The sequence below is a fragment of the Paraburkholderia ferrariae NBRC 106233 genome, assembly GCF_000685035.1.
GTDB lineage: Bacteria > Pseudomonadota > Gammaproteobacteria > Burkholderiales > Burkholderiaceae > Paraburkholderia > Paraburkholderia ferrariae.
In genome coordinates, this window is record NZ_BAYB01000019.1 from 57,672 (window position 1) to 173,014 (window position 115,343).

Genomic DNA, 115,343 nt, shown 5'->3' on the forward strand with positions numbered 1-115,343 from the left:
GGCATCGAGGCGAACCCGTAAGCCTTGGCAATCGGTCCGATCTGCGCGGTGGCGATGATGCCGCCCGAGGCCACGCACACGAACATCGCGTACATCACCCAGAAGATCGGCGCGCGCACCATCTGCCGCGTGGTGTAGTCGGTCTTCGTCGCCACCACGCGCCGGATGCCGGCCGCGTGCGCGGGCGGCTTCGGCCGCACCATCAGCGTAGCGAGCGCCATGATGAACACACCCTGCAGGAGTCCGAAGAATACGAACGCGTGCTCGTAGCCGGCGTGCTGAATCATGTTCGAGATCGGGATCACGGTGAGCGCCGCGCCCGCGCCGAAGCCCGCGGCGGTCATGCCCGCCGCGAGGCCGCGCTTGTCCGGAAACCATTTGAGCGCCGTGCCCACGCAGGTGCCATAGACGCAGCCCGCCCCAATGCCGGAAATCACGGCCGCGACGTAAAGCACCGGCAGCACGGGTGCCCAGGCGTCGAGCACCCAGCCCAGCGCGACGCAGCATGCGCCGCCCATCACCACCGGACGCGGACCGAAGCGGTCCACGAGCCAGCCTTCCACGGGCACGAGCCACGTTTCGGTGACGATGAATATCGAAAACGCAAGCTGGATCGCCGCCTGGCCCCAGTGGTGGCGGGCGTCCATCGGGACGACGAACAGCGTCCACGCGTACTGCAGATTTGCGACCAGCCCCATGCAGGCGATGCCCGCCACGAGCTGGACCCAGCGGTTGTGCCGCCGCGCCGTATACACGGCGTCGATGCGATCGGTGTGTGCCACGTTGTCTCTCTCCATTCGTTGAATGCCTGCACCCGCTCGCGCTAGGCGGCCTCGATATGTCTGAGCAGTGCGTCTACGCTGCCCTTCGCGTCGCCGAACAACATTCGCGTGTTGTCCTTGTAGAACAGCGGGTTGTCCACACCGGCGTAACCGGTTGCCATGCTGCGTTTGGATACGACCACGGTGCGCGCCTTCCACACCTCCAGAACCGGCATGCCCGCTATCGGACTCGATGCGTCCTCCTGCGCGCCCGGATTCACGATGTCGTTCGCGCCGATCACGAGCACGACGTCCGTATTCGTGAAGTCCTCATTGATCTCGTCCATTTCCAGCACGATGTCGTAAGGCACCTTGGCCTCGGCGAGCAACACATTCATGTGCCCCGGCAGGCGCCCTGCCACAGGATGAATGCCGAAACGCACGCGTATGCCAAGCGAGCGCAGCCGGCGCGTGATCTCGCTGATCGTTCCCTGCGCCTGCGCGACAGCCATGCCGTAACCCGGCACGATCACCACCTCCGAAGCGTCGCGCAGCAGTGCGCCCACTTCGTCCACGGTGGTCGCGACCACTTCCCCCTCGGGTGCGGCACCGGATGTCGCCGCGACCGTGCCGAAGCCGCCAAGAATCACGGAGACAAAGCTGCGGTTCATCGCACGGCACATGATGTAGCTGAGAATCGCCCCGCTCGAGCCCACGAGCGCCCCCGTGGTCACGAGAAGGTCGTTGTCGAGCATGAAGCCTGTGGCCGCCGCCGCCCAACCCGAATAGCTGTTGAGCATCGAGACGACCACGGGCATATCGGCGCCGCCGATCGCCATGACGAGGTGCACGCCCAGCGCCGCCGCCAGCACGCACATGACGAGCAGTGCGTAGAGGCCATCTCCGGCGGCTGGGCTGCTCACGAAGCGGTAGCCCAGCGCGATGCACGCCGCCAGCACGACGGCATTGAGCAGATGCCGTGCGGGCAGCACGAGCGGCTTGCCGCTCAGCGTGCCTTGCAGCTTCAGGAAAGCGACAATCGAACCGCTAAAGGTCACCGTGCCGATAAACGCGCCGACATAGATTTCCGTATCGTGAATCGCCTGCTCGACCGGATTTGCCGCAACCGTCCCGGACATATAATTCGCTATGCTTATCAATGTCGCGGCAAGACCGACAAAGCTATGCAGTACCGCGACCAGCTGCGGCATCTGCGTCATCTCCACGCGTTTGGCCAGCGTGGCACCGATCCCGCCGCCCGCCACCGCCGCGATCAGCGCAATCTGCAGGCCCGCGCCGGCCGTCACAAGCAAGGTGGCCAACACGGCTAGACCCATGCCAAGGACACCGTATAAATTACCGCGCCTTGCGCTCGCCGGGTGGCTGAGGCCGCGCAGGCTCAGGATGAAGAGCGTGGCCGCACCGAGCCACGCCATGTTTCCGATTCCGTTCATCGTGACGTCTCCTCAGGTGCGCTGGAACATCTTCAACATGCGCTGGGTCACGAGAAAACCACCCGTGATGTTGATCGTCGCGACCACGAGCGCGATGCCGGACAGCACGCTCACGATCGTTCCCGGGCTGCCGGGATGCAGCAGCGCACCCACGACGATGATTCCGCTGATCGCATTGGTCACGCTCATGAGCGGCGTATGCAGGGCTGGCGTGACGTTCCAGACCACCTGGTAGCCGACGAACACCGCCAGCACGAACACCGTGAAGTGCGCAACGAACGCGGGCGGCGCAACGGCACCCAAGGCAAGCAGCAACAGCGCGGCAGCCACGAGCGCTGCCAAAGGCCAGAAGCTCCGGCCACGCGCGGCGTCTGCACCATCCGCATCACTCGTCCCGCCATGGCCGCTTGCCGCTGCCGCCTTGTGCAGCACCGCAGCCGGTGCCACAGAGGGCGAAGGAGTCACCGCGGGCGGCGGCCAGCACACGCTGCCGCGCTGCATGACCGTGGTGCCACGCTGCACGACGTCGTCCATATCGATCTGCAACTCGCCATCCTTCGCGGGCGTGAGGTCCGTGAGCAGATGGCGCAGATTCGTGGCGTAGAGCTGGCTAGACTGGTTCGCCATGCGGCTGGGCAGATCGGTATAGCCGATCACGGTCACGCCGTTCGCATCGACAACCTCGCCGGGGCGGGTGAGCGCGCAGTTGCCGCCCTGTTCCGCGGCCATGTCCACGATCACGCTGCCGGCACGCATGCAGGCGGCGGTTTCGGCGCTGATGAGGCGGGGTGCGGGCTTGCCTGGAATCAGCGCCGTAGTGATGATGATGTCCACCTCGCGCGCCTGCGCTTCGAAGAGTGCCATTTCGGCCTCGATGAACTTCGCGCTCATCTCTTTCGCGTAGCCGCCCGAACCGCCGCCCTCCTCCTCGATATCGACGCTCAGAAACTCTGCGCCCATGCTCTCCACCTGCTGCCCCACTTCGGGCCGCGTATCGAATGCGCGCACGATCGCCCCGAGGCCGCGGGCCGCGCCGATCGCGGCGAGCCCCGCCACGCCGGCGCCGATCACGAGCACCTTCGCCGGCGGCATCTTGCCCGCCGCCGTGATCTGGCCGGTGAACACGCGGCCGAAGTGCTGCGCCGCCTCGATCACCGCGCGATAGCCGGCCATGTTCGCCATCGAGCTCAGTGCGTCGAGCTTTTGCGCGCGCGAGATGCGCGGCACGCAATCCATGGCGAGCACCGTGGCGCTGCGCGCAGCGAGCGCATCGAGCAGCGCTGCGTTCTGTGCGGGCCAGATAAAACCGGCGAGCGTCGCGCCGGGTTTGAGCCAGTGCGCCTCTTCGATGGTCGGCGGGCGCACCTTGATCACGAGATCCGCCGTGCTCCAGAGCGTCAGCGGATCGTCCACGATCCATGCGCCGGCGCTCCGGTACGCTTCGTCGCCGAACGACGCGCGTACGCCGGCGCCCGCTTCCACGTTGACGGTATAACCAAGTTTGATTAGTTGTGCGATGCTTTCAGGTGTCGCTGCCACACGGCGCTCGCCTGCCTGTGTTTCGCGAGGAACGGCAAGAGTCATCGCCATGAGGCACCTCGCCAGACGAACGAGGTGATGACGAAGGTAGAATCAATCGACGGCGCGCCAAGCCACCTGGCGCGCCGCATGCGTAGCCACAACTTCATGAAACGTCTCCTGCTCGATGGGGGAATTCCGTGTGCCGCGGTCTCTTGCCGGGCATCGTGCCGCGCCGTCTGGCGGGCGGCCGCTCAGGGTTGCGGATTGCCCGGCTTGAGAAACGCGAGCGCTACCGCGCGAGCGCCTGCCAGCGCAGCAGCCTCGCTCGCATAAACGGTTTCGTCGGCCAGGTGCTGCCACGCAAAACCGGCCTCTTCGGCACCGCGCGTATCCTCGGCAAGTTCGTGAATGGCGGCAAATGCAGCCCAGCCGCCGTTATGTATCAACTGACGGGCCGAGAGTTCGACCTCGTAATGTCCGAGCGTTTCGGTATGCATGACCCGTTCCTTCGAGGCGTCAGGACTGCTGCGCCTGCGCTTCCAGTTCCGCGAGGCGCTTGCGCAGCCCGCGCTCCTCCTGAAAGCGCGCCGTCTCGTCGCGAATGACGGCCACGATGCCCGTCAACGCGCCTTCGGGCGAGTGCAGCAACGCCACCGTAAAGGCGATCGAAAGCGAGCGGCCGGCCTTGTCCACCGCAGGCACGCGCAGCACGTCGTTGCCGTAGCGCGTTTCGCCGCTGGCCATGGTCTTGTGATAGCCCTCCCAGTGACGGCCGCGCAGGCGCTCCGGAATGATGAGGTCGAGCGTCCGGCCCATCGCCTCGCCCTCGGTATAGCCGAACATGCGGGTCGCGGCGGGATTCCAGAACGTGATGTCGCCTGCGGCATCGGAAATGACGATGGCATCGCCTATCACGTTGGCAAGCTGCGCAAAATCGATGGCGGTTGTCATGGCAATGGTTCTATCGTTGAGCAGCGAATAAACAGCCATTGAGCGGCGGTCAAGGCAAGCCGCCGGTTAGCCGGTCGGCGCCGCCCTCAACGGGAGGGCGGCGCATGCCGTGGCAGTTGTCGTCAGACCGCGCGAACTTCGTGCAGCGCGGCGATCTGTTGTGCCGTGTAGCCGAGATCCGCCAGCACTTCGTCGGTGTGCTCACCCAGGAGCGGCGAGCCCTTGACCTCCGGCTTGAGCTCGGAAAATTTAATCGGACTGCCAACGGTCAGATAGCTGCCGCGCTCCTTATGCGGCACTTCCACGACCGTTCCGCTCGCGCGCAGCGACGGGTCGTTCGCGATCTCCTTCATGCTCAGCACCGGCGCGCACGGAATGTCGAACTTGCGCAGAATGTCGATCGCCTCGAATTTCGTCTTGTCGGCAAGCCACGCTTCGATCGTGTTGAAGATCTCGAAGATATGCGGCTGGCGTGCCTGGGCCGTCTTGTAGTCGGGGTCGTCGATCCACTCCGGCTTGCCGAGCGCGCGGCAGATCGGCTCCCACGCATGGCCCTGGATCGTGAAGTAGATGTACGCGTTCGGATCGGTTTCCCAGCCCTTGCACTTGAGCACCCAGCCCGGCTGTCCGCCGCCGCCCGCATTGCCGCCGCGCGGCACCACGTCGCTGAAGCTGCCGTGCGGATACTGCGGATACTCTTCCAGATAGCCCACGCGGTCGAGACGCTGCTGGTCGCGCAGCTTCACGCGGCACAGGTTGAGCACGCTGTCCTGCATCGAGACGGCCACCTTCTGCCCCTTGCCCGTCTTGTCGCGGCCGATCAGCGCCGTGAGAATGCCGATGGCAAGGTGCATGCCGGTGTTGCTGTCGCCAAGCGCAGCCGCGCTCACGGTCGGCGGGCCGTCCCAGAAGCCGGTGGTCGAAGCGGCACCGCCCGCGCATTGCGCCACGTTCTCGTAGACCTTGAGGTCATCGTAATGATGGCCTTCGCTGAAGCCCTTCACCGAAGCGACGATCATCTTCGGATTGAGCTCCTTGATGCGCTCCCACGTGAAGCCCATGCGATCGAGCGCGCCGGGCCCGAAGTTCTCCACGAGCACGTCCGACTCGCGAATCAGCTTCTCGAGCACCTCCTTGCCTTCCGGCTTCTTGGTGTCGAGTGTAAGCGAGCGCTTGTTGCTGTTGAGCATGGTGAAGTACAGCGCATCGACATCGGGAATGTCGCGCAACTGCGCGCGTGTGACGTCGCCCGCGCCCGGACGCTCCACCTTGATCACGTCCGCACCGAACCACGCGAGCAACTGCGTGCAGGCAGGGCCGGCCTGCACGTGCGTGAAGTCGATGATCTTGATGCCGTCGAGGGGTTTGCTCATTACCGTATCTCCTGATACCTGGACTGATGCGTCCTTGTCGATTGGATTGCTGGACCGAACTTATTTCTTCATGGCCGCGCTTTGCGGATTCAGATTCGTGAGGCGCCCGCTCTCCGTGCCGGCGGCTTCGTCGATGACGGCATTGATGAGCGTGGGCTTGCCCGACGCAATGGCTTCGAGCAGCGCCGCAGTGAGTTCCTCGGGCGTGGTGGCGTGGTGACCGACACCGCCGAACGCCTCCATCATCCGGTCGTAGCGCGCGTTCTTCACGAAGACAGTGGGCGCGACGTCTGCGCCGCCCGTTGGGTTGACGTCGGTGCCGCGATAGACGCCGTTGTTGTTGAACACGATCGTGCACACGGGCAGGTCGTAGCGGCAGATCGTTTCGAGCTCCATGCCGCTGAAGCCGAATGCGCTGTCGCCTTCGATGGCGACCACCTGGGTGCCGCTCGTCACGGCCGCGCCGATGGCGAAGCCCATGCCGATGCCCATGATCCCCCACGTACCCGAGTCGAAGCGCTTGCGAGGCTGGTACATGTCGATGATGCTGCGCGCGTAGTCGAGCGTGTTCGCGCCTTCGTTGACGACGTTGATATCGGGCCGCGTCTTCAGCACGTCGCGAATCGCGCGCAGCGCGCTATGGAAATTCATCGGCGTCGGATTCTTGTCGAGCGTCGCCGCCATCTTTTCCTGGTTCTTGCTCTTGCGCTGGGCGACCGCGTCGAGCCATCCGGCGGGCGGCTGCGGGAAATCGTCGCCGATGCCTTCCAGCAGCGCTTCGACGCACGAACCGATATCGCCGATCAGCGGCGCTTCGATCGCAACGTTGCTGTCGATCTCGGTGGGCGCGATATCGATCTGCACGAACTGCTTGGCCACCGGTGCGCCCCAGGTCTTACCCTTGCCGTGCGAGAGCAGCCAGTTCAGGCGTGCGCCCACCAGCAGCACGGCATCCGACTCGGCCAGCACGAACGAGCGCGCGGCCGAAGCCGATTGCGCATGCGTATCGGGCAGCAAGCCCTTGGCCATCGACATCGGCAGATAAGGAATGCCGCTCTTCTCCACAAGTGCGCGAATGGATGCGTCGGCCTGGGCGTAGGCGGCGCCCTTGCCGAGCAGAATCAGCGGTCGCTTTGCATTCCTCAGTACATCGAGCGCGCGCTTGACGGCTTCGGGCGCCGGAATCTGGCGCGGCGCGGCATCCACCACTTTCACGAGCGACTGCTGGCCCTTGACCGCGTCGATCGTCTGCGCGAGCAGTTTGGCCGGTAGATCGAGATACACACCGCCGGGGCGGCCCGAGACGGCCGCGCGAATCGCCCGCGCCACCCCGATCCCGATGTCCTCGGCGTGCAGCACGCGGTACGCAGCCTTCGCATACGGCTTCGCGGCATTGAGCTGATCCATCTCCTCATAGTCGCCCTGCTGCAGATCGACGATCTCGCGCTCGCTCGACCCGCTGATGAGGATCATCGGGAAGCAATTGGTCGTGGCATTGGCAAGCGCCGTGAGACCGTTGAGAAAGCCCGGCGCGGAAACGGTCAGGCAGATGCCGGGCTTCTTCGTCATATAGCCCGCCACGGCCGCGGCGTTGCCTGCGTTCTGCTCGTGGCGAAAGCCAATGAAGCGCATGCCCTCGGCCTGCGCAAGACGGGCGAGATCGGTGATGGGGATACCGACCAGCCCGAAGATCGTGTCGATATCGTTGAGTTTCAGCGCGTCGATGACGAGATGAAAACCGTCTGTCGTTTGCTGCGCTTCGGGCGCCGGGCTGTTTTGCGCCTCGTTGATGCCTGCTTCTGCCATGACGTCTCCTCTTTGGCGGGGCGTTACGTGAGTCGTGATATACAATATTTCACACACAATATTAGTCAAGATGTTTTTCGACAGCATTTGTGTGCTTCGTTATGCGAACTGCCGCTGTCCTTGCCAGGCGGCGCAGCGGCGCATCGAGACCACCGCACACCACCTCATTTATTACGCAGTCCATACAAATTATCCAGGCACCGCGAATATCGATTCATACCGGAAAATTATGGATACCTATCTTTCATGCCTGCACGGCACAGCCTGCATTCGCACAATCAGTCCAGAAAATCGCAGTTCGCCTCCACAAACAGCGCAAGATCGATCGAGTGCTGGCGCACGAGTTGCTCGACACGCTCCGTGTCGCGCTGCTCCAGCGCTTCGATAATGCGCATGTGATCGACAATGGAGCGCGAAGCGCGGTCGCTCTGCGCGATCGTCATGCGCCGGATCGCACGCACATGCATGAAGATGTTCTTGAGGGTGTCCACGATGATCGGCGACTTCGACAGTTCCACCAGCGACTGGTGGAACATGATGTTGGCCTCCGAATACTCCTCGATATGGTCCGACGGCGTGGTGTCGCCGAAGTCCGAGAACATGCGGCGCAGGCGGGCAATGTCGTCGTCGGTGGCCCGCTGGGTCGCAAGCCGGGCAGCAATGCTTTCGAGTGCGGCCCACATATAGATCATCTCGACGATTTCCTTGCGCGTTTTGCGCAGGATATACACGCCGCGCCGCGGCACCGTGCGTAGAAACCCCTCCTGCTCAAGCAGCGTCATGGCCTCGCGCACCGGCGTGCGGCTCACGCCCAGTTTCTCGGTCAACTCCTTCTCGTCCAGACGGATCTCGTCGCGCGAGCGGTAGATGTCGGTCTGCGCAATCGCCTGCTTGAGCCTCGCGTACGCCTGGTCGCGCAGAGACACGGCGGCGTTGATCGGTTCGAGCGCAAAGGCCAGCGGGAGGGCTTCGGCATCGGCTTGTCTATCGGCGGACATCGGTCGCTTGTCTCCAACGTTTGTTTGACCGGCTCTACAAACATTCCACATGTCACATACAATATATCAGCGAAAGCGACGTAGCTATGGGGGGTTTACGCGCAGTCCGGCGGCAGCCCCACCCATCCGCTTCAATAGATAAGCAATGGTGAATACAAATCAGAAAAAACTTTAACTATCGTTTATTCATCCGCACTTCTACGCTTGGTTCACGCCATCGCCATTCAGGAGACTGCCATGAGCCAATCGTCCACCCTCCGGCATGCTGCCGAACACGACCGCCACCTGGAAGCGCACCTGAGCGCATTCAACGCAGCGTTCGCGGAACTGGGCTTGAGGTTTCGCTGGGACATGCAAACGCTCTATTCGCTCGCGGCAATCGAGGGCGAGCGCGCACGCATCTCCGCCTATATCGATGTACACCACCCGCATCTGCTCAAGGCCTACAGCAGCGAGTTCCTGTGCGAGGCGATTCTCGCGCTCAAGCACGCGCGCTTGCCCGGCGACTGGCTCGCAGGGCGCGTGGCATCGCAGGGGACGACGAGAGAGACGCCGGCCATGCAGGCCGGCTGGGAAGGCGGCTGGCAAGATACGGGCGCGGGTCTGCCCGCGCTCTCGGGCGCCTGAGAAAGACGCCGCGCTTTTGCGCAATCGATCAGGATGACGATGTATTGGCCGCCCCTGCGCCGTCAAGCGCAAGAGCCGCCCTATCCTGACGAAACGCAGCGAGAGGCAAACGCGCCGGCGCTCAGCCGCGCTGCGCGTTTGCCTCGTCTTCCTGGAGCTTGCGCCACAGGATCTTGCCGCTGCCCGACTTGGGCAGCGTCTCGACGAATTGCACCACGCGCGGCGCCTTGTAGGCCGCCATGTTGTCGTGTGCCCACGCGATGATGTCGTCCTCGCTCACGGCGCCCACCTGCCTGGGGTCGAGCACCACACAGGCCTTCACCGTCTCGCCGCGCCGCGCGTCCTGCGTGCCGATCACGCACACCTCCTTGATGGCGGGATGGCGGTACATCAGCGCCTCGACTTCGGCCGGCCAGATTTTATAGCCCGACGCATTGATCATGCGTTTCAGGCGGTCGGTGATGAAGTAGTAGCCCTCCGCGTCGCGCCGCACGAGGTCGCCCGTGCGCAGAAACCGCTTGCCGTCGCGCTCGATGAACGCGTCGCGCGTGGCTTCCGGATTGCGCCAGTAACCCTGCATCACCTGCGGTGCATGCATGATGAGTTCACCCGATGCACCGTCCGGCACCTCCTCCAGCGTGATCGGGTCGATCACGCGCGAGTCCACGTCGAACACCGGAATGCCCAGGCACTGCGGCTTCGGACGCTGCGGAGGATTGATGTGCGTGCCCGCCATGGTCTCGGACATGCCATAGCCTTCGACGAACTCGAGGCCCGTCAAGTCGTGCAGCTTCTTCACGACGGCATCGGGCATGGTCGCGCCGCCCCCGCGCATCCACGCGAGGCTCGACAGGTCGTATTCGCCGATGCGCGGATTCGAAATGAAGTCCACCACCATCGTCGAGATCGCCTGCCAGCCGTTGACGCGATAGTGCTCGATCGCGCGCGCAGCGGCATCGCGATCCCAGCGCGGCAGCACCACGATGGTCGAACCGTTATAGAGCGGGCTGTTCATGCCGCCCTGCATGCCGGTGACGTGGAAGAACGGCAACACGGAAAGCTGAACGGCATCCTGATTGCTGCCGAACCAGTTGCACCCGCCCACCGCGGTGCTCATTACGCTGCGGTGCGTGTGCATGCAGCCTTTGGGCTTGCCGGTCGTGCCCGAGGTATAGGGCATCACGCAAAGATCGTCGGAGCCCGCGGTGAGCGGCCCGGGCGGCACGCGCAGCGCCAGCGCATCGGCCCAGTGCACGACGCCCGGCCCGGCCACGTAGCGCGGCGCGCCGACGAATTCGGGCACGGGCGACGACGGTTCGCCCTTTACGTAATCGCCATAAGTGGCGACGATCAGCCGCTGCAGGCCCGGCGCCGCATTGCTTGCCGGCCCCTCGCTCACATGCGGCGCGATGCGCGCGTACAGCTCCTGCGCGACGAATGCGGTCGTCGCCCCGCTGTCCTCCACGTAATGCGCGAGCTCCTCGGTCATGTTCATCGGATTGACCGGCACCACCATGGCGTTCGCGCGCAGGATCGCGTAGTACGCGATGACCCACTGCGGGCTGTTCTGCATATAGAGCAGCACGCGGTCGCCCGCCTTCACGCCGCAGTGCTGCTGGAGATAGCCGGCCATGCGCTCGGCCTCGTCCTTGAACTGCGCGAACGTGACAAGCGTGTCGTAGAAGACGATGTAGGGTTTGTCGGGAAAGCGGGCCGCCGAGACCTCGGCGTTATAGAACAGGTTCGTGGCCGGAATCGTGAGGTGGGGCGAAAGATGCGGGGGCCAGTGCGGCGAAGGCAGATTCGGTCTCGCGAGGGATGCGCCGGCCTCGGCCGACGTTTGGGAAGCAGAGTGAGAGGCAGGCTGTGAAGCAGGTTGCGGCTGAACTGACGTGGGCATGGCAGGTTCTGTCTCGTTGAATGTGCGCCGCTCATCGCGCGCACGTTAGGCAATCGGCACGCGCGCCGCGAAGCCTGCGGCGCGTGCGGAACACGAGGCAAGCGTCAGACGACGCTCGCGCCGCCGTCGACGGCCAGATACTGGCCCGTGATGTGGCGGCCTGCCGCGCTCGCGAGGAGCACGACGGCGCCCTTGAGGTCGTCGTCGTCGCCGAGGCGCCTGAGCGGCGTGTGGTCGATAACCGTCTGGCCCAGCTTGTCGAGCAGTCCGGCCGACATCTTCGAGGGGAAGAAGCCCGGGCAGATCGCATTCACGTTGATGCCGTACTTGCCCCACTCCGCGGCAAGCGCGCGCGTGAAGTTGATGGCCGCGGCCTTCGAGGTGTTGTACGCAATGGTCTGCATGGGCCCGAGCGTCCCCTTGAGACCCGCGATCGAGGCCACGTTGATGATCTTGCCGCTCCGGCGCGGAATCATGCTGCGCTTGCCCACTTCGCGCGCGAGGAAAAACGGCGCGTTGACGTTCAGGTTCATGACCTTGTGCCACGCCTCGTCGGGATAATCTTCCGCGGGCGCGCCCCACGTGGCGCCCGCGTTATTCACGAGGATGTCGATCTTGCCGCAGGCCGCGAGCGTTTCATCGACGAGCGGCGCGACGGACTCCGCGCGCTGCAGGTCGGTAACGACGGTCATCGCCTCGATCCCGAGACCCTGGAGGTGGCGCTGCGCCTGCGCCAGTTCATCCGCCTTGCGGGCCGTGACGACGACGCGGCACCCCATCTCGCCCAGCGCCTCGGCCATCTGCAACCCGAGCCCGCGCGAGCCGCCCGTGATGAGCGCCACCTGCCCGCCCAGTTCGAACATGTCCCTTACCTGCATGCTTGATGTCTCCTGTGTCTCGCGGCCGGCGCGGGGCGCGGCCATGGGGGTCCGGAGGGGCCGGCCTCGCCGGCTCTCCGACATTGGCGACCGATTCTAGCCATGCGTCTGCGCGAGGTAAATAAGGAAAAGCACGGTCGTTCACAACAAATTCAGCGCGCATCGGAAGGCGGACAAAGAAACCGCGACCACACCGCCCAGCAGAAAATCGGAAATGGCTGGCCGAAGCCATGCTGAGCAGGGGTGATCCGCACGGTATCGACAGCGCACTCGACTGGCTTTCCTGCTAACCGCCACACCGCTCCCCACACAAGCATTCATTTAATTTACTTTTAAATTACGTTTAAATTTCATTCGAAAAAATCGGAAAAAATCGGCCAGGGATTAGCCCGAAGTTGATGTCCGCATTCATGCAATTGTTTAATCCCGGGCGTACACTCCCGGCAAGTCCGTTGCGCGGGGCGTCGCGGGCTGCACGAGACACCGCCGCTCTAGACGGCACCGTAAAGCCATACCAGGAGAACAATCACATGAGCTGGACGCGGGAACAGAGAAACGTCACGATCGCCGCCTATCTGGGTTGGACGCTCGACGCGTTCGATTTCTTTCTGACGGTTTTCGTCCTGAAAGACATTGCCCACGAATTCAATACCAGGATTCCCGAAGTCGCCTTCGCCATTACGCTCACGCTGGCCATGCGCCCGCTCGGCGCGCTGATCTTCGGCCGCCTCGCCGACAAGTTCGGCCGCCGGCCCACGCTGATGATCAACATCGCGTGCTACTCGCTGTTCGAACTGCTCACGGGCTTCTCGCCCAACCTCATGACGTTCCTCGTGCTGCGCTCGCTCTTCGGCATCGCGATGGGCGGCGAATGGGGCGTGGGCTCCGCCCTCACGATGGAAACCATTCCGCCCAAGGCGCGCGGCGCGGTGTCGGGCCTGCTGCAGGCCGGCTACCCGAGCGGCTTCCTGCTTGCCTCCATCGTGTTCGGCGTGCTCTACGAACATGTGGGCTGGCGCGGCATGTTCTTCGTCGGCGTGCTGCCGGCGCTGCTCGTACTCTACGTGCGTGCCAACGTGCCCGAATCGCCTGCGTTCAAGGAGATGAAACAGCGTGCGCGCCCGAGCCTGCTCGCCACGCTCAAGCATAATTTCGCACTGTCGATCTATGCGATCGTGCTGATGACGTGCTTCAACTTCTTCTCGCACGGCACCCAGGATCTGTACCCGACCTTCCTGCGCGAACAGCATCACTTCGATCCGCATACGGTCTCGCTCATCACCATCGTGCTGAATATCGGTGCGATCGTGGGCGGGCTCTTCTTCGGCTCGATGTCGGAAAAGATCGGCCGCCGCAAGGCCATCTGCATCGCCGCGCTGCTCGCGCTGCCGGTGCTGCCGCTGTGGGCGTTCTCGAGCGGGCCGCTGCTGCTCGCGCTCGGCGCGTTCCTCATGCAGATTTCCGTGCAGGGCGCGTGGGGTGTGATCCCCGTGCATCTGAACGAGATCTCGCCCGACGAAATCCGCGCAACCTTCCCGGGCCTCGTCTATCAACTCGGCAATCTGTTCGCTTCGGTCAACGCCACGCTGCAATCGTCGTTCGCCGTCACGCACGACAACAACTACGCGCTGGCGATGGCCGTCGTCGCCGGCACCGTGGCCGTGCTGATCGCCATCCTGATCCTCTTCAGCCGCGAGCGCCGCGGCATCGACATGACGCAGTCGGCCAAACAGGTGTCGAGCGCCTGATCGCATACGGCGGCATCGCCATGCCGCCCTGCAGCACCACACGAAACCGCGCCGGGTCCTGCCCGGCGCGGTTTTTCTTTTGCGCGGTCCACACCGATTGCCCTTGCCCGTTTACCGGCAAGCTTCCTTGCCGCGCCGCGCCGTGGCACGATTCAAGCTATAACGAAAGCCCGGAGGGACCTCATGACCGACACGCCCCGTTCGCCCGCGAACGCCGACGCCGCTGCACTCACGCCCGCCCGCGAAGCCACGGCGCCGGACACCGACGGCGTCTGGTACGCGTCTTATCCTGCCGACGTGCCGCGCGAGGTGGACACTCGCCAGTTCACCTCGCTCGCCCAGTTCTTCGATCAATGCACGGCCCGCTTCGCCGAACGCGTGGCCTACGTGAGCGCAGGCTCGCCCATGACCTACGCCGCGCTCGCGCGCAAGGCCACGGCGTTCGCCTCGTGGCTGCAGGAGGTCGGCGTGAAGCCGGGCGAGCGCGTGGCGATCATGCTGCCCAATACGCTGCAGTACCCGGTGGCGCTCTTCGGCGCGCTCAAGGCGGGGGCCGTCGTGGTCAACGTGAACCCGCTCTACACGGTGCGCGAACTCGCGCATCAGTTGAAGGACAGCGGCGCCGAAACGATCGTCGTGTTCGAGAACTTCGCAAAAACGCTGGAAGATGCGTTGCCCGGCACGCGCGTGAAGCAGATCGTGGTGACGGGGCTCGGCGATCTGCTGGGCGAAGGCCTCAATCTCAAGGGCCGCTTCATCAACTTCATGCTGCGGCACGTGAAAAAGCTCGTGCCCGCTTACCGTCTCCCGCAAGCCGTGCCGATGCTGAAGGCGCTCGAAGCCGGCGCGCGGCGGCCGTTCGCGCCCGTGAACCTCAAGCTCGACGACCTCGCCTTCCTGCAATACACGGGCGGCACCACGGGCGTCGCCAAGGGCGCGATGCTCACGCACGGCAACATGGTGGCGAACCTGCTGCAGGCCAAGGCATGGACCGCCGGCCAGCTCGACGCCGACCAGGAAACGGTCCTCACCCCGCTGCCGCTCTATCACATCTATTCGCTCACCGTGAACGCGATGATCTTCATGGCGCTCGGCGGGCGCAATATCCTCATTGCGAATCCGCGCGACGTGAAGCGCGTGATGAAGACGATCCGCCACGAACGCTTTAGCTGCATGTCGGCCGTCAACACGCTCTACAACGCGTTTCTCGAGAACGAGACGTTCCGCCAGCGCGACTTCTCGGGCCTCAAGCTCGCGATGGCGGGCGGCATGGCCACGCAGAAGGCCGTGGCCGAGCGCTTCAAGGCGGTCACGGGAAAACCCATCGTCGAAGGCTACGGCCTCACGGAATGCTCGCCCATCGTGACGATGAATCCCGTCGATCTCGGCCATCTTCAGGACTTCGAAGGACTGGTCGGCCTGCCTGCGCCCTCCACGCTCGTGCGCTTTCGCAAGGACGACGGCACGTGGGCCAACGTTGGCGAAGCGGGCGAGCTCTGCGTGAAAGGACCGCAAGTCATGCGCGGCTACTGGATGCGGCCCGACGAAACCGCGAAGGTGCTCGACGCAGACGGCTGGCTCGCGACAGGCGACATCGGCATGATGGATCCGCAGGGCTACATTCGGCTCATCGACCGCAAGAAGGACATGATCCTCGTCTCCGGTTTCAACGTGTACCCGAACGAGATCGAGGACGTGCTCGCCGCCCATCCGGGCGTACGCGAAGTGGCGGCGATCGGCGTGCCCGATCCGGTGCAGGGCGAGCGCGTCAAGGTCTTCGTGGTGAAGCGCGATCCCGCGCTCACCGAAGAAGCGCTGATCCAGTTCTGCCGCCAGCAGTTGACGGGCTACAAGGTGCCGCGCCTCGTCGAGTTCCGCGACACGCTCCCGCAATCGAATATCGGCAAGATCCTGCGCCGCGAACTGCGCGACGAAGAGATCGGGAAGCAGGCGGCGGGCTAACGTTCGCTGCCGCCACGGCTCGCGCAGACCGGGGACGAGACCCGGCATGGGCGCGGCATCGGCACGGAATCGGCACGGCACAGCGCCTGCCATGCCGACACTTCTGCGCACGACAGGCAGCGACTCATTCCCGCGATGTGACCCAGCGCACGGAAATAATGGGGTACGCAACGCGACAATCGATCCCGACCCGAGGCTCGTGCCCGAGCCTCGGCTGTCAATTGCGTTGATGGACGAGAATCGGGCGCACGCTCGCCGCCGCTTTGCACTACTCTGTGAAATCAGGCGCGTGAAATGCAGCGCATTGTCACAGTGCGGGCCCGCGCGTCGTGTATCTTAGGGTGGCGCACCGCGCACGCCGCACAGGGTTCACCGGTCCAGGATCGCCACGATGAACAACCGCTTGCAATCTGCCAACGCCGCGCCGAGCCGGTATAGTGCTGCTGTAGCGTGTGTTCACGCACGCGCGCCTCGCCGACACAGGGTAGAATCCCGTCGAGCAAACGTTTCCAATTGAATGCGGCATTGAGCCGCCAGGTCAAATTTCGTCCATGCCTTCCGCAGAATCGCATCCGCAAAACGACTTCATGAACGCCGCGCGCAAGGAACGCAAGCGCGTCGAAATCTATCTGGTCAATGGCATTCGCCTGACCGGATGCATCGAGTCGTTCGATCAGTATCTGGTGATGCTGCGCACGCCCGTAGGCTTGCAGGGCATCTACAAGCGGGCCATCTCTACGATCCAGCTCGACACCGGCACGCGTCCGGGTCCGCGCCCGGCGCGCCCCGCGCACGGCGGCGAGCACACGAGCCGCGGGCCGCACGGCAGCCACGGCGGCCATGGCCCCCGCGAGCCGAGAGAACCACGCGAGCCCCGCGAACCGAGGGAGCCGCGCGAGTCGTGGTCGGCGCCCTCGCCGACGGGCGAGCGCCCTTCGTCGCAGGACGGCCCGGTGGTCGTCACGCGCCGCCGCCGGCTCTACGGCTCCATCAATAACGGCGGCAACAACGGCGGCGAAGGTTCGGGCAACAGCTAACCGCTGATTCCCGCCCCCGGGTCGGTCCGCGCATCGACCCACGTTTTCCCCCGCATCCCGTCGGATGCCGGCCCCTTCCCGGCCGGCATCCGACGCGCCCTGCACCCGGCGAAGCGGGCCGCGGCGCGCCGCGACCCGGATACGTTCATGGATTAGCCCGTTGCGATATGCTGACACGCATGATCCCCGCCACGGAGCCCAGACATGAGCGCATCGAAGCCCAAAGCCCCCACGCCCCCGCAGCAAGACCCGCTCGACGAAGCGCTCGAGGAAACCTTCCCGGCCAGCGACCCCATCGCCATCGAACCTGAGCCCGATCCCGAGTCCGGCAAGCACAAGCACGGCGACGACGGCAAGAAAAAGCATCACGGCGGCAAGCACTGATTGCTGGAGGCGCGCCGTCGAAAGCGACCGGCAGACGGCGCCGCCTGCCCGGAACGTACGGCCACCGTGCGCCGCGCGTTACACGCCCCGTTCCGGGCACCAACCCGGTGCGGGCCTCGCGCCCGCGCCCCGTCCACCCTCCTGACTGCTGACATCGGCCCGCATGAGCGCGAACCTCAACGCCCACTTCCTGCGCGAGCGCGACGGCACGCACGCCGCCGTGACTTACGTCGAACTGTTCTTCGACCTCATCTACGCCTTCGCCGTCACGCAGCTCTCTCACCGGCTCGTACACGATCTCTCGCTGGCCGGCGCCATCCAGACGCTAATTCTGTGGTTCGCGGTCTGGCTCGGCTGGCAGTACACCTGCTGGGTCACGAACTGGTTCGATCCCGAGCGCATCCCCGTGAGGCTGCTGCTGTTCGCGGTCATGCTGGTCGGCATGGTGATGGCGGCGAGCCTGCCGCTCGCGTTCGACACACGCGGCCTCATGTTCGCCGTGTGCTATGTGGTGCTGCAGCTCGGGCGCAGTCTCGTGGTGCTCGCCTTCCTCGGTTCGCGCCATGCGCTTACCGCGAATTTTCGCCGCATCGCCGGCTGGCTCGCCATTTCGGGGGGTCTCTGGATCGCCGGCGGCTTCGCCAGCGGCAGCACGCGGCTCGCCTGGTGGAGCGCCGCCGTGCTGTGCGAGTATCTTTCGCCGATGTTCGGCTTCCCGCTGCCCGGGCTGGGCCGCTCGACGGGCGCCGACTGGCGCAGCGCCGAAGGCGGCCATATCGCCGAGCGCTGCCAGGCGTTCGTCATCCTCGCGCTGGGCGAATCGGTGGTGATGACGGGCAGCACCTTCTCGGATCTCGGTGCGTGGAGCCTGCCCACGGCCATTGCGTTCGCGGTGTGCTTTGCGGGCAGCATCGCCATGTGGTGGGTCTATTTCGACACGAGCAGCCGCGCGGGCAGCCGGGCGATCGAGGAATCGGCGGAACCGGGGTTGATGGCCGCGGCATTCCATTACATCCATGTCGTGCTGATTGCCGGCATGATCGCGGCCGCCGCCGGCGACGACCTCGTCATCCTGCATCCCGCCACGCGGGTAGGCGCCACCGAGGCGTGGCTGCTGGTTGGCGGCCCGGCACTCTACGTGGTCGGCAACGGGCTCTACAAGCGCGTGGTCTACGGCTGGTTTCCGCTCTCGCACTGGATCGGGCTTGCGCTCTTCGCGCTGACGGTGCCCCTGGCCCTGCACACCGACCTCCTCATGACCGGCACGCTGACCACGGGCGTGATGATCGCGGTGGCGGTCTGGGAGAGCGTGTCGCGGCGCAGCGCCAGACAGGCCGAGCCGTTGAGCGTGCCCTGAAAGCAAGAGAAGGGGGGCATTCCGGTCGCGGCCGGCTGGAACACCCGGCCACCAAAACAACAACGGCGCCCCATCGAGGAGCGCCGTAGCGGATACGACCCAGGTACGAACCCGGGAAAACACAGGAGAAGAGGCGGGGTAGAAGAAACCAGGGCGGCGTGCCGGAGGCACCCACCCTATCCTTTGGCCCTGCCCTGCAACCTCAAGCCGCTGCATGCCGCGGCGGATCAAGGCCGAGGCGGCTTATCGCACTTATTGCGCTTATCGCGCTTATTGCGCCGGCAAGCCGCCTTCCACCTGGTGCTGCAGTTCGCGCACCTGACGCTGCAGTTCGCGCAGTTGGTCCTGAGCCGCCGTCTTCTGGGCCTGCAGCGCATTCGCCTGGTCGCGCGTCTGCTTCTGCTGGTCGGCCACGAGCGCCTGCTGCTGGCGTGCCACGGCAAGGTCCGCCTGCAGGCGGTTCGCGTGATCCTGGGTCAAGGCGATGATGCGGTCGGTAAAGGCCTTCTGGGCCTCCAGCCGGATCCGGCGGATCTCGACCTCGGACAGCTGCTGGGTCTTCAGCGCGAAGTCCCGGTAGATGGCCTCGGCGCGCGTCTCGTCAGTGGTCTTGATGACGCGCCAGAACGTCTTGTTCTGGAACAGCGCGACGTAATAGGTCATCTCCTTGCCGTAGAACAGCAGACTCGCGCCGTACGTGCCGTTGTAGGTCGTGCGCAGCTCGTTGAGATCCGAACCGCGGATCATCTGCTGCAACTCGGCCACATTGCCCGCCGCGTTCTGCTGCGCCTCATCAGGCGTTAGCGCAATCGTTTGGCTGGCCGCCCCGGCTTGAGCCGGCTGCGCTGCGGCAGTGGCCGGCAACGCCTCGGATGCAGCCGTCGCCGCCTGCACCGCCGGCTGGGCGGCCGTGCCGGCGTCCTGCGGCAACGCCTGGGCGCAACCTGACTCGATACCCCCGAACAGCACCATGACTGCCAGTGCCGCTTGTCGAACTCTCCACTTGTAGTCCATGTAGTTCCTGCTTTGAACAGTTTTCTAGTTTTGGCAAAACCGGCTAATTATTACTCACTTTCCCGGGTTTCGGGTTCCTCGTCGAAAATTTGGTACTTGCGTATCTTCTCCCACAACACCTTGCGGCTGATGCCTAGAAATTGCGCCGTATCCTTGCGCCGCCAGCCGTTCTGGTCCAGCGCCGCCAGCAGGCGGCTGCGCTCGGCCATGTCCCACTTGCTGCGATCGACCACGGGCTGCGCCGCCGACTCGGCGGGCGCCGGCTGGGCGCCGCCCGAACCCGCAAGGAGCCGGCGCAGGCGCGGCGCGTCCCAGCTGCCGGTCTGGCGCACGGTCACGCCGATCCGCTCGGCCAGGTTGCGCAGCTCGCGCACGTTCCCCGGAAAGCGCATGGCCGCCACCGAATCGGCCAGCCAGTATGGCAGATCGGGGAGCCCCGCCAGCCGCTCCTCGCCCACCACCAGCGAAACGAACGCCTTGAAGAGCGCGATCTTGTCCACCGGGCCGCGGTCTTCGAGCGACGGCACCGTCAGCTCGATCACGGCGAGCCGGTAGTAGAGGTCGGCGCGGAACGTGCCCTCCTTCACGAGGTTCGGCAGGTTCCGGTTGGTGGCCGCGACGAGCCGGAACTCGACCTTCACCGGCGTGGCCGAGCCGATGCGCGTGACGGTGCCGTCTTCCAGCACGCGCAGCAGCTTGACCTGCTGGTAGAGCGGCAGGTCGCCGATTTCGTCGAGAAAGAGCGTGCCGCCGTCGGCCTGCTCGAAGTAGCCCTTGTGGGCGACCGCCGCACCCGTGAACGAGCCCTTGGCGTGGCCGAAAAAGAGCGACTCGAAGAGGCCGTCGGGAATCGCGCCGCAGTTCACGGCGACGAACGGCCCCTCGCCGCAGCGGCTGTGCTTGCGGTGCAGCAGCTCGGCCACGCGCTCCTTGCCAGTGCCGGTTTCGCCGTGCACGAGCACGCTCGTGTCGCAGTCGGCGAAGGTTTCGATCTCCTTGAGCAGCGCGTGCATCGATTCCGATTCGGCGACGAGCACGTCGGCCCCCGCCGCCTGCGCCGAATGCGCACGGAGCTGGATCACGAGCTTCGAGACGAGGCCGCGCAGTTCGGCGCAGGTGAAGTCGAGCGGCAGGACGTGCGAGTACTCCGAGGGGTACATGGCCGGGTCGTTGTCGCGCGGCGCGGCGCCCACCCAGATCACGGGCATGCCGTGCGTGGCCTGCCAGTCGCGCAGCACGAGCGCGCCCGTGTCGATCACGCTCACGCTGACCACGGCGATGGAGGCGCGCGCGGCGAGGCGCTGCGACGAGAGAGTGACGTCGTCGGCACGGATCACGTCGACGTCGAGACTCGCCATGCAGCGTGCAACACGCTCGACGATGTCGGCTTTGCCTTCCCAGACGTAGAGGTCGAGTTCCTCAATGGGGGTGGTGGTTCGCATCGTGGGGCTCTATTGGACGATTTGTGCGACGCCGCAGCTCAGGGGGAAATCGGTGATGTTGGCGACGCCGGGCTGGACGCCGAGAAGCTGGAGCAGAGGACCGAGAAGAACGGTATCGATGGCCGAAAGCAGCGGCGAAAGAACGGGGAAAATCAGGCCGCCCACGGCGCTACCGAGATTGAGATTGAGGTTCAGCCCGAGCAGGCTGGCGTCGATCGAAAGCCCGTTTCCGCTGTTGAGCTGCGTCGACATGGTGGACAACGCGGTGCCCAGCGCATCGCCCACGTTCGTGCTGACACTCGCGCCCGACGAATCGTACTGGGTGTTGCCAAGCAGATTGCCGTTGCCGTCGAAGGTGAGTTCGTTGTGCGCCTGCCCGCTCTGCCCGTTCATGAGCGGCACCCAGAGGTTCGCGTCGATCTGGACGCTGCCTACGACCGGAACCGAAAGCATTGCAATCGGTGCAGGGTTGCTTCCATTGCATTGATTGTTTGCAATCTGATACGCCGTAGCGGGCGGAGCACCAAGGCACAGGTTGGCAATCCCCGTCTGCACGCCGACGACCGAACTGCTTTGCGCGGCAGTGGCCGCGCATTGTGCGGATTTGAGCCACGCTGTTGCCGGAGCCGCCTCGACATAGAGCGGCACATTGACGCTAGCCAATCCCAGGACGGATAGCCCGAGACTGAGCTGCACCGTCACCTGTGCGTTATGCGTATAAGTCAGCCATTGCGAGGGTTGGTTCGGATTGAGTCCCGCCTCGCCGATGGCAATGGACGGCGGCGAAAGCACGTTGACGGACAACTCGGCGCTGGTCGGCAGCAGCGAACTCACCACCGGCAAATTGGCAAGACTCAGATTGACCTGAACCGGCGATTTGCCCTGTTGCGCAATTTCCGCCGCCACCGTCAACGCCTGCAACGCATTGAGCGAAACATTCGCGGCCGATTCCGCATCGGCAAGCCCCACCGAGAGCAGCCCCGCCGCCGACCCCGTCTGCCCGACCGGAATCTGCACGTTGCTGAGCGCACTCGCCGAAACGATCGCCTGCAACCCCGCGATACTCGCGGCCACGTCGGTCGAAACCACGCTTCCACCGCTTTGCAGCGCGTTAATCATGAGCTGCGCGAGGCCGCTCACGCTCACGTTGGTATTGAGCAGCCCTTTGACCGTGCCGGCGCTCGTCGCCACGGCGGCGAGCTGGCCGAGGGTGATATTGGCGTTGGCAATGCCATTCCACGACACGAGGCTCAGATTGACGCTCGTACCCAGCAGCGAGCTGAGAAGCCCATTGAGCAGATTGACCTGAGCCAGCGATGTCGCAAGCGAGAACGAGCCGATCACGGTCGCCTTGGCCGTGGAAGTCGCCTGCACGGTCCGCGCCGGGCCCAGGAAGAAGTACGGCACGAGTTTCGACACGGTGACGATCACGCCATTGAGCGGCGTCTCGCCATTCGGCACGAACGTCATGCCCCCCGCGCTGCCGCTCGAACCCCAGCGCCCGCACGTCACGGCAAGCGTGTTCGTGGACGACACCGTGAATCCGTTGCTCGCGGCATTGGCCGTGGCCGTGGCGAGCGGTTGCTGGCACTGGTTGTCCATCTGCTGCACGGCGGCGAGCGCGGCGAGATCCGCGACGTTCTGCATCGAGCGCCGCACGAGATAGAGGTTGGCGATGTCGAGCACGCCGAGGGCCGCGACCGCAACGAGAAGCGCAATGGCCGCAATCGTCGCGACCGAACCGCGCGCACGGGAGCGCGCCGGCGCAATCGAACGCCGCGGCAGCCGATGGGGCGCGTGTGCGCCGGTCCTGCCCGTGCGTGGCTCGCGCGGCTTCATGTCAGTTGGAGCCCGCCGAAGCCGTCGAGCTGCCCTGGCTCTGCCCGCTGCTGCCTGAATCGACCGAGGAGCCGAACGATGCCGGAATCACGGTATCGAACGATTTCAGGTAGCGCTTCCACGCATAGCCCGCCTCGGCGCCCAGCATGGGCAACGCGGGGGCGGCCTGCACGTTGCTGCGCTGAAGATCGAGCCATGCCAGGGTCGTATGACCGATCTCGCTATTCGGCACGGCTTCGCTCGCCTGCGCATGCGCAAGCGGCGCAAACGCCGCGGACAACGCGAGCCAGAGGCTGGCCTGCATGACGAGCCGGATACCGCGGCCTCGATTTTCGTTGGTCTTGTTCATCCCCGTCTCTCCCTTGTTGCATCTGCCCCGTGTATCGGCTCGTCGAACGCTTCATTGCGCGAAGCGTTCGACGAGCCGCGGCTGCGCCTCGCCGCCCGGCCAGCCCGCCTGCGCATTCGCCACGGCCGCCGCCGGCGCCGGCACAGCCGCACTCGCCAGTGCCGCACGCGTATGCTCGATGGCGCGAGCATGCCGTGCCGCCTCGACGTTCTGCGCGTCGTGCTCGACAGCCGCGCGCGCCTCGGGCAAAAGCCCCTGCTCCGTCATCAAGGCCTGCGCGCTCGTCTTGTCGCCGCTCGCGACGAGATACAGCGCAACATTGGCGGCGATCTTCGGATTGTGCGCATCGAGCTCGACGGCCTTCAGAAGCGGCACGCGCGCCGCCGTCACGTCGCCCTCGCGCAGCAGCGCATAGCCGAGATCCGAGAGCATCGTGGCGTCGGTGGGTTCGAGCTGCGAGGCCTCGCCAAGCTCGGCGGCGGCCTTGTGAAAATCGCCCGACGCGCCCGCGAGCAAGCCCAGCCCGCGATGCCCGCGCGCCGCGAGCGGCGTATCGAGCAACTGTGCATAGGCACTGCTGGCGGCAGCGGCCTGGCCCGTCGCACGCAGCGCGTCGGCGCGCAGCACGATCGAATCCGGGCTCGCGCCGTACTGATGTTCGTAGGCGTCGATATGGGCGAGCGAGGCGTAATAGAGTCCCTCGGCCTGCATGCGCTGGATGAGGCCCAGGTACATGCCCGGTGTGTCGGGTGCGGGGTCGCGGGTCGCGTCGCGCATCTGCATTTCGGCCTGGGCCTGCGGTCCCACGCCATAGCCCTGCTCTTTCGATGCGCAGCCTGCCAGCCCCGCGAGCGCCATGATCGCTACGAGCGACGTAGCGGCAAGCGTGGAGCGGGCGGCAGTTGCCGGGCGCACGACGATGTGATTCATGATGTCCCCATGAGCGCAATACATGACCGGCCGTCAACGGTGCATGGTGGTCAGCGCGTGAACCACGGCAATCATGCCGGGCCCCGCCGTCACGATCAGCAACGCGGGCAAAAGCGTGAGCACCATCACGCCGGTCATCTTGACCGTCAACCGGCCGATCCGCTCGCGCAGCGCGGCACGCCGCACCTCGCGCAAGCGCTCGCCGAATTGCTTGAGCGGTTCCTGGACCGCGCCGCCGTGACGGTCCACCTGCACGATCAGGCGCACCACGGCGCGCAGATCCTCGTTTTCGTAGATCGACGCCATACGTTGCAGCGACTGCTCGCGCGTACGCCCCGCCACGAACTGGCGCTGCGCGATTTCCATCTCGCCCGCGAGCACGGGCAGCACGCGGCGGAATTCGTTGACCATGACCTGCAGGCTCTGGTCGAGCGAGAGCCCCACGCCCTGAAGCAAACGGAGCAAATCGACGAACATCGGCAGTTCGTTGGCCACCGACTCGCGCCGTGCACTCGCGCGCCGCGCGAGCCAGAGCTTGGGCAGCATGAGCCCCACGATTGCCGCCGCGCCCGTATAAGCGACCAGATGGCTGCCCGGTGCGCGCACGGCGGCGCACCACCCCACCAGCAACGCGAGCGCCGCCGCGCAGACGATGCGTGCAACAAGAAAGAGTCCGCGCGAGCGCGCATCGACATAGCCGCACCGGTCCAGAATGCGGCGGTCTTCTTCCGCGACGAGAACGCGTCCCACCGGCGTGTCGAGCCAGCGCGCGCCCGCTTCGGCAAATCGTTCGACAAAACCCTTGAACCCCATTGCGCGCACCGGCGGCGGCATGCCGGCCCCGCGACCCGGCGCATCGGCAGAGGGCCCCGGAGTACCGCCGGCACCTAACGCGCCTGCCGCCAAGGTGCTACCCACGCCCGCGCCCATGCTTTGGCCCGCGGCCGCGGGCATAGCACCCGGCGCTGCTCGCCCCGGCGCCGCGGCGCGCGCATCGGCCGCCACGGCCTCGGCTCCATAACTCGCGAAGCGCTGCTCGAGCGTGCGCGCGCTACGCCGCGCGGCGGTAATGCGCGAGAGCAACTGCGCCCCCAGCAACGCGAAGCCGAGCGCGGCCAGCAGCAACGCGAGCACCCCGAGGCGGGCGGCACTCATAGCGACCCCCTGAGCCGCGTGAGCCGGTACAGCAGATACGCGCCCACCGCCTGCAGCGCGAACGCGCCATACACGAGGTGGCGGCCGCCGTCGTCGTTCCACATCGAGGCGAAGTAGCGCGGGTTGATCACAATGAGAAAACCGCCGATGCCGATCGGCAGCAGCGCGAGCACCCAGGCGGAAAAGCGCGTTTCCGCCGACATCGCCACGAGTTCGCGCTGCGCCTGGTCGAGGTCGCGCATGAAGGTCGCCATGCGTTCGAGCATCACGTCCGCGCGGCCGCCGTAGCGCACCGAAAGGCGCAGCACCGCGCCCACCAGGTCGAGTTCGTTCGCGTGATAGACCTGTGAGACCTGATGCAGCGCGCGGTCGATCTCCACGCCCGTGCGCAGCATGCGCGATACGCGTTCGAGACATTCGCGCAGTGGCGCTTCCGTGGTCAGCAGCGCGGCCTGGAACGCCGCCGGCACGCTGTTGCCGAGCACCACGAGACGCACGATGCCGTCCAGGAACGACGGCAACTGCGCGACGAGCCTCGCACGGCGGCGCTGCATGCGCCACGACAGCGCGAATGCGATAAAGGCGGCGGCCACCACCAGCGCCGCAAGCGCCGCCACGGCGCCGCCCACGATGCCGGCCCACAGGCACAGCGCGAGCGTGACGAAGGCAATCGCCATGGCGGGCTTGCGTGCGTCGGCAATCCCGGCACGGCTCATTGCATGCTCGTAGGCAGTGGTGATGCGCGCCTGCCAGGTGTTCGGATCCGCCGCCGCGCGGCTCGCTGCCTGCGGGCGCGTTGCGCGCGCCGCGCCCGCGGCATCGGAGCCGCGGGCAGCGTCCGCGGTGCGGGTGCCGGATGCCGCCTCGCCTTTCGTACTGCTGCCCGCCGTGTCGGCCGTGGCCACGTCGAATCGCTGCGGCACGACCGCGCCATAGCCCGCGGCCGCCACGCGCCGTTCGACGAACAGCGTCACGCGTTCGCGCGCGGCGCGCGTCTGCGCGCGGTGCCAGAGCATGAGCCCCGCAGCCGCGAACAGCAGCGCGAGCGCCGCGACGATCGCGAACGCGCTAGACATTGAAGCCCCCATCGCGCCCGCTCATCCCGAAGGACGACGCGCTGATGGCCTGGCGAAAGCGCGCGAGCTTGGGCGAATGCGGATGGATGCCGAGCGAATCCCAGCGGTCGATCTCCTCGCCCTCGGGCGTCGTGACCGGCTCGTAGCGGTACAGTTCCTGGGTGGCGATGATGTTGTCGGCCAGACCCGTTACTTCGGTTACCGAAAGAATTCTTCGGCGGCCGTTCGAGAGGCGCCCGATCTGGACGATGAAGTCGACGGCATTCGCAATCTGCCGGCGCAGGCTCGATTCCGTACCCTGAAAGCCCGCAAACCCCGCGAGCATTTCCAGCCGGTACAAACATTCGCGCGGCGAACTGGCGTGCACCGTGGCCATCGATCCGTCGTGGCCGGTGTTCATCGCCTGCAGCATTTCCAGCACTTCGCCGCCGCGCACTTCGCCCACGATAATGCGGTCCGGGCGCATCCGCAGCGTATTGCGCAGCAGGTCGCGGATCGTCACCACGCCCGCGCCGTCGAAACCGCCGGGCCGGCTTTCGAGCCGCACCACGTGCGGGTGGTTCAGCGAGAGTTCGGCGGTGTCCTCGATCGTCACCACGCGCTCCACGTCGGGGATGTAAAACGCCAGCGCGTTCAGCAGCGAAGTCTTGCCGGAGCTCGTACCGCCCGACACCAGAATATTGCAACGGGCCTGCACGGCTGCTTCGAAGAGCGCGCCGATCTCCACGCCGAAGGTGCCGTTGTGCAGCAGGTCGTCGGGGCGCAGCGGGTCTTTGCGGAATTTACGGATCGAGACGATCGGGCCCGCGAGCGACAGCGGCTCGATCACCACGTTGATGCGGCCGCCGTCGGGCAGGCGCGCATCGACCATCGGGTTCGACTCGTCGAGGCGCCGGCCGATCGGCGCGAGAATGCGGCGCACGATGCGCAGCAGGTGCGCGTTGTCCGAGAAGCGCACCGGAATCTTCGCGAGTATGCCGTGGCGCGAGACGTACACGTCGCTGTAGCCGTTGACGAGGATGTCCTCTACCGCGGGATCGGCAAGCAGGTCCTCGATCGGCCCGAAGCCCGCCAGCTCCTTCGTCAGCGCCTCGGCAATGCTGCGCACCTCGCTCTCGTTGATCGGGATGTGGCGCAGCCGCACGAAGCTGTCCATTTCCAGATCGACGAACTGGTTGATCGCGTGGCGCGACCAGCGTCCGAACTCGGCGCCCAGCTCTTCGATACGCGTGAGCAGATGCTCGTGGGCCGCGTTCTTGATGTCCTGGAACTGCTGGCTCTGCGCGAACAGGGGGGCGTCGTCGGCAAACTCGATGTTATCCGCCATGATCTACGACCGCTTCGTTGAGTGTGGGAGAAAACGCCGGAGCGACTCGAGCTTCTTCTGCGCGCGCGGGCGCTGGCCGTCGAGCTGCGCGGCCAGCACCTCGAGCGCACGGACATAGGGGTCGCGCGGCGCGGCATCGGCGAGCAGCTTGCCGCGGTTCGCCGCCTGGCACAGCGCCACCCGGCGTGCCGGCAACACTCCCGCAAGTTCAATGCCAAGCCGCGAAGCGATCTGCGCGGCCGAAAGATCCAGTTCCGCTTCGAACTGATTGAGCACGAGCCGCACATGGGCGAGATCCACGCCGCCGTCGCGCAACGCGTCGAGCTGGCGCGCCGCCGAGACGATCGAACCGACGCTCTGGTCGCACACGAGCCAGGTCTCGTCCGCGGCCTGCACGACATGCGCGACGAACTCCGCGTTCGTGAAGCCACCCAGATCGACGAGCTGCTGGTCGAAGAAGCCGCGCAGCCGCGTGAGCAGCGCGGCGGCCGCCTGATACGAGACTTCGCGCAGCGCACCGAGATCGGCCGGCAACGTGGTGAGCGCAAGACCGCTTTCGTGGCGCGCGAGCGCCGTGTGCACGAAGGTCTGGTCGAAGCGGCGCAGATTGCGCACGGCATCGACGAACGAAAAACCGTTGCCCGCGTTCAGCAGCAACGCACCGTCGCCCGCCGGCAGGCCGAGATCCAGCAGCGCCGTGTGACGGTTGAGCGCACTGCCCTTTTGCGCGAGCAGCGCGCCAAGGCTCGCGGCCAGCGTCGTCACGCCCATGCCCACGCGCGCGCCCAGCAGTACCGTGAGGTGCCCGTGACGGCTCACCGGTTCGACGCGATTGTCGAGCACCTGGCGCACGATGCGCAGGGCATCGTCGGCGTCGCCGGCCACGTCGACGAAGTCGCGCACGCCGGCGCGCAGCGCTGCCAGCGCGCTTTCGGGTTCCGCGAGCGTGCCCACCGCAATCACCTGCAGACCCGGAAACGCCGCATGCGCGGCCGCCGCCACGGCGCTCGCCGCGGCGCCGCGGCCTTCGGAAAAGTCCACCAGCAGGAGCGATGGCGTATGCAGCGCGATCCGCTGCGTGACCTGCGCCGGATCGAGCGCCACGGCGTCCACCTTGCCGGTCGCGCCGAGCGCGCGGACGATCCAGCCTGCGTGCGCCTCGCTCGGCGAGGCGAACACGAAGGAATCCGCGGCCTTCTGCTCAGTCTGCAAGTGCGCTCTCGCGTTCATGACGGCTCTCCTTGTACTTCTGCTCCGTGTACGCCCGACGTGCGTTCACGGCGAAAATCCGGGCACGGGATCGCGCGAAGCGGCGCCGCCCAGCAGCGTGCGCCACACCGGCGCATCGCGTTGTTCGGACTGCTCACCAGGCGTGGCGGGCAGCGTTGCGTTCTTCGCCAGCGGCGACACCAGATGCGGCGTCACGATGATCACGAGTTCCTTGTCGTTCTGCTGATACGACAACTGCTTGAAGAACGTGCCGATCACGGGCAGATCGCCCAGCACCGGCACCTTGTTCACGTTCGATGCCGTCTCGCGGTCGATCAGGCCACCGATCACGAAGCTCTCGCCGTCGCCCAGTTCGACCGTGGTCTCCGCGCGGCGCGTGGTGATCGCGGGCACCGACACGCCGCTGACCGTCACGGCGTTCGTGTAGTCGAGCTGGCTCGCCTCGGGCGCGACCTTCAGCGCGATGCGCTGCGGCGACAGCACCGTGGGCGTGAGCGAAAGCCCGATACCGTAGGGCTTGTATTCGATCGACGTCGAGCCGAGCGCCTGCGGCACCGGCACCGGAATTTCGCCGCCTGCGAGAAAGCTCGCGCTCTGCCCCGAGAGCGCCACGAGCGTCGGCTCGGCCAGCACGCGCGCGAGGTTGTTCGTCTCCATCAGGCTCAAGTCGGCGAAGAGCCCGTGCGACGCCGAAGAGAACACGAGGTTGAACGCCGACGAAATCGGCGTGATGCCCGTGAGTGCATTGGCCGCCGCGGCGTTGTTCGTGCCCGAAGACAGCGAAGTGGGCCCGAACGAACCGAACGAAAAGCCGTTGTTCTGCCGGAAGAAGTTAAAGCCGATCTGCTTCATCACCGACCGGCTGAACTCCACCACCCGCACGTCCACCTGCACCACGGCCCGCACATCGACGCTCGACGTATCGAGCACGCTGCTCTCCTTCGCGTCCTTGCCGAGCGAGCTTTCGGCCGCCACCACGGCGCGCTGGTGCGACTCCATCGTCGCCGCATCGCCGGTGATGACCGCCGTGCCGCCCGCCACGCTCACCTGCGGCGTACCCGCGCCGAGCAACGTGCGCGCCGCCGTCGAAACCACGTTGACCGTGATCGTGCGCGATACGCCGCCGCCGTCCCACATCATCACGTTCGTCGTTCCCGCCGCCTTGCCGACCAGCAGCACGCCGCCGCGCCGGTCGCCGCGCACGATCAGCACGTCCGCGATCGACGGGTCGCCCACGGCGAGACGTTTGAGCGCGCCCGTTACCGGCAGCGTGCGCTGTTCGCCCACGGCAAGATCGATGGTCTGCGGCAGCGGCACCGTCGACCCTTCGCTCGTGGGCGGTGCAGCGCGCGCGGGCACGGCGGCGAGCGTGAGCGTGAGAAGCCCGGCGCACGCGGATGCCGCGAGGGCCGCTACGACTATCCTCGTTTTCGTCATGTTGTTTTGCTTGTGTCGAACCGGCCGCGCGAGCGCGGCACGTTACCAGGCGACCGTTTCCGCTCGCCCCCCCCGTATCACTTCAAGACCGCTGCTGTGTGCTGCCGGCGCGCTGCGATGCGACACCGCCGCCACGGTTTCATGCGGTGCGCTGCCCCCCGCCAACTGGTCTAGCGCAACACCTTCGGCCGCGCGCGTCGAGGCTTGCGGCGCATCGTGCGAAACAACCTTGATTACGCCAGGCAAGGGCCCGAAGGCCGATGGATCGACAATGTCTTCGTCGGTCGGGTTGCGCAGCGCCAAAATTAGTTGTCCCTGGCTTTGAGCGAGGGTCAGCGTATCCACTTCGGTCACCGGCACCGCCAGCACCGCGGTGCGCGGCACCATGTTCTGCGTGCCGAAGCCGCTCGTGCGTTGCGGGCTGCCGTTAGGCGTTGCCGCATCGGCAGGATTGCCGAATACCAGCACGCGTGCCTTCGAAACGAGCAGCCGTGCCTGCGTACGGCCCACTTCGCCGCCGCCGTTCGCGGCGCCGTCACGGTGCAGCGTGAAGAACACATCGACGTAATTGCCGGGGCGCAACTGGTAGCCCACCGCATTGGTTTCATCGACACGCACCGCGACGGCGCGCTCGCCCGGCTGGATGCTGGCCGCAAGGCTCGACGAAAGCTGCGAATCGAGGACCGGCGAATCCGCTTCGATATCGGCAAGCGGCACGCGGCCTGCAATCAAAGCCGTGTCGCTCATCGAACCCGCGGGGTGAATGGGAAGCGGCTTCACGCGCAGCGCGTCGGCCGGAATCGGCTGACCGGCCGGCAGGGTGCGCGTAGCGACGACAACGGGCGTGAGCGTCTGCACGACGTTGACCGGCTGCGGCTGCACGACCGGCGTGCGGCGCGACAGCATCCACGCAAATGCGCCGAGTACGAGGGCCGCGGCGATCAGCAGCCCCGCGATGATTTTGGTCAGATTCGCCATGAACGGTCACCCTGGCGCCGTACGAGTGGCGCGTTTGCGAAAGGGAAAGCGTGCGCGTGCCTCACAGCAGGTTCTCCGGGTCGAGCTGCACGGTAGCCTGGCCGGTGAGCGACTGCGGCACGACGAGATTCAGGAGCGGCAGCAGCGGCACAAGCGGATTCGTTCCGTATGCGTAAGTGAGTGTGACCTGGATGCAATCCATGCTCGGGTTGTTGTTGCACCCCGAGGGCGCCGCACTGATTGCATTGGTACAGGTTGCGGCAACGGGCAGCCAGCTCACGACACTGGCCGCACGCGTGCAGGCCTGACCGGCGCGCGCCGTGAGTGCGGCACCGGAATTCGCCGCGCTCTGCCAGACGAGTGCTGCGCGTGCGCCCTCTTCGGCCGCAGCCGTGAGACTCTGCTGGGTGAGGAACACCATGCTGTACGTAACGATCGCGTACAGCACGAAAAAGAATACGGGGAACACGATGGCGAATTCGATCGCGGCGCTGCCGCGACGCGCCGCCTGACGTGAGTTCCTCCCTGTACGCTGTCTCATCGCAGCCCCCCTGCCGCGAATTGCCAGAGCAGCCACGCCAGCGCGGGCAAGGTCAGGCAAGCGGCATACGGCGTGCCGCGGCGCTCGCCCACGGAAAAGATCTGCACACCTTGATAACGTGCGGCACTGCTGCGCCAGCGCGACGCAATCAGTATCGTCACCGCGTGTGCGCCTGCTGCGAGACTCGCGACGATCCACAGATCGAGCAGCACGTGCAATCCACACCACGCGCCGAGCACGGCGAACACCTTGACGTCGCCTGCGCCCATCACGCCGAGCACGAAGAACGGCATGAGCGCAGCGAAACCGATCACGGCCGCGCCGAGCGCCTGCGCAACGCCCATGCGCGCCGGACCGGCGTGCAAGAGCGCCGCGGCAAGCGCGGCAGCGAGGCCAATCGCGACGAGCACGTTGGGCACGCGGCGCGAGCGGCAATCGCCGATCGCGACCGCCACCGCCCAGGTGCCGAACACGAGTCCGCTGAGAATGGAAGTATTCATAGCCGGGATTCACGCGCGCAGCAGTCCTCGCGCACGGGAAAACCGGTGCGCGGACAAAGCAGCGTGGCTGCTTTTTACTATGGGCTACTTAACGCTCGACGCCACCGTGGCTGCGACGGTGCTGATCGCACTACTCAGGTTGTTCCCGAGCGTGGTGAGAGCGGTCACGATCGCCAGCGCAATAAGCCCTGCAATCAGGCCATATTCCAGCGCGGTGACCCCGTCTTCCGACTTGATGAAATGCTTGATCAACTTGTTCATTTCGGCCCTCTCTCTTTATATGTCGCTATCACGTTGTCCTGCGCCGGCTTTCACCAAGCCTTGCCCGTCTCGTGAATAGTCGCCTGCGCATCCGGTCCAACTGCGCACGGGCTTTTATTACAGCCCGCTGACGTTGGCCCAGATCGCATACATACCCCTCTCATGCATGCGTCTGGAGCTCGTTGTGCGGCTTTTATAACGTAACCAACAACGTTACGCAATCGCTGCTTCGCAATTTCATTATCGACAGATGCGTTCCGTTGTTTAGCCCGTACAAACCATGACGGAACTACTAAGGACTAGAAAACCATTTCGCGTCGCCGCGTTACGCAGTGTCTCGTAACGTCGCCGTTACGGCGTTACGTGACGTTACGCAGCGTGCCGCACATGTTCCCGCTTCGGCGCAAACGATTCATTCGACAAAAGCACCATGCAAATGCCTGGTACGCCTTGATTTGAATTGCTCCTCTATTTCTCCCGCACCCTGCGATTCACACCTCGTTTCAACCTGGCACACGTGTTGCAGATAAGAGCGCGTAGTCCGGATGCAAAACACAACCACATCAGAAAACACCACACGAGACGAGGGCATCATGAAACAACTCCCGATCAACAGCGCCGCACGCCTGACACTCGTTGCGGCCACCGTCGCAGCGATGCTGTCGCTTGGCGCGTGCGGCGGCTCGGGCACGCTCAGCAGCGGCACGGGCGCGGGCACCGGCGGCGGCACGCTCTCGACGAGCGGCACGTCCGGCAGCGGCGGTAGCGGTGGCGGCACGACGACTGGCGATAACGGCAGCGGCAACGGCGGCACGACCACCGGAGACAACGGCGGCGGCAACGGAACGGGCTCGGGTAACGGAGGCGGAAATGGCGGCGGCACCACGACCGGCAGCAACGGCGGGGGTAACGGCAGTGGCAATGGCTCGGGAGGCGGAAGCGGCAACGGTAGCGGCAATGGCAGCGGTGGCGGTTCGAGCGTCGCAGCGAATGCCGTAGGCCAGGTTGCGAACGCTGCCGGCAATGTGGTGAACGCAGCCGGTTCGACGGCAACGGGTCTCGGCACGCTGATCGGCTCGCAGTCGGTGCCCGGCGTCAGTTCGTCGACCACGAAGGCCGCGGGCGGTGTCGTGCAGAACGTCGGCGCAGCCGTCTCGGCACTCGGCACCGGCGTCTCGCAAGGCCTCGGTCAGCTTGGCGCCAGCAGCAACCCGGTCGGCACCACGCTCGCCAGCACGGGCGGCGTCGTGAGCGACGTCGGCAAGGCCGTCACGAGCACCGGGCAACTCGTCACGAGCCTCGGCAGCGGCCCGCTCGCGCCGCTTGCCGCGCTCACCACGCCGCTCGGCGGCGCAGTCGGTACGCTCGGCTCAGCGCTCACGACGGCCGGCGGCACTCTTACCACGGCCCTCTCGCAAGGCCCTGTCCAGCAGGTCACGCAACAACTCAGTTCGGCCATCACGCCGATTACGTCGGTGGTCGCTTCGACCACGCAGACGATCGGCAATGCAACGGGCATAGGCACGCCGGTCAACGGCCTCCTGCAGACGATCGGCGGCGGCCTCGAAAAGGGCGGCGCGCTCGTCGCGCAAGCCGGCGGCGGCAAGAACCCGGTGACGACCGGTGTCGGCACGCTGGTCACGGATACGGGCAAGACAGTCGCTTCGGCCGGCGGTCTGCTCACGGGCGGCAGCACCGGCAGCAATCCGCTGGCGCCGATCACCGGACTTCTGGGCGGCCTGACGGGTTCGAGCGGTTCGGGCAGCGGCAGCAATCCGCTGGCACCGGTTACCGGCCTGCTGGGCGGCCTCACCGGAGGCTCGGGCGGCTCGGGCAGCAACAATCCGCTTGCACCCGTTACGAGCCTGCTTGGCAGCGTAACCGGCGGCTCGGGTAGCACCGGCAGCGGCAGCAACCCGCTCGCCCCCGTCACGAGCCTCGTTTCCACCGTGGTCGGCACCGTCAGCGGCGCGGCGGGCGGCGCGGGCGTCGGTGTGGGTGTCGGCGCAGTCGCGGGTGCCGGCGGCACCACCGGCTCGCATGGATCGAGTAACGGCTCAAGCAACGGCTCCAGCAGCGGCTCAATCCTGCCCGGCCTCACGCTCGTTTCTTCGAGCGGCGGCTCCGGCAGCAGCACCCAGACGGGCCCGCTCGGCGGCCTGACGTCGCTCGTCGGCGGCCTGCTCGGCGGCAAGAAGTGAGCGCGTTCGAACAACCTATCCGACGAGGAGACATCGTCATGTCCAGCAGCGCAACTGCGGTTTTCAACGAACGGGCCTTCACGCTCGCACGCGGCCTGCGTCTCACGGCACTCGCCTGCGCCGTGGCCTGCACGCTCGCCGCCTGCGGCGGCAGCAGCTACACGCCACCTGACGCATCGACGAGCGGTGCCACGGGCGCAGGCGGCACCGGCAACCCGGGCGGCACCACCACCACGGGCAGCACCGGCGGTTCGGGCGGCGGCACCACGGGTGGCGGCGGCAGCTCGACCAGTTCGACCGGCACGAGCGGCGTGCTCACCACGGTGGCCAACACGGCCAGCGACCTCGGCAACACCATCAGCTCCGCCCCGATCCCCGGCGCGAGCGGCGTCACCTCGGGCCTCGGCAGCACGGTTTCGAGCACGGGCGGCGTGGTCAACGCGCTCGCCAACGACCTCGCAGGCGGCATCGGCCAGACCGGTTCGAGCACGAACCCCGTCGGCGCCACCGTCGCCGGAGTCGGCCGCGTGGTGAGCTCGACGAGCGGCGTCGTCAACGGCCTCTCGCAGACCGTGAGCGGCCTCGGCAGCGGCCCGCTCTCGCCGCTCGCGCCGGTCACGGGACCGCTCGCCGGGGTGCTCTCCACAACCGCGAACACGGTCAACGCAGGCGGCGCGATTCTCGGCAACGTGCTGTCGTCGGCCCCGGTGCAGCAGGTCACGCAGCCCATCAGCACGGCCATCACGCCCATCGTGCTCACCGCCGGCCTCGTGACCCAGCAGGTGGGCACGACGACGGGCCTCGGCGTCCCGCTCTCGGGCGTGCTCGCCAGGCTGGGCGGCGCAGTCGCAACGGCCGGCACGACCTTCGGCACGGCCGCCAGCGGTGCGACGCACAATCCGCTCGGCGCCGATGTCGGCACGCTCGTGGCCGCGCTCGGCAATACCGTCACGAACGCGGGCGGCCTCGTCAATCCGAACGGTCCGAACGGCGCGGCGCCGATTCCCGGGCTGCTCGTGAGCCTCGTCGGCAGCGGCAACTACACGGTGCTGAGCGGGCCGCCCACCGGCATCGCCGCAGGCGGCCCGCTCGGTCCGCTCAAGGCCACGCTTTCGAGCCTCGGCCTCGGCAGTTCGCCGCTCAGCAATCTGCCCATCGGCTCGCTCACGGGCGTGCTCGCGGGCACCACCGCCGGCGGCTCGGGTTCGTCGGCCACGGGGCCGCTCGCTTCGCTCACGTCGCTCACCTCGGCCACGGGTGGTGGCGCGGGCGGCGCGGCGCTGCTGCAGCCCGTCACCGCACTCGTGGGCACCGTGACCGGCGCGCCCGGTTCGGCGGCGGGCAGCACGTCGGGAAGTTCCAGCAGCTCGGGCGGCCTCCTCGGCGGCCTGCTCAAGAAACTGCCGTAGCCGGGAGTCGAATCATCGGGCAACATACGCAACGCGACGTCGTGACTTTCGAGGCCGAAGGTTGCGCGCGCACAGCCTGGCAGAACCGTAGTCGCAGCACGAAGGACTAGCAGGAATAAAAACACAGGCATCAGGGAGCCACAGACCGCCCACGAAGGCGGCACAAAGAGGCAGCACGCGCCGGACACCCATAAATAACGACGCGTGCCGCCCGATAAGTCTGAGGGCAGTGAAATGAGAGGCGCAGTTGCAGGATGGGCCGTGCTCGCCGCAGTGGGAGTGGCGGCGGGCGGCTTGACGGGGGTTGCAGTCGCGCAGAACCGGCCGGCGTCGAGCGGGAACCCGCTCGACGCCCTGCCGCAAATCAACGCGCCGCAAAAAACGCCGAACGTGACCGTGCAGGTGCAGCAGCAGACGCCGCAATTGCAGCAGTTGCTCGCCACGCATCTCACGCCGAAGACATTCCGTGTCGAGGGCGTGAAATCGATTCCATTCGACGAGGTCGCACAACGTTTCGCACTCCTTGCTAATCACGACATCACCATCGGCCAGTTGATCGAGACGGCCGACGGCGTAACGAAGCTCTATCAGTCGCGCGGCTATGCGCTTTCGTTCGCGTTCGTGCCGGCCCAGGACTTCGCGAACGGCGTGGTGCGCATCGTGGTTGTCGAAGGCTACGTGGCCGACGTGAAGATCACGGGCAAGCCCGGCGCGCTGGAGGAGAAGATGCGCGCCATCGCGGCGCATATCGTCGACGACCGGCCGCTGCGCACGGTCACGTTCCAGCGCTACATCAACGTGCTCGGACTGCTGCCCGGCCTCAAGGTCTCCGCGAACGTGCCGCCGCCCACCAACACGGACGGCGCAACGACGCTCGAACTCGACGCGCAGCACAAGCCCGTCGATCTGAGCACCGGCATCGACTTCAATCATCCCGGCGTGCAGGGCCTCATCACCGCCACGGAAAACGGCCTCACGCCGTTCGGCGAGCAGTTGAGCGTCTCGGCGCTCTTGCCCAAGGGCCGCGACAATGCGACGTACATCGCCGCGCACGCCGCCGTGCCCATCGCGAGCGACGGTCTGATCGCGAAGGTGGACGCCTCGCACTACCGCGGCAACCCGGTCGATAATCCTGGCCTGCCCTCCTACGTCGAGCGCACCGTGATCAGCGACAAGCTCACTGGTTCGCTCTCCTATCCGATGCTGCTCAGCAATACGCGCAGCCTGATCGGCACGGCGAGCGTCTATGCGGCGCACGACGAGGACTCGTACCGCAACACGATCAACGGCGCGCAGTACGGCGAACGCTCGCAGGTGCGCGTGCTGCAATTGCAGGCCGATTACACCGACGTGCAGCCAGGCCAGGTGCGCAAGGCGAGCTTCACCGTGGCGAAGGCGTTCAACGTGCTGGGCGCGTCGAAATCGACGGATACGAATATTCCCGGGCTCGTCGTGCAGAACCCCGTCTCGCTGAACTTCGTGCGCACCGACGCCTCGGTCTCGCAAACCAACGACTGGCCGCTCGGCTTCGGCACGGCCGTTGCGGCCACGGGCCAGCTCAGCCCCGTGACGCTGCCCACGTCCGAGCAGATCTCGTTCGGCGCGGGACGCTTCGCGCAGGGCTACGAGCCCGGCGAAGCGTCGGGCGACTCGGGCTGGGGATTCTCGCTCGAAATGAATCATCCGTTCAAGCTCGGCCACGCCTGGCTGCAGTCGCTCACGCCCTACGTGTCGTTCGACATGGCGCGCGTCTATCTGCATGCGGGCACGCCCTCGCCTGCGCGGCTCTCGTCGGCATCGATCGGCTTCCGGATCTCGGACGGCAAGTACTACAGCCTCGATCTGTCCGTTGCGAAGGCGCTTGCGGACGCGCCGGTCGAGAGCCCATCGCGCAGCCCGCGCGTAAACGCGACTTTCTCGTACCAGATGAACTGATGCATCGGCCTCCGCTGCGCGTCCCGCAAACGCGCATAGCGGGACGCAGGGGAAAGCGGAAAGCGACTAGAGCCCCTCCTCTCCGACGAACGCGGCGCTTTCGCGTATCCTGCCCTTCACCGCGGTGCGCGTGCGAGCGTGGCAAGCGCGGTCGATACGATCACGACAAACATCAGTGGAGGACGACACATGAACCGAATCACCGGACGCACCGCCGCATTCGCCGCGCGCGCGGCCACCCAGCTCGCGCTCGCGGGCGCGCTGCTGGGCGGCGCGATCGTCGCGCATGCGCAGGGCGACACGCCGATAGGCGTGTGGCAAACCGTCGACGATCATACGGGCCAGCCCAAGGCGCTCGTGCAGATCGCGGACGACGGCAACGGCGAGCTGAGCGGCAAGGTCATCAAGGGCCTTGGTCCGAACGACAAGCCCGAGCGCCGCTGCACCGAATGCACGGACGCGCGCAAGGACCAGCTCATTCTCGGCATGACGATCATCGACGGTATGAAGAAAACCGACGACGGCTGGGACGGCGGCCACATCCTCGACCCGGAAAACGGCAAGGTGTACCGCTGCAAGATGCATGTGGAAGACGGTGGCCAGAAGCTCGTGGTGCGCGGCTACCTGGGCATTTCGCTGCTGGGCCGCTCGCAGACCTGGACGCGCCAGCAGTAAGCGTGAGATGCGCGCCTGACGCGAAGACGCAGGCGCGCATGGCAATCGGGCCGCTGCGGGGCAGGTTCACGGGAACGCGTCCCGATCTGCCTGCAGCGGCCCGGTTCGTTTGACCGACGAGGGTTGTCGCTAACGAGGCAACGCAAGCCCGCACGCAAGCCCGCCGACACTCAAGCCGACTGACGATACACCGGGCGGTTATACGGGAACGGCTGGGCCGCATTGGCGGCGACAGGGGAAACGGGCTTAACGGGACCAGCAGGCGCGACAGGAGCGAACTGCGAAGCCTGCGGCAACGAAGCGGCCGTCCCTGCCTTGCGCGCGAGCTTCTCGGCGCGGCTCAGGTGCGTGCGCATGCGCGCTTCGATCGTGTCGCAGAGTTCGATGCCCTTTTCGCCGAACAATTCCGCCATCACGTACTTGAGCACGCCTTCGTCGTACCAGGCCTTGAAGCGCCGGTGGCAGGTCTGGTACGAGGGGTAGCGGCGCGGCATGGCCGACCAGGTGGCGCCGCTATACATGACCCACAGCACGCCGTTGAGCACCGCGCGCGTGTTGGTCAACGGCCGCCCGCGCAGTTCGGTGCGCGGACGCAGTTCCGGCAGCAGCGGCAGGATGCGCTGCCATTCTTCCTCGGTAATATCGCGATGGGGGGTCATGGTCCACTCCTTTGTCGGAACGATTCCCGACAAACGATAAAGACCCGCCCCGGCGGCGACTATCAGATGAGTCCGAATCTTGAAAAGATGCCCGCGGCATCCCTGCGGCATCCTTTTTGCGATTACTCAGGCTCGCAAACCGCGCTTCGGGCGACTCAGGTGAGGCTCGTATCGACGATGCGGCGCGGCGCTTCGAGATACTCCTTCGACTGCATTTCGACGATGCGCGAGACCGTGCGCGTGAATTCGTTCGCCATCGGCCCTTCCACATACAGCGCTTCGGGCGGCACCGCCGCCGACATCAGCAGCTTGACCTTGTGGTCGTAGAACACGTCGATGAGCCACGTGAAGCGGCGCGCCTCGGACTGCATGCGCGGCGTCATCTGCGGCACGCCTGACAGAATCACGGCGTGAAAGCGGCTCGCCAGCTCCAGATAGTCGTTCTGCGAACGCGGGCCGCCGCATAGCGTCGCAAAATCGAACCATACCACGCCGTCCGCCTTGCGCAGCGCCTTCAACTCGCGCTTCTCGATGCGCAGGATCGGACTCTCGTCCGGCACGGCGGCCAGTTGCGCGAACGAGTGGCGCAGCGCGCGGTCGGCCGCGGCGCCGAGCGGCGTGTGATAGACCTCGACCTGCGCGAGCGTGCGCTGCCGGTAGTCGACGCCCGCATCGACGTTGAGCACGTCGAGCTTGTCTTTGAGCAGCTCGATCGCGGGCAGCATGCGGTCGCGATGCAGCCCATCCGGGTAGAGCGTGTCGGGCGCGTAGTTGGACGTCATCACGAACTGCACGCCATTCGTGAAGAGCCGGTCGAGCAGGCGATAAAGAATCATCGCGTCCGCGATGTCGGAAACGTGGAATTCGTCGAAGCAGATCAGGCGATAGCGCTTCGCAATGCGGCGCGCGAGTTCGTCGAGCGGATCGGCCTGGCCCTTCAGTTCCTCGAGCTCGCGGTGCACCTCGCGCATGAATTCGTGAAAGTGCAGGCGCGTCTTGCGCTGCAGGGGCACGACGGCATAGAAGCTGTCCATCAGGAAGCTCTTGCCGCGGCCCACGCCGCCCCACATGTACACGCCGCGCGGCAGATCGGGGTGAATGATGAGCTTCTTGAACGCGTTCGAGCGGCGCGCCTTGTACGCAGCCCACTCGTCGTAGCACCGCTGCAGCCGCTCGATCGCGGCGCGCTGCGCCGTATCGGGCTGATATCCCCGCGACTGCAGTTCTTTTTCGTAGTATTCGGTGACGTTCATTGCGTGGACCACAAATGAGGAAAGGCGGGAGGGATCGAACCCACCCGCCTCTTTGCCTTGAAGCAAACTACCGCGGCAAGGCGCGGGCCGCGATGGCCCTGCCCTGCCGGCGCGCGCCTTACATATTGAGCGCGCGCTTGTCGGTGGCGAGTGCAGCCTCGCGCATGACTTCGGAAAGCGACGGGTGCGGATGGCAGATACGGCCGATGTCTTCCGCGGCCGCCTTGAACTCCATCGCCACCACGGCTTCCGCGATCAGGTCCGATGCGTTGGCCGAGATGATGTGCACGCCGAGCAGTTCGTCGGTCTTCGCGTCGGCGATCATCTTCACAAAGCCGTCGGCCTTGTTGATGCCGAGCGCGCGGCCGTTCGCCATGAACGGGAACTGGCCCGTCTTGATGTCGCGGCCTTCGGCCTTCAACTGCTGCTCCGTCTTGCCGACCCATGCGATTTCCGGCTCGGTGTAGATCACCCACGGAATGCAGTTGTAGTCGATGTGCGGCTTCTGGCCGTCGATGATCTCGGCCACCAGCACGCCTTCGTCTTCGGCCTTGTGCGCGAGCATCGGGCCGCGCACCACGTCGCCGATCGCATAGACGTTCGGCAGCGCCGTGCGGCAATGGTCGTCCACGTCGATGAAGCCGCGCTCGTTGGCCTTCAGGCCGATCGCTTCGAGCCCGAGGTTGTCGGTGTTCGGCACGCGGCCCACCGAGACGATCAGGCGGTCGGCTTCGAGCACCTGCGCGTTGCCGTCCTTGTCGGTGTAGTTGATGGTGACGTTCTTGTCCGTCGCCTTCACTTCGCCCACCTTCACGCCCACGTGAATGTCGAGGCCCTGCTTCTTGAAGAGCTTGGCGGCTTCCTTCGCGAGCGACTGGTCGGCGGCGCCGAGGAATTCCGGCAGCGCTTCGAGGATCGTCACGTCGGCGCCGAGACGGCGCCACACCGAGCCGAGCTCCAGACCGATCACGCCCGCGCCGATCACGGCCAGCTTCTTCGGCACCGTGTCGAACGTGAGCGCGCCTTCGTTGTCGGCAACGATCTTGTTGTCGACCGGAATGCCCGGCAGATGGCGTGCCTTCGAGCCCGTCGCGATGATGACGTTCTTCGCCGTGACGACTTCGGTTTCGCCTTCGCCGCTCACTTCGATCTGCACGCCGGCGTCGTTCTTGCCGGTGAACTTGCCGTGGCCCTTGAGCCACGTGATCTTGTTCTTGCGGAACAGGAACTCGATACCCTTCGTCATCTTCTCGACGATGCCGTCCTTGCGGGCGAGCATCTTCGCGACGTCGATCTTCACGTCGCCCACGCTGATGCCGTGATCGACGAGGTGATGCGCCGCATTCTCGAACTCTTCGGACGAAGCGAGCAGCGCCTTCGACGGAATGCAGCCGACGTTCAGGCAGGTGCCGCCGAGCTTCAGCGCGCCGGCCGGGTTCTTCCACTTTTCGATACACGCAACCGACTTGCCGAGCTGCGCTGCGCGGATCGCCGCAATATAGCCGCCGGGGCCGGCGCCGATTACGACGACGTCAAATTCTTTGGACATGGTCATCCTTTCGATACGTGAGCGCGGCGCGCGGATCCCGGCTTGCGGAACCCGCGCGCGCAACGCTCAGTGTGAGACTTGATACGCGATGCTTGCGGGACGCTGTGCTTACAGGTCGAGCAGCAGACGAGCCGGATCTTCCAGCGCATCCTTCATCGCGACGAGCGACAGCACGGCTTCGCGGCCGTCGATGATGCGGTGGTCGTACGACATCGCGAGGTAGTTCATCGGACGGATCACGATCTGGCCGTTCTCGACCACCGCGCGCTCCTTGGTCGCGTGCACGCCCAGGATCGCCGACTGCGGCGGGTTGATGATCGGGGTCGAGAGCATCGAGCCGAACACGCCGCCGTTCGAGATCGAGAACGTACCGCCCGTCATTTCCTCGATCGAGAGCTTGCCGTCCTTGGCCTTCTGGCCGAATTCGGCAATCTTCTTCTCGATGTCGGCGAGGCTCATCTGGTCTGCATTGCGCAGGATGGGCACCACCAGACCGCGCGGCGAGCCGACAGCGATACCGATGTCGAAGTAGCCGTGGTAGACGATGTCGTTGCCGTCGATCGACGCGTTCACGAGCGGGAACTTCTTCAGCGCATGGACGGCCGCCTTCACGAAGAACGACATGAAGCCGAGCTTCACGCCGTGTTCCTTCTCGAACTTGTCCTTGTACTTGTTGCGCAGCTCCATGACGGGCGCCATGTTCACTTCGTTGAACGTCGTGAGGATGGCGTTGGTTTGCTGCGACTCGAGCAGACGCTCGGCGATACGCGCACGCAGACGCGACATCGGCACGCGTTGCTCCGGACGGTCGTTCAGCCAGTTCGCAGCCGATGCCGGCGCGTTGACCTGCGGCAGCGACGGCTTGGCCGAAGCGGCCTTCGCAGCCGGAGCCGGTGCAGCGGCGGCGGGCGCCTTCGGCGCGCCTGCGCCCAGCACGTCCTGCTTCGTGATGCGGCCGTCACGGCCCGTGCCGGCGACGTCCGAGCCTGCGAGACCCTTCTCTGCCATCAGCTTCGAAGCGGCGGGCGATGCAATGCTGCTGCCCGACGACGCCGGGGCGGCTGCGGGTGCTGCGGCAACCGCTGCTGCCGGAGCGGCGGCGGCCGGAGCCGCTGCGGCGCCAGCCTTGCCTTCCGTGTCGATCTTTGCGATCAACTGTTCGCTCGTGACGGTCGAGCCGTCGCCCACCACGATCTCGGCGAGCACGCCGGCCGCCGGCGCGGGCACTTCGAGCACGACCTTGTCGGTCTCGATCTCGATGACGACTTCGTCCTGGGCAACAGCTTCGCCCGGCTTCTTCTTCCACTGCAGCATCGTGCCTTCCGACACCGACTCCGAAAACTGAGGGACCTTGACTTCTACGATAGCCATGTGATTTTCCTGAATACGTATCTGGGTACGAACCGGGTCGCGCACGTGAGCGCGGGAAAGCGCGCGTCGTTCGGCGCGCCTTCCCGGTTCGATTTGCTCTTTGTGCTTACTTCGCGACCTGCGCGCCCTTCAGGCGGCCGAACGCACCTTCGATCAGCGACTTCTGCTGTTCATAATGCTTCGCGTAGTAGCCGACGGCCGGCGAGGCGGAAGCAGGACGGCCGCTGTACGCGAGCTTCTGACCTTCCTTCATGCCTTCCTTCAGATGATGCTCAATGTAGAACCACGGGCCCTGATTCTGCGGCTCGTCCTGCACCCAGACCACTTCCGTCGCGTTGTCGTACTTCTTCAGCTCCGTTTCGAACTGCTTGTGCGCGAACGGATAGAGCTGCTCGATACGGAAGATCGCGACGTCGTTCGCCTTCGCTTCGCGGCGATGCGCGACGAGGTCGTAGTACACGCGGCCCGAGCAGACCAGCACGCGCTTGACCTTCTTCGCGTCGATGCTGTCGTCCACTTCGCCGAGAACCGGCTGGAACGAGCCCTTCGCGAGTTCCGACAGATCCGAGACGGCTTCCTTGTGACGCAGCAGCGACTTCGGCGTGAAGATGACGAGCGGCTTGCGGAACAGGCGAATCATCTGGCGGCGCAGCAGGTGGAAGATCTGCGCCGGCGTGGTCGGCTGGACGACCTGCATGTTGTGCTCGGCGCACAGTTGCAGGAAACGCTCGATACGCGCCGACGAGTGCTCCGGACCCTGGCCTTCGTAGCCGTGCGGCAGCAGCATCGTGAGACCCGAAACGCGGCCCCACTTCACTTCGCCCGACGAGATGAACTGGTCGATCACGACCTGCGCGCCGTTCACGAAGTCGCCGAACTGGCCTTCCCATGCGACGAGCGTGTTCGGCTCGGCGGTCGAGTAGCCGTATTCGAAGCCCAGCACCGCTTCTTCGGAGAGCACCGAGTCGATCACCGTGAACTTCGCCTGGCCGTCGGCGATGTTCTGCAGCGGAATGTAGGTACCGTCGTTCCAGCGCTCGCGGTTCTGGTCGTGCAGCACCGCGTGGCGGTGCGTGAACGTGCCGCGGCCCGAGTCCTGGCCCGTGAGACGCACGGCGTAGCCCGACGCGACGAGCGACGCGAATGCGAGGTGCTCGCCCATGCCCCAGTCGAGCTTGGCGTCGCCCTTGCCCATCGCGCGGCGGTCGTTGATGACGCGCTCGACGAGCGGGTGAACCTTGAAGTTCTCGGGGATCGTGGTGATGCGCTCCGCCAGACGCTTGAGTTCCGCGAGCGGCACGGCCGTATCGGCGGCGTCGGTCCACTTGCGGTTCAGGAACGGCACCCAGTCCACCGCGTACTTGCTCTTGTAGTTCGAGAGCACGGGGTCGATGGTGTGGTTGCCTTCGTCCATCGCGGCGCGGTACGCCTTGACGTAGCTGTCGGCGTCTTCAGCCGTGATCACGCCCTGCTGCACGAGCTTCTCGGCGTACAGCGCACGGGTGCCCGGGTGCTGCGCGATCTTCTTGTACATGAGCGGCTGCGTGACCGCCGGGGTGTCCTGCTCGTTGTGGCCCAGCTTGCGGAAGCAGACGATGTCGACCACGACGTCCTTGTGGAACTGCATGCGGAAGTCGATGGCGAGCTGCGTGGCGAGCACGACGGCTTCGGGATCGTCGCCGTTCACGTGCAGCACCGGCGCTTCGATCATCTTGACCACGTCGGTACAGTAGAGCGTCGAGCGCGCATCGCGCGGGTCCGACGTCGTGAAGCCGATCTGGTTGTTGATGACGATGTGCAGCGTGCCGTGCGTGCCGTAGCCGCGCGTTTGCGCGAGGTTCAGCGTTTCCATCACGACGCCCTGGCCCGCGAAGGCCGCGTCGCCGTGGATCTGCACCGGCAGCACCTGCAGGCCGTCTTCGTCGCCGCGGCGGTCCATACGGGCCTTGGCCGAACCTTCCACGACCGGGTTGACGATTTCGAGGTGCGAGGGGTTGAACGCGAGCGAGAGGTGGACCGGGCCGCCTTCGGTGGCCATGTCCGACGAGAAGCCCTTGTGGTACTTCACGTCGCCGGCCGGCAGGTCGTCCACGTGCTTGCCTTCGAATTCGGCGAACAGGTCCGACGGCATCTTGCCGAGCGTATTGACCAGCACGTTCAGGCGGCCGCGGTGGGCCATGCCGATGATGATTTCCTGCACGCCCTTGGCGCCTGCGTGACGGACGACTTCGTCCATCGAGGCGATGAAGGACTCGCCGCCTTCGAGCGAGAAGCGCTTCTGGCCGACGTACTTGGTGTGCAGGAAGCGCTCGAGGCCTTCGGCGGCCGTCAGGCGCTGCAGGATGTGCTTCTTCTTGTCGGCGGAGAAGTTCGGCGTCGAGCGGATCGACTCGAGCTTTTCCTTCCACCAGCGCTTCTGCTCCGGATCGCTGAGGTACATGTACTCGACGCCGATCGTGCCGCAGTACGTGTCGCGCAGCGCCTTGACGATCTCGCGCAGCGACGCGCGTTCGAAACCGAAATACAGGTTCGTCGCGCTGAACGTCTGGTCCATGTCGGCTTCGGTGAAGTCGTAGAACGCAGGCTCGAGTTCGGGAATGGCGGGACGCTCGCGGCGCTTCAGGGGGTCCAGATTGGCCCATTGCGAGCCGAGGAAGCGGTAGGCACCAATCAGGGACTGAACGTACACCTGCTTGCGCGCCGTGACGAGGTCTTCTGCACCACCGCGCGGAATGAACGCATTGGCCTTGGCGCGTTGGGCGAACGACTCGACGATCGGCCCGTGGGCGACGTCGCTGTCAGCCGTGCCCGTCGTCGACGGAACGTTTTGCAGTGCGTCAAAATATTCGCGCCACGTATCCGGAACGGATGCGGGGTTGTCAAGATATGCTTCGTATAGCTCTTCGACATACGGAGCATTGCCGCCGAACAGATACGAGTTCAGCTGGAACTGCTTCATTGTTTCTGACATTTACGCTCACCTTTCTTCGAGTTTCTCGAGAAATAGCGGGTTACTCAACCTTCCGCGCCACGGCCTGACCGTTTAGCGGATTGCGAATCAAGTCTGCTTGGAAGGACCTAAAACAGCATCCGCGGAGGATATCACATAACTGATACTCTCCATAGATTGCAATGCGGCAGAACGTCACGCGCAAACCCTTTACAGCCGGGCCTTTGCGGCGTTTGCAACACTCTCTTCCGGCACCGCCCGCCAATCCCTGCCGCGCATGAAAGCCCCATGCAAAAAGGCCGCCCTGACAGCGGCGGCCTTCCTGTGGTTTTGCATGCTTTGCGGTGCCCGAAAAATCTTCGAATACGATGCGGTGGCCGGATTAGTCGGCCGTTGCCTCGCGGCTCGCGCGGCGGCGCTCGTGCTCCTTCAGGTGGCGCTTGCGCAGGCGGATCGACTGCGGCGTCACTTCCACGAGTTCGTCGTCGTCGATGAATTCCACCGCGTATTCGAGCGACATCTGGATCGGCGGCACGAGGCGCACGGCTTCGTCGGTGCCCGAGGCGCGCACGTTGGTCAGCTGCTTGCCCTTGATCGGGTTCACGACGAGGTCGTTGTCGCGGCTGTGAATGCCGATGATCATGCCTTCATAGAGCGCGTCGCCCGGCTTCACGAACATGCGGCCGCGGTCCTGCAGCTTCCACAGTGCGTAGGCGACAGCGGCGCCGTCGTCCTGCGAGATCAGCACGCCGTTGCGGCGCTCGCCGAGCGAGCCTTCCTTGATGGGACCGTATTCGTCGAACACGTGGCTCATGAGGCCCGTGCCGCGCGTGAGCGTCATGAATTCGCCCTGGAAGCCGATCAGGCCGCGCGCCGGAATGCGGTACTCCAGACGCGTGCGGCCGCGGCTGTCCGAAGCCATGTCGAGCATTTCGCCCTTGCGGCGGCCGAGCTCTTCCATCACGCCGCCCTGGTGCGCGTCTTCGACGTCCACGGTCAGCATTTCGTACGGCTCCATCTTCACGCCGTCCACTTCGTGCAGCACCACGCGCGGACGCGAAACGGCCAGCTCGTAGCCTTCGCGGCGCATGTTTTCGATCAGGATCGTGAGGTGCAGTTCGCCGCGGCCCGACACTTCGAAGGTCGTTTCGTCGCCGGTGTCCTTCACGCGCAGCGCCACGTTGTGGTTCAGCTCCTTCGTGAGACGGTCGCGGATCTGGCGGCTCGTCACGAACTTGCCTTCGCGGCCGGCGAGCGGCGAGGAGTTCACGAGAAAGTTCATCGTGAGCGTCGGCTCGTCCACCGTGATCATCGGCAGCGCTTCGGGGTTGTCGATCGCGCAGATCGTGGCGCCGATGCCGATGTCTTCAATGCCGTTGATCAGCACGATGTCGCCCGCTTCGGCCGATTCGACCTGCACGCGCTCGAGGCCGCTGAACGACAGCACCTGGTTGATCTTGCGGTTCATCACCTCGCCTTCCGGGCCGAAGCGCAGCGCCACCGGCTGACCCGGCTTGATGCGGCCGCGCTTGATACGGCCGACGCCGATACGGCCGACGTAGGTCGAGTAGTCGAGCGACGTGATCTGCAGCTGGAGCGGACCTTCCGGATCGGCGTCGCGCACCGGCACGTGTTCGAGGATCGCCTCGAAGAGCGGGCGCATGTCGCCTTCGCGCGCGGAAGCGTCGAGCGACGCGTAGCCGTTCAGGCCCGATGCGTAGACCACCGGGAAGTCGAGCTGCTCTTCGGTCGCGCCGAGCTTGTCGAACAGGTCGAACGTCTGGTTGATCACCCAGTCGATACGCGCGCCCGGGCGGTCGATCTTGTTGACGACCACGATCGGCTTCAGACCCAGCGCGAGCGCCTTCTTGGTCACGAAGCGCGTTTGCGGCATCGGGCCTTCCACGGCGTCGACGAGCAGCAGCACCGAATCGACCATCGAGAGCACGCGCTCCACTTCGCCGCCGAAGTCGGCGTGGCCCGGGGTATCGACGATGTTGATGTGGGTGCCTTCGTACTCGACCGCGCAGTTCTTCGCGAGAATCGTGATCCCGCGCTCTTTTTCGATGTCGTTCGAGTCCATGACGCGCTCGGCGACCTGCTGGTTGTCGCGGAAGGTGCCGGACTGACGCAGCAGTTGATCGACGAGCGTGGTCTTGCCGTGGTCGACGTGGGCAATGATGGCGATGTTGCGAAGGGCGCGGGACATAGGAACCTGGGTACAGTTGAGTGCGCCAGCCCACACGGCCAGGCCACGCGACGAAAGCGCACTTTTGGGAACCTGAAATTATAGCACGCGGGAATGACATTCCCCAGTGTTGACCCTGTCGCCAGCCCCAAGTTTGGCCGGCGGTGGGCACTGCGCCGCGCTCGCCCCCTCTTCCGCCCGCCGGCCGGCCCTTCCCCGGATTGCAGCCCGCCACTCTCGTCATCTCCGCCAGATCCTTGCAGGGCAAGGCTTTGGCCGGAATTTGCCCGGCCGGCCCGGCGCCGATTATGACCTTATCCTGCAAAGGTTATTCAGCGAACAGAGAATAGTCCCTTGCCGCGTCAAGTAACCGCATTTTATAATTCCTGCCTGGTCAACCATTGCACTCGCAGCTGAATCATGACGGACCCGACTCCTACGCCCACGCCCGAAGTGCTCAATTACGACTTCGGCGAAAGCGTCGGCTACCTGATCGCCAGGGTGAGATCGACCATGCTGAACATGGTCAACCAGCGCACCGTCGCCGAACTGGGCGTAACGAGCCAGCAGGCGAGCGTGCTCTTCATGGTGGCGAGCGGCAAGTGCGTGCTGGCCGCCGAACTGGCGCGCGAGTACGGCATCGACGCGAGCGCCGTCACGCGGCTCGTGGACCGGCTGGAAAAGCGCGGCCTGCTGCAGCGCGTGCGTAGCTCGGAAGACCGGCGCGCGGTGCGGCTCGCTCTCACGCCCGAGGGCCTGGCTATCGCCGTGCGCATGCCGGCGATCTTCACTAGTATCACGGACAAGCTCATGACCGGGCTCTCGCCGGAGGAAGCGGGATTCCTCAAGAGCATGCTGCGGCGGGTGCTCGCCAATAGTGGCGATGCCACCCAGAATCCGCCGGCGAATTCATGACGGGGCAATCAAATTTGAAAGCGTCGCAAAGAAAAATAGCTGCATCGTCCAGCATCACTGTCACTTCTCACGCATCGAGACGAGCCATGAACTCCCATTCCCTGTCCAGCGGACCGCAGCCCCGGGCGTCGCTCAGCCGGGCCGCGTCGGCCACGGCGGCGGCGGTCGCGGCGCTGGCCCTCGCGGGGTGCGCGAACTATTTCGGCATCAAGAGCGACAAGGCGGTCGAAGCGCCGCAGCAGTTCGAGACCTCGCAGAGCATCCCCGCGCAGGGCGGCCAGTGGCCGACGCTCGACTGGGCGAACCAGTTCGGCGACCCGCAACTGCCGAAGCTCATCGACGAAGCGCTCGAAGGCAACCCGAGCATCGCGCAGGCGCAGGCGCGCATCGCGAAGGCTTCGTCGTACATCGAAACCTCGAAGTCGGCGCTCATGCCGAAGGTCAACGCGAGCTACTCCTGGAACCGCGAGCTCTATTCGGCGAATGCGCTCTATCCCCCGCCCTACGGCGGCACCTGGTATAGCGAGAACAACGCGCTCGCGAGCGCCTCGTGGGAGCTCGACCTGTGGGGCAAGAACCGCCAGCGCCTCGCGCAGGCGGTCTCGCAGCAGAAGGCCGCCGAGGCCGACATGCAGCAGGCGCGCATCACGCTCGCCGCATCGGTCGCGCGCACCTACAACCAGCTCGCGCAGCTCTACGCGCTGCGCGACATCGCGGCGCGCGAGATCGGCAACCGCAAGACCATCGGCACGATCACCAACGGGCGCGTGGTCGCGGGGCTCGACACCAATGTCGAGCGCGAGACCGCGAACGGCAACATCGCGACGAGCCAGGCGAATCTCTCGCAGATCGACGGCCAGATCGAAACCGTGCGCTACCAGTTGGGCGCCCTGCTCGGCAAGGGTCCGGACCGCGGCCTGCAGATCGCGCAGCCGGTGCTCAACCCGCTCGCCAACATCGCGCTGCCCGACAACCTGCCGGCCGATCTCGTTGCGCGCCGGCCGGACATCGTCGCCGCGCGCTGGCAGGTGGAAGCCGCCATGCACGACGTGAAGGAAGCGAAGGCCGAGTTCTATCCCGACGTGAACCTCGCGGCGGGCTTCGGCTTCGACGCCTTCGGGTGGGGCAAATTCCTGAACTTCACGAGCCGCCAGATGCAGCTCGGGCCGGCCGTGCATCTGCCGATCTTCGACGCGGGCGCCCTGCGCGCGCAGTTGAAGGGCCGCTATGCCGACTTCGATCTCGACGTGGCGAACTACAACCAGACGCTGATCGGCGCGTTCCAGGACGTGGCGACGCAGGTGTCGTCGATCCGCTCGGCCGACAAGCAGCTCATCGACGCGCAGCGCGCCCTCGACGCTTCGACGAAGGCATACCAGCTCGCCGTGATCCGCTACCGCGCGGGCCTTTCGGAACAGCTGCAGGTGCTCAACGCCGACCAGAACCGCCTCGCCGCGGAACAAACGGTGACGGACCTCAAGGCGCAGCGCCGCGACGAGCAGATGGCGCTCATCAAGGCGCTGGGCGGCGGCTTCGACGCAGCCGATGCGGGCCTCACGCCGCCGGCCGAGGTCGGCAGCGAAGCGCAGGGCCCGAACGGCGCGCCGTGGAGCGGCACGACCGTGCCGGTGCAGCCGGCGTCGGCCGCGGCGCCGGCAACGGCCGCAGCGAACTGAGCGGCACGTCGGGCAGCCCGGCCCGAGCGCCCTGACCGAACCCGGCACGAACCCGGCGCAAACCACACAGCATCGAACGAACAGCAAGAGAGAACCTGGAGATCACTCCCATGAGCACCCCCCAGCAACCGGCGGCCGCCCCGCAGAACGCGAGCAACGGCAAGCGCAAACGCATGATGACGCTGCTCGTCCTCGTGATCGTGATTGCAGCCATTGCCTACGGCCTCTATTACTTCCTCGTCGCGCGCTTCTCGGAAAGCACCGACGACGCCTACGTGAACGGCAACGTCGTGCAGATCACGCCCCAGGTGACCGGCACGGTGATCGCCGTGAACGCCGACGACACGCAGACCGTCAAGTCCGGCGATCCGCTCGTGCTGCTCGACCCCGCCGATTCGCGCATCGCGCTTCAGCAGGCCGAAGCGAATCTTGCGCAGACGGTACGCCAGGTGCGCGGCCTCTTCGCCGACGACAACCAGTACGAAGCGCAAGTCGCGGTTCGCCAGGCCGACCTGTCGCGCGCGCAGGACGACCTGCGCCGCCGCATGGAAGTCGCGTCCACGGGCGCCGTCTCGCAGGAAGAAATCTCGCACGCCCGCGACACGGTGAAGAGCTCCGAAGCGGCGCTCGCCGCCGCGCAGCAGCAGCTCGCCGCGAACCGCGCGCTTACCGCGAACACCACCATCGCCACGCATCCGAACGTGATGGCCGCCGCCGCGAAGGTCCGCGACGCCTACCTCGCGAACGCGCGCAACACGCTGCCCGCGCCGGTCACGGGCTATGTGGCCAAGCGTTCGGTGCAGGTCGGCCAGCGCGTCTCGCCGGGCACGCCGCTCATGTCGGTGGTACCGCTGAACGCCGTGTGGGTCGATGCGAACTTCAAGGAAGTGCAACTGAAGTACATGCGCATCGGCCAGCCGGTCGAAATGACGGCCGACGTGTACGGCTCGTCGGTCGTCTATCACGGCAAGGTGGTGGGCTTCTCGGCCGGCACCGGCTCGGCCTTCTCGCTGCTGCCCGCGCAGAACGCAACGGGTAACTGGATCAAGGTCGTGCAGCGCCTGCCGGTGCGCATCTCGCTCGATCCGGCCGAACTCGAAAAGCATCCCCTGCGCATCGGCCTCTCGATGCAGGTGGACGTGAGCATCAAGGACGATTCGGGCAGCCAGCTCGGCACCGCGCTGAACACGGTCTATCAGACGAACGTGTTCGACAAGTACGGCGACGAAGCCGACGCCGAGATCGCCCGCATCATTTCGGAAAACGCAGGCCGCAGCGCCGACAGTGCATCGGGCGATACCGGCAAGACCAAGGTTTCGTCGGCGGCCGGCGCCAGGGCCGCCCGCGGTTAAGCGCGCGCGTGCATAGCCAAAAAGAAGCGAATTAATGGCAGAGCAACAAGTCGTCCATCCGCCGCTGCAAGGCGCGCAGCTCGTGATCGGCACCATCGCCGTGTCGCTCGCGGTGTTCATGAACGTTCTGGACACCTCGATCGCCAACGTGTCGATTCCGTCGATCTCGGGCGACCTCGGGGTGTCGTCCGACCAGGGCACGTGGGTCATCACGTCCTTCGCCGTGGCCAACGCGATCTCGGTGCCGCTCACGGGCTGGCTCTCCGACCGCATCGGCCAGGTGCGCCTCTTCATGGCGTCGATCGTGCTGTTCGTGATCTCGTCGTGGATGTGCGGCCTCGCGCCCACGCTGCCCTTCCTGCTCGCCTCGCGCGTGCTGCAGGGCGCGGTGGCCGGCCCGATGATCCCGCTCTCGCAGACGCTGCTGCTCGCGAGCTATCCGCGCGCGAAGGCGCCCATCGCGCTTTCGATGTGGTCGATGACCACGCTGATCGCGCCGGTGGCGGGGCCGATCCTCGGCGGCTGGATCTCGGACAACATCTCGTGGCCGTGGATCTTCTACGTGAACATACCGGTGGGTATCGTCGCCGCGTTCGCCACGTGGGCGATCTTCCGCAACCGCGATTCGGTCGTGAAGAAGGCGCCGATCGACGGCGTGGGCCTCGCGCTCCTCATCATCTGGGTAGGCTCGCTCCAGGTGATGCTCGACAAGGGCAAGGATCTCGACTGGTTCTCCTCGACCACCATCGTCGTGCTCGCGCTCACCGCGGTCATCTCGTTTGCGTTTTTCGTGGTGTGGGAGCTGACCGACAAGCATCCGGTGGTCGATCTCTCGCTCTTTGCCCGGCGCAACTTTACCGGCGGCACGATCGCGCTTTCGGTGGGCTACGGCCTCTACTTCGGCAATCTCGTGCTGCTGCCGCTGTGGCTGCAGACCGACATCGGCTACACCGCGACCGACGCGGGCCTCGTGATGGCGCCGGTGGGCTTCTTCGCGATCCTGCTTTCGCCCATCACGGGCCGCATCCTGCCGCGCACCGACCCGCGCTACATCGCGACGACGGCCTTCGTGGTGTTCGCGCTGTGCTTCTGGATGCGCTCGCGCTACACGACGGGCGTGGACACGTGGTCCCTCACGGTGCCCACGCTGATCCAGGGCATCGGCATGGCCGGGTTCTTCATCCCGCTCGTTTCGATCACGCTGTCGGGCCTGCCCGGCAACCGGATTCCGGCGGCCTCGGGTCTTTCGAATTTCGTGCGGATCATGTGCGGCGGCATCGGCACCTCGATCTTCGAAACCGCGTGGGATCACCGCACGACCTACCATCACGCGCGTCTCACGGAAGTCGCCACGCCGACCAGCCCGATCTTCAACCAGTCGATCCAGCAGATGCAGAGCGCGACCGGACTCGACACATCGCAGGCCCATGGACTCTTCGACCGCATGCTGTCGCAGCAGGCCGCGCAGCTCGGCGTGAACGATCTGTTCTTCATTTCGTCGGCGATCTTCATCTTGCTGATCGCGCTGATCTGGATCACGCGGCCCGAGCGCGCGGGCGGCGCCGATGCGGGCGCGGCGGCGTCGGCGGCGCACTGAGGTAGCCAACGCGGCGACGGCAAGCGTCATCGCCGTGCGCCGGATACGAAAACGGCACGCCCGGTTTGACAACCGGCGTGCCGTTTTTGCTTTTTCTTTCTTCTGCTCTCTTCTGTCAGCGCGCGACGCTCACGACGCCGCGCCGCTCACCACGAGCCGCTCCGGCGCCAGCACGCCGTTCGCCGCCTTCGCGACGCCCAGCAGGCGCGCATCGTCGCCATACACCCGCACGCGCGCGGCACGCTCCCACTGGGCACGATCGCCCGCCAGTTCGTGCAGCGGCAGCCGCTGGCCATGCGTGAAGCGGCGCGACGCCTCGGCGTCCAGCGTCACGGCCGGAAAGGTCGAAAGCAGCGCATCGACCGGTTGCAGCCAGGCGTCGCGTGCGACCTCGTCGGCGGCAGTGAGCGCATCGAGCGTCACGGCATGGTTCAACGTGAGCGCGCCCACGCCGGTTCGCCGCAGCATCACGAGGTGCGCCCCGCAGCCGAGCACCTCGCCGATATCCTCGGCCAGCGTGCGCACGTAAGTGCCCTTGCTGCAAGTCACGCGAAACGTCACGTCGGGCAACGCGCAGGCGATCATCTCGAGCGCGAGGATCGTCACCTGGCGCCCTTCCCGCTCGACCACCTGGCCCGCGCGCGCGTATTCGTAGAGCGGCTTGCCGTCGCGCTTGAGCGCCGAGTACATGGGCGGCACCTGCACGATCTCGCCGACGAACTGCGTCATCGCCCCGCGCACGGCCGCCTCGTCGCAGCGAACCTCGCGGGTTTCGACCGCTTCGCCCTCGGCGTCGCCCGTTGCCGTGCGGATGCCGAGGCGCATCGTCGCTTCGTAGGTCTTGTCGGCGTCGAGCAGATCCTGGGAGAACTTGGTGGCCTCGCCGAAACACAGCGGCAGCAGCCCCGAGGCGAGCGGATCCAGCGTGCCGGTGTGGCCCGCCTTCTTCGCACGAAGCAGGCGTTTCGCGCGGATCAGCGCGTCGTTGCTGGAGAGGCCAACCGGCTTGTCGAGCAGCAGCACGCCGTCGATCAGGCGCCGCGGCACCTTGGGTCGAGGTGCAGCCGGTTCGGGGGAGGAGGAGGAAGAAGCTGTCATGTCGAACAGAGAAAACCAGCGGAACGCGGCGCGTTCATCCGCCGCGTGGTGGCAGCGGATGGCGTGGGTGTACCCGAAAGCGGGCCGCCGCGTGGCTAGACGCGTAGTCAGGCGCGCTAATGCGGGTCAGGCGTGCTCAGGCACACTTACGCGTCGTCGTCCTTCGCGCGCGTCGAATTGGCCTCGTCGATGAGGCGCGACATCTCCACGGCACGCTCGACCGTCTTGTCGTAGTGGAAATGCAGCGTCGGCACGGTATGAATGTGCAGGCGCTTGAAAAGCAGGTTGTGCAGATGGCCCGCCGCGTGGTTGAGCGCGTCCTGGGTTGCCTGCGGGTCGCCCGTGAGCGTCGTGAAGTACACCTTGGCGTGCGCGTAGTCCGGCGTCAGCTCGACGCTCTGGATCGTCACGAGGCCGATGCGCGGGTCCTTCACTTCGCGCGACACGAGTTCGGACAGATCGCGCTGGATCTGGTCCGCGATCTGCACGTTGCGATTCGGAGAGGAACGCTTTTTGGTCATGATTTATCCACCCTCTTGCAAAAAAACAAACGGGCGGAGCCGGCCAGCGCCCGCCCCGCCCGCATTGCGTAGCGCCTGAGAATTACAGCGTACGCGCGACTTCGGTGATCTCGAACACCTCGAACTGATCGCCTTCGACGATGTCGTTGAAGTTCTTGATCGACATACCGCACTCGAAGCCCTGCTTGACTTCCTTGACGTCGTCCTTGAAGCGCTTGAGCGAGTCGAGTTCGCCGGTGTGGATGACCACGTTGTTGCGCAGCACGCGCACCGACGACGAACGCTTGACGAAACCGTCCGTGACCATACAGCCCGCCACGGCGCCGACCTTCGGCACCTTGAAGACCGCACGCACTTCGACCATGCCGGTCACGACTTCGCGCTTCTCCGGCGCCAGCATGCCCGACATCGCCGCCTTCACCTCATCCACGGCGTCGTAGATGATGTTGTAGTAGCGGATGTCCACGCCGTTTGCCTCGGCCAGCTTGCGGGCCTGCGCATCGGCACGCGTGTTGAAGCCGATGATGACCGCCTTCGAAGCCGTTGCCAGGTTGACGTCGTTTTCGCTGATGCCGCCCACCGCGCCGTGCACGATCTGCACGCGCACTTCGCTCGTCGAGAGCTTGAGGAGCGCGTGAACCAGCGCTTCCTGCGAGCCCTGCACGTCGGCCTTGACGATGAGCGGCAGGTTCTGCACTTCGCCTTCGCCCATCTGCTCGAGCATGTTTTCGAGCTTCGCGGCTTGTTGCTTCGCGAGCTTGACGTCGCGGAACTTGCCTTGACGGAACAGCGCGATTTCGCGCGCCTTGCGCTCGTCCGGCAGGACGATGACTTCCTCGCCCGCCGCCGGCACTTCCGACAGACCCTGGATTTCGACCGGAATCGACGGACCGGCTTCCTTCGTCGGCTTGCCCGTCTCGTCCAGCATCGCACGCACGCGGCCGTAGGCGCTGCCTGCCAGCACGACGTCGCCGCGGTTCAGCGTACCCGACTGCACGAGCACGGTTGCGACCGGACCCTTGCCCTTGTCGAGCTTCGCTTCGATCACGATGCCCTTCGCGGGCGCTTCGACCGGCGCCGTCAGTTCCAGCACTTCGGCTTGCAGCAGCACGTTTTCGAGCAAATCGTCGATACCGGCACCCGTCTTCGCCGACACCGGCACGAACGGCGAGTCGCCGCCGTACTCTTCCGGCACGACGCCTTCCGCGACGAGTTCCTGCTTCACGCGCTCCAGATTCGCATCCGGCTTGTCGATCTTGTTGATCGCCACGACGAGCGGCACGCCGCCCGCCTTCGCGTGCGAAATCGCTTCCTTTGTCTGCGGCATCACGCCGTCGTCGGCCGCGACCACCAGAATGACGATGTCGGTTGCCTTCGCACCGCGCGCACGCATGGCCGTGAAGGCTTCGTGACCCGGGGTGTCGAGGAAGGTAATGACGCCACGCGGCGTTTCGACGTGGTAAGCGCCGATGTGCTGCGTAATGCCGCCCGCTTCGCCCGCTGCGACTTTCGCGCGGCGGATGTAGTCGAGCAGCGAGGTCTTGCCGTGGTCGACGTGACCCATCACGGTCACGACCGGCGGACGCGGCAGTTGCTCTGCGTCCGTTGCGCTTGCCTGGCCTTCGACCAGCAGCGCTTCCGGATCGTCCAGCTTCGCGGCAACGGCACTGTGGCCCAGTTCTTCGACGATGATCATCGCCGTTTCCTGGTCCAGCATCTGGTTGATGGTGACCATCTGGCCCATCTTCATCATCACCTTGATGACTTCCGACGCCTTCACGGACATCTTGTGCGCGAGGTCGGCCACGGTGATGGTTTCCGGCACGTGCACTTCACGCACGATCGGCTCGGTCGGCGCCTGGAACGACGAAGCGCTATCCTGGTGCTTGCCGCGGCCCTTCGGGCCGCCGCGCCAGCCGCGGTCCACGCCGCCCGACGAATCGCCGCGCGTCTTGATGCCGCGGCGCTTGGCGGCGTCGTCCTGCCAGCCGCCCTTGCCGGCGCCCGGTTTCTTGTTGCGGTCGCCCGCGCCGGCACCCGGTGCCGACGGCGCATTCGCCGACGGAGCCGCTGCGGTTGCGGGACGCTTCGCCGCTGCGCCTGCACCGGCCGGGCGTGCCGCGCCTTCGGGGCGCGCCGGCTTGTGCAGCGTGCCCTTCGCTTCGGCGGGCTTGGGCGGCTCGACCGGCTTGGGCGGCTCGGGCGCCTTCACCTGCGCCTTGCGCGGCGTGTTCATCATTTCGCGGATCGCACGCGCTTCGGCTTCGGCAGCCGCACGGCGGCGGGCGATCTCTTCCTGTTCCTTCTGCGCCTTTTCGGCGGCTTCGCGTGCAGCGGCCTCGGCCTTCTGGGCCGCTTCGCGCTGCGCCGCGCGCTCGGCGGCGGCGCGCTGCTCTTCCTGCTGGTCCTGCTGCTCCTGCTTCGCCTGGGCCTCGGCCGCATTGCGCTCGGCCTCGACGGCCAGCTCGCGCGCAACGGTTTCGGCCGTGCTCTTCTTCTTCGCAGCTTCTTCCTCGGCGCGGCGGCGCTCGGCTTCGGCAGCCTCTTCGCGTGAGCGGCGCTCGGCCTCTTCACGCGCGAGACGCTCCTGGCGCTCCTTCAACTCCTGAGCCTGGCGCTCGAGCAGTTCGGCCTCGCGGCGCGCTTCTTCCTCGCGGCGCTGCAGCTCCGCCTCTTCGGCGGCAGCGGCTGCGTCGACTGCATGATTCGATGCGTCCGCCTCACCGGCGGACTCGTCGCGGCGGACGAAAGTGCGCTTCTTGCGCACCTCGACCTGAATGGTGCGAGCCTTACCCGTCGAATCGGACTGCTTGATCTCCGACGTATGCCGTTTCGTCAGCGTGATCTTGCGCTTGTCCGCGTCGGTCGAGCCGTGGGACTTGCGCAAGTGGTCGAGCAGACGCGCCTTGTCCGTTTCCGACAAGGCATCGGTCTCGTTCGCTTTCTGCACGCCCGCTGCCTGAAGCTGCTCCAGCAGCACGCCTGCAGGCATTTTCAGTTCCGCGGCAAATTGGGCTACGTTGTTACTCGCCATTCATTCCTCTTAATGCAAGGAGCGATTCCTTGCGGTTGACATCGGTTCATGCGGCCCCGGCACCCGCTCATGGGCGGCGTGCCGGCCGCGATTGGTTCAGTGGGTCATGGTCGCTTCCTGCTCGTTTGCCACCGGCTTCATGCCTGTTGCCAGGTCATTGAAACCAGTGTTCACGTGCCTTCATGATCAACGCTTTCGCGGTGTCCTCTTCCATCCCCGTCATTTCGGTGAGTTCGTCCACGGCCAGCTCGGCAAGCTCGTCGCGGGTGTGAATCTCGTGCTGCGCCAGCTTCGCGAGCAGATCGGCGTCGATGCCGTCCAGGCTCTTCAGGTCCAGCGCGGCGCTTTCCACCTTCTCTTCGTTGGCGATAGCCTGCGTGAGCAGCGCGTCGCGCGCGCGGTTGCGCAGCTCGTGCACGGTGTCCTCGTCGAACGCCTCGATCTCGAGCATTTCGTTCAGCGGCACGTAGGCGATCTCTTCGAGGCTCGTGAAGCCTTCGTCGATCAGGATATCGGCGACTTCTTCGTCAACGTCGAGGCGCGCCATGAACAGGTCGCGCAGCACCGTGCGCTCCTGGTTCTGCTTCTGCGCGCTTTCGTCCGGCGTCATGATGTTGATCTGCCAGCCGGTGAGTTCGCTGGCAAGACGCACGTTCTGGCCGCTGCGGCCAATGGCGACCGCAAGCTCGCTCTCGTCCACGACGACGTCCATCGCGTGCTTCTCCTCGTCGACGACGATGGATTGCACGGCTGCAGGCGCGAGCGCGCCGATGACGAACTGGGCGGGATCTTCCGACCATAGCACGATGTCCACGTTTTCGCCACCGAGCTCGTTGCGCACGGCCTGCACGCGCGAACCGCGAATGCCGACGCAGGTGCCGATCGGGTCGATACGCTTGTCGTAGGCCACCACGCCGATCTTGGCGCGCACGCCCGGATCGCGCGCCGCCGCCTTGATCTCGAGAAGGCCCTGCTCGATTTCCGGCACTTCCATTTCGAAGAGCTTCATCAGGAACTCGGGCGCCGTGCGCGACAGCTCGATCTGCGGGCCGCGCGCCGTGCGGTCGACCTTGCCGATCCAGGCGCGCACGCGGTCGCCCACGCGCAGGTTTTCCTTCGGGATCAGCTGGTCGCGGCGCAGCAGCGCTTCGACACGGCCCGATTCGACGATGAAGTTGCCCTTGTCCATGCGCTTGACCGTGCCGGTCATGATGCTTTCGCCGCGCTCGAGGAAATCGTTCAGGATCTGCTCGCGCTCGGCGTCGCGCACTTTCTGCAGGATCACCTGCTTGGCGGCCTGCGCGCCGATGCGGCCGAACTCGACCGAGGGCACCGGCTGCTCGATGAAATCGTCGATCTGGGCGTCGGGCTTCTGCTCGCGCGCCTCGAACAGCAGGATCTCCTGATCCGGCTCCTGCAGGCCCGCTTCGTCAGGCACGACGCGCCAGCGGCGGAACGTCTCGTGCTCGCCGCTTTCGCGGTCGATCTGCACGCGGATGTCCGCATCTTCGTCGAAGAGTTTCTTGGAGGCGGACGCCAGCGCCGCTTCAAGGGCGGCAAACACCACGTCCTTGTCGACATTCTTCTCGCGTGCCAGCGCGTCCACCAGCATCAACACTTCGCGACTCATTGTTTGCGGCTCCTAAAGTCAACTTTGGGGACAAGGCGTGCTTTGTCGATGTCCGCGAGCGTGAAATCCAGCATCGCGGGACCTGCCTTCCCTTCGAATTCCAGACCGATGGTCTCGCCTTCGGGCGCATGCACGATGCCCCGGTACGATTTCCGTCCGTCCAATGGCTTTTTCAACGTGATAACCGCCTCGCAGCCTGCGAAGCGTTCGAAGTCCGCGAGCTTTTTCAGCGGGCGATCGAGACCGGGCGACGAGACTTCGAGCCGCTCGTAGTCGATGTTTTCGACGGTCAGAACGTGCTGCAGCTGACGCGTGACCTTCTCGCAATCCTCGATCGCGATGCCGGCCGGCTGATCGATGTAGATCGTCAGCATGCCGCGCCCGGTGCGCTCGATATCGACCAGCTCGTAGCCGAGCCCGGTGACCGTGGTTTCAATCAGTTCCGTCAGTTGCACTATGCCTGCTCCAGATATTCGCGCGAGAGGCCAGCAACGTACTGAGGTTCCTCAGTTACCACTCCGGTTCCAGCCAGGTTCCGGATCTGCAGGCCGCGCGCCAGATGAGCGCGCGCTCCTGCACTTTGCCCAACCCCATGGATGACGCACCTCGCATAAACCGACGCTGCTGATCCGCTTTTTGCTTGCTTCTTGCCCAAACGGCCGGACCAAAAAAAAATGGGCGAAACGCCCATCTTCTTTTATTGCCAAGGTGGTCGCACCTGGGGCGCAAATCAAAGCCGCACGCCCAGCGACTTCGAGATTGTAGCCTTTTTTTGACACCAGCGCAAACCGGACGGCGCTAAATGCCTGTCTGGAAAGGCTTGACGACCCGATTGACGAGCGCGGTGCGCAGCCTCAACCAGGCCGCCGATGGCCCTCTTCCCGGGCGCCGATCCGCTCGCGGCAAAGCCCCCGGGGAAGCGTCCCCGGGAAGCGTCTTAGTGACCGCGCGTGCGATTGCGCTGCGCGCCGCGCTGACCGCCCCGGTTGTTGCCCGGCGTACGGTTGCCGCCGGCATTGCCGCCGTTACCGTTGCCATTGCCGTTGCCGCCCTGAGCGCCGCGGCGGTTGCCGTTGGCAAAGCCGCCGCTCGCGCGCTTGCCGTTGGCCGGCGCGCGGTTGCCATCGACTTCGCGGCTGGGGCGATTGCCGTTGCGCCCGCCACCCGCGCCGCCGCCCATACCGGCGCCGAAACCACCGGTACCCGAGCCGAAACCGCCGCCGGCCGCACCGCGGCGACCCTGACGCGGCTGCGCCATGGCGCCGTGCGAACTCAGCACCGGCTCGCGGTTGATGAAGCCCATCGACGTCTGCATCGGATCGGGCTGACGGCGCTCCGGCGCATTGCCGCCGCGGCCGCCCTTCTCTTCGGCCGGCGCCTTCAGGCCCACGGCCGCCATCAGGCTGCGCACCTGATTGTCCTCGAGCTCTTCCCAGCGGCCGCGCTTGAGACCGCGCGGCAGCGCGATCGGGCCGTGGCGCGTGCGGATCAGGCGGCTCACCATCAGGCCGACCGCTTCGAACATGCGGCGCACCTCGCGGTTGCGGCCTTCGGCCAGCGCCACGTGGTACCAGTGATTCGTGCCTTCGCCGCCGCCATCGCGGATGCGCAGGAAGTTCGCCGGACCGTCGTCGAGCTCGACGCCCTTGAGCAGCTTCTGGCGGTTGCCCTCGGAAAGCTCGCCGACCACGCGCACCGCGTACTCGCGCTCCACGCTATAGCGCGGATGCATGAAGCGGTTGGCCAGATCGCCCGAGGTGGTCAGCATCAGCAGACCTTCGGTATTGAAGTCGAGACGGCCGACGGCCAGCCATTTCGCGGTCTTCATCGGCGGCAGGCGGTCGAACACCGACGGACGGCCGTCCGGATCGGCATGGCTCACGATTTCGCCGGTCGGCTTGTGGTAGAGCAGCACGCGCGGCGGCTTGTTCGGCAGCTTGCGCTTGATCGGTTTGCCGTTCACGCGGACCTGGTCGGTCGGCAGAATGCGCTGGCCGATGTGCGCCGGTTCGCCGTTCACGGAAACGCGGCCCGCCACGATCAGCTCTTCCATGTCGCGGCGCGAGCCCATGCCCGCGTCGGCGAGCACCTTGTGCAGCTTCGGCGCGTCGTCGTCCGCGCTCAGCACGCGCTTGGGCTGCTGCGCGCGGCCGTGGCGCAGCATCGGCGCACGCACGCCGCCGCCCGCGGAGTTGTCGGCGTCGAACGCCGGCGACGTGACGTACAGGAACAAATCGTCCTGCGCGCCCTCGCCCGCAGCGGCGGCCTGGCCCTGCTGACCTTGAGCCTGCGCGGCGCGCCCCTTGCCCTCGCGGCGGCCCTTGCCTTCGCCCTGACGGCCCTTCGGGCCCTTGCCCGCGGGCTTCGCATCCTGCGTCTGCGCCGGCTCGGCGCCCGGCGCCGCATCCTTGCGGCGGCCCGGCTTCTTCGCGCCGCCTTCCTTGCGCGGCGCGCGCGCCGGTGCGGCAGCTTCGCTTTCCGACGGCGTTTCGGCGGCAGCGCTCTCACCCTCGACCGGCGCCGCATCGGCAGCCTTGGTCTTCGCCCCCGCGCGGCGGCGCGCGATCAGGCTGCGGGGCCCGCGGCGCAGGCCGCGGCGCGGACGGTCTTCGCCTTCGCCACCCTCGGCGGCAACACCTGCCGCTTCGCGCTCACGCGGTTCGTCGGCATGCGCGGAAGCCGCGCGGCGCGAAGATTCGGACGCGTCGGTCGAATCGGTGTCGTGGATATCAGTCAAAACAACCTCAAAATGTCAGGTTGCGCGCCCGCTTGCGGGGCGCGTCAAGTGCTTGTTACGTCAGACGCCGCGATGAGCGGCTTCGTTGCCCGTCGTCGAGACGGGGGTCGTCCTGCGCCGCGTCCTGGCGGCGTTCGTGTTCGTTTCAGCCGTCGCTTTCGGGCGTGGCGACCGGGTACGGCCAGTACGCCTTCTGCGCAGCGGGCTCGTTCTGCCCGGCGCGAGGCGCTGCCTCGCGCGCTTCGGGTTGCGGCTTCGCGCCTGCAACGTTTGCGTCGCGCGGCTCGTCCTGCGTGGCCGCGCTTGCGCTGGTCTCGTTTGCACTGCCGATCTCGCCGGCGCCGTGTTGTTCGGCTTCGATGCTGTCGTGCCGCACGGCATGGGCCTCGGTCGCGCGCTCCGGCTGTGCGGTTTCGACAGCCTCCGGCGCATCGGTCAAGCCGGCTTCGGCGGGTTCGGCGGGTTCGTCGACTGTGCAGGCCAGCTCAGCCACCCCGGCCACCTGAACCTCTTGCGCCGCTTCGAACGTCTTCAACGCGGCCGGTTCCCCGGTATCCGCGCCGGACTCCGCTTCGGCGATCTCGCCCACCTGCGCTTCGTCTGCCTCGGCAACGTCATCCGCAGGCAGATCAGACGGAGCGTCACCGCCCAGACCCGCCGCGAGCAATTGCGCCGCTTCGCTCTCCGGGAATTCGATGGCGTGCTGCGCGAGCAACTGCTCGCCCATCTGCGCCGACGGGTCGTCGAGCGCCGGCAGCTCGTCCAGCGCCTTCAATCCGAGATCATCGAGAAAGTGCCGCGTCGTCGCATAGAGCGCCGGGCGCCCCGGCACGTCGCGATGACCGATCACTTCGATCCAGTTGCGATCCTCGAGCTGCTTGACGACCTGCGTATTGACCGTGACGCCGCGAATTTCCTCGATATCGCCCCGCGTGACCGGCTGCCGGTACGCGATGATGGCGAGCGTTTCGAGCACCGCGCGCGAATAACGCGGCGGTTTTTCGGGGTGCAGGCGGTCCAGATAGGTCCGCATCGCGGGTTTGCTCTGGAAGCGCCAGCCGGACGCGAGGCCCACCAGTTCCACACCGCGCCCGGACCATTCTTCCTTCAGGTCTTCGAGCAGGTGGCGGACCGTGTCGGCCGAAATGTCGTCGGCGAACAGTTTGCGCAGCTCGCCGATCTTCAGCGGCTCCTGCGTGCAGATCAATGCAGTCTCGAGGACGATCTTCGCCTCTTGGGTATTCATGCAGCCAGGTCAGACCTTAAGTCGGGTTCAAGGAACCGGATCAGACAGAGACGATATGGAACTGGAGACGCGCTCGCCCGATTCTGATCGGTCATATTGATGGGAGCACGCACCGGGGGGTCGCAATACAGGCAATCGAGCCAGACCCAGCCGGACGGAGCAGCGAAATTCCCGCAGGGAATCGCGTGACTGAGCGCCATATTACGCAAAAACCACGGGTGCGTAAAGACGCCCGCCCGGTGTGCACCGATTGCCGCGGCCCCGCTCATGCAGCGAGCATGCCACGCGCGCCCGGGGCGTCGCCAGCCTGCGTTCAGCGGCCCGCCCGCGCCGCCAGATAGCCGGCCAGCCGCTCCACGCCAGCGTCGAGCCGTGCCGGGTCGCACGCGTAGCACCAGCGCACGAAGCCCTCGCCCTCGGGGCCGAATGCGCTGCCCGGGGCGAGCCCGAGACCCGCGTCGCGCACGAGCGCCTTGCAGAGTTCGAGGCTGTTCTGTGCGCCGGGAAGCCGAAAAAACAGGTACATCGCGCCATGCGGCACCTTGACGTCCACGCCCGGCAGACGCGCGAGCGCCGCGGCGAGGTGGTCGCGCGAGGCGCGCAAATCCGCGACGAGGGCGCGCGTGAACGGCTCGCCGTGCTCGACGGCGGCGATCCCGGCCTGCTGCACGAACGAAGGCGTACACGAGGTGTTGTACTCCACCAGCTTGCCGAGGTCGTCCATCAGCGCGCGCGGCGCGACCATCCAGCCGAGCCGCCAGCCCGTCATGAGCCAGGCTTTCGAGAAAGAATTGACGCAGATCAGGCGTTCGTCGCGCGAGGCGAGATCGAGGAAGGACGGCGCCGTGCGGCCAGTGGCGTCGTCCTCGCCCGCGTAATCGTCTGCATAATAGAGACGCTCGTACACCTCGTCGGCAACGATCCAGATGCCGTGACGCCGGCAGTGATCGAGCACCGCGCGCTGCTCGTCGCGAGTCATGACCCAGCCGGTCGGATTGTTCGGCGAATTGATCATGAGCAGCTTCGTGCCCGGCGTCAGCGTTGCGAGCAGGCGCTCGAGGTCGAGCGCCCAGCCGCGTTCGCCATAAACGAGCGGCACGGTCTCGACGGTCGCGCCAAGAATCTTCGGAATCTCGACGAGATTCGGCCACAGCGGCGTTACCGCCACGGCGCGGTCGCCCGCGCCCGTCACCAGTTGCGCGGCGAGCATCAGCGCGTTCACGCCCGCGCTCGTCACCGCCACGTTGTCCGCCGCCGTCGCGCCGTGCAGACCGCTCACGTAGCGTGCGAGCACTTCGCGCAGCGGCGCGATGCCGAGGTTGTGCGTATAGAAGGTGTCGCCGCGCCCGAGCGCCTCGGCAGCGGCCTCGCGGATGAAAGGCGGCGTCACGCGGTCCGACTCGCCGAACCAGAACGGCAGCACATCCGGCACGCCGAAGCCCGCATTCGCGACCTCGCGGATCTGCGAGGAACGCAGCGCGCGCACGGCCTCGCGTGCGTTCGGCAACTCGTGCATGGGCGGCGTGGGGAAACCGGGTGAGGTTGGGTCGGCGTGGCTCATCGTGGATCGCGCAAGGGTGAAAAACCGCAGTGTAGCGCGCGCACCACACAGGCGAAGCCGAAGCCCGCAACCGAGGCCGCGCTCTAGCGCAGTTCCTCGGGATGGCCGCCGACCTGCCGGATCAACGCCCAGACAGCCTCCGCGGCAGGCGACAGCGAGCGGTCGCGGCGTCGCACCAACTCCACGGTGCGTTTGGCGCGCGGCACCAGCGCCCGCGCAACGAGCGACGAGCCCGCCGGCACCGGCAGCGCAAGCCAGGGCAGCACGCTGATCCCCACGCCCGCCTCGACGAGCCCGAACACCGTGGCCGAATGGCCGAGCTCCTGCACCACGGGCGCGCGCACGCCGTGCTCGCTCATCACGGCGTCGATCAGCGGCCGGCTGCCCGACGCGTAATCGAGCATGACGAGCCGCTCGCCGTCGAGTTCGCGCCAGCCCACCTGCTCGCGCCGCGCCAGTTCGTGATCGCGGCGCACCACCACGCAGAACGAATCGGTCGTGAGGGCCTCGGTTTCGAGGTCGTCCGCCGCAAAGGGCCCGATGATCACGCCGAAATCGACCTCGCCGGAGCGCACCTTGTGCACCACATCGCTCTGCACGTCGTCGCGCAGCCCGAGCGTGACGTAGGGAAACTGCCGGCCGCAGTCGGCCACCACCTGCGGCATCAGGCGGCAGGCGACGGTCGGGCTCGCCGCCACCACCACACGCCCGCGCCGCTGCTCGCCGATCTCGCGGATCTCGCGCAGGGCATCGTCGAGATCGCTGATCAGGCGCGAAATGCTCGCGATCAGATTGGCGCCGACATCGGTCAACTGCACCTCGCGCGTCGTCCGATCGACAAGGCGCACGCCGATCTCCGCCTCCAGTTCGCGCACGCAGCGGCTCACCGCCGACTGTGTGAGCCCGATCTGGTCGCCCGCGCGGCTGAAGCTCGCGAGGCGCGCCACCTCGATAAACACCCGCAACTGCCGCAGCGTCACATTCATCGGCTTAACTCATCAATCAGGAATTTTCATGCGATTTTATGCCAGTTATCGCTCAAATCGTTGCGTCGCGGTGAACCGCGGGGCCGATTATTCGCCGCAGTGCAGCAATACGGCGCAAACGCACGCCTGGCGGGCCTGATTGCACAAGATTGGTGATTCTCCCGATTTCCGGGGCATGCGTTTTCGAGTCGAATACGCCCCTGGCAAGCACCCGCGCGGGCTTGATGCCACGCGGCTCCGAGACGAAAGCGTACGAGTTGGCACGCTTCTCGCATAAGGGCATGCACAGGATCGACGGACGGTCCGGAAACGATACAGATCCGGCCGCCTCGAGATCCCGCCTGGTACCCCGCCCTCCGGACGGGAGTACATGAAGAGTGCGCAGCGCGGGGCAGCGCACCGGAGATAGCTTCGCTGAGGTGAATGACATGATGCTGTTCGACGATTTGAGAGACAACGAATGGGCGCTGGTCGAGGCGTTGTTCTGTGCGGAACCCGCACGGAGCGAACGGCGCGGACGGCCTCGCGTCGAAGCGCGTGCTGTGGTCAACGCCGTGCTGTGGGTCCTGTCGACGGGAGAAGGCTGGTCCAAGCTGCCGGGCCGCTATCCCTCGCCGCCGACCTGCCGCCGCCGTTTCGACGAGTGGCAGGCTGACGGCACCCTTGCCGAGATCGTGAAACGCCTTGGCACGAGCGGACGCGAGATTTCGCTGCGCGGCCGGATTGGCGCAACGGCCACCAAGCCGCCGGCACCGCCGAGCCGCGACCGCCTGCGCGGTGCGTTCTGGACCAACCCGGAGTCGTGGCGCGCTCCGGTCAAGATGGCCTGAGCACCGGCCTTCGAGCCTTCTCCGGCCGGGCGCCGCGCGTGCCCGGCCAGGTCGGGCCTCTCTCGCGGCGCCGATGCTGTCGATGCATCGGCAGGCAAAGCCGCTCTCTTCCGATGCCTCTTGCCGGTGCTTGCGGGCTCTTCTTTCCGCGGGTGCTGCACCGCCTCCGTCTTCCCTTTCCTCAGTTGCCGTCCCTCAGTTGCGAAGCGGACGAAACATCTATTTACCAATATTTACAGCCCCCTTTCGCTGCCGGCGCTACGGTAGACCTATGTCTATAAACGCCGAGAACCCGCTTTGACGGGTGACTGTCATGCAATCCGTGAGACCGCTCATCCGGGGCAGCATGGCTTTACTGTCCAGTCTCGCCCTCTCCTGCGCCGCTGTCGCCGTGTTAGCCGCAGCGCTGGTGCCGGCCAGTGCCGAGGCACAGCCCCAACATCCTGAGGGTGGAAGCTGGAATGTTCCGCGCGAAGGAGGCTGGCCGCCGGCGGGCAGCCATCTGCAAGGCGGCCCCAGTCCCGCGGTGCCGCGCGGCGACCTTCGCGCCGACATCACCGACAATGCCCGCCAGCGCACCCCGCCTCTGCGCCCCGAGCCGCCGTCGCCGCGCCATTGAGTTACCGGGTTCGCCAACCCTGCCCGAGCGCTCGCGCGCGTGCCGGTCTGGATGTAAACCCTCATCGTTTCGCGAGCACTTTGCGGGAACCCCGGCGCCTTGGCCGCGGTCTACTCAAGGCCATTAAGCACAGCGTGGCAGCAGTAATTCCGGTAAGCCCGTATCGTCCGATACGGGCTTTTTTTTGGGCGTGCGCGGACAAAGTCGCAGATACGCCGCGCCTCGGCCGCAAAGCTCTATTGACGGGCGGTGACGCCGCTTTGCGGCACGCCCTGCGCCGCGTAGCCGGCGGCGCGATGCGCAGGCCATTGAAGTGAGCGTTCGTCGCGCGCAAGACGCGCAAATTCGGCGCGGCCGAGATCGGTGAGCACCGCGATATCGACAGGGGCGTGGAAACCGGGTGCAGGGGCCACTGTACGCTGGCGCACCGTCTCCATCAGGCCAAGATCGCGAAGATATTGAAAGACTTCGGGACGCCGCGCCCACGGGACCTGCCGATACTGCACCCGCCGCAACGCTTCGAGCACTGCTTCGTTGGAATACGTGGTCATCTCACTTCTTTCTTAAAATGCAGCCTTGCAGCGATGCGAGCGCCCCAAACGGAAAGGGCGGCCTGCCGCTGCCGGCCGTCGATGCACGCGCCCCGCCAGAGGAAACGACGGGACCGCGAGGTTGTCCGGGTCCCCGAGAAAGCGCCAAGGACGCTTCCGGCACGACTGCGCGGCGCCACGCTCGCGACGCATGGGCGCAGGTGCTTTATCCCGGACATGATACGTTACCTCATTCAAATTGATTCTATTCGTTTTCCTTGCCGCTTTTGTGCTCCTCTTCGCCGTATGGCGACGGGGGCGCGTGCTCGTGGCCGTCGCGGGTGCCGCGCTCTTCTGGCTGCTGGCGTCGGGCTGGCTCACCGCGACGCTGCTCGACTTCGCGCAACCCCCGATGTATCGCACTCCCTATGACCCGGCAAAGCCGCTCGCCATCGCGTTCGGCCCGCGCACGGCCATCGTGGTGCTGGGCGGCGGCACGCACGTGAACGACGCAGGCGTGCTGGTGCCGCGACGCGACGTCTACGCGCGGCTCGCCACGGCCGCTTCGCTGTACCGCCGCTGCCGGGCCGCCGGTGCGCAAGCAGCCGCGCAGGCGGCCGGCATCTGCCGCGTGATCGTGAGCGGCGGCAATCCCGAGCATCACGCCGCCACCGAAGCCGATACGTACGCGCCGTATCTGCTGCGCGCCGGCGTCGCCCCGGCCGACCTCGTGCTGGAAAACACCAGCCTCACCACCTGGCAAAACGCCCGCAACGTGACCCGGCTCCTTGCGGCCGGGACGAACAGCACGAACGGCGGCGCGGGCGGCGGCGCGGGCGGTAAGACAAACGGCGACGGTGACACAGGCGCTGCCACCGAGACGCTCCTGCTCGTAACTTCGGCCTACCATATGCCGCGTGCGCTGCTCGACTTCCGGCGCTTCGGCGCCGAGCCGGTGCCCGTCGTGGCCGGCATGCGCCGTGCGGTCACCGGCTGGCTGCCGCGTCTCGTCAATCTCGAAAGCGCGCAAACGGCGCTGCACGAATTGATCGGTATCGCGCAGTTTCATGTCTATCGCATGATCGGCTGGTTCTGACGTCGTCGTTTTGCGACATCGCGGCGTAACAAGATGTAACGGTGCGCATCCAGAATTACGCGATGTCATCTGGAGCGTATATTTGATCGTTAGAATGGCATGGCCATTCCGCCTCGCCAGGCACCGGCTGGGTCCATAAACCGCTTCCAAGGAGGTAGTGATGAAAAAAGTGTCCCTCGCAGTCCTGATTTCGCTTTCTGCCCTGACGGGAGCCGCCTATGCGCAGGACGAAAACGGCATCACGATGAGCACCGATCCGCAAAAGGCCGCGGATATCGAGCAGCACGCGCAAGACCTTCAGGCACGACAAGAAGCCGCTCCCATGCACATGGATATGAACATGAAGGAGCACGGCAAGCCGCATCACCACAAGAAGCCGGCTCAGTAAGGCAGCGCGCTTCGCGGCGCGAAGGTAGCCAGGACGATAAAGCCGACGCCCGGGCAACCGGCGCCGGCTTTTTTATCGGCGCTTTATCGGCTTTTCATCGGCCGATGAGCGGCGCGCGCCGGGCGGCGTCCTGCCCGGCGGGTTGGGAACGCCCCGCGCGCGGTATGCTAAAGTCGCGCACCTCGAATTGACCCAGCCATTGACCCAGTAACGGTGCGCCCCTCGCGCGGAGAACAGAATGAGCAACATTCAGCTCGATATCGAATGGACGGAAGCGGCATCCCGCAAGATCGAAAAATTGATGCCGCGCGGCGGCAAGCAGGACGCCTATCTCGCCCTGCCGCCGATCGAATGCCTGCCCATGGAGGGCGACGTGCTGTTCCTCGGGCCCGACGGCAAGCAGCAGCCGTTCATCGTCGCCGAGCGCCAGTATCACCACGAAGGCGACGCCGACTGGACCATCATCCTGATCCTCGACGTGCCCGATACGACGCACTGAAGGGCATCCACGCGGCATCCGGGCCGCATCAACGCCTTGCCGCCTCACTCCACCACCCGCCGCCGCCCCGCCTTCACTTCGCCCTGACGCGCCTTGCCGTCGAGGCGCCGCACCTTCGAAGCGCGCGTCGGCCGGGTCGGCACGCGCGCCTTGCGCGTCACGCTCACGCCCGCGATCAGTTCGTCGAGCCGCGCGAGCGCCGCAACCCGGTTCTGCTCCTGCGTCCGGTATTCCTGCGACTTGATCACGACCACGCCCTCGCTCGAAATCCGCCGGTCGGACAGCGCGAGCAGGCGCATCTTGAGGACCTCGGGCAACGAGGATGCGCGGATATCGAAGCGCAGATGAATCGCACTCGACACCTTGTTGACGTTCTGGCCGCCGGCGCCTTGCGCGCGTACGGCGACCAGTTCGACTTCGTGCGGGGCGATGGAATGGCGCAGGGTCATGGCAACAGGCATGCGGGACAGGGGGCGGACAAGCCGCGAGTGTCGCACAGGCGCACGCGCGCCGGGCACGCGCATTGCGTCATGCGTTGGACGCCGCGGGAACGCGGTTTGCCGATCCGTCACCGTTCGGCCATACTTCGATCATAACGACGCTCATCCTCCTGCCATGAAGCTGCGCCCGGCATTCGTCGCCGAACTGGCGGTCAATCTGCTCCTCCCCTGGGTCGCGTACCGCCTCGCCCATCCGCATTACGGCGAAGTGGGCGGCCTGATCGCATCGGCAATTCCGCCGGTTGCCTGGAGCATCGTCGAGCTCGTGCGCTTTCGGCGCATCGACGCGCTCGCCGCAATCGTGCTGCTCGGCATCGCCCTGTCGCTGCTCGCCATGGCGTTCGGCGGCGGCCCGCGCGTGCTGCTGATGCGCGAATGCCTTGCCTCGGGCGCGATCGGCGTCACCTTCCTCGCCTCGCTGCTGGCGCGCCGCCCGCTCGTGTTCTACCTCGCGCGCGCGACCGTCGCGCGCGAAACGCCCGAGGGCGTGGCCCGCTTCGAGATGCTGTGGGCCGAGCGACGCGAGTTCGCCTCCGCCATGCGCGTGCTCACCGCCGTCTGGGGGCTCGGCCTGACCGCCGACGCGGCGCTGCGCGCCTGGCTCGCCGCCACGTGGCCGATCGAGCGCTTCCTCGTCGTCTCGCCGATCCTCGGCTACAGCGTGTTCGGCGGCCTCCTCGCCTGGACCTTCTGGTATCGCACGCGCATGCGGCGCATCCGCGGCACCCATGGGCTGCTGGGCGACCCGACGGCCTGAGATCCGCTCGCGCGCCTGCCCCCTCGCATCCGTCTGAGCGGCGCGCGCCGGGAAGACACAGGCGCCCGGAATGCCGGCGAAATCAGTTAGACTCACCGCCAGTCCGCGGCGCACCGTCCGCTTTCGCATACCCACCGGCAGTCGATGCGCTATTCGGTAGAAATCCGCAAATTCCTCTATAGCCAGTACTTCTACGGCGGCCTGCGCATCGCGATCGGCATCTCGCTTCCCGCCGTGCTGTGCCTGTTCGTGTTCGACAAGAGCGATCTCGGCTTCACGATCTCCACCGGCGCGCTCGGCGCCTGCGTGGTCGACATGCCCGGTCCGCTGAAGTACAAGCGCAACGAAATGCTCGCATGCAGCGTGATCGGCTTCCTCGCCGCCTACGCCACCGGCCTCGCGACCGTGAATCCCGTCGCGCTGTGGGCCACCGTCGTGCCGCTCACCTTCGTGCTCTCGCTGATCGTCGTGTACGGCAACCGCTGGCCGCAGATCAGCTTCGCCACGCTGTTCATGATGGTGATGACGCTGGAGGATCACTTCACGCCGCACCAGGCCCTCATCAACGCGCTGTGGATCCTGCTGGGCGGGCTCTGGTACACCGGCTGGTCCACGCTCGTGAGCCAGCTCATGCTGGACCGCATCGAGCAGCAGGCCATTGCGGAGAGCGTGTTCGCCTGCGCCGACTACCTGCTCGCGCGCGCCCAGTTCTACGACCTCGACAACGATCTCGACGAGTGCTATCGCAACCTCGTCGCCAGGCAGATTGCCGCCGTGGAGCGCCAGGACGCCGCGCGCGACATCGTGCTGCGCAACCTGCCGAAGTTCCGGCGCGGCAAGCTCGATCCCAAGCGCGCAATGCACTTCAACCTGTTCATCAACACGGTCGATCTGCACGAGCTCTTCGTGGGCGCGCACATGGACTACCCGCTCGTGCGCAATACGTTCGGCGGCTCCGATCTGCTGATCTTCTACCGCGACCTGATCCGCAAGGCCGCCGCCGATCTCGAAGACATCGGCCTCGCCGTGCTGCAGAACGAACCGCCGCGCACGAGCGTGAACGTGAAGGCCGAACTGCGTGCGATCGAATACGAACTCGAACTGCTCAAGAAACGCGACCTCGCCCGGACCGACCCCGAAGCCTATGCGGCGATCTCGGCGTCGTTCCGGCGCATCTGGAGCGCCACGCGCCTGATCGACCGCATGCGGCGCAGCCTCACGAGCGAGGTGCCGCCCACCGAAACGGAACTGCGCATCGACGAAGCGCTGCAGCGCTTCGTCACGAACCGCCGCGTGTCGTACCTGCAGATCTTCTCGAACCTCACGATGGCCTCGCCGAGCTTTCGCCATGCGCTGCGCGTGACGATCGCGGTGGCCGTGGGCTTCTGGCTCGGGCGCATCCTGCCGCTCACCAACGCCTACTGGATCGTGATGACGAGCATCATCATCCTGAAGCCCGGCTATTCGCTCACGCGCCAGCGCAACGCGCAGCGTATTGTCGGCACGCTGATCGGCTGCGCGGCGAGCGTCGCGCTCATCCTCATCGTGAAGCAGCCGCTCGTGCTGCTCGTTTCGATGTTCGCGGCGATGGTGATGAGCTACAGCCTGCTGCTCTTCAACTACACGGCGAGCGTCGTGTTCACCTCGGCGTATGTGCTGCTGATGTTCCATCTGCTCGCGCCGGGCGGCATGCGCATCATCGGCGAGCGCGCCATCGACACCGTGGTGGGCTGCATGATCGCCATCGGCGCGAGCCATCTGTTCCCGTACTGGGAATACCGGCTGATGGGCAAGCTCGTGAACGACATGATCGCCGCGACGCGCAAGTATCTCGAAGCGAGCTGGGGGTTCGGAGCGCGCACCGCGCAGCCGCAGCCCGCGTTCGCGGGCGCGCCGTTTTCCGGGGCCGCCGCGTCAGCCGAGCCCATCCAACCCGTCGCCGCATCGGGCGCGAAGGCAAGCGCACAGGGCAGCGCAGCGCCGCCCACCGACTTCCGCTACCGCCTCGCGCGCAAGGACGTGCACGTGGCCTTCGCGAACCTGGGCCAGGCCTTCCAGCGCATGATGCTGGAGCCGAAGTCGGCACAGAAGTTCGTCGCAGAACTGAACGATCTGCTGGTCCGCAGCCACGAACTCGCCTCGCAGATCACGGCGGCGGCGCCGCTCCTGCGCGCGGCCGCGAGGCCCGGCCAGACCGTCGCGCTGGACGCGCTCGAACGGGCCATGACCTGCGTGCACGACAACCTCGCGGCCGCCGAAGCCGGCATGCCCGCGCCCGCCGATCAGATCGACCTGACGAAGCGCCTCACGCGCGATCTGGACACGATGGTGGTGGAAGCCGAACGCGCGCTCGGGCCTTCGGCGGAGTTCACGCAGGAATTGAAGCTGCTCGCGCACCAGTGCAAGCAGATGGTCGCCGCGTCCTGGCTCATCCGCAAGGACGCAAGCGTGATCCGGCTGCCGCAGGCCTGAGCCGCGGCCCGTGTCTGGCGCGCCGCCGGGGCGTTACTGACCCGAACCGCCCGCAGGCGAGCCCGCTGAACTCGCCGCCGCGCTGGCCGGCGGCGCCGGATTGGCTTCGTCGTACTCGCGCTTGCCGCGAATCGCGTTGAAGAGCAAGGTGAAGATCACGAAAAGCAGCACTACCACGATAAACACGCCAAGGCCAAAGGTGGGACTCTTCTTGCGCGGATCGTTCATGGCTCGCCAGGGTGAGAGGAAGTAAGCGTGCATTTTACGCCCCGGGGCCTTGCAGGCGGCTTGCACGCCGGTCGCATCATTCGGCGCGCAAAGCCCGCACCGGCAGCGCCGTCGAATACTTGAGCTGCTCCATCGCAAAGCTCGAACTCACGTCGAAGAGCGGCACCGCGCGGATCAACTGCTTGTACACCCGGTCGTAATCGTCGATATCCGAGACCACGACGCGCAGCAGATAGTCGGTCTCGCCGCTCATCCGATAGGCTTCGACGATCTCGGGAATGTCCTGGATCGCGCGCGTGAAGCTCTGCGCCCAGGCCTCGGTGTGCTGGTTCGTGCGCACCGCGACGAACACGGTCGTCCCCACCCCCAGCTTCTTCGGGTCGCACAGCGCCACCTGCGCGCGAATCACGCCGGTTTCCTTGAGCCGCTGCACGCGCTTCCAGCATGGCGTTTGCGAGAGATTCACGCGCTGCGCCAGTTCGGCAACCGGCATCGTGACGTCCTGCTGCAACAGCTCGACGAGCTTTCTGTCGATGACATCCATTTCCGCTCTTCCCCTTACGTAGAAATTTATTCTATCCAGAGCCTGCAAAGGAAAATTATAGGGAAACTCTTTCTCGACGCAAGACGCTATAAATGAGTTCATCCGAGTCTCTTGAATCCGACCAGCGATGAACTTTCCCGCCGAGCCCGCTTTCTTTCGCGCCGAAGCGCCCGCGCATGCCGCCGCAGACCATGAGGCGGCTGTCGGCCGCCTGCGCGCGGCGCTCGACGCGGCCTTCGCCGCCTGCACCGCGCCGGCCGACCCGTCGCGCTGCGCACGGTTCGCGCAGGCGCTGCGCGCCGCGCTGGGTGCGGCGCTGGCCGACCACGCCCTCGTCACCGCCGCCGAACGCGAAGGCTCGGCGACGACGTATCGCCGCCACCTGATCCTCGCCGATCGCGAGGCGCGCTACACCGTCGCGGCGCTGGTCTGGCAGCCGGGCCAGGCGAGTCCGGTGCACGCGCACCACACGTGGTGCGGCTACGCGGTGCTCGAAGGCACGCTCACGGAGACGATCTACACGTGGGACGAAGCGCGCGAAGGCGCCGCCGCGGTACGCGCGCATCCGCGCGCCCCGGGCGCCGTGTCGTTCGGCGGACGCGGCCGGCAAGGCATCCACCGGCTCATCCACCGGCTCGCGAACGAGAGCGACGCGGCAGCCGTTTCGCTGCATATCTACGGTGTGAGTGCCGCGCGGATGGCGACCGGCGTGAACGAGGTGCTGCCGCTATTGCCCGCAGTAGCGCACGACGGACGCGCCATGCCCATCACCGACCGGCCCTAGCCGCGGCTGCCGGCTCCGCCCGCCGTGGGAATTTGCGGCGGCGCGCCGTCCGGGCCGCCCGTGGGCGGCGGCGCCGGACGCGGCTCGTGCGACGCATCGCGCGTCATGCCGGGTTGCACAGGCGCATGGTGTGGCCCGTGGGTTGGCGCATGAGTTGGTTCATGAAGCGGTTCATGAAGCGCCCCGTGCGGCGAGCGTTCGTCCTCCGCCAGCAGGTCCTCCCCGCGCGGCGACATGTGCACCTGCATCTGCGGCACGGGCATTGGGATGCCCGCTTCGTCCATGCGATGCTTCAGCCGCGCGTTGAATGCGCGCGCCACGCTCCACTGCTGGAGCGGCCGCGTCTTGATCTGGCCTTTCACCACCATCCAGTTCGGCTCGAAGCGGTCGAGGCCCCACACTTCCACCGGCCCGAGAATCTCGCGGCGGTAGCGGAAATCGGCCACCAGTTCCGCGCCCACTTCGCGAATCAGCCGCGTGACCGTATCGAGTTCGACCGAGAACGGCACGCGCACCTCGAACACCGCGTATGCAAAATCGCGCGAGAGGTTCTTCACGATCTTGATCTGCGAAAAGGGAATCGCGTGAATCGCGCCCTGCCCGTCGCGCAGGCGCACCGTGCGGATCGACAGATGCTCCACGGTGCCCGCGTGGCCGTTGTCGAGATCGATCCAGTCGCCCACCGAGATGGTCTCCTCGATGATGATGAAGAGCCCCGTGATGAGATCGCTCACGAGCGACTGCGCGCCAAAGCCGATCGCGAGACCGATCACGCCCGCGCCCGCCAGCAGCGGCGTCACGTTGATGCCGAGATTGGCCGCCGTGACGATCCCCGCGATCGTGAGGATCGTCACGAGGACCGCATTGCGCACGAGCGGCAGCATGGTGCGCGCCCGCGTGCTGGGCGCGCGGCCCTTGGTGCGCGGGCCGCTGGGATTGAGCGCTTCGAGTATCGCCGTATCGAGCACGATCCACACGAGCCACGCGAGGAACACCGTCACGCCGATCGCGAAGATCGCGTGTGCGATGCCGCGCGCGGCCACGCTCGCTTCGATGATGCGCGCGAGCGAAATGTCCCAGAGGCGTGCGCACGACTCGAAGTAGGCCAGCCAGATGAAGACGATGACGAGCGTGCCCGCGAAGCGCAGGAGCCGGCGCAGATACGGCGAACGGCGGCGCACGCGCGTCATGTCCGGGCGCGTGACGCGCCGCACGATCGCGGAAAGGAAGAAGGCGAGCACGAGCAGCAGCGCCGTGACGATGGAGATCTGCAGCACGTTCTCGCTGCTGCCGATGCCGCCCAGGGTCGCGACGACGGACGCGACGGCCAGCAGCAGCATCGGCAGATGCCACAGCGAGGCCAGGACGTCGAAGATTTCGGTGAGCGCCTTGTGATCGTGGCGCAGTTGATAGCCGCGATTGCGGATCAGATGGGCAACGGGGCGCCTGAACGACAGGGCGACCGTGGCGGTGAGCACGGCGGCGGTCATGTTGGCGAAGGTCGAAACGAGCGCGGCCAGATTGGGGCCGATCTGATGCGCGACCTCGTAGTTGGTCGCCGCGTCGCCGAGCGCGCTGAACACGCCGATCCAAAAGAGCGGCCGGCGCCCGCGCGCGATCAGCACGCGCACGGCGGCACGCCGGTGCCCCGAGCCGAACAGCGAAAACATGATGAGGCAGATCGCCGAGAACACCGCGCCCGCCACGACCGCATAGGCGATCACGAGCCCGATGGTGCGGCCGACGGCCTGCGGCAGCGCCCGCTCCACGACGAGCACCGCCACGAAGGCGAGGATGAACGGCCCCACCCGCTGCAGGGCGAACACGACAAGCTCGATGGTGGTGGGATTGGGCTGCAGGCCCGTATCGACGGAGAAGCGCCGCAGCACGCGGCGCACGAGCCAGCGCAGCCCGATCGCGCAAGCGCCCCAGCCCACGAGAGTCGCCAGCATGTCGAGGACGAGGTGCCCGGGGCTCTCGTCGTCCTCGCCTGTCGCCAGCAGATAGAGCTCGTTGCCGGCGGCGGTGAAACGCCCGGCCCAGTAGTGCAGCGGGCTGCGGCCGCGGCGCGCGTCCGCCTCGACCGAGGAAAGGCCTGACGCGATCGCGCCGAGCAGCCCCGACGTCGCCTCCGCGCCCGAAGCCGGCACGGGTGCGACGTTCTGCGAAGCGTTGCGCAGCTTCTTCAACTGGGCAACGAGGGCGTTGCGCTGCCGGTCGTTGTCGAGCGTCGAGATCACGCTGTCGAGCGAACGCGCGAACTCGGCCTCGCTCGCCGGGCTCGGCGCGGAAGCGGCCTCGGCCGCCGAGGCACCCGATGCCGCGGCAGCCTGACCGGTGATAAGGCTCTTCAATGCCGGAAGAACGGGGGCCACCGCGGCCTGGGCGGCAGCAGGCGGCACGCTCGCGCACCAGAGCGCGAGCCATGCGAACAGCATCAGCAGGCCGCGGCGCAGCAAGGGCCCCGCATCGAGCCCCGCGTGCGCGCCGCGCACTGCTGCGGCGCGGGAGACAGCAGCGGACGCGCGGCGGCGCCCGGCGGACTGTGGCCGGGCGAGCGCAGCGTCCCGTCCAGAGCATGGATTCATGTCGAAAGGGGCGAAATCGGAGCGCTCCAGTTTAGCCGCACTGGCGCGGCCTGCGCGGCGCGGGTGCGTAACAGAATGTCAGCGCGAATGCAGCGAGAACGTCAGCCGCACACCTTCCCGCCCCTCCCCGCAGCGTCGTACCCTCAATAAGCCGCGGTCGCGATTTCGCGGATGAAGCGGCCTTGCTCTAGTTCATCGACGAACGCAATCGCGTAGTCTTCCGCGGAAATGCGGCTTTCCTCCGCCGCATTGGCGATCAGCGCGGTCGTGCCGGTGCGGAACTGCCCCGTGCGCTCGCCCGGGGCGATCATCGCGGCCGGCGCGAAGAAGGTCCAGTCGAGATCGGTCACGGTGCGATAGAAGTTGAACGCATCGCGATGCGCGAGCGCAATGCCCTTCCACGCAGCGGGAAAGCTCTCCGAATCGACCAGTTGCTTGCCGGGCGCGACTTCGAGCGAGCCTGCGCCGCCCACCACCACGAGGCGCTTGAGCCCCGCCGCGCGCACGCCCTCGACGAGCGCATGGCTCGCGCTCAGGAGGTCCGCCACACGGTCGTGCGGCGGCGCATAGGCGCTCGCGACGACGTCATGGCCGCGCACCGCGGCGGCAACGCTGGCCGCATCGAGCAGATCCGCCTTCGAAGCGACGATGTTCGGGCCGGCAGCGACGCGCTCGGGCTGACGCGCCAGTGCGCTCACGCGGTGGCCGCGCCGTGCGGCTTCGGCGGCGATGCGCGAACCGATCGTGCCGGTTGCGCCAAAGAGGGCGATATTCAGCGACTTGCTCATGTTACGGCTCCTGTTCGAATTTATGTAACCAATATAGTTACATATAAGCGGCTAAAAAACGGGGCATAGCCCCGATGGACAATTCGATACGGCCCATATGGATCATGCCGCTCGTGTCGCTCGTGTCGCCCGTGTCGCTCACGTCCGGCGTGGCGAGCGCGCGCGTTCCAGTTTGCGCTCGCTGCGCTCCACGTCCTCGACGACGTCGGCGAGCGTGCGCCCCGCCAGCGACGCCTCCATCGCGCGCTGCGCATCCCCAATCACGCCGCGCAGCGTGTGCTGGATATGCCGCCCGACCATGCAGGCCGGATTCGGCTCTTCGCGGTGCATGGCGAAGAGCTGGGCGTCGTCCACGGCGCGATAGACATCGAGCAGCGTGATGGACCCGGGCTCGCGCGCGAGCAACGCCCCGCCGCCCGCACCGAGCTGCGATGCCGTGAGGCCCGCATTGGCGAGCATCGTGAGCAGACGCCGGATCAGTGCGGGATTCGTGTTCACGCTGCCCGCGATGATCTCCGACGAAAGCGGTGCGCCCTCCTGCTGCGCGAGCAGCGCCAGCACGTGTACAGCAAACGCGAAGCGGCTACTCGTGTTCACGGCAAACCTGCATCGAAAAGTGTAACCATGATAATTACATTAATTGAGATCGTCAAGCGCGAAGCGCCAAGCCCGGCGCTGCGAGCGCAGCGTCACTGGCTCGCCGCTGCGGGCGACGATGCCGCCGCCGCGGAAGCCGCCGCCGCGCTGCTCGCCCACTGCTGGAGCGAGCGCCCGGCGAACTGAAGCCCCGTGCCCGTCGCCGCCGCGGCATGACCGAGCAGGGACTGCGCGGCGCTTGCCGCATCGCGCAACTGCCCTTGCGCCGAAGACGCGAGCTCGCCGGTCGAAGCGCTTGCCTGCGTCGCCCCAGAAGCGGCGCTCCCAAGCTGCTGCTGCGCGGCATCGACCTGCTGGTTCACGAAGCTCGCTGCCTGATCGAGTTGCTGCTTCGCCTGATCGGCCATCTTCTGGGCGGCCTGCTGGGCCGCCTGCTGCACGGCGTCGGCCGATTTGCCCGCGAGATCGGCGGGCGGCGGATTCTGCTTGTTGCAACCCGCGGCGAGTACGGCCATGGCCAGAACGGGCACGGCGGCCGCGCGTATCGATACCTTGAAATACATGGTCATCCTGAAAGATTGGCCGCGCGAAGCGGCTTGGCCATCTGAAAACGCGGCAATGATACGCCGCCGCGCCCTACGACTTCCATGGCGACCAGCGAAAAGCCGGCCCGCTCGAACACAGGGCGGGCAAGCACGCTGGCCTCCGTGCGCAACACGCTCGCGCCCTCCCCGCGCGCGCATGCCTCCAGCCGCGCGAGCAGCGCCGAAGCGAGCCCGTGCCGCACCCACGCCGGCGCGACATACAGCATCTCCACGTGGTCGGCCGGGAAAAGCTGCCCGAACGCGACGCTTGCGCCCGCGCAATCGGCCACGAGCGTCGTGCCGCGCGCAAGACGGGCATCGAACGCCGCGAGATCGTCGGCGCCCGAGGCCCATGCCGCTCGCTGCGCCGCGTCGTAGTGCGGCGCGGCAAGCGCGATGACCGCGGCGCGAAAGAGCGCGGCGAGCGGCGCGGCATCGCGGCCCGGCACATAGGGGCGCCAGGCGATGCCGGAAGGAGGACGCGTAACGGAAGCTTCAATCATGCTGGAGTAGACTGCCCGAGGGTTTGCCGTGTTCCATCAATCAACGCAGGAGGCATGCAATGGCAGTCAGGAAGATTCTGTTCCTCACGGGCGACTTTGCCGAGGACTATGAAACGATGGTGCCGTTCCAGGCGCTACAGGCCGTGGGGCACCGCGTCGATGCCGTGTGTCCGGGCAAAAAGGCCGGCGAGCGGATCAAGACCGCCATCCACGACTTCGAGGGCGACCAGACCTACACGGAAAAGCCGGGCCACCAGTTCGCGCTCAATGCCAGCTTCGACGAGATCGACCCCGCGGCCTACGACGCACTCGCCATCGCCGGCGGCCGCGCGCCGGAATATCTGCGGCTCGATCCGAAGGTCATCGAAATCGTGCGTCACTTCGTGAGTGCGAACAAGCCGGTGGCGGCCATTTGCCACGCCGCGCAACTGCTCGCGGCGGCCGAGGTCATCCGGGGCAAGCGCATTTCGGCCTATCCGGCGTGCGCGCCCGAAGTGCGCCTGGCGGGCGGCGAATACGCCGACATTCCCATCGACAGCGCCGTCACCGATGCCCCCTTCGTCACCGCCCCGGCGTGGCCCGCGCATCCCGAATGGCTGCGGCAGTTTCTCGTGCTGCTCGGTACGCGGATCGAGCCTTGAACCTTCCGCGCGCGAGGCAAGCGGCAAGTCCAGCATGATCTTTTAAGACAGGTCCGATATTCCGTGGAGACACGGCCTCCTAGAGTGCTCGTTTGCTCTAGAGATAGCGGTGATGGATCTGACGGACTGGATTGCGATACTCGCGATCGCCCTGCTGGCGATCGCTTTTTTTTGCCCGCGTGCCAAGCGTCACGCAACGCGCGTGGACCGCGCGCGCCTGCGGCTCGGCACGCGGCTCGTCGTGCAGGCCGCACTCGCGCTCTGGGGTGCCCTGCTGACGCTCGAACGCTGCCTGGTGTTCCCGCACGCCCTGCCGTTCGGGCTGACCGCCCCGCCGGGCGCGATGCTCGCCGTCGCGCTCCTGCTGGGCTGCGCGGGCGGCTTCTGGGCAATCCGCGGCACCTGGCTGCTGCGTTCGCGGCGTCTCTTCGGCACTTGATAGCAGCGGGCAGCCCGGCGTCAACGGACTTCAACGGACTTCAACGCGCTCCATCAGCCGCGGTCGATGGCCCCGCCGGCGCGGCGCAACGCCTCGGCGAGCGGGCTCGGCGGTATGAAGCCTTCCCTGGCCTCCCCGGCCGCGCCGCTATCCCTGCCGCTATCCCCACCGTTGTCCCCGCCGCTACCCGCACTGTCGTCCTCCCCATCCCCCTCGTCCTGAACCACGAGCGCGCCATCGGATTCGCCGGGCGCCTGCGGCACGACGGCCAGCGCGTCGGGCAGCGACAGGTAGAAGGTCGATCCCTCGCCCTCGCGCGATTCCACCCACACACGCCCGCCGTGGCGCTCGACCATGCGCCGCACGAGCGCAAGCCCGATGCCCTCGCCCGGCGCGACGTTGCCGTGCATGCGCTGGAACGCCTGGAAGAGCCGCGGCAGCGCCACTTCGGGAATCCCAAGGCCGTTGTCGCGCACATAGAAAATCTGCAGCGACGCCACGCCCGGCGGCGCAGGCGCGGTGCCGACCTCGACCTTGCCGTCGCGCGTGGGATCGAGATAGTTGAGCGCATTGCCCACGAGATTCGCGAAAACCTGCTCGAGCGCGGTCGGGTCGCCCCAGACGGCCGGCAGCGGCCGCACGCTCACCGTCGCGTTGCGGGCCCGGATCGAGCCATGCATCGCGTCCACCACGCGCTGCACCAGTTCCTGCACGTTCACGCGCTGGCTCCGGTATTCCACGCGCCCCACCCGGGCGAGCCGCAGCAGCGCGTCGATGATGTGGGCGGCGCGCAGCACGGCCGTCTGCAGATAGCGCAGCGCCACGCCAATGTCTTCGTCGACGACCCGGTTGACATGCTCGCGCGCCTCGGGCGAAAGCGACGAACGCCCGACCAGTTCGCGCAGATCGTCGCAGGCATGGTCCAGCTCGCGCGAAAAGCCCTGCAGGTTCACGAGCGGCGCGCGCAGATCGTGCGACACGCTGTGGATGAACATCTCGTTTTCCTGGGTCTGCTGGCGCAGGTTCTCGTTGATCTGCGCCAGCTGGTCCGCGCGGCGCGCGAGGTCCGCCTGGAAGCCCACGCGCAGGCGCTCGGCCTCGATCAGCCGCTGGCTGATCTGGTGCAGCGTCAGATCGAGCCGCGCGATCTCGTCGTTGCCCGAGGTGAGCGGCGCGAGCGGCTCGTTGCCCGCGAGCCGGCTGGCGTTGTCCGAGAGCGTGTCGAGCCGCCCGCGCACGCCGCGCGTGAAGACCCACACCGCGAGCGCCACGAGCACGATCGAGCCCACCACCGCCGCCATCACGAGCGTCTGCTGCTGCGCGCGCGCAGTCTCGGCCGCGGTCACGCGCAGTACGTCGAGCCGGCGCTCCTCGGTCTGGAACGCCGTGATCTGGGCGCGCACGCGGTCGAGCACGTCGGAACCCGTCAGCAGACGAAAGCGGTCGGTGAGCTCGCCGTTGCGTCCCGAATGCAGCAGATCCTGAATGCGGTCGGACCACTGCCGGTAGTTCTGCACCGCCTGGCGGATCTGCACGGCGCGCTCGACCTGGGCGGGATTGTCGGCCACGAGTTCGGCCAGGCGGTCGATGCGCTGGTCGATGTCCACCCACGTCGATACCGGGGTCGAGAAGGCCGTGTCGGCCGCCGCCACGGCGCCGCGCAACTGCACCGATTCGATCAGCACCGGCTCGAGCACACGCCCGGCCTGCTCGAGCACCTCCTGGCTGTGCTGGCTCCAGCGTTCGGCGGCTTCGGCGTCGGCCTCGGCCTTGACGATGCCCGAGAGCAGCGTGAGTTCGAACAGGGCGGGAATCGCGATCAGCAACAGCCCTTTTGTCGTTAGTCGCATGCAGTGGCGGGTTCGGGGATTCCGGACGTTATAAATCGATCTGGCCATTATGTCGGCGTTTGTGCACGAGGGGCAGCCTCTGTAGCTTCCGTATGTCTCCTGTGTTCAAGCTGCAAGGCTTCGCCCGCGTCCCTCTGCGCCGGTTAGCGTCGGCAAGGCAGAAAGGAAAATCGAATAAATCGCCCCGATCTGGCGCCTGACATCCCCATGTGCGGGCGTACGCACCGAAATTGTGCCGCCGTGCCGCGCTTGCGGGCAGAGCTTGCGCACCGGACTCGAACACGCACCGCCCGGCGCCCACCCGATGCAGTGCGCGCGCGCACCGTATCGACGCCTGCGCCAGCTCCCGATTCACCGCTTTGGCGCGGCACTGGCCCGCATCTTGCTCTTGCCTGCGCTCTTTTTGGGCAACCACGACACGATACGATGGACACTCTCAAGACCGGCACCGACACGCTCTTCCTGCTGCTCGGCGCGGCCATGGTGCTCGCGATGCACGCGGGCTTCGCCTTTCTCGAGCTCGGCACCGTGCGCAAGAAGAACCAGGTCAATGCGCTCGTGAAGATCCTCGTGGACTTCTCGGTCTCGACGATCGCCTACTTCTTCATCGGCTACACGATCGCCTACGGCGTGCAGTTCTTCGATCCCGCCGACGTGCTCGCCCGGCACAACGGCTACGCGCTCGTGCGCTTCTTCTTCCTGCTCACGTTCGCGGCGGCCATTCCCGCCATCGTCTCGGGCGGCATTGCCGAGCGCTCGAAGTTCAATCCGCAGCTCTTCGCGACCTTCGTGATCGTGGGCTTCGTCTACCCGTTCTTCGAGGGCATCGTCTGGAACGGCCGCTTCGGCATCCAGGACGCATTCGCGCACCTTTTCGGCGCGCCGTTTCACGATTTCGCGGGATCGGTGGTCGTGCATGCGTTCGGCGGCTGGGTCGCGCTGCCGGCCGTGATACTGCTGGGCGCACGCCACGGCCGCTATACGCGCGACGGCCGCGTCGCCGCGCATCCGCCGTCGAACATCCCGTTCCTCGCGCTCGGCGCCTGGGTGCTCGCGGTGGGCTGGTTCGGCTTTAACGTCATGAGCGCCCAGAGCATCGACAAGATCAGCGGGCTCGTGGCCGTGAACTCGCTCATGGCGATGGTGGGCGGCACGCTCTCGGCCTGGCTCGCGGGCCGCAACGACCCGGGCTTCACCTATAACGGGCCGCTCGCCGGCCTCGTGGCCGTGTGCGCGGGCTCGGACCTCATGCATCCGCTCGGCGCGCTCGTGACCGGCGCGGTGGCAGGCGTGCTGTTCGTCACCATGTTCACCTGCGTGCAGAACCGCTGGCGCATCGACGACGTGCTCGGCGTCTGGCCGCTGCACGGGCTGTGCGGCGCGTGGGGCGGCATCGCCGCCGGCATCTTCGGCATGCGCTGGGCGGGCGGGATGGGCGGCGTGTCGTTCTGGGCGCAGGTGGCGGGCACGCTGGGCGGCATTGTGCTTGCGACGCTCGGCGGCACGATCGTCTACGGCGCGCTGCGCATGACCGTGGGCCTGCGTATCGACCGGGAGGAGGAATACAACGGCGCCGATCTCTCGATCCACAAGATCACGGCCACGCCGGAGCGGGAGACGGTGGCCTGATCTGCGCCGCCCTGTCGCCCTATCGCCCCGCCGGCTCCGCTGGCGGCTGCGCGCGGCGCGTCAGAAGTCGATCTTCGCGTTCAGGCTCACGGTACGCGGATCGCCCGGGGCGATGTAGTTCGCGTACTGGTACATCCAGTAGCGGCGGTTCCCGATGTTGTCGATGGCCGCGCGCAGCGTCACGTCCGATTGCCTCGCGGCAATCAAAAAAAAAGCGTCACGTGTGCACGTGACGCCTTAAAAGTTCTAGCCATTCCGAGGGCCGTGCTAGAACCTGAGAGGGGGTATTTCGACTGGCGCTTGCCTTGTGGAACCGCCATGATAATTTATGCGTATTGCATAAACTCCGGCACATTAAAACCCCGCGCTCTGCGGGGTCAATCGAAATGTCATTCCATTTTTTACCGGCCTGCTGACTAAGTCAAGCAAAATCTATCCAGAAGCCGGGAATCGGCAACCGGGCGCATCGGCCGCTATCCGGCGATCATTTTACCCCTAACTTCATGGCCTGAGTGCACCGCACTGGTGCGCGGCGATGCATGAGGGCGTTCCCTCAGGCGACAATATGTGCTGAAATATTGTTTCAAAAAAACGCAAAAATCCCCTGAGATGACTTCTACTGCCGATCCGCGAACGCGTGCCGAGACGCCTCGCGACAAAGACGGTGCAGCCGACGAGGTGACGGCGCTCGCGCGCGGTCTCGCCGTGCTGCGCTGCATTGCCGCCGCCGATGCGCCGGTGAGCAATCGCGAGCTGACCGACCTGACGGGCATTCCCAAGCCCACGGTGTCGCGCCTCACCGGTACGCTCGTGAGCACGGGCTTTCTCGCCCGGCTGCCCGACAGCGAGCGCTTCGTGCTCACGTCGGCGGTGCTCGACCTCTCCAACGGCTTCCTGCGCAACTCCGACATCCGTAGCCGCGCCCGGCCCTTCCTCACGCGGCTCGCCGAACGCACGGTGCTCTCGGTCCATCTCACGGTGCGCGACCGCCTGGAGATGGTCGTGATCGACGCCATCCGGCCGCGCTCGGCGTTGCTCGTCTCCCGGCTGGAAGTGGGCTCGCGCATCGACATGAGCCGCACGGCCGTGGGCCGCGCTTACCTCGCCTCGCTCGCACCCACCGAGCGCGACACGCTGACCGCGTCGCTCCAGGCCGCGGCGGGCAACGACTGGGGCTTCGTCGGCAGCCGGCTGGACGCCGCACTCGCGGAAACCGCCGCACAGGGCTACGGCATGGCGATCGGCGAGTGGTACGAGGGCCTGAATGCCATCGCGGGCGCCTTCGCGGGCCCCGACGGCGAGCGGTACGCCATCAACTGCGGCGGCGCGGCACAGCAATGTCCGCGCGAGTGGCTCGTCACCCATGCCGTGCCGGCGCTGCACGAATGCATCGCGAAGATCGTCGCCGAAATCGGCGGCACCGTGTGCCTGCCCGCTGTCGGCTGAGCGTGTCGATCAGGCCGCGCCGCGCCCCCTCCGGGGCGCCCGCCAGCGCGGCTGCAGCGCCTGTCACGCACGTAACGTATTGAAAGAAAGCCGACTGGACGCTCCCCCGGGCACCGACTAGCATCATGCTTTTTGGCTGCCCGGCCCTCGCCAGCCGGCGCTCTTGCGCACCGCCAGCCACCGCCCGCCACGGCCGATGCAGCCCGGCGCCCGCCGCGCCGGCCCCACGCCTTGCCGCCGTTTGCCGGGCTGCATCGGCACCTGACATCAACCTTTCGCCCGCTTCGCGTAGCATCGGCAAATTGCGCGCCGCGCGCGCTCGACAGCGCCCAGGCCGCAGCCCCTGGCCCTCTGTCCAGGCTCATGCCTGCCGACGCCCACCGCTCAACCTGATTGCAGTTACGACCTGAACGATGGATCAACAAGAGAAGAATCTGGAATCGCCCCGTCGAGAAACGCCGTCTCCGTCCAGCCCGTCTGCCCCCTCGCCCGCGCCGCGCAGCCGCCGCGGCAAGCTGGTCGCGCTGGCGGCCGTGCTGGTGGTCGCAGGCATCGTGCTGCTGCGCTGGCATCCGTGGAACAAGGCCCCGGAAAGCGGCGCGGGCGAGCCGCCGGCCGGAGCGCGCATGCGCCACGGCGGTCCGGGCGCGATGGCGAACCTGCCGCAGCCCGTCACCGTGGCCACCGCTGCGAACGGCGACATGCCGATCGTGATCACGGCGCTCGGCACCGTCACGCCGCTCGCCGACGTCACGGTGCGCACCCAGCTCTCCGGCACGCTGCAGAGCGTGCACTTCGAGGAAGGCCAGATCGTGAAGGCGGGCGATGCGCTCGCCCAGATCGACCCGCGCCCCTACCAGATCTCGCTCGCCAATGCCGAAGGCCAGCTCGCGCGCGACCAGGCCCTGCTCGCCACGGCCCGGGTCGATCTCAAGCGCTATCAGACGCTGCTCGCGCAGGACTCGATCGCGAGCCAGCAGGTGGACACCCAGGCCTCGCTCGTGCAGCAGTACGAAGGCACGGTCAAGTCGGATCAGGCGAATATCGACACCTACAAGCTCGACCTCACCTATGCGCGCATCACGGCGCCGGCTTCGGGCCGCGTGGGCCTGCGCCAGGTCGATCCGGGCAATTACGTGACCCCCGGCGATACCAACGGCATCGTCGTGCTCACGCAGTTGCAGCCCATCAGCGTGATCTTCACGGTCTCCGAGGACAACCTGCCCGCCATCCTCAAGCGGATGCACACGGGCGCGAGAATGCCCGTGGCCGCCTACGACCGCAGCAACACCACGCTGCTCGAAAACGGTGTCCTTCAGACCATCGACAACCAGATCGACACGACCACCGGCACGGTGAAACTGCGCGCGAACTTCGCGAATCCGGACCAGATGCTGTTCCCGAACCAGTTCGTCAATGCGCGCCTGCTCGTCGATACGATCCACAACGCCGTGATCGTGCCGACCGCCGCCGTGCTGAACGGCGCGCAGGGGCAGTACGTGTACGTCGTGAAACCCGACAACACCGTGACCGTGCGCGTGGTGAAAGTGGGCCCCGTGGACGGCGAGCGCACGAGCATCGCCTCCGGGCTCGCTGCGGGCGAGCGCGTGGTGACCGACGGTTCGGACCGCCTGCGCGAAGGCGCGAAGATCACGATCCCGGCCGAACGTCCGAAGCGCGCGCAGGGAGCATCGGGCGCGTCGGCCCCGTCGGGCGCCTCGGGCGCGCACCACGGCCACCGCCACCACGCTTCGCAGCCGCAAGGCCAGTAATCCGGCATGAATCCGTCCCGCCTCTTTATCCTGCGTCCGGTCGGCACCGCGCTCTTCATGGCGGCGATCATGCTGGTCGGCCTCGTCGCGCTGCGTTTTCTGCCGCTCTCCGCCCTGCCCGAGGTCGATTACCCGACCATCCAGGTGCAGACCTTCTATCCGGGCGCGAGCCCGGACGTGATGACGTCCTCGGTCACCGCGCCGCTCGAACGCCAGTTCGGCCAGATGCCGTCGCTCAACCAGATGTCGTCGCAAAGCTCGGCGGGCTCGTCGGTCATCACGCTGCAGTTCAGCCTCGACCTGCCGCTCGACGTGGCCGAACAGGAAGTGCAGGCCGCCATCAACGCGGCCGGCAACCTGCTGCCCTCCGACCTGCCCGCACCGCCGATCTACGCGAAGGTGAATCCCGCCGACGCGCCGATCCTCACGCTCGCGATCACCTCGAAGACCCTGCCGCTCACCGCAATCCAGGACCTCGCCGACACCCGCCTCGCGCAGAAGATCTCGCAGGTCGCGGGCGTGGGCCTCGTGAGCATCACGGGCGGCCAGCGGCCGGCCATCCGCATCCAGGCGAACCCGCGCGCGCTCGCGGCCTATGGCCTGAATCTGGACGACCTGCGCACGACCATCTCGAACCTGAACGTCAACACGCCGAAGGGCAACTTCGACGGCCCCACGCGCGCCTACACGATCAACGCGAACGACCAGCTCACCGACGCCGACGCCTACAAGAGCGCCGTGGTAGCCTACCGCAACGGCCGCCCCGTGATGCTCACCGACGTCGCCAACATCGTGCAGGGCGCCGAGAACACCAAACTCGGCGCCTGGGTGAACGGCGTGCCCGCCATCATCCTGAACGTGCAGCGCCAGCCGGGCGCGAACGTGATCCAGGTGGTGGACAGCATCAAGGCGATCCTGCCGCAGTTGCAGGAATCGCTGCCGGCCGCGCTCGACGTGCAGATCGTCACCGACCGCACGACCACCATCCGCGCCTCGGTGCGCGACGTGCAGTTCGAGCTGCTGATGTCGGTGGTGCTCGTCGTGCTCGTGATGTACCTCTTCCTCGGCAACCTCTACGCAACGGTGATTCCGAGCCTCTCGGTGCCGCTCTCGCTGATCGGCACGCTCGCGGTCATGTACCTGTGCGGCTTCTCGCTCGACAATCTCTCGCTGATGGCGCTCACCATCGCAACGGGTTTCGTGGTGGACGACGCGATCGTGATGATCGAGAACATCGCGCGCTACGTGGAGGAAGGCGAGACCCCGCTCGCCGCGGCGCTCAAGGGTTCGAAGCAGATCGGCTTCACCATCATCTCGCTCACGGTGTCGCTCATCGCCGTGCTGATTCCGCTGCTCTTCATGGGCGACGTGGTGGGGCGCCTCTTCCACGAGTTCGCCATTACGCTTGCGGTCACCATCGTGATCTCGGCCGTGGTCTCGCTCACGCTCGTGCCCATGATGTGCGCGCACATGCTGCGCCACACGCCGCCGGCCGACAGCCGCCGTTTCGAAGCCCGCGTGCACGCGTTCTTCGACTACGTGATCGGCCGCTACGGCGTGGCGCTCGAATGGGTGCTCGCGCGCCAGCGCCTCACGCTGATCGTTTTCGCCATCACCTTCGTGCTGACCGGCGTGCTCTACGTGGCCGTGCCCAAGGGCTTCTTCCCCGTGCAGGACACCGGCGTGATCCAGGCCATCACGCAGGCGCCGCAGTCGGTCTCCTACGCTTCGATGGCCGAGCGCCAGCAGGCGCTCGCCGCCGAAATCCTCAAGAACGACAACGTGGACAGCCTCACCTCGTTCATCGGCGTGGACGGCACCAACATCACGCTCAACAGCGGCCGCATGCTCATCAACCTGAAGCCGCGCGACGACCGCAGCGAGACGGCGAGCGAGATCATCCGCGACCTGCAGAAGAGCGTGGCGCACATTCCGGGCGCGACGCTCTACATGCAGCCGGTGCAGGACCTCACGATCGATTCGACGGTCAGCCCCACGCAGTACCAGTTCCTGCTCACCACGCCCAACATCGAGGACTTCACGACCTGGGTGCCGAAGCTCATGAACCGGCTCGAGCAACTGCCCCAACTGGCCGACGTGGCCACCGACCTGCAGGACCAGGGCCAGTCGGTCTACGTCGAGATCGACCGCGCGAGCGCCTCGCGCTACGGCATCACGCCCGCGACCGTCGATAACGCGCTCTACGACGCCTTCGGCCAGCGCATCATCTCCACGATCTTCACGCAGTCGAACCAGTACCGCGTGATACTCGAAGCCGATCCGCAGCTCCAGCGCTACACCGATGCGCTGAATGCGATCTTCCTGCCCTCCGCCACCTCGACCGCCGGCCAGGTGCCGCTGTCGGCCATCGCGAAGTTCCGCGAGCGGCCGGCGCCGCTGCTCGTCACGCACCTCTCGCAGTTCCCGGCCACGACCATCTCGTTCAACCTCGCCCCGGGCGCCTCGCTCGGCGCGGCGGTGAATGCCATCCAGAAGGCCGAGCAGGACATCGGGCTGCCGGGCTCGTTCCAGACGCGCTTCCAGGGCGCGGCGCTCGCCTTCCAGGCGTCGCTTGCGAACGAACTGTTCCTGATCCTCGCGGCCATCGTGACGATGTACATCGTGCTGGGCGTGCTCTACGAGAGCTTCGTGCATCCCATCACGATCCTCTCGACGCTGCCCTCGGCCGGTATCGGCGCGCTGCTCGCGCTCATCATGACGGGCCACGATCTCGACATCATCGGGATCATCGGCATCGTGCTGCTCATCGGCATCGTCAAGAAGAACGCGATCATGATGATCGACTTCGCGCTCGACGCCGAACGCCACGAAGGCAAGGCGCCGCGCGAGGCGATCTATCAGGCGTGCCTGCTGCGCTTTCGGCCGATCATGATGACCACCATGGCGGCGCTGCTCGGCGCGGTGCCACTGATCCTCGGCAGCGGCGCGGGCAGCGAGCTGCGCCGCCCGCTCGGCATCGCCATTGCGGGCGGCCTCATCGTGAGCCAGGCGCTCACGCTCTTCACGACGCCCGTGATCTATCTCGCGTTCGATTCGATCGCGCAGCGGCTCAGAAAACGCTTTGGCGGCGGCTCGCCTGCGGCGCCTTCGAGTCCCGCCTCCTCCCCGGAGCCGTGACGCGATGAACCTGTCCCGCCCGTTCATCGCGCGCCCCGTCGCGACCACGCTGCTCGCGCTCGGCATCGCGCTCGCCGGCGTCTTCGCGTTCACGAAGCTGCCGGTGGCGCCGCTGCCACAGGTGGACTTCCCCACCATCTCCGTGCAGGCCACGCTGCCGGGCGCGAGCCCCGAAACCGTGGCCACCAGCGTGGCGAGCCCGCTCGAGCGCCACCTGGGCAGCATTGCCGACGTCACGGAGATGACGTCGCAAAGCTCGGTGGGCAGCACGCGCATCACGCTGCAGTTCGGCCTGAACCGCGACATCGACGGCGCCGCGCGCGACGTGCAGGCCGCCATCAACGCGGCGCGCGCCGACCTGCCCGCGAGCCTGCGCTCGAACCCGACCTATCACAAGGTCAACCCCGCCGACGCGCCGATCCTGATCCTCGCGCTCACCTCCCCCACGCTCACGCCGGGCCAGCTCTACGATTCGGCGGCAACCGTGCTGCAGCAGTCGCTTTCGCAGGTGGACGGCGTGGGCGAAGTCGACGTGAGCGGCTCCGCCAACCCGGCCGTGCGCGTCGAGCTAATCCCGCAGGCGCTCTTTCACTACGGCATCGGCCTCGAAGACGTGCGCGCCGCGCTCGCTTCGGCCAATGCGAACAGCCCGAAGGGCGACATCGAGTTCGGCCCGCAGCGCTACCAGCTCTACACCAACGACCAGGCGAGCAAGGCGAGCCAGTACCGGGACCTGATCGTCGCCTACCGCAACAGCGCGGGCGTGAAGCTCTCCGATCTCGGCGAAGTGGTCGATTCCGTGGAAGACCTGCGCAACATCGGGCTCGCGAACGGCAAGCGCTCGGTGCTCGTGATCCTGTACCGCCAGCCGGGCGCCAACATCATCGAGACCGTGGACCGCGTGGTCGCAATGCTGCCGCAGTTGAAGGCGTCGCTGCCCGCCGACGTGGAGGTGATCCCCACCTCCGACCGCTCGGTCACGATCCGCGCGTCGCTCAAGGACACCGAGCACACGCTCATGATCGCCGTGGCACTCGTCGTCATGGTGGTGTTCCTGTTCCTGCGCAACTGGCGCGCCACGCTGATCCCGAGCGTGGCCGTGCCGATCTCGATCATCGGCACCTTCGCGGCGATGTACCTGATGGGCTTCTCGCTCGACAACCTCTCGCTGATGGCGCTCACCATCGCGACGGGCTTCGTGGTGGACGACGCCATCGTCGTGCTCGAGAACATCTCGCGCCATATCGAGAACGGCGTGCCGCGCCTGCAGGCGGCGCTCCTCGGCGCGCGCGAAGTGGGCTTCACGGTGCTCTCGATCAGCGTGTCGCTCGTCGCCGTGTTCCTGCCCATTTTGCTGATGGGCGGCATCGTCGGCCGGCTCTTTCGCGAATTCGCGCTCACGCTCTCGCTCGCCATTGCGGTGTCGCTCGTGGTCTCGCTCACGCTCACGCCGATGATGTGCTCGCGCCTGCTCGAAGAGCCGCACGAGAAAGCCGCGGAGGGACGCTTCGCGCAATGGCTCGAACGCGGCTTCATGCGCATGCAGCGCGGCTACGAGCACACGCTCGACTGGGCGCTCGCGCACCCGCTCGTCATTCTTTTCACGCTGCTCGCCACCATCGCGCTGAACATCGCCCTCTACGTGGTCGTGCCCAAGGGCTTCTTTCCGCAGCAGGATACGGGGCGCCTCGTCGGCGGCATCGTGGCCGACCAGGCCACCTCGTTCCAGGCGATGAAGGTGAAGTTCGCCGAGATGATGCGCATCGTCCAGTCCAACCCCGCCGTCGATTCGGTGGCAGGCTTCTCGGGTGGGCGCGCCACCAATTCGGGCTTCATGTTCGTCTCGCTCAAGCCCAAGAGCGAGCGCAAGCTCTCCGCCGACGAAGTGATCGCGCAACTGCGCGGCCCGCTCTCGAACGTGGCGGGCGCGCGCACCTTCCTGCAGGCGGTGCAGGACATCCGCGTGGGCGGACGGCAGTCGAACGCGCAATACCAGTTCACGCTGCTCGCCGACAACACGGCCGACCTCTACAAGTGGGGGCCGAAACTGACCGAGGCGCTGCAGGCGCGCCCCGAACTCGCGGACGTCAACTCGGACCAGCAGCAAGGCGGCCTCGAATCGATGGTGACGATCGACCGCGCCAGCGCCGCGCGGCTGAACATCACGCCCTCGCAGATCGACAACACGCTCTACGACGCCTTCGGCCAGCGCCAGGTCTCGACCATCTACAACCCGCTCAACCAGTACCACGTGGTGATGGAAGTCGCGCCGCAGTACTGGCAAAGCCCGGACATGCTCAACCAGATCTGGGTGAGCACCTCGGGCGGCACCGCGAGCGGCGCGCAGAGCACCAACGCGACGGCGGGCACGGTCAGCGGGCCGGCCGCGGGCACCACGAGTTCGTCCACGGGCGGCACGGCCGCCACCACGGCGACGAGCGCCGCCGCGATTGCCGCCGACTCGGCCCGCAACCTCGCGATCAACTCGATTGCGGCGAGCGGCAAGTCGAGCGCCTCGTCGGGCGCGGCCGTGTCCACGGCGCAGGAGACCATGATCCCGCTCTCGGCCATTGCCTCGTTCGGGCCGGGTACGACGCCGCTCTCGGTCAATCACCAGAGCCAGTTCGTCGCTTCGACGATCTCGTTCAACCTGCCGCCGGGCAAATCGCTGTCGGACGCCACGGCGGCGATCTACGACACGATGGGCGAGATCGGCATGCCCGCCACCATCCACGGCAGCTTCCAGGGCACGGCGCAGGCGTTCCAGCAATCGCTCGACAACCAGCCGATCCTGATTCTGGCCGCCCTCGCGGCGGTGTATATCGTGCTGGGCATTCTTTACGAGAGCTATATCCATCCGCTCACGATCCTCTCCACGCTGCCCTCGGCGGGCGTAGGCGCGCTGCTCGCGCTGCTGCTGTTCCGCACGGAGTTCAGCATCATCGCGCTGATCGGCGTGATTCTCCTGATCGGCATCGTGAAGAAGAACGCGATCATGATGGTGGACTTCGCCATCGAGGCGTCGCGCCAGGGGCTCAACTCGCGCGACGCGATCCATCAGGCGTGCCTGCTGCGCTTCCGGCCGATCATGATGACGACCTGCGCCGCGCTGCTGGGGGCGCTGCCGCTGGCGTTCGGCACGGGCGAAGGCGCCGAGTTGCGCGCGCCGCTGGGTATCTCGATTGTGGGCGGGCTGATCGTGAGCCAGATGCTGACGCTCTATACGACGCCCGTGGTCTATCTCTACATGGACCGGCTGCGGGTGTGGTGGGAGAACCGGCGCGGGGGGACGGCGCGCGCAGCGGTGGAGTAAGCCGGGCCTAACCCGGCGCGCTCACAGCCGCTGGGCCATCGCCAGCGTCAAGATCCGGGTCCAGCGCTTCGCCTCGCGCTCGCCCGGCATGGGCAGGTTCCAGACGGGGTGCTTCGGATCGGCGACGTCGAGCGCCGCGCACCAGCGCCTGTCTTCCTGCACCGGCTGCGCCCCGCGCAGATCGGCGAAGATATAGGCGCCTTGCGCGCCGTTCAGAGTCAGCTCGCACAGGCGCTTGCCGGCCGCGAGCCGCACCTTGCCCCAGTCGCCCGAAATACCGTGCGTCCAGTCGTCTTCGTTGCGCAGGTTCGGCGCGACATCGCGGCGGCGCTGCCACCACCGGGCGGCAAGCGCGACGAGCGCAGCGGCCGCCAGCAGCGCCGCCGTGACCGCCACACCGGGGCCGAAGCGCGCGCTCAGCGCATGAAACGACAACACCGCGCCGTAGACGAGCGCGGCGAACACGAACAGCAGAACGAGAATGGGCATGCGGGCGATCGGATCATGCGTGAGCGCGGCGCTCCCCGCCGGCTCACGCGGGGGGCGCGCCACCTTGAATCGGCCTTGAATCGGTCTTGAAGCGGCTGTGAGTCGGCTGCGAAGCGGCCTGGAAGCCGCCTACTGCTGCGGATGCTGCGCCGCCCACTCCTTGAGCGCGCGCAGCGTGTTCTCCACGTGCTGATCGGGCGAAAGACTCGTGTACTCGTAAATGATCTTGCCGTCCGGCGCGATCACGTAGGAGACGCGGTTCGCCATCGACGCGTGCATCGGCATGGCCGCGTCGTAGGCCTTGATGATCTTCGAATCCTCGTCGGCGGCGACCGGGAACTTGCTGCGGCACTCGCTCACCGAGAACTTCGTGAGCGTGTCGATATTGTCGTGCGACACGCCGATCACGGTCGCGCCGTACTTCTTGTACTCGTCCACGGCCTCGGCAAACTCGTGCGCCTCGATCGTGCAGCCCTTCGTGAACGCCGCCGGATAGAAGTAGAGCACCACCGGGCCTTTCTTGAGTTCGTCCGCGAGCGAGTAGGTATAGGTCTTGCCGCCCAGCGAGGCCTGGGTCGTGAAGTCAGGCGCCGGATCGCCGGGCTTGAGCGTCGCCTCGGCGGTCAGGGCATAGAACGAGAGTCCGGCGCACAGAAGCGCCGCGGCGCCCGCCGCGATGAATCGGGATTTCATGTCGATGGTCCTCTCCAGGGCTCGCCGCACACCCCATCGGGGACCGGGGCGCGGCGCTGGCGTCATTGGACCATACAATCGCGGCGCGCGCAGGAACGCCCCTGCGGCAGGCGCCCGGATCGCCGAGGAGCGGCCAGGAAGCGGCAGGCAAGCGGCCGGACTCAGCCTTCGGCGTAAGCGGTAAACCAGGCCCCTGCCCAGAGGTTCAGTTCGGCCAGCAGCGGCGGCGTAAGCGACGCGAAGACCCCGCCCGCCTCGGCCGCGATGGTCTGCGCGCGCTCGTGGTCGCCGCGCTCGGCGCTCATGGCAATGCGCAGCAGCGCGCCCAGTTCGCCGTGATGGCCGTCCACGGCGCGGCTGATCGCCGACGAAAGCCCGAGGCGCTCCAGCGTATGCGCGGGCGTGGAGCCCACCAGCACGTGCACGAGCGAAAAGATGCCGGTCATGAACGCCGCATCGGCGAAATCCGGATCGTTGGGATGGAGGCTGCGCGCGGCCAGTTCCATGAAGTGCGAGCGCGTGCCGGCAAGCTGCACGAGCGGGTCCGAGCCCCACGGCAGGTCGCGCCCGCTCGCGTAGAGCAACAACTGCGCCCAGCGCGCGATCTGGCGCGTGCCCGCGGCCAGCACGGCCTCGCGCAGCGAGGCGATGGGCCGCGCGGGAGCATAGGCGCTCGAATTCACGAGCCGCAGCAACTGCACGACCACGCCCGGATGGTTGCGCAGTTCGCGTTCGAGCTCGGCCGTCCCGACGTCGCTCGCCACCAGCGCGAGCAGGCGCACCAGCGCCACGCGCGAGCTGCGCACGCTTGGCGCACGCAGCACCTGCGGGCGCGCGAAGAAGTATCCCTGAAACAGTTCGAAGCCGAGCGAGCTAGCGTACTCGAAGTCCTCGCTCGTCTCCACCTTCTCGGCAATCAGCGTCTTGCCCGCGGCACGGAGCGTCGCGGTGATCTCCGGCAGCGCGCCGCGCTCGGTCTGCAGCAGATCGACCTTGATGATGTCGGCCGAAGGCAGGCCCTTGAGCAGGTTGTCGGAGATCGCGCTCACGTCGTCGAGCGCGATGCGGTAGCCCGCGCGCCGCAGCAAGGCGAGCCGCTCGATCAGCGCGTCGTCGAAGCGCACGTGTTCGAGCACCTCCAGCACGAAGCGCCCGGGCGGCAGCAAATGGATGATGTCGTCGAAGAGCAGCTCGCGGCCGACGTTCACGTAGCCGTAGTGGCGCCCGAGCACGGCGGGCACGCCGAGCTGCCCGATCGTGCGCGTCATCACCTGGGCGGTGGCGAGCGCATCGTCCTCGATAACGGCGCGGTTCTGCACGCCGCCGCGAAACAGCAGTTCATAGGCCGTGAGCGCGCCGCCGCAATCGAGGATCGGCTGCCGGCCCAGATAGACGAACGGTTGGGCGGCCCGAACCTCCGGGCTGCCCTCGCCCCGTGCAGCGGTTGCCGGCCCGCCGGCCGCTGACGATGAATCGGACATGGCGTATGTGACTCGTACAGATGAAAAGACCGGCGCAATGATGTCCCGCTCGACCGGTGCCCCGGCCGCCCGCCACACCCCGCCGGCGTACCCAGGCATGCGTCGCGCATGGCGCCAGCGTCCCGACGGCGCCACTTTAACCGAATCCGCGGCCGTTGGGAGCGCCCTGGCGCTTGCGCAAGCCGTAACGGCGTTTTTTCGTCAAGCGCGCTAAAGATTTTCGCGGCGGGGTCGATAACTTGCTCTGATGGGCCCCTTCAGCCGGATCCCGCACGGTGCCCCATCATGAATACACACGCCATATAAAACCGCACGGAACAGGGTTGTCAGCGATAGACATGGAAGCGAACAGGATCACGGCGCCCCGCCCGGGCTGGATGCGCACGGTCATCGACCGGTTTCGCGCGCTCGCCCGGCGCCCCGACGGGCAAGCGCGCGCCCCGCTCGCGCCCGTGGCCAGCCCGCCGCCCCCGCCTCGCCACCCGCAGCACGAACCGCACGATGCGGCCCATGCGGCTCACGCAGCCGGCCACGAGCGCCTGGATTCGGTGTCGCGCTCGTTCGAGGAAACCGCGAGCGCCGTGGACTTCCTCGCGCACGTGGACCGCGGCCTGCGCTTTCTCTACGTCTCGGACGCGAGCCTGCGCTTTGCGGGCTATCACCGCGAGTTCCTGCTCGGCGCGACGCTGCACGACATCGTGGCGCCCGGCCATCTGCCGCGCCTCGACGCCCTGTTCGACCGCGCCGCCGCCTCGGGCGCGGTGGAGAAGGACACCGTCGATCTCGTGAAGGCCCTCACCTACCCGCTCGCCGTGGAGCTGCGCGTGCAGCGCACCGACTACGCGGGCAAGGACGGCTTCGCGGTGGCGGGCTTCGACGTATCGGCCTGGCAAGGCGTGGAGCAGCGCCTCACGCATGCGCTCCATCACGACCCGCTGACCGGCCTGCCCAACCAGACCGCGCTCACGCCGGCGCTCGACCGCGTGCAGGCCGAGGCCGACCTCTACGGCGTGCCGGTCGCCCTGCTCCTGCTCGACCTCGACGACTACCAGCGGGTGAACCGCGCGCTCGGCTACGACGCGGGCGACGAGCTGCTGCGCGAGACCGCGCGCCGCCTCACCCACCTCGCGCTGCAAGGCGAGCTGATCGCCCGCACCGGCAGCGACGAATTCGCCATCGTCATCACGCCGCAGCCGCACGGCGACCCGGGCGAAGTGCGCATTGCCGCCGAGGCGCTCGCGCGGCGCCTGCTCGCCGCGGTGCTGCAGCCCTACACGTTCCGCAACCAGCCGGTCCATCTTTCGGCGAGCATCGGCATCGCCTTCCATCCGGATCACCGCGACCCGCGCACGGTCGCAGCCGACGGCACGGCCCACGCCGACCCCACGCCGCTCAGCCGCCGCGCCGACCAGGCGCTGCAGCGGGCCAAGGCCGCGGGCGGCAACACGCTCATGCTGCACGTGTCCGACAACGACCCCACGGACGCCCTGCGCCTGAAACTCGAATCGGATCTCTACGACGGCGTGCGCAACGGCGAGTTCTCGCTGCACTTCCAGCCCATCACGAGCAGCGCGACGCGCGGCGTGGTGGGCGTGGAAGCGCTGATCCGCTGGCACCATCCCGTGCATGGCCTCGTGCCGCCTTCGACATTTATTCCGCTTGCGGAATCAGTCGGCCTGATTAATTATCTCGGCAACTGGGTGTTGAAGGCTGCTTGTATGCAATTGACCCAATGGGACGAGCAAGGCATTTCGTTGCAGTACATCGCGGTCAACGTGTCGCCGCAGCAGTTCCGCAATCCGCGTTTCAAGGACAGCGTGCAGGAAGCGATCGAGCTTACCGGAGTCGATTCGCGCCGCCTCGTGTTCGAAATCACCGAAAGCCTGCTGATGCACGACCCGCAGCACGTCAAGACGCTGCTCGAAGAGTTGACGGCGCTCGGCATCCGCTTTGCCGTGGACGACTTCGGCACGGGCTACTCCAGTCTTGCCTATCTGCAGCGTTTCCCGCTTTCGAAGCTGAAGATCGACCGCAGCTTCGTCGAAAACCTGCTAACCTCGCGCAACGATCAAGCCATCGTGAATGCCGTGGTAGGTCTCGCGCGCACCCTCGACCTCGAACTCGTTGCCGAGGGCGTGGAAACCGAGGCGCAGCGCGAACTGCTCACGAAGATGGGCTGCGATCATATCCAGGGATGGCTCGTGTGCAAGGCGCTCCCCTCCGAGGAGCTGGCGCAGCGCTTCGCATCGCGCTCGCTCAGCGTTCACGAGGTGCAGTGATGCGGACCTCCCATCAGGCAGGGCTTTGGCGATATTGACATGGTTCAGATGGTAAAGGCGGTACTGCTAGACCGGCTATGGGCGCGCATGAACGAGCGCGGCGATTTCCCCATGCTGTCGCAGTCGCTGCGCACCACGGTCGCCGCGATGACCAACGACGACTACGACTTCAACGCCCTCGTCCAGGTCGTGCTCTCCGACTTCGCCCTCACGCAGAAGGTGCTGCGCCTCGCCAACTCGGCCATGTACCTCGCGTTCGGCGGCAACATCACCACGGTCACGCGCGCGCTGATGGTGCTCGGCATGGACGCCGTGGGCCACCTCGTGGTGGGCCTGAAGATCGTCGATCACTTTCATCACAGCGCGCCGCGCCGCATCGACGCCAAACTCGAACTGAACCGCACCATTCTCTCGGGCTGCGTCGCGCGCAAGCTGACCGAGCGCGGCGACCTGCGCGCCGGCGAAGAAGCCGTGGTGTGCACGCTGATGCGCCAGGTGGGCAAGCTCCTCGTGGTGTTCTACCTCGAAGCCGAGTGGGACCAGATCCGGCGCGAGTGCGACGAAGGCGCGGGCGAAGACGAAGCCTGCATTGCCGTGCTCGGCGTGACCTTCGAGGAGATCGGCCACGAGGCCGCCACGCGCTGGCGCCTGCCGGAAACGATCCGCGAAGGCATGGGCCAGTTCGACCCGCAAGGCGCCGAGCCGCGCCAGGTGCAGTGGCTGCGCGCGATCACGAACTACTCCACCGAGGTGGCGCGCGTGCTCACCACCCCGGACCTCACCGATGAAATGCGCGAGGCGCATATCACCGAACTCGCGAACTACTACAGCCGCGCGCTCAACACCGACCCGGACGTGCTCGTGCAGATGAGCCTCGCGCTCGCGACCGAAGAAGCCGACGACGGCGTGATGCGCGAGATCGTCGAGCTGCGCGCGAACGCCGATGCGATCGCACGCGAAGCGCTCGATCCCGAGGCCCGCATTGCGGCCGGCGTGGAAGACCTGCGCGCGCTGCCGCCCGACAGTCCGTTCAGCACGGCCCTCACGCTCGCGAACGAAACCGTGCTTGCGGGCCTTGGCTTTGCGCGCACGGTGGTGTTCGTGCGCGAAGGCGCGAACATGTTCGCGGCGCAGCGCGGTTTCGGCCCCGGTGTAGAGGGCGTGCTGCCGAACCTCCACTTCAATGCGGCGTTCCAGCCCGATGTGTTCCATCTGGCGATCGCGAATTCGGTGGGCATCTTCATCGAGAATGCGCGCGACGCGAAGATGATCTCGCGGCTGCCCGCCTGGTATCGCTCGAGCTTCGACGACGCCCGCGCCTTCGTGCTCCTGCCGGTCGCGGTGGAAGGCGATCAGCCGGTGGCGCTGCTCTACGGCGACTGGCTGCTCACGCAGGAAACGCGGCGCATCTCGCAGAAAGAGATGAGCGCGCTCAACGACCTCGCACGCGAGCTCGCGCGTTTTTTTTCGATTAGTTCCGCTAACGTTAGCTAGGGATCGATCACAGCGGATCGCACGTAAAAAAGAGGCGGCGCATGTCGAATGCACCGCCTCTTTCTTTTTGCATGGACCGCGAAGCACGCGGCCCACACGCATTCCATCAGTCGTCGATGCGCTCCAGCCCGGTCGCTTCCGCGTTGCTGTCGGCCATGCCCGCCCACTCGCCCGCAGTGAGGCTGAGCGCGGCCACGGCACTCGCGTCGAGCGGCTCGAGCCGCGCGCAGATCGTATCGACACCGCTCCAGTCGCCCTGCTCCAGCGCCTCGGTCACGTCCAGCAGCCGGCCCAGCAAGCCTTCGCGGCCAATAATCGCGGCGCGGATGGGCCGCGCGAGCCTGAGCATGTCGACGGTCGTTTCGAGCGGGCCGCCGAACACGGCATCGACGAACGAGAACACGCCCGCGAGAAACGCGGTGTCCTGCTCGTCGCGCCCGGCGGCGGGCAACTGGCTCACGGCGAGTTCCATGAAACGCGCGCGCGTGGCGGCGAGTTGCAGCAAGGGATCGTCTTCGAGCGAGACCTTGCGGCCGTCCGCGTAGAGCAGCAACTGGGTCCAGCGTGCGATACGGTTGGTGCCCGTGGCGTTGATCGCCTCGCGCAGCGTGGAGACCTTGCGCCCGATGCCGAAGGTCGGCGAATTCGCGAGGCGCATCAGATGCATCACCAGCACCGGATTCAGCTTGAGCTCGGCTTCGAGCTGCGCGACGGTGGGGTCCGAGGCGAGCAGTTGCAGGAGATTGAGCAGCGCCTGGCGCGGCGCGCTCGCACGGCGCCCGCCGCTGTGCGGCTTGGCGAAGAAGTAGCCCTGGAAACGGTCGAAGCCCAGCGCATGCGCGCGCTCGAAGTCGGCCTGCGTCTCCACGCCCATCGCCACGAGGATCTTGCCCGCGGCCTTGAGCACGCTCGCGAACTTCGCCAGCAGCGCGGGCGCGATCCGGCGCAGATCGATCTTGACCGCCTCGACATAGGGCAGCAGCTTCGCGAAGGATTCGTCGGCCTCGGTCACGTGGTCGAGCGCGAAACGGTAGCGGCGCGCGTGCAGTTGCACGAGGCGCGCCACCAGTTCCGGGTCCGCGCCGATATCGAGCGGCAGTTCGAACATCACGCGCTGGGCGGGCAGGCGCAGGACGGCGTCGTCGAACAGCGCCTCGCGCGTCACGTCGAGCCAGCCCGGGTGCCCCGACAAGGCGCCGCGCACCGCCGGGGACGCAAACGCCGCGATCAGCGCGGAACCGGCGCTCGAACGCGCTTGCGGCTCGTCGCCGCGGTCGATCACGCGCGGCTGCATTTCGAAGCCGCACAACATGCCGTCCCGGTCCAGCAAAGGCTGCCGGGCGAAATACACGTCGTAGCGGCTCACTGCGGGATCGTCTCCCGCGGCTCCGGGCATGGGCGGCCGATCTGCGGCGTTCAAGCTCATGAAGTCCCTCGCGTGGCGCCCTCATTCGTGTGGCGCCTGGTCTTGATGTGGTCTCGACGGTGCGCCGCGCGATGTGGCGCAGGGGTGATCTGCCGCGCGTCGCGTGCCCCGTCAATTTGTTACCGATTCTATCCTGGCCAGTACGGCCGGCATATGTAACGAGGCCTCAAATCCGAAATATTTTCGAACCCGGGGGCCGGGGTTCATGCCGAGGCCATTTGGGCTCGATCGGGGCCGAATCATGCGATTTATTTCGCAATCCGAATGGATGCGCCCAAAAAGAAAAGCCGGCTGGATGGGCTCCGGCCGGCTTTCCCCTCGAAACCTACGCTTTCCTTACTTCAACACGACCTTCACGTCGAAGTATTTGGCCGCGAGGCGGTCGATCGTACCGTCCGCCTTCAGTTCCTTGAGCGCCTCGTTCAGCGCGGCCTTCAGTTGCGTGTCGCCCTTGCGCACGCCGTAGCCCACGCCTGCGCCAAGCAGCTTTTCGTCGCTCACGGCCGGACCGGCGAACGCGAAGCCCGCGCCCTGCGGCTTGTTCAGGAAGCCCTTCGAGGCGGCCTCGCCGTCCTGAAAGGCCGCATCCAGACGGCCCGAGGCGAGGTCCGCGTAGATCTGGTCCTGGGTCTGGTAAGGCACGACGTCGACGCCGGCAGGCGCCCATTTCGCCTTCGCATAGGCTTCCTGGATCGTGCCCTGCAGCACGCCCACGTGTTTGCCCTTGAGCGACCCGGCGGTCGGCAGGAGCGGGCTGCCCTTCTTCGCGATCATCATGTTCGGGATCGTGTAGATCGGGTCGGTGAAGTCGATGACCTGGCGGCGCTGGTCGGTAATCGTCATGTCCGAGTTGATCGCGTTGAACTTGCGCGCCTGCAGGGCCGGAATCAGGCCGTCGAACGAGTTCTCCACCCACACGCACTTCGCCTTGAGCTTCGCGCAAACCGCATTGCCCACGTCGATGTCGAAACCCTGCAGTTCGCCCGAGGGCGACTTCGATTCGAACGGCGCGTACGACGCCTCCACGCCGAAGCGGATTTCCTTGATGTCGGCTGCGTGCGCGGCGCCGGCCGCGAAGGTGGCGGCCGTGCAGAATGCAAGAGCGGCCAGCTTGTTCCAGTTCATTTTCATGTGTCTCTTTCCAGTCAGATATGACGCGCAACGGCGCGCCGGCACAGGATCGCTGCGCCAATATCGCGGCTCAAACGGGCGCCCCCTTTGTGGTGCACCGCAACAACCGCGAGGGCGCGATTGTACCGCGAGCGCGCAAGGGGTCGGCCGGCGCGCCCGTTTGCGGGGTACGCCGAACTTGCAATTGCGTGTCGTGGATGCGCAAGCGCGTCGAGGTGCTCAGCGTGGCGCGGGGGATGACGCGAAAGCTGCGGGAACCTGACGCCACCCGGCGCCACGCCCCGCTCAAACCAGCGTGCCGAGCGTCCGGGCAGTCGTTTCGACGACGAGCAGCCCGGCGCGCAAACCGGGTTTGACGGAGGGATTGGGGAACACGATGCGCTCTTCCTCGTGCGCGACGACGTAGCGATAGCCGCCGTCGTTGGCGAGCACGGTGCCGCGCGCGAACGGCGTGAAGTTCGGCACGTCGGCGGCCACGTGAAGCTCGAATGCGTCGCTTTGCTTCGTGATCTGGCCCATCACCGTGAACACCCGCGGCAACGGCGCCTCCGGGTCGGGCGCCACGCCCGCCACGAGGCGGCGCACTGCGGCGTCCGCATTCGCAAAGCGTGCGAGATCGTTCTGGCCGAACGGCTGCACCTTGCCGAGTTCGAGCGTGCACGCCGTGGCGCCGCAGGTATCGGCCGTGAACGACGAGTACGTTGCGCCCCTCTCCGTATGGATCAGCACGCAGCCGATGCGGGCGTCGGCGAGCCACGCGAACATCACGCGCGAAGGCAGCGCGCCCGTGTACGGCAGCAACGCGAACTGCTCGAATGCGGAGGCGCGGATGGCCGTATGCATGTCGAGGTGCCAGCGCGCATGCGGTGCCTCGGACGCCGCCGCGAAAAAGCGCTGGGCGTGCGTTTCGAGCGCGGCGGCACGCGGAGCTTCGGCGCTCTCGCCCACGCGCGCGTGACGGCCGCCGAACAGGCGGTTCAGGTCGTCGTCGAGATAACGGCGCGCTTCGCGCATCGCGCCCACGTTGCCCAGCACCACGAGGACGCGGCACGCAAGCGCGGCGCGACCCGCCGCGATATCGGCCACATGCTGCGAGAGCAGTTCGATCGGCGCGGTCTCGTCGCCGTGGACGCCGGCCGAGAGCAGCACGCTCTTCGTCGCCCTATCCGCATGGGCGGGTTCGAGTTGCAGCACGCCGTCGTCGAGCCATTGCCAGCGCGCGCCGCTTTCGAGCGTGCCGCGCGCCGCCGCCTCGTTCGCGGGCCGCGACCCCGCGAGCGTGTAGCGCAGGAAGTCGGCGAGCAACGGTTCAGCGCTGGAAGTCATAGAGCGAGCCGAGGCCGAGGATCTGCGTGAGTTCGTCGAGCGCCGTGCGCGACTCGACGAGCAGCATCGGGTCGGTCAGGTCCTGCGGCGCGAGGCGGTCGCGATAGTGCTTCTCGATCCACGCGTCGAGGCGCGCGAACAGCTTCTCGTCGATCCAGACGCCCGGCGCCACGGCTGCGCGCTCGGCGTCCGAGAGCGCCACGCGCAGGCGCAGGCAGGCAGGCCCGCCGCCGTTCTTCATGCTTTCGCGCAGATCGAACACGAGCACTTCGTCGATCGGCCCGCTCTTCGCCACCCGTTCGTCGAGGTAATTCGCCACGCACGGATTCTCGCGGCATTCCTGCGGCACGACGAGAACCTGCGAACCGTCGGCACGGCTCAGCAACTGGCTGTTGAACAGATACGACGACACCGCGTCCGCCACGCTCACCTGCGCGTCGGGCACCTCGATCACGTGGAACGGCGCGCCGTGCGCCGCGAGCTTCGTGCGCAGTTCGTCGTACACGGCCTGTTGCTCCACGAACGCCCGCTCGTGGCAGAACAGCGTGCTGCGGTTGCCCACGGCGATCACGTCGTTATGGAACACGCCCGCGTCGATCACATCGGGGCTTTGCTGCGCGAACACAGTCGAATCGACCGCGAGGCCATGGCGCTGCGCCACCGCGCGGCTCGCCTCGAACGTCTGCCGTGCCGGGAAGCGCCTGGGCTCCGGGCCGCGGCGGTATTCGCTGCGACCGTAGACGAAAAATTCCACGCCGCGCTCGCCGTATTGCGCACAAAAGCGCGTGTGGTTCGCCGCGCCTTCGTCGCCCAGCGCGGGCGTGCCGGGCAGTGCCTCGTGCACCACGAAATGGTCTGCATTGCTGAAGATCGCGCCGAGCGTGCGGCCCGTGGCTTCGTGCTCGATCGCGCGGTGCAGCTTGCTGCACAGGTTCGCGGGCGTGAAATGCACGCGGCGGTCGGGCGTGTCGGCAGACGGGCTCACGGTCGCCGCATTCGCGGTCCACATGGCCGAAGCGGAACTCGCCGCGGCCAGCAGTTCCGGCGCTTCCTTCGCGGCCTTGGCAATGGCGTCGGCATCCTTGCCGCTGAAACCGAGCTCGCGCAACAGCCGGATGGACGGCCGCTCCTGCGGCGGCAGCACGCCCTGGGCAAAGCCCAGATCGGCAAGCTGCTTCATCTTGCGCAATCCCTGGCGTGCAGCAGCCTTCGGGTTGGCGACGGACTTCTCGTTGTTCTGCGACGCCACGTTGCCGAACGACAGGCCGGCATAGTTGTGGGTCGGGCCGACGAGTCCGTCGAAGTTGGCTTCAAGGGTTTGCATCGTCGTCCTCATCATCAGAATGCGAGGCCCGGCGAAACGCTCGCGGGCATCTGCAGTTGGGCGCTCTCGACCGAGGCCATCGGCCAGGCGCAATAGTCGGCCGCGTAGTACGCGCTCGGGCGGTGATTGCCGGAGCGGCCGGGGCCGCCGAACGGCGCACCGCTCGACGCACCGTTGGTGGGCCGGTTCCAGTTCACGATGCCGGCGCGGACTTCGCGTGCGAAGCGATACCAGAGCGCTTCGTCGTCGGCCAGCAGCCCTGCCGAGAGACCGAAGGCCGTGTCGTTGGCCTGCGCGATTGCGTCGTCGAAGCCCGCGTAGCGGATCACCTGGGCGAGCGGCCCGAAGTGCTCTTCGTCGGGCAGATCGGCCACGCCGGTCACGTCGAGAATGCCGGGGGTGACGAAGCCGAGCGCGGGGTCGCGCTGCGTCATCGTCAGCAAGGCGCGGGCACCGCGTTCGAGCAGCATCGTCTGCGCGCTCACGAGCTTCGCCGCCGCGCGCGCCGAAATCACGGCGCCCATGAATGGCTGCGGCTCGGCGTTGTATTCGCCCACGGCAATGCGCTCGCTCACTTCGACCAGGCGCGCGAGGAAGCGATCGCCGAATTCGCCCGTCGGGACGAGAATGCGGCGTGCGCAGGTGCAGCGCTGCCCCGCCGAAAGAAACGCGGACTGGATGGTGTGGTGCACGGCCGCGTCGATGTCCGCCACCGGCGCGACGACGAGCGGATTGTTGCCGCCCATCTCCAGCGCAAGCACGATCTCGGGCCGGCCGCCGAACTGGCGATGCAGGAGCGTGCCCGTGTCCGAGCTGCCCGTGAAAAAGAGCCCGTCGATCTGGCGATGGTTCGCGAGGGCCACACCCGTATCGCGCTCGCCCTGCACGAGATTCATCACGCCGGCAGGCAGCCCCGCCTCGCGCCACAGCTCCACCGTCACGCGCGCAACCTCGGGCGCGAGTTCGGACGGCTTGAACACCACTGTGTTGCCGGCGATCAGTGCGGGCACGATGTGGCCGTTGGGCAGGTGGCCCGGGAAGTTGTACGGCCCGAACACGGCCACGACGCCATGCGGGCGGTGGCGCAGCACGGCCACGCCGTCGGCCATCGGCGAGCGCTTCTCGCCGGTGCGCTCGCCATAGGCCGTGATCGAGATCGCGACTTTCGCGGCCATCGAAGCCGCTTCGGTGCGCGCTTCCCACAGCGGCTTGCCGGTCTCGCGGCCGATCGCCTGCGCGAGCCGCTCCTTGTGTTCGGCGACGAGCGCCGCAAAGCGGCGCGCGATCTCGCAGCGCGCTTCAAAGGGCGTTTGCGACCAGTCGCGAAAAGCGCGGCGCGCGGCGCTCACGGCGCGGTCCACGTCATCGGCGGTCGCGGACTGGCCGCTCCACACCGTCTCGCCGGTCCCCGGGTTGCGCGAGGCGAAGGCGGGGCCCGAGGCCGCCTGCCATTGCCCGTCGATGAAAAGCTCGTTCATGGTCATTCCCACCGTCATTGCTGTTGTGGCTTCTGTGCGGGGCCGAGCACGCGCACGGCGTCGCCCGCCGCGACGTTCAGCGCCGCCGCTTCTTCGGCACTCAGTCTGAATACGCCGTCCTGCACGATGCCGGCGGCAAAGCCCACGCGGAAATCGCCCGTCGAGGTGTTCGAGACGAGCGAGCGCAAGCCCGCCGCGTCGGCCCCCGGCGTGCCGATTTCGAGGGGCACCACCACGCTTTCGCGCACGGTGCGCAGGTCGGCGATATGGCATTCGAGAACCGGGCCCGCATCGAAGATATCGACGTGATTCTCGTAGCGCAGGCCCTCGGCTTCGAGCATGCGGCGCGCCGGTATGGTGTCGGCATGCGTGCGCCCGACGACGGCCTGCGCCTCCTCGGGCAGCAGCTCGACGTACACGGGATGGCGCGGCATCAGTTCGGCGAGGAACGACTTGCGGCCGTGCGCGCTCAGGTAGTCGGCGGCGTTGAAATCGATTTGATAGAAGTGCGAACCGACGGCACGCCAGAACGGCGAGGTGCCGTCCGCGTCGAAGTGGCCGCGCAGCTCCGCGCAGATGCGCTCCGGAAAGCGGTCGCGGAACTGCGCGAGAAACATGAAACGCGAGCGCGACAGCAGGCCGCCCACGCCCGCGGCGCGGTAGCGCGGCGAGAGGAACAGCGAGCAGACCTCCGCATAGCCCGTGAGGTCGTGCGAGATGTTGAGCGCGCGCATGCGCGTCCAGATGCCCAGGTCCTGGCTCGCGTGCACCACCGTGCTCACGCGGTAGTTATAGAACGGCTGCTGGAGCCCCACCGCCGTTTCGATGCCGCACACGCCCGCCACGTCGCCCGTGGCCGTGTCTTCCATCACGAAGAAGTAGCCGGCCTCGGCAGCCGTCGCCTCGCCCGCGAGCGTGCGCCGCGTGCGCGCGATGCGCGCCATCAGCGCGTCGCGGTCCGGCTTGAACGTGGTGAGGCCCGGGCCGGTTTCCTGGGCGAGCGAGACGAGCGCATCCACATCGCCCGTCTGCACGACGCGAACCACGATCATTGCGCCTCTCCCATCGATGAGTTGTCCGTATCAGAAGTTTCTCGCCACAGCGGCGCACAGCGCACGACATCGCCGTCCTGCACGCCGAGCGCGGCACGCGCCGCAGCGCCGAGCGGCGCCTCCCCGAGCAGCGCATGGCGCGGCGCGCGAGCCGCCCTTGCGCGGGCCGCATCTTCCCGCAGCGCGGGCAGGTTGGCCAGCACGCAGCGGAACTCGCCCGCGCGCTGGCTCGCCACCATGTACGACGTGCCCTGCACCGCTGCCGCCGCTTCGCGCACCGCGCGGCTCTCGTTGTCGGCCACCGAGGCCGTGCGATCCACCTGCGCGGTGAGCACGGGCCCGGCGTCGAAAATATCGACGTAGCGGTCGGGCTCGAAGCCCTCCTCCAGGTGAATTTCATACGCGAGCAGCGCGCTCGGATCCGGCTCGCCCAGGACGCGCTGCGCGGCTTCGGGCAGGAGCGGCACGTAGATCGGATAGGCCGGCATCACCTCCGCGATGAAGGTGCGGCTGCGGCCGCCCGAGGCCATTTCGATGTCCTTGAAATCACGCCCGAAGAACTTGCGCCCCACCGCCTCCCAGAACGGCGACGCGCCTGCCTCGTCGGTCACGCCCAGCAGGAGCGAGAACACCTCGGGCGTGAAGCGGCGGCGGTTCATCGCCACGTACATCATGCGCGCGCGCGACATCAGGTGCGCGGCGGCATCGCCGCGCAGCGACGGGTCGATATAGAAGCCCGCGAGGCGGCTCTTGCCCGTGAGTTCGTGCGACATCTGCAGCGCGTGGATCTTGCGGTTCACGTGCAGTTCGCGCGAGGCGTGAATCAACGCGTCGTTGCGAAACGCGTAGAAGGGCTCGGAGTAGCCGGCCGCCGCCACGAGGCTCGACGTGCCGACGAGCTTGCCCGTGGCCGAATCTTCGAGCACGAAGAGATAGAACTCCTCGCCCGGAAAATCGACCTCGGCGCGAAACGAATCCTCGGAGAGCGCGATGCGCGCCTCCAGCGCCGCGCGGTCGTGCGGCAGCGAATGCAGCACCGGCTGCGCGGTGCGCGCCATGTGCGCGATCGCGTCCAGATCGGAGAGTCTGGCGGGGCGAACGAAGAGCATCGTCGGTCCTGTGTCAGTGAAGGGGGCGCGGGAAGCGGTGTGCCGGTCGGCGGTCCGCTCAGCGGCCCACCACGTCCTCGAAAGCCTGTTCGAGGCGCACGAAGCCCTCGGCCAGATCCGCTTCCGGGATGATGAGCGACGGGGCGAAGCGCAGCACGTCCGGGCCCGCGATCAGCATCATCACGCCGCGATTGGCCGCTGCCGTGAGGAAGTCCTTCGCGCGGCCCCGGTAACGCGCGGTCAGCTCGGCGCCGATCAAAAGGCCCTTGCCGCGAATGTCGCTGAAGACGTCGAAGCGCTCGTGCAGCGCCGCGAGCTTCGCCCGGATCGTTTCGCCGCGCGCGCGCACGCCGGCGAGCAGCGCCGGGTCGCTCACGAGATCGACCACCTTGCCCGCAATCGCCGCGCCGAGCGGATTGCCGCCGTAGGTCGTGCCGTGCACGCCCACCTTGAAGTGCGCGGCGAGCGCTTGCGTGGTCAGCATCGCGCCGATCGGGAAGCCGTTGCCGAGCGCCTTGGCCGTGGTCAGGATATCGGGCGTCACCCCCGTGTCCTCGTAGGCGTAGAAGTGGCCCGTGCGGCCCACGCCGGTTTGCACTTCGTCGAAAATCAGCAGCGCGCCGTGCGCGTCGCAGGCTTCGCGCAGCGCGCGCAGGAAGGCCGGATCGGCCGGAATCACGCCGCCCTCGCCCTGCACCGGCTCGACGATCACGGCGCAGGTTTGCGCGCCGATCGCGGCGCGCGCGGCCTCGATGTCGTTGTACGGCAAATGACGGATGCCGCCCGGCACGGGGCCGAAGCCTTCGGAATACTTGGGCTGGCCACCCACGCTCACCGTGAAGAAGGTGCGGCCGTGAAACGACTGCGTGAACGAGACGATTTCAAACTTCTGCTCGCCAAAGCGTTCGAACGCCGCGCGGCGCGCGAGCTTGAGCGCGGCCTCGTTGGCCTCGGCGCCGGAGTTCGCGAAGAACGCGCGGTCCGCGAAGGTCAGCGCTTCGAGCTTCTGCGCGAGGCGCAGCACCGGCTCGTTGGTGTAGCCGTTGCCGATGTGCCAGAGCTTGCCGCCCTGGTCGTTCAGGACGCGCAGCAGTTCGGGGTTGGCGTGGCCGAGGGCCGTCACGGCGATCCCGCCCGCGAAGTCGATGTAATCGCGCCCTTCGGTGTCCCACACGCGCGAGCCGAGGCCGCGATCGGGCACGAACGGCGCCGGGGAGAAACACGGCACCATCACTTCGTCGAAGGTCTTGCGGGTCACAGTCTGGTCGTTCATGGCAAATCCTCTCAGGCTCAAAACAGGCTCGGGGCCCTCGCACGCGCGGCGCGCGCGGCACGGTCGGGGGGCGCTTCGATAACAGGTGCAGTGTAGGCAAGCGCGCTGCAAACGTCTTGCGTGTGCGCGACATATTCTTTCGCGGCCGGTGCGCCCGCGCGCGGCGCCGGCCCGTTCATTCCTGCCCGGGCGGTTCGACGAGCGCGCCCGCGCGCGGCTCGGCGGCCACGCCGCCATGCTGGCGCTCGATCCAGTTGCGGCGGTCCTCGCGCGGCGTCACGCCGAAGCGTTCGCGGTACGCGTTCGAGAAGTGCGCCGCCGACGAAAACCCGCACGCAAGGCTGATCTGCACGACCGATTTGCTCGTGCGCTGCAATTGCGAGCGCGCTTTCGCAAGCCGCAGGCCCAGGTAGTACTTCGACGGCATGGCGCCCAGATACTGGCGAAAGAGCCGCTCGAGCTGCCGCCGCGAAACGCCCACGAGGCCGGCGATTTCGTCGGTCGTGAGCGGGTCTTCGATGTTCGCCTCCATCAGCAGGAGCGCGTCGTTCAGGCGCGGATGGCGCTCGCCCGGCGCCGTCACGAACGGAATGCGCTGGCGTTCGTCGCCGCTGCGCAGCGTGCTCGCGCCAAGCGCGTCGGCAATGCGCTCGGCCAGTTCCGGGCCGTGATCGCGGCCGATCATCGCGAGCATGAAGTCGAGCGTGGCCTGGCCGCCCGCGCAGGTCGCGCGATCGCGGTCGATCTCGTAGAGGTGCTGCGTGACGATGGTGCGCTCGAACTGCTCGGCGAACTGCTGGTAGGTCTCCCAGTTCGCGGCCACGCGGTAGCCCTGCAACTGCCCCGCCATCGCGAGCCACCAGATGCCGTGGTGGATGCCCGTGACGAGCGGCGTGCGCTGCCCCACGCGCGCGAGGCTCGCAAGAAAGAGGCGGTAGTCGGCGAACTGCTGGTAGCGCTCGGTCACGACGATCAGCCAGTCGCACGCGAGCGCGTCGCCGAAGGTGCCGTCGGCCGGCCACTGCGCGCCGCCCGAAAGCGGCACGGGGCGCCCGTTCCACGACAGCATCTGCCAGCGGTAGAGCGCGCGGCCGTCGATCTCGTTGGCGAGATGGAGCGCATCGACAATCGGCCCTACGCCCGACATCGACACCGGCGGCAGCGCCACGATCGCAACCTGGGTGGTGCGGCCCGCCCGCGCGGACGCCGCGCCCGCAAGCGGCGCCGGCGCCCCGCCCGGCGTGGCGGGCGCAGCGGCCAGAGCGGCAAAGGCGGCGGGAGCGGAGGAACTGGAACGGATCATCGTCGGCTTGCGGGCCTCGTTGCGGTGAGGCGGGCGCGGTACGGTACGCGGCGGCGCACGGTCCCGCGCTTACTTCAGGCTGCCCGAGAGGAACTGGCGCAGGCGCTCGCTCTTCGGATTGCCGAGCACATCGGCAGGCGTACCCTCTTCCTCGGTGCGGCCCTGATGCAGGAACATCACATGATTCGAGACGTTGCGCGCGAAACCCATTTCGTGCGTGACGACGATCATCGTCCGGCCTTCTTCGGCGAGCTTCTGCATCACTTTGAGCACTTCGCCCACGAGTTCGGGGTCGAGCGCCGAGGTGGGTTCGTCGAAGAGCATCACGTCCGGGTGCATGGCGAGCGCGCGCGCAATCGCCACACGCTGCTGCTGGCCGCCCGAGAGATGCGACGGATACTGTTTCTCCACGCGCGGCGCGAGCCCCACCTTTTCGAGGTATTCGCGCGCGCGCTCCTCGGCTTCCTTGCGCGGCACGCCCAGCACGTGCACGGGCGCTTCCATCACGTTTTCGATCACGTTCATGTGCGACCAGAGATTGAAGTGCTGGAACACCATGGCGAGCTTCGTGCGGATGCGCTGAAGCTGCTTGTGGTCGGCCACGTCGAGGTCGCCGTGGCGGCCCGCCTTCGTGCGCACGGTCTCGCCGTCCACCACGATCTCGCCGGCATTGGGCTTTTCGAGGAAGTTGATGCAGCGCAGGAAGGTGCTCTTGCCCGAGCCGCTCGCGCCGATGATGCTGATCACGTCGCCCTTCTTCGCGTCGAGCGAGACGCCCTTGAGCACCTCGTTGTCGCCGTAGCGCTTGTGGATGTCGCGCGCGACCAGTTTGCTCGCGCTGGATTGCGTGGCGGGTTGCGTCGTCTGAGGCAAGATGGGTCTCCAGAATGGCGGTAAGGCGCGGTGCTGCGTGCGATGCCCGGTGCTTTAGCGCGTGCGCACGGCGAGATAGCCGAGCCAGCGGCGCTCCGCGCGGCGGAACGCGGCCACCAGCACGAACGATACCGCACAGTAGATCAGCGCCGCGAGGCCGAACGATTCGAACGAGCGGTAGGTGGCCGAATTCGCGTCGCGCGCGACCTTGAGGATATCGGGCACCGTTGCCGTGAAGGCCACCGTGGTGGCGTGCAGCATCAGGATCACCTCGTTACTGTACAGCGGCAGCGCACGGCGCAGCGCGGAGGGCAGCACGATGCGCCAGTACAGCGTGAACGGGCTCATGCCATAGGCGCGCGCCGCTTCCACTTCGCCGTGCGAGGTCGCGCGGATCGCGCCCGCGAAAATCTCGGTCGTGTACGCGCAGGTGTTGAGCGCGAACGCGAGGATCGCGCAGTTCAGCCCGCTGCGAAAGAAGGCGTCCAGCAGCGGCTCGGACCGCACGAAGGCGAGACTGTACACGCCCGTGTAGATGAGCAGCAACTGCACGTAGAGCGGCGTGCCGCGGAACACGTAGGTGTAGAGGCGCACGGGCAGCGAAAGCCAGCGCCGCTTCGAGACGCGCGCCACCGCGAGCGGCACCGAGCACACGAAGCCGAAGCCGACGGAGACGACGAGCAGCCACAACGTCATCG

At 66.7% G+C, this 115,343-nt stretch carries 93 protein-coding genes and 1 pseudogene (2 of these 94 cut by a window edge); 30 read left to right on the plus strand and 64 right to left on the minus strand.

All coding sequences use genetic code 11. The annotated features are described in order from the left end of the window. The 8 genes from oxlT to BFE01S_RS20730 form a co-directional block, all read right to left on the minus strand. Positions 1 to 797 carry the 5' portion of an oxalate/formate MFS antiporter gene (gene oxlT, locus BFE01S_RS20695; protein ID WP_156967099.1) on the minus strand. The gene continues 544 nt to the left of window position 1, outside the view, so only the first 797 of its 1,341 coding nucleotides appear in the window; its start codon is at positions 795 to 797; the stop codon falls past the left edge of the window. A 26-nt stretch (positions 798 to 823) separates the two neighbouring features. Continuing rightward, the gene (locus tag BFE01S_RS20700) at positions 824 to 2,215 is read right to left on the minus strand and encodes an NAD(P)(+) transhydrogenase (Re/Si-specific) subunit beta (protein ID WP_028227141.1); all 1,392 of its coding nucleotides are present in this window, start codon (positions 2,213 to 2,215) and stop codon (positions 824 to 826) included. Positions 2,216 to 2,227: 12 nt separating this feature from the next. Beyond that, on the minus strand, positions 2,228 to 3,805 hold the full coding sequence (locus tag BFE01S_RS20705) for a Re/Si-specific NAD(P)(+) transhydrogenase subunit alpha (protein ID WP_028227142.1): 1,578 nt from the start codon (positions 3,803 to 3,805) through the stop codon (positions 2,228 to 2,230). 182 nt (positions 3,806 to 3,987) lie between these two features. Further along, a complete protein-coding gene (locus tag BFE01S_RS20710; RefSeq protein ID WP_028227143.1) occupies positions 3,988 to 4,233 on the minus strand; it encodes a hypothetical protein in 246 nt (81 codons plus the stop codon). 19 nt (positions 4,234 to 4,252) lie between these two features. Further along, positions 4,253 to 4,687 carry a PAS domain-containing protein gene (locus BFE01S_RS20715; protein ID WP_028227144.1) on the minus strand — a complete coding sequence of 145 codons (435 nt, stop codon included), beginning with the start codon at positions 4,685 to 4,687 and terminating at the stop codon, positions 4,253 to 4,255. 122 nt (positions 4,688 to 4,809) lie between these two features. Next, a complete protein-coding gene (gene frc, locus BFE01S_RS20720) occupies positions 4,810 to 6,060 on the minus strand; it encodes a formyl-CoA transferase (protein ID WP_028227145.1) in 1,251 nt (416 codons plus the stop codon). A 60-nt stretch (positions 6,061 to 6,120) separates the two neighbouring features. Further along, the gene (gene oxc, locus BFE01S_RS20725) at positions 6,121 to 7,866 is read right to left on the minus strand and encodes an oxalyl-CoA decarboxylase (RefSeq protein ID WP_028227146.1); all 1,746 of its coding nucleotides are present in this window, start codon (positions 7,864 to 7,866) and stop codon (positions 6,121 to 6,123) included. A gap of 278 nt (positions 7,867 to 8,144) precedes the next feature. Next, complete coding sequence (locus BFE01S_RS20730) at positions 8,145 to 8,864, minus strand: GntR family transcriptional regulator (protein ID WP_028227147.1); 720 nt, start codon at positions 8,862 to 8,864, stop codon at positions 8,145 to 8,147. A 237-nt stretch (positions 8,865 to 9,101) separates the two neighbouring features. Between BFE01S_RS20730 and BFE01S_RS45910 the strand changes: the two genes are divergently transcribed. Beyond that, positions 9,102 to 9,491 (plus strand): hypothetical protein, encoded by a 390-nt coding sequence (locus BFE01S_RS45910; RefSeq protein ID WP_042338101.1) that lies wholly within the window; start codon positions 9,102 to 9,104, stop codon positions 9,489 to 9,491. Positions 9,492 to 9,612: 121 nt separating this feature from the next. Here BFE01S_RS45910 and BFE01S_RS20740 read toward each other — a convergent pair whose 3' ends face one another. Together BFE01S_RS20740 and BFE01S_RS20745 are read right to left on the minus strand one after the other, a co-directional pair. Further along, on the minus strand, positions 9,613 to 11,391 hold the full coding sequence (locus BFE01S_RS20740) for a long-chain fatty acid--CoA ligase (protein WP_084170074.1): 1,779 nt from the start codon (positions 11,389 to 11,391) through the stop codon (positions 9,613 to 9,615). Between the two features lie 104 nt (positions 11,392 to 11,495). After that, positions 11,496 to 12,269 (minus strand): SDR family oxidoreductase, encoded by a 774-nt coding sequence (locus BFE01S_RS20745; RefSeq protein WP_028227149.1) that lies wholly within the window; start codon positions 12,267 to 12,269, stop codon positions 11,496 to 11,498. 530 nt (positions 12,270 to 12,799) lie between these two features. Here BFE01S_RS20745 and BFE01S_RS20750 point away from each other — a divergent pair. From BFE01S_RS20750 to BFE01S_RS20770, 5 genes are all read left to right on the plus strand, one after another. Next, positions 12,800 to 14,017 (plus strand): MFS transporter, encoded by a 1,218-nt coding sequence (locus BFE01S_RS20750; RefSeq protein ID WP_028227150.1) that lies wholly within the window; start codon positions 12,800 to 12,802, stop codon positions 14,015 to 14,017. 183 nt (positions 14,018 to 14,200) lie between these two features. Then, positions 14,201 to 15,979, plus strand: coding sequence for an AMP-binding protein (locus BFE01S_RS20755; protein WP_028227151.1), 1,779 nt, complete (start codon positions 14,201 to 14,203; stop codon positions 15,977 to 15,979). A gap of 551 nt (positions 15,980 to 16,530) precedes the next feature. After that, complete coding sequence (hfq, locus tag BFE01S_RS20760) at positions 16,531 to 17,016, plus strand: RNA chaperone Hfq (RefSeq protein WP_028227152.1); 486 nt, start codon at positions 16,531 to 16,533, stop codon at positions 17,014 to 17,016. 204 nt (positions 17,017 to 17,220) lie between these two features. After that, positions 17,221 to 17,400 carry a hypothetical protein gene (locus BFE01S_RS39500; RefSeq protein ID WP_042338103.1) on the plus strand — a complete coding sequence of 60 codons (180 nt, stop codon included), beginning with the start codon at positions 17,221 to 17,223 and terminating at the stop codon, positions 17,398 to 17,400. 163 nt (positions 17,401 to 17,563) lie between these two features. Then, positions 17,564 to 18,757: a low temperature requirement protein A gene (locus BFE01S_RS20770; protein WP_028227153.1), complete on the plus strand. Its 1,194-nt coding sequence runs from the start codon at positions 17,564 to 17,566 to the stop codon at positions 18,755 to 18,757. 270 nt (positions 18,758 to 19,027) lie between these two features. On the opposite strand, the gene BFE01S_RS20775 is transcribed toward BFE01S_RS20770, so the two are convergent. The 14 genes from BFE01S_RS20775 to BFE01S_RS20840 all read right to left on the minus strand — a co-directional run bounded on the left by BFE01S_RS20775 (position 19,028) and on the right by BFE01S_RS20840 (position 32,836). Continuing rightward, complete coding sequence (locus tag BFE01S_RS20775) at positions 19,028 to 19,771, minus strand: DUF2968 domain-containing protein (protein ID WP_028227154.1); 744 nt, start codon at positions 19,769 to 19,771, stop codon at positions 19,028 to 19,030. Positions 19,772 to 19,821: 50 nt separating this feature from the next. Further along, on the minus strand, positions 19,822 to 21,213 hold the full coding sequence (locus tag BFE01S_RS20780) for a sigma 54-interacting transcriptional regulator (protein WP_028227155.1): 1,392 nt from the start codon (positions 21,211 to 21,213) through the stop codon (positions 19,822 to 19,824). Between the two features lie 9 nt (positions 21,214 to 21,222). Continuing rightward, positions 21,223 to 23,052 carry a TadG family pilus assembly protein gene (locus BFE01S_RS20785; RefSeq protein ID WP_052420944.1) on the minus strand — a complete coding sequence of 610 codons (1,830 nt, stop codon included), beginning with the start codon at positions 23,050 to 23,052 and terminating at the stop codon, positions 21,223 to 21,225. Position 23,053: 1 nt separating this feature from the next. Further along, complete coding sequence (locus BFE01S_RS39505; protein WP_042338104.1) at positions 23,054 to 23,401, minus strand: DUF3613 domain-containing protein; 348 nt, start codon at positions 23,399 to 23,401, stop codon at positions 23,054 to 23,056. Between the two features lie 51 nt (positions 23,402 to 23,452). After that, positions 23,453 to 24,331: a tetratricopeptide repeat protein gene (locus BFE01S_RS20795; RefSeq protein WP_028227157.1), complete on the minus strand. Its 879-nt coding sequence runs from the start codon at positions 24,329 to 24,331 to the stop codon at positions 23,453 to 23,455. 33 nt (positions 24,332 to 24,364) lie between these two features. Then, positions 24,365 to 25,486, minus strand: a complete 1,122-nt coding sequence (locus tag BFE01S_RS20800; RefSeq protein ID WP_028227158.1) for a type II secretion system F family protein — start codon at positions 25,484 to 25,486, stop codon at positions 24,365 to 24,367. Beyond that, on the minus strand, positions 25,483 to 26,562 hold the full coding sequence (locus tag BFE01S_RS20805; protein WP_028227159.1) for a type II secretion system F family protein: 1,080 nt from the start codon (positions 26,560 to 26,562) through the stop codon (positions 25,483 to 25,485). Before BFE01S_RS20805 ends, BFE01S_RS20800 begins: the two co-directional genes overlap by 4 nt. Beyond that, positions 26,555 to 27,889 (minus strand): CpaF family protein, encoded by a 1,335-nt coding sequence (locus tag BFE01S_RS20810; RefSeq protein WP_028227160.1) that lies wholly within the window; start codon positions 27,887 to 27,889, stop codon positions 26,555 to 26,557. The genes BFE01S_RS20805 and BFE01S_RS20810 overlap by 8 nt, the downstream gene beginning before the upstream one ends. 3 nt (positions 27,890 to 27,892) lie before the next feature. After that, the gene (locus BFE01S_RS20815) at positions 27,893 to 29,119 is read right to left on the minus strand and encodes a P-loop NTPase family protein (protein WP_028227161.1); all 1,227 of its coding nucleotides are present in this window, start codon (positions 29,117 to 29,119) and stop codon (positions 27,893 to 27,895) included. 45 nt (positions 29,120 to 29,164) lie between these two features. Continuing rightward, positions 29,165 to 30,556, minus strand: coding sequence for a type II and III secretion system protein family protein (locus BFE01S_RS20820; RefSeq protein ID WP_028227162.1), 1,392 nt, complete (start codon positions 30,554 to 30,556; stop codon positions 29,165 to 29,167). Positions 30,557 to 30,598: 42 nt separating this feature from the next. Next, positions 30,599 to 31,534 (minus strand): Flp pilus assembly protein CpaB, encoded by a 936-nt coding sequence (cpaB, locus tag BFE01S_RS20825; RefSeq protein WP_028227163.1) that lies wholly within the window; start codon positions 31,532 to 31,534, stop codon positions 30,599 to 30,601. A gap of 61 nt (positions 31,535 to 31,595) precedes the next feature. Beyond that, positions 31,596 to 32,075, minus strand: coding sequence for a TadE/TadG family type IV pilus assembly protein (locus BFE01S_RS20830; RefSeq protein WP_028227164.1), 480 nt, complete (start codon positions 32,073 to 32,075; stop codon positions 31,596 to 31,598). Then, positions 32,072 to 32,575, minus strand: coding sequence for an A24 family peptidase (locus BFE01S_RS20835; protein WP_028227165.1), 504 nt, complete (start codon positions 32,573 to 32,575; stop codon positions 32,072 to 32,074). Before BFE01S_RS20835 ends, BFE01S_RS20830 begins: the two co-directional genes overlap by 4 nt. 84 nt (positions 32,576 to 32,659) lie before the next feature. Beyond that, positions 32,660 to 32,836: a Flp family type IVb pilin gene (locus BFE01S_RS20840; RefSeq protein ID WP_028227166.1), complete on the minus strand. Its 177-nt coding sequence runs from the start codon at positions 32,834 to 32,836 to the stop codon at positions 32,660 to 32,662. A gap of 593 nt (positions 32,837 to 33,429) precedes the next feature. On the opposite strand from BFE01S_RS20840, the gene BFE01S_RS20845 reads away from it, so the two are divergent. The 4 genes from BFE01S_RS20845 (at position 33,430) to BFE01S_RS20860 (ending at position 39,056) form a co-directional block, all read left to right on the plus strand. Beyond that, positions 33,430 to 35,037: a collagen-like triple helix repeat-containing protein gene (locus BFE01S_RS20845; protein WP_028227167.1), complete on the plus strand. Its 1,608-nt coding sequence runs from the start codon at positions 33,430 to 33,432 to the stop codon at positions 35,035 to 35,037. Between the two features lie 38 nt (positions 35,038 to 35,075). Beyond that, positions 35,076 to 36,446: a collagen-like triple helix repeat-containing protein gene (locus BFE01S_RS20850; RefSeq protein ID WP_028227168.1), complete on the plus strand. Its 1,371-nt coding sequence runs from the start codon at positions 35,076 to 35,078 to the stop codon at positions 36,444 to 36,446. A 234-nt stretch (positions 36,447 to 36,680) separates the two neighbouring features. After that, a complete protein-coding gene (locus BFE01S_RS20855) occupies positions 36,681 to 38,381 on the plus strand; it encodes a ShlB/FhaC/HecB family hemolysin secretion/activation protein (RefSeq protein WP_028227169.1) in 1,701 nt (566 codons plus the stop codon). Between the two features lie 189 nt (positions 38,382 to 38,570). After that, on the plus strand, positions 38,571 to 39,056 hold the full coding sequence (locus tag BFE01S_RS20860; protein WP_028227170.1) for a DUF2147 domain-containing protein: 486 nt from the start codon (positions 38,571 to 38,573) through the stop codon (positions 39,054 to 39,056). A 170-nt stretch (positions 39,057 to 39,226) separates the two neighbouring features. On the opposite strand, the gene BFE01S_RS20865 is transcribed toward BFE01S_RS20860, so the two are convergent. The 6 genes from BFE01S_RS20865 to typA form a co-directional block, all read right to left on the minus strand. After that, positions 39,227 to 39,715, minus strand: coding sequence for a transposase (locus BFE01S_RS20865; RefSeq protein WP_028227171.1), 489 nt, complete (start codon positions 39,713 to 39,715; stop codon positions 39,227 to 39,229). A 155-nt stretch (positions 39,716 to 39,870) separates the two neighbouring features. Further along, complete coding sequence (zapE, locus tag BFE01S_RS20870; protein ID WP_028227172.1) at positions 39,871 to 40,968, minus strand: cell division protein ZapE; 1,098 nt, start codon at positions 40,966 to 40,968, stop codon at positions 39,871 to 39,873. A gap of 118 nt (positions 40,969 to 41,086) precedes the next feature. Further along, a complete protein-coding gene (lpdA, locus tag BFE01S_RS20875; protein WP_028227173.1) occupies positions 41,087 to 42,517 on the minus strand; it encodes a dihydrolipoyl dehydrogenase in 1,431 nt (476 codons plus the stop codon). Positions 42,518 to 42,625: 108 nt separating this feature from the next. Continuing rightward, positions 42,626 to 43,888 carry a 2-oxoglutarate dehydrogenase complex dihydrolipoyllysine-residue succinyltransferase gene (gene odhB / locus BFE01S_RS20880; protein ID WP_028227174.1) on the minus strand — a complete coding sequence of 421 codons (1,263 nt, stop codon included), beginning with the start codon at positions 43,886 to 43,888 and terminating at the stop codon, positions 42,626 to 42,628. Between the two features lie 106 nt (positions 43,889 to 43,994). Beyond that, a complete protein-coding gene (locus BFE01S_RS20885; protein ID WP_028227175.1) occupies positions 43,995 to 46,859 on the minus strand; it encodes a 2-oxoglutarate dehydrogenase E1 component in 2,865 nt (954 codons plus the stop codon). A gap of 361 nt (positions 46,860 to 47,220) precedes the next feature. Further along, positions 47,221 to 49,047: a translational GTPase TypA gene (gene typA, locus BFE01S_RS20890; RefSeq protein WP_028227176.1), complete on the minus strand. Its 1,827-nt coding sequence runs from the start codon at positions 49,045 to 49,047 to the stop codon at positions 47,221 to 47,223. A gap of 399 nt (positions 49,048 to 49,446) precedes the next feature. On the opposite strand from typA, the gene BFE01S_RS20895 reads away from it, so the two are divergent. The 4 genes from BFE01S_RS20895 (at position 49,447) to BFE01S_RS20910 (ending at position 54,566) form a co-directional block, all read left to right on the plus strand. Continuing rightward, positions 49,447 to 49,941: a MarR family winged helix-turn-helix transcriptional regulator gene (locus tag BFE01S_RS20895; RefSeq protein WP_028227177.1), complete on the plus strand. Its 495-nt coding sequence runs from the start codon at positions 49,447 to 49,449 to the stop codon at positions 49,939 to 49,941. 86 nt (positions 49,942 to 50,027) lie between these two features. Continuing rightward, on the plus strand, positions 50,028 to 51,617 hold the full coding sequence (locus tag BFE01S_RS39510) for an efflux transporter outer membrane subunit (RefSeq protein WP_042338109.1): 1,590 nt from the start codon (positions 50,028 to 50,030) through the stop codon (positions 51,615 to 51,617). Positions 51,618 to 51,727: 110 nt separating this feature from the next. Next, on the plus strand, positions 51,728 to 52,969 hold the full coding sequence (locus BFE01S_RS20905) for an EmrA/EmrK family multidrug efflux transporter periplasmic adaptor subunit (RefSeq protein ID WP_028227178.1): 1,242 nt from the start codon (positions 51,728 to 51,730) through the stop codon (positions 52,967 to 52,969). Between the two features lie 34 nt (positions 52,970 to 53,003). Next, entirely contained in the window at positions 53,004 to 54,566 is a 1,563-nt protein-coding gene (locus BFE01S_RS20910; RefSeq protein WP_028227179.1) for a DHA2 family efflux MFS transporter permease subunit, read from the plus strand. Between the two features lie 129 nt (positions 54,567 to 54,695). Here the strand turns inward: BFE01S_RS20910 and truB are convergent, their stop codons facing one another. The 9 genes from truB to BFE01S_RS20955 all read right to left on the minus strand — a co-directional run bounded on the left by truB (position 54,696) and on the right by BFE01S_RS20955 (position 67,379). Next, a complete protein-coding gene (truB, locus tag BFE01S_RS20915; protein WP_042338112.1) occupies positions 54,696 to 55,664 on the minus strand; it encodes a tRNA pseudouridine(55) synthase TruB in 969 nt (322 codons plus the stop codon). A 146-nt stretch (positions 55,665 to 55,810) separates the two neighbouring features. Then, entirely contained in the window at positions 55,811 to 56,185 is a 375-nt protein-coding gene (rbfA, locus tag BFE01S_RS20920) for a 30S ribosome-binding factor RbfA (RefSeq protein ID WP_028227181.1), read from the minus strand. A gap of 82 nt (positions 56,186 to 56,267) precedes the next feature. Beyond that, complete coding sequence (gene infB / locus BFE01S_RS20925; protein WP_028227182.1) at positions 56,268 to 59,219, minus strand: translation initiation factor IF-2; 2,952 nt, start codon at positions 59,217 to 59,219, stop codon at positions 56,268 to 56,270. A gap of 154 nt (positions 59,220 to 59,373) precedes the next feature. Continuing rightward, positions 59,374 to 60,849, minus strand: a complete 1,476-nt coding sequence (nusA, locus tag BFE01S_RS20930) for a transcription termination factor NusA (protein ID WP_028227183.1) — start codon at positions 60,847 to 60,849, stop codon at positions 59,374 to 59,376. Beyond that, entirely contained in the window at positions 60,846 to 61,304 is a 459-nt protein-coding gene (gene rimP / locus BFE01S_RS20935) for a ribosome maturation factor RimP (RefSeq protein ID WP_028227184.1), read from the minus strand. The genes nusA and rimP overlap by 4 nt, the downstream gene beginning before the upstream one ends. A gap of 482 nt (positions 61,305 to 61,786) precedes the next feature. Next, entirely contained in the window at positions 61,787 to 63,586 is a 1,800-nt protein-coding gene (gene rluB, locus BFE01S_RS20940) for a 23S rRNA pseudouridine(2605) synthase RluB (RefSeq protein WP_028227185.1), read from the minus strand. A 145-nt stretch (positions 63,587 to 63,731) separates the two neighbouring features. Continuing rightward, complete coding sequence (scpB, locus tag BFE01S_RS39515) at positions 63,732 to 64,832, minus strand: SMC-Scp complex subunit ScpB (protein ID WP_042338114.1); 1,101 nt, start codon at positions 64,830 to 64,832, stop codon at positions 63,732 to 63,734. Positions 64,833 to 65,145: 313 nt separating this feature from the next. Further along, on the minus strand, positions 65,146 to 66,393 hold the full coding sequence (locus tag BFE01S_RS20950; RefSeq protein WP_042338116.1) for a pyridoxal phosphate-dependent aminotransferase: 1,248 nt from the start codon (positions 66,391 to 66,393) through the stop codon (positions 65,146 to 65,148). Between the two features lie 83 nt (positions 66,394 to 66,476). Next, positions 66,477 to 67,379, minus strand: coding sequence for a LysR family transcriptional regulator (locus BFE01S_RS20955; RefSeq protein ID WP_028227187.1), 903 nt, complete (start codon positions 67,377 to 67,379; stop codon positions 66,477 to 66,479). Positions 67,380 to 67,810: 431 nt separating this feature from the next. On the opposite strand from BFE01S_RS20955, the pseudogene BFE01S_RS20960 reads away from it, so the two are divergent. Continuing rightward, positions 67,811 to 68,206: pseudogene (locus BFE01S_RS20960) on the plus strand (transposase); the annotation flags it as partial. An 858-nt stretch (positions 68,207 to 69,064) separates the two neighbouring features. On the opposite strand, the gene BFE01S_RS20970 reads toward BFE01S_RS20960, so the two are convergent. Next, entirely contained in the window at positions 69,065 to 69,379 is a 315-nt protein-coding gene (locus tag BFE01S_RS20970) for a hypothetical protein (protein ID WP_028227189.1), read from the minus strand. 307 nt (positions 69,380 to 69,686) lie between these two features. Here BFE01S_RS20970 and BFE01S_RS20975 point away from each other — a divergent pair, with 307 nt between their 5' ends. The 3 genes from BFE01S_RS20975 (at position 69,687) to BFE01S_RS20985 (ending at position 71,341) form a co-directional block, all read left to right on the plus strand. Beyond that, on the plus strand, positions 69,687 to 70,454 hold the full coding sequence (locus BFE01S_RS20975; RefSeq protein WP_407668234.1) for a YdcF family protein: 768 nt from the start codon (positions 69,687 to 69,689) through the stop codon (positions 70,452 to 70,454). A gap of 160 nt (positions 70,455 to 70,614) precedes the next feature. Then, positions 70,615 to 70,842 carry a hypothetical protein gene (locus tag BFE01S_RS20980; RefSeq protein WP_028227191.1) on the plus strand — a complete coding sequence of 76 codons (228 nt, stop codon included), beginning with the start codon at positions 70,615 to 70,617 and terminating at the stop codon, positions 70,840 to 70,842. 238 nt (positions 70,843 to 71,080) lie between these two features. After that, a complete protein-coding gene (locus BFE01S_RS20985) occupies positions 71,081 to 71,341 on the plus strand; it encodes a hypothetical protein (RefSeq protein ID WP_028227192.1) in 261 nt (86 codons plus the stop codon). A gap of 44 nt (positions 71,342 to 71,385) precedes the next feature. On the opposite strand, the gene arfB is transcribed toward BFE01S_RS20985, so the two are convergent. Further along, positions 71,386 to 71,790, minus strand: a complete 405-nt coding sequence (gene arfB, locus BFE01S_RS20990) for an alternative ribosome rescue aminoacyl-tRNA hydrolase ArfB (protein ID WP_028227193.1) — start codon at positions 71,788 to 71,790, stop codon at positions 71,386 to 71,388. A gap of 166 nt (positions 71,791 to 71,956) precedes the next feature. Between arfB and BFE01S_RS39520 the strand changes: the two genes are divergently transcribed. Both BFE01S_RS39520 and BFE01S_RS21000 read left to right on the plus strand, forming a co-directional pair. Beyond that, complete coding sequence (locus BFE01S_RS39520; protein ID WP_042338120.1) at positions 71,957 to 72,598, plus strand: VC0807 family protein; 642 nt, start codon at positions 71,957 to 71,959, stop codon at positions 72,596 to 72,598. A 144-nt stretch (positions 72,599 to 72,742) separates the two neighbouring features. After that, on the plus strand, positions 72,743 to 75,070 hold the full coding sequence (locus tag BFE01S_RS21000) for an FUSC family protein (RefSeq protein WP_028227194.1): 2,328 nt from the start codon (positions 72,743 to 72,745) through the stop codon (positions 75,068 to 75,070). 33 nt (positions 75,071 to 75,103) lie between these two features. Here BFE01S_RS21000 and BFE01S_RS21005 read toward each other — a convergent pair whose 3' ends face one another. Continuing rightward, positions 75,104 to 75,298, minus strand: coding sequence for a hypothetical protein (locus tag BFE01S_RS21005; RefSeq protein ID WP_028227195.1), 195 nt, complete (start codon positions 75,296 to 75,298; stop codon positions 75,104 to 75,106). A 76-nt stretch (positions 75,299 to 75,374) separates the two neighbouring features. Continuing rightward, positions 75,375 to 75,842: an Lrp/AsnC family transcriptional regulator gene (locus BFE01S_RS21010; RefSeq protein ID WP_028227196.1), complete on the minus strand. Its 468-nt coding sequence runs from the start codon at positions 75,840 to 75,842 to the stop codon at positions 75,375 to 75,377. 127 nt (positions 75,843 to 75,969) lie between these two features. Here BFE01S_RS21010 and BFE01S_RS39525 point away from each other — a divergent pair, with 127 nt between their 5' ends. Then, a complete protein-coding gene (locus tag BFE01S_RS39525; RefSeq protein WP_042338123.1) occupies positions 75,970 to 76,626 on the plus strand; it encodes a cysteine dioxygenase family protein in 657 nt (218 codons plus the stop codon). Here BFE01S_RS39525 and BFE01S_RS39530 read toward each other — a convergent pair. The 5 genes from BFE01S_RS39530 to BFE01S_RS21045 all read right to left on the minus strand — a co-directional run bounded on the left by BFE01S_RS39530 (position 76,623) and on the right by BFE01S_RS21045 (position 81,686). After that, the gene (locus BFE01S_RS39530) at positions 76,623 to 79,214 is read right to left on the minus strand and encodes a mechanosensitive ion channel family protein (protein ID WP_084170075.1); all 2,592 of its coding nucleotides are present in this window, start codon (positions 79,212 to 79,214) and stop codon (positions 76,623 to 76,625) included. The two genes, BFE01S_RS39525 and BFE01S_RS39530, sit on opposite strands and share 4 nt — an antisense overlap. 143 nt (positions 79,215 to 79,357) lie before the next feature. Next, positions 79,358 to 80,002 (minus strand): NAD(P)-dependent oxidoreductase, encoded by a 645-nt coding sequence (locus BFE01S_RS21025; protein WP_028227197.1) that lies wholly within the window; start codon positions 80,000 to 80,002, stop codon positions 79,358 to 79,360. A gap of 138 nt (positions 80,003 to 80,140) precedes the next feature. After that, positions 80,141 to 80,599, minus strand: a complete 459-nt coding sequence (locus tag BFE01S_RS21035; RefSeq protein WP_028227198.1) for an Rrf2 family transcriptional regulator — start codon at positions 80,597 to 80,599, stop codon at positions 80,141 to 80,143. Positions 80,600 to 80,691: 92 nt separating this feature from the next. Continuing rightward, entirely contained in the window at positions 80,692 to 81,162 is a 471-nt protein-coding gene (locus BFE01S_RS21040; protein WP_245621157.1) for a hypothetical protein, read from the minus strand. Between the two features lie 2 nt (positions 81,163 to 81,164). Then, positions 81,165 to 81,686 carry a GNAT family N-acetyltransferase gene (locus tag BFE01S_RS21045; RefSeq protein WP_042338127.1) on the minus strand — a complete coding sequence of 174 codons (522 nt, stop codon included), beginning with the start codon at positions 81,684 to 81,686 and terminating at the stop codon, positions 81,165 to 81,167. A 59-nt stretch (positions 81,687 to 81,745) separates the two neighbouring features. Between BFE01S_RS21045 and BFE01S_RS21050 the strand changes: the two genes are divergently transcribed. Beyond that, complete coding sequence (locus tag BFE01S_RS21050) at positions 81,746 to 82,327, plus strand: DJ-1/PfpI family protein (protein ID WP_028227201.1); 582 nt, start codon at positions 81,746 to 81,748, stop codon at positions 82,325 to 82,327. Between the two features lie 109 nt (positions 82,328 to 82,436). Continuing rightward, positions 82,437 to 82,766 (plus strand): hypothetical protein, encoded by a 330-nt coding sequence (locus tag BFE01S_RS21055; protein ID WP_407668233.1) that lies wholly within the window; start codon positions 82,437 to 82,439, stop codon positions 82,764 to 82,766. Positions 82,767 to 82,819: 53 nt separating this feature from the next. Here the strand turns inward: BFE01S_RS21055 and BFE01S_RS39535 are convergent, their stop codons facing one another. Further along, complete coding sequence (locus BFE01S_RS39535) at positions 82,820 to 84,616, minus strand: sensor histidine kinase (RefSeq protein WP_084170076.1); 1,797 nt, start codon at positions 84,614 to 84,616, stop codon at positions 82,820 to 82,822. A gap of 426 nt (positions 84,617 to 85,042) precedes the next feature. On the opposite strand from BFE01S_RS39535, the gene BFE01S_RS21065 reads away from it, so the two are divergent. Continuing rightward, the gene (locus tag BFE01S_RS21065; RefSeq protein ID WP_028227203.1) at positions 85,043 to 86,245 is read left to right on the plus strand and encodes an ammonium transporter; all 1,203 of its coding nucleotides are present in this window, start codon (positions 85,043 to 85,045) and stop codon (positions 86,243 to 86,245) included. Between the two features lie 60 nt (positions 86,246 to 86,305). Here the strand turns inward: BFE01S_RS21065 and BFE01S_RS46280 are convergent, their stop codons facing one another. Further along, positions 86,306 to 86,428, minus strand: coding sequence for a hypothetical protein (locus tag BFE01S_RS46280; RefSeq protein WP_281177408.1), 123 nt, complete (start codon positions 86,426 to 86,428; stop codon positions 86,306 to 86,308). Between the two features lie 426 nt (positions 86,429 to 86,854). Here BFE01S_RS46280 and BFE01S_RS21075 point away from each other — a divergent pair, with 426 nt between their 5' ends. The 4 genes from BFE01S_RS21075 (at position 86,855) to BFE01S_RS21090 (ending at position 95,914) form a co-directional block, all read left to right on the plus strand. Further along, on the plus strand, positions 86,855 to 87,691 hold the full coding sequence (locus BFE01S_RS21075) for an IclR family transcriptional regulator (protein ID WP_028227204.1): 837 nt from the start codon (positions 86,855 to 86,857) through the stop codon (positions 87,689 to 87,691). Positions 87,692 to 88,104: 413 nt separating this feature from the next. Continuing rightward, positions 88,105 to 89,463 carry an MdtA/MuxA family multidrug efflux RND transporter periplasmic adaptor subunit gene (locus BFE01S_RS21080; RefSeq protein WP_084170077.1) on the plus strand — a complete coding sequence of 453 codons (1,359 nt, stop codon included), beginning with the start codon at positions 88,105 to 88,107 and terminating at the stop codon, positions 89,461 to 89,463. A 6-nt stretch (positions 89,464 to 89,469) separates the two neighbouring features. Beyond that, the gene (locus BFE01S_RS21085; RefSeq protein ID WP_028227206.1) at positions 89,470 to 92,601 is read left to right on the plus strand and encodes an MdtB/MuxB family multidrug efflux RND transporter permease subunit; all 3,132 of its coding nucleotides are present in this window, start codon (positions 89,470 to 89,472) and stop codon (positions 92,599 to 92,601) included. Positions 92,602 to 92,605: 4 nt separating this feature from the next. Further along, a complete protein-coding gene (locus tag BFE01S_RS21090) occupies positions 92,606 to 95,914 on the plus strand; it encodes an efflux RND transporter permease subunit (RefSeq protein ID WP_028227207.1) in 3,309 nt (1,102 codons plus the stop codon). Positions 95,915 to 95,935: 21 nt separating this feature from the next. Here BFE01S_RS21090 and BFE01S_RS21095 read toward each other — a convergent pair whose 3' ends face one another. The 3 genes from BFE01S_RS21095 to BFE01S_RS21105 form a co-directional block, all read right to left on the minus strand. Further along, positions 95,936 to 96,403, minus strand: a complete 468-nt coding sequence (locus BFE01S_RS21095) for a hypothetical protein (RefSeq protein ID WP_028227208.1) — start codon at positions 96,401 to 96,403, stop codon at positions 95,936 to 95,938. A gap of 129 nt (positions 96,404 to 96,532) precedes the next feature. After that, positions 96,533 to 97,096, minus strand: a complete 564-nt coding sequence (locus BFE01S_RS21100) for a peroxiredoxin (RefSeq protein WP_028227209.1) — start codon at positions 97,094 to 97,096, stop codon at positions 96,533 to 96,535. Positions 97,097 to 97,257: 161 nt separating this feature from the next. Beyond that, on the minus strand, positions 97,258 to 98,577 hold the full coding sequence (locus tag BFE01S_RS21105; protein WP_028227210.1) for an EAL and HDOD domain-containing protein: 1,320 nt from the start codon (positions 98,575 to 98,577) through the stop codon (positions 97,258 to 97,260). Positions 98,578 to 98,915: 338 nt separating this feature from the next. Between BFE01S_RS21105 and BFE01S_RS21110 the strand changes: the two genes are divergently transcribed. Together BFE01S_RS21110 and BFE01S_RS21115 are read left to right on the plus strand one after the other, a co-directional pair. Beyond that, complete coding sequence (locus tag BFE01S_RS21110) at positions 98,916 to 100,856, plus strand: putative bifunctional diguanylate cyclase/phosphodiesterase (RefSeq protein ID WP_028227211.1); 1,941 nt, start codon at positions 98,916 to 98,918, stop codon at positions 100,854 to 100,856. Between the two features lie 48 nt (positions 100,857 to 100,904). After that, complete coding sequence (locus BFE01S_RS21115) at positions 100,905 to 102,350, plus strand: HDOD domain-containing protein (RefSeq protein ID WP_042338142.1); 1,446 nt, start codon at positions 100,905 to 100,907, stop codon at positions 102,348 to 102,350. A gap of 106 nt (positions 102,351 to 102,456) precedes the next feature. Here the strand turns inward: BFE01S_RS21115 and BFE01S_RS21120 are convergent, their stop codons facing one another. The 11 genes from BFE01S_RS21120 to BFE01S_RS21170 form a co-directional block, all read right to left on the minus strand. Next, a complete protein-coding gene (locus BFE01S_RS21120) occupies positions 102,457 to 103,746 on the minus strand; it encodes an EAL and HDOD domain-containing protein (RefSeq protein ID WP_042338143.1) in 1,290 nt (429 codons plus the stop codon). 366 nt (positions 103,747 to 104,112) lie between these two features. Next, the gene (locus BFE01S_RS21125) at positions 104,113 to 104,907 is read right to left on the minus strand and encodes an ABC transporter substrate-binding protein (RefSeq protein ID WP_028227214.1); all 795 of its coding nucleotides are present in this window, start codon (positions 104,905 to 104,907) and stop codon (positions 104,113 to 104,115) included. Between the two features lie 285 nt (positions 104,908 to 105,192). After that, positions 105,193 to 106,233 (minus strand): succinylglutamate desuccinylase, encoded by a 1,041-nt coding sequence (gene astE, locus BFE01S_RS21130; protein ID WP_028227215.1) that lies wholly within the window; start codon positions 106,231 to 106,233, stop codon positions 105,193 to 105,195. After that, positions 106,217 to 107,557, minus strand: a complete 1,341-nt coding sequence (gene astB, locus BFE01S_RS21135; RefSeq protein WP_028227216.1) for an N-succinylarginine dihydrolase — start codon at positions 107,555 to 107,557, stop codon at positions 106,217 to 106,219. The genes astE and astB overlap by 17 nt, the downstream gene beginning before the upstream one ends. A 14-nt stretch (positions 107,558 to 107,571) precedes the next feature. Then, the gene (gene astD, locus BFE01S_RS21140) at positions 107,572 to 109,035 is read right to left on the minus strand and encodes a succinylglutamate-semialdehyde dehydrogenase (RefSeq protein ID WP_028227217.1); all 1,464 of its coding nucleotides are present in this window, start codon (positions 109,033 to 109,035) and stop codon (positions 107,572 to 107,574) included. Between the two features lie 14 nt (positions 109,036 to 109,049). Beyond that, entirely contained in the window at positions 109,050 to 110,087 is a 1,038-nt protein-coding gene (gene astA, locus BFE01S_RS21145; RefSeq protein WP_028227218.1) for an arginine N-succinyltransferase, read from the minus strand. Next, positions 110,084 to 111,196, minus strand: coding sequence for an arginine/ornithine succinyltransferase subunit alpha (gene aruF, locus BFE01S_RS21150; RefSeq protein ID WP_028227219.1), 1,113 nt, complete (start codon positions 111,194 to 111,196; stop codon positions 110,084 to 110,086). The genes astA and aruF overlap by 4 nt, the downstream gene beginning before the upstream one ends. A gap of 58 nt (positions 111,197 to 111,254) precedes the next feature. Next, entirely contained in the window at positions 111,255 to 112,469 is a 1,215-nt protein-coding gene (locus BFE01S_RS21155) for an aspartate aminotransferase family protein (protein ID WP_028227220.1), read from the minus strand. A 175-nt stretch (positions 112,470 to 112,644) separates the two neighbouring features. Beyond that, positions 112,645 to 113,616, minus strand: a complete 972-nt coding sequence (locus BFE01S_RS39540; RefSeq protein ID WP_245621160.1) for a GlxA family transcriptional regulator — start codon at positions 113,614 to 113,616, stop codon at positions 112,645 to 112,647. A gap of 225 nt (positions 113,617 to 113,841) precedes the next feature. After that, positions 113,842 to 114,645 (minus strand): ABC transporter ATP-binding protein, encoded by an 804-nt coding sequence (locus BFE01S_RS21165; RefSeq protein WP_028227221.1) that lies wholly within the window; start codon positions 114,643 to 114,645, stop codon positions 113,842 to 113,844. 54 nt (positions 114,646 to 114,699) lie between these two features. Continuing rightward, positions 114,700 to 115,343 carry the 3' portion of an ABC transporter permease gene (locus BFE01S_RS21170; protein ID WP_028227222.1) on the minus strand. The gene runs 70 nt beyond the window's last position, so only the last 644 of its 714 coding nucleotides appear in the window; its start codon lies beyond the right edge, outside the window — the gene reads right to left on this strand; it ends in the stop codon at positions 114,700 to 114,702.

Excerpts from the sequence above, each read along its gene's own strand:
- BFE01S_RS39505 (WP_042338104.1), bottom strand. The coding sequence starts at position 23,401 with ATGAACAAGACCAACGAAAATCGAGGCCGCGGTATCCGGCTCGTCATG.
- BFE01S_RS21050 (WP_028227201.1), top strand. The coding sequence starts at position 81,746 with ATGGCAGTCAGGAAGATTCTGTTCCTCACGGGCGACTTTGCCGAGGAC.
- BFE01S_RS21085 (WP_028227206.1), top strand. The coding sequence starts at position 89,470 with ATGAATCCGTCCCGCCTCTTTATCCTGCGTCCGGTCGGCACCGCGCTC.
- BFE01S_RS20750 (WP_028227150.1), top strand. The coding sequence starts at position 12,800 with ATGAGCTGGACGCGGGAACAGAGAAACGTCACGATCGCCGCCTATCTG.
- cpaB (WP_028227163.1), bottom strand. The coding sequence starts at position 31,534 with ATGGCGAATCTGACCAAAATCATCGCGGGGCTGCTGATCGCCGCGGCC.
- BFE01S_RS39525 (WP_042338123.1), top strand. The coding sequence starts at position 75,970 with ATGAACTTTCCCGCCGAGCCCGCTTTCTTTCGCGCCGAAGCGCCCGCG.
- BFE01S_RS39500 (WP_042338103.1), top strand. The coding sequence starts at position 17,221 with ATGAGCGCATCGAAGCCCAAAGCCCCCACGCCCCCGCAGCAAGACCCG.
- rbfA (WP_028227181.1), bottom strand. The coding sequence starts at position 56,185 with ATGACCAAAAAGCGTTCCTCTCCGAATCGCAACGTGCAGATCGCGGAC.
- BFE01S_RS39520 (WP_042338120.1), top strand. The coding sequence starts at position 71,957 with ATGAAGCTGCGCCCGGCATTCGTCGCCGAACTGGCGGTCAATCTGCTC.
- BFE01S_RS20955 (WP_028227187.1), bottom strand. The coding sequence starts at position 67,379 with ATGAATGTGACGCTGCGGCAGTTGCGGGTGTTTATCGAGGTGGCGCGC.
- BFE01S_RS20850 (WP_028227168.1), top strand. The coding sequence starts at position 35,076 with ATGTCCAGCAGCGCAACTGCGGTTTTCAACGAACGGGCCTTCACGCTC.
- astD (WP_028227217.1), bottom strand. The coding sequence starts at position 109,035 with ATGAACGAGCTTTTCATCGACGGGCAATGGCAGGCGGCCTCGGGCCCC.
- lpdA (WP_028227173.1), bottom strand. The coding sequence starts at position 42,517 with ATGTCCAAAGAATTTGACGTCGTCGTAATCGGCGCCGGCCCCGGCGGC.
- BFE01S_RS20810 (WP_028227160.1), bottom strand. The coding sequence starts at position 27,889 with ATGGCGGATAACATCGAGTTTGCCGACGACGCCCCCCTGTTCGCGCAG.
- odhB (WP_028227174.1), bottom strand. The coding sequence starts at position 43,888 with ATGGCTATCGTAGAAGTCAAGGTCCCTCAGTTTTCGGAGTCGGTGTCG.
- oxc (WP_028227146.1), bottom strand. The coding sequence starts at position 7,866 with ATGGCAGAAGCAGGCATCAACGAGGCGCAAAACAGCCCGGCGCCCGAA.
- BFE01S_RS20950 (WP_042338116.1), bottom strand. The coding sequence starts at position 66,393 with ATGAGCCACGCCGACCCAACCTCACCCGGTTTCCCCACGCCGCCCATG.
- BFE01S_RS45910 (WP_042338101.1), top strand. The coding sequence starts at position 9,102 with ATGAGCCAATCGTCCACCCTCCGGCATGCTGCCGAACACGACCGCCAC.
- BFE01S_RS21025 (WP_028227197.1), bottom strand. The coding sequence starts at position 80,002 with ATGAGCAAGTCGCTGAATATCGCCCTCTTTGGCGCAACCGGCACGATC.
- typA (WP_028227176.1), bottom strand. The coding sequence starts at position 49,047 with ATGTCCCGCGCCCTTCGCAACATCGCCATCATTGCCCACGTCGACCAC.
- BFE01S_RS20910 (WP_028227179.1), top strand. The coding sequence starts at position 53,004 with ATGGCAGAGCAACAAGTCGTCCATCCGCCGCTGCAAGGCGCGCAGCTC.
- infB (WP_028227182.1), bottom strand. The coding sequence starts at position 59,219 with ATGGCGAGTAACAACGTAGCCCAATTTGCCGCGGAACTGAAAATGCCT.
- BFE01S_RS39540 (WP_245621160.1), bottom strand. The coding sequence starts at position 113,616 with ATGTCGGGCGTAGGGCCGATTGTCGATGCGCTCCATCTCGCCAACGAG.
- BFE01S_RS21045 (WP_042338127.1), bottom strand. The coding sequence starts at position 81,686 with ATGATTGAAGCTTCCGTTACGCGTCCTCCTTCCGGCATCGCCTGGCGC.
- astB (WP_028227216.1), bottom strand. The coding sequence starts at position 107,557 with ATGCAAACCCTTGAAGCCAACTTCGACGGACTCGTCGGCCCGACCCAC.
- BFE01S_RS20835 (WP_028227165.1), bottom strand. The coding sequence starts at position 32,575 with ATGAATACTTCCATTCTCAGCGGACTCGTGTTCGGCACCTGGGCGGTG.
- truB (WP_042338112.1), bottom strand. The coding sequence starts at position 55,664 with ATGACAGCTTCTTCCTCCTCCTCCCCCGAACCGGCTGCACCTCGACCC.
- BFE01S_RS20740 (WP_084170074.1), bottom strand. The coding sequence starts at position 11,391 with ATGCCCACGTCAGTTCAGCCGCAACCTGCTTCACAGCCTGCCTCTCAC.
- BFE01S_RS20985 (WP_028227192.1), top strand. The coding sequence starts at position 71,081 with ATGAGCAACATTCAGCTCGATATCGAATGGACGGAAGCGGCATCCCGC.
- BFE01S_RS21100 (WP_028227209.1), bottom strand. The coding sequence starts at position 97,096 with ATGAAATCCCGATTCATCGCGGCGGGCGCCGCGGCGCTTCTGTGCGCC.
- BFE01S_RS20815 (WP_028227161.1), bottom strand. The coding sequence starts at position 29,119 with ATGAACGCGAGAGCGCACTTGCAGACTGAGCAGAAGGCCGCGGATTCC.
- BFE01S_RS20800 (WP_028227158.1), bottom strand. The coding sequence starts at position 25,486 with ATGAGTGCCGCCCGCCTCGGGGTGCTCGCGTTGCTGCTGGCCGCGCTC.
- BFE01S_RS21010 (WP_028227196.1), bottom strand. The coding sequence starts at position 75,842 with ATGGATGTCATCGACAGAAAGCTCGTCGAGCTGTTGCAGCAGGACGTC.
- nusA (WP_028227183.1), bottom strand. The coding sequence starts at position 60,849 with ATGAGTCGCGAAGTGTTGATGCTGGTGGACGCGCTGGCACGCGAGAAG.
- BFE01S_RS21120 (WP_042338143.1), bottom strand. The coding sequence starts at position 103,746 with ATGCCCGGAGCCGCGGGAGACGATCCCGCAGTGAGCCGCTACGACGTG.
- BFE01S_RS20970 (WP_028227189.1), bottom strand. The coding sequence starts at position 69,379 with ATGACCACGTATTCCAACGAAGCAGTGCTCGAAGCGTTGCGGCGGGTG.
- frc (WP_028227145.1), bottom strand. The coding sequence starts at position 6,060 with ATGAGCAAACCCCTCGACGGCATCAAGATCATCGACTTCACGCACGTG.
- BFE01S_RS20710 (WP_028227143.1), bottom strand. The coding sequence starts at position 4,233 with ATGCATACCGAAACGCTCGGACATTACGAGGTCGAACTCTCGGCCCGT.
- BFE01S_RS21090 (WP_028227207.1), top strand. The coding sequence starts at position 92,606 with ATGAACCTGTCCCGCCCGTTCATCGCGCGCCCCGTCGCGACCACGCTG.
- BFE01S_RS21155 (WP_028227220.1), bottom strand. The coding sequence starts at position 112,469 with ATGAACGACCAGACTGTGACCCGCAAGACCTTCGACGAAGTGATGGTG.
- BFE01S_RS21095 (WP_028227208.1), bottom strand. The coding sequence starts at position 96,403 with ATGCCCATTCTCGTTCTGCTGTTCGTGTTCGCCGCGCTCGTCTACGGC.
- BFE01S_RS20745 (WP_028227149.1), bottom strand. The coding sequence starts at position 12,269 with ATGCAGGTAAGGGACATGTTCGAACTGGGCGGGCAGGTGGCGCTCATC.
- BFE01S_RS21040 (WP_245621157.1), bottom strand. The coding sequence starts at position 81,162 with ATGTATTTCAAGGTATCGATACGCGCGGCCGCCGTGCCCGTTCTGGCC.
- BFE01S_RS20785 (WP_052420944.1), bottom strand. The coding sequence starts at position 23,052 with ATGAAGCCGCGCGAGCCACGCACGGGCAGGACCGGCGCACACGCGCCC.
- BFE01S_RS39535 (WP_084170076.1), bottom strand. The coding sequence starts at position 84,616 with ATGCGACTAACGACAAAAGGGCTGTTGCTGATCGCGATTCCCGCCCTG.
- BFE01S_RS20770 (WP_028227153.1), top strand. The coding sequence starts at position 17,564 with ATGAGCGCGAACCTCAACGCCCACTTCCTGCGCGAGCGCGACGGCACG.
- BFE01S_RS20840 (WP_028227166.1), bottom strand. The coding sequence starts at position 32,836 with ATGAACAAGTTGATCAAGCATTTCATCAAGTCGGAAGACGGGGTCACC.
- BFE01S_RS20855 (WP_028227169.1), top strand. The coding sequence starts at position 36,681 with ATGAGAGGCGCAGTTGCAGGATGGGCCGTGCTCGCCGCAGTGGGAGTG.
- BFE01S_RS20885 (WP_028227175.1), bottom strand. The coding sequence starts at position 46,859 with ATGTCAGAAACAATGAAGCAGTTCCAGCTGAACTCGTATCTGTTCGGC.
- BFE01S_RS20795 (WP_028227157.1), bottom strand. The coding sequence starts at position 24,331 with ATGAATCACATCGTCGTGCGCCCGGCAACTGCCGCCCGCTCCACGCTT.
- BFE01S_RS39530 (WP_084170075.1), bottom strand. The coding sequence starts at position 79,214 with ATGAATCCATGCTCTGGACGGGACGCTGCGCTCGCCCGGCCACAGTCC.
- BFE01S_RS21005 (WP_028227195.1), bottom strand. The coding sequence starts at position 75,298 with ATGAACGATCCGCGCAAGAAGAGTCCCACCTTTGGCCTTGGCGTGTTT.
- BFE01S_RS21075 (WP_028227204.1), top strand. The coding sequence starts at position 86,855 with ATGACTTCTACTGCCGATCCGCGAACGCGTGCCGAGACGCCTCGCGAC.
- BFE01S_RS20715 (WP_028227144.1), bottom strand. The coding sequence starts at position 4,687 with ATGACAACCGCCATCGATTTTGCGCAGCTTGCCAACGTGATAGGCGAT.
- zapE (WP_028227172.1), bottom strand. The coding sequence starts at position 40,968 with ATGAACGTCACCGAATACTACGAAAAAGAACTGCAGTCGCGGGGATAT.
- astA (WP_028227218.1), bottom strand. The coding sequence starts at position 110,087 with ATGATCGTGGTTCGCGTCGTGCAGACGGGCGATGTGGATGCGCTCGTC.
- BFE01S_RS20830 (WP_028227164.1), bottom strand. The coding sequence starts at position 32,075 with ATGAGACAGCGTACAGGGAGGAACTCACGTCAGGCGGCGCGTCGCGGC.
- BFE01S_RS21000 (WP_028227194.1), top strand. The coding sequence starts at position 72,743 with ATGCGCTATTCGGTAGAAATCCGCAAATTCCTCTATAGCCAGTACTTC.
- BFE01S_RS20820 (WP_028227162.1), bottom strand. The coding sequence starts at position 30,556 with ATGACGAAAACGAGGATAGTCGTAGCGGCCCTCGCGGCATCCGCGTGC.
- BFE01S_RS20775 (WP_028227154.1), bottom strand. The coding sequence starts at position 19,771 with ATGGACTACAAGTGGAGAGTTCGACAAGCGGCACTGGCAGTCATGGTG.
- BFE01S_RS20805 (WP_028227159.1), bottom strand. The coding sequence starts at position 26,562 with ATGTCTAGCGCGTTCGCGATCGTCGCGGCGCTCGCGCTGCTGTTCGCG.
- scpB (WP_042338114.1), bottom strand. The coding sequence starts at position 64,832 with ATGAATACCCAAGAGGCGAAGATCGTCCTCGAGACTGCATTGATCTGC.
- BFE01S_RS20895 (WP_028227177.1), top strand. The coding sequence starts at position 49,447 with ATGACGGACCCGACTCCTACGCCCACGCCCGAAGTGCTCAATTACGAC.
- BFE01S_RS21065 (WP_028227203.1), top strand. The coding sequence starts at position 85,043 with ATGGACACTCTCAAGACCGGCACCGACACGCTCTTCCTGCTGCTCGGC.
- hfq (WP_028227152.1), top strand. The coding sequence starts at position 16,531 with ATGCCTTCCGCAGAATCGCATCCGCAAAACGACTTCATGAACGCCGCG.
- BFE01S_RS20755 (WP_028227151.1), top strand. The coding sequence starts at position 14,201 with ATGACCGACACGCCCCGTTCGCCCGCGAACGCCGACGCCGCTGCACTC.
- BFE01S_RS20780 (WP_028227155.1), bottom strand. The coding sequence starts at position 21,213 with ATGCGAACCACCACCCCCATTGAGGAACTCGACCTCTACGTCTGGGAA.
- BFE01S_RS20705 (WP_028227142.1), bottom strand. The coding sequence starts at position 3,805 with ATGGCGATGACTCTTGCCGTTCCTCGCGAAACACAGGCAGGCGAGCGC.
- BFE01S_RS20865 (WP_028227171.1), bottom strand. The coding sequence starts at position 39,715 with ATGACCCCCCATCGCGATATTACCGAGGAAGAATGGCAGCGCATCCTG.
- BFE01S_RS21080 (WP_084170077.1), top strand. The coding sequence starts at position 88,105 with ATGGATCAACAAGAGAAGAATCTGGAATCGCCCCGTCGAGAAACGCCG.
- BFE01S_RS20730 (WP_028227147.1), bottom strand. The coding sequence starts at position 8,864 with ATGTCCGCCGATAGACAAGCCGATGCCGAAGCCCTCCCGCTGGCCTTT.
- BFE01S_RS21115 (WP_042338142.1), top strand. The coding sequence starts at position 100,905 with ATGGTAAAGGCGGTACTGCTAGACCGGCTATGGGCGCGCATGAACGAG.
- BFE01S_RS21110 (WP_028227211.1), top strand. The coding sequence starts at position 98,916 with ATGGAAGCGAACAGGATCACGGCGCCCCGCCCGGGCTGGATGCGCACG.
- BFE01S_RS21105 (WP_028227210.1), bottom strand. The coding sequence starts at position 98,577 with ATGTCCGATTCATCGTCAGCGGCCGGCGGGCCGGCAACCGCTGCACGG.
- BFE01S_RS20860 (WP_028227170.1), top strand. The coding sequence starts at position 38,571 with ATGAACCGAATCACCGGACGCACCGCCGCATTCGCCGCGCGCGCGGCC.
- BFE01S_RS39510 (WP_042338109.1), top strand. The coding sequence starts at position 50,028 with ATGAACTCCCATTCCCTGTCCAGCGGACCGCAGCCCCGGGCGTCGCTC.
- astE (WP_028227215.1), bottom strand. The coding sequence starts at position 106,233 with ATGACTTCCAGCGCTGAACCGTTGCTCGCCGACTTCCTGCGCTACACG.
- arfB (WP_028227193.1), bottom strand. The coding sequence starts at position 71,790 with ATGACCCTGCGCCATTCCATCGCCCCGCACGAAGTCGAACTGGTCGCC.
- BFE01S_RS20700 (WP_028227141.1), bottom strand. The coding sequence starts at position 2,215 with ATGAACGGAATCGGAAACATGGCGTGGCTCGGTGCGGCCACGCTCTTC.
- BFE01S_RS20845 (WP_028227167.1), top strand. The coding sequence starts at position 33,430 with ATGAAACAACTCCCGATCAACAGCGCCGCACGCCTGACACTCGTTGCG.
- BFE01S_RS21125 (WP_028227214.1), bottom strand. The coding sequence starts at position 104,907 with ATGAAAATGAACTGGAACAAGCTGGCCGCTCTTGCATTCTGCACGGCC.
- BFE01S_RS20980 (WP_028227191.1), top strand. The coding sequence starts at position 70,615 with ATGAAAAAAGTGTCCCTCGCAGTCCTGATTTCGCTTTCTGCCCTGACG.
- BFE01S_RS20905 (WP_028227178.1), top strand. The coding sequence starts at position 51,728 with ATGAGCACCCCCCAGCAACCGGCGGCCGCCCCGCAGAACGCGAGCAAC.
- aruF (WP_028227219.1), bottom strand. The coding sequence starts at position 111,196 with ATGCTCTTCGTTCGCCCCGCCAGACTCTCCGATCTGGACGCGATCGCG.